Raw genomic sequence first — 115,343 nt, forward strand, 5'->3', positions numbered from 1 at the left:
GGATAATGCGGCTCGATCAAGGCAATCAAGCCCTTCCAGGGCACGACCTGATCCATCTCGATCAGGAAGCGCTCACGGCGGGTCTGCTTACGTTTGCCGGCGTACTCAGCATCGGCGAAGGACATCTGTTTCATCGGGACTCAACCGTTCGATTCCTGTGAGGCGGGTATTTCACCAAATCTGGAAGCCTTTTTCAGAGTTTCCCTAAGGTACTAACCACTGAGGAAAGTACGCCAGCCAAAGCACTCAACGAGGTAAATAGGGCTTCCTTCGACAAGTACGATTTTGCTGATACCTCAACGACGGGATCTGGCTTCCTATCTGCAATACTAGCTAGAAACTGAGCCCCTGTTTCGCAAGCTATACCTTTTTCCGAAAGAACACGCTCGAGCATTCTGTCTAAGGTGACAACTACAACCGTAGAATCAACCTCGCGCTGCGATATTTTGACAGCAGTATGAGCCAGCTCTAAATCAGCACCACGGAGCCCTTTCGCCTCATGCTCGACTCTTAGAAGACCCCAGTCTTCCTCTTTGGAAAAATCAACAACTTCCAGACCGTTGACCATGGCTTGATAAATCAAAGACACAATTGCGTTCCTGGAGCTTTCACGACCGCGCCGAGAGAGTTCCGTTACGACAGCGGCAGGTACAACTAACGCTCGCTGATGAGCATGAGCTAAGATCTCCGGACTAGTTACTAACGCACTAGAATCGAGAACATATATCTTTTTTTCCATGAGATTAAAAACTTCCATATAAACAAAAAATACAACCTAATCAGCATCTCCAGACAAAAACCGGCGCCTAACAGAGATACTGAAACCAGACTATCCAAACGCAAGACTAGCAAAGTGCCATCCGCACTTCAATATTCAGCCCGTATTTTGCCCCAACAAGTAAAGAACTTTTTCTTACCTCACAGAACATTAATTAAAAAAGCCCACTGACCGTCGCCGGTTCAGTGGGCTTTGTGTGTCAGGGGTCTAGTTACAGAGCCATGTCACGTGCAGCGTTTTCCTTTGGTGCTTCAGCTTTTTCAGCTGCAGGCGCCGCGGGAGCAGCAACCTGACCGATCACTGGAGGCGTCGGCAGCTCGAGGATTTTAGCGGTGTAAGCCCACTCTGCAGCCACTTTGGCTGGATCGCTGTTCAGCTGAGTGCCGTAGCTTGGAACGATCTGGTGCAGCTTGGATTGCCACTCTGGGGTCGCGACTTTGTCTTTGAAGACTTTCTGCAACACGCTCAGCATGATCGGTGCAGCGGTCGACGCGCCTGGCGATGCGCCCAGCAGGCCGGCGATGGAGCCGTCTTGCGAAGCAACGATTTCGGTGCCCAGTTTCAGCACGCCGCCAGCCGCTTCATCACGCTTGATGATTTGCACGCGTTGGCCGGCCTGCCACAGGCGCCAGTCTTCGGCTTTGGCGTTCGGGAAGTATTCCTTCAGCGCGTCCAGACGGTCTTCATCCGACAGCATCAGTTGACCGGCAAGGTACTCGACCAGCGGGTATTCCTTGATGCCGACCTTGGTCATAGGCCAGATGTTGTGGGTGGTGGTGCTGGTCAGCAGGTCCAGGTACGAGCCTTCCTTCAGGAACTTGGTGCTGAAGGTCGCGAATGGGCCAAACAGAATGACGCGCTTGCCGTCCAGGACACGGGTGTCCAGGTGCGGAACGGACATCGGCGGTGCGCCAACCGAGGCTTTACCGTAGGCCTTGGCCAGGTGCTGCTCGGCGATGGTCGCGTTGTCGGTCACCAGGAACGAGCCGCCAACCGGGAAGCCAGCATATTCCTTGGCTTCTGGAATGCCCGACTTCTGCAGCAGGTGCAGTGCACCGCCGCCCGCGCCGATGAACACGAACTTGGCGTCGGTTTCGGTTTTGGTGCCGTCTTTCAGGTTTTTGTAGCTGACGCGCCAGGTGCCGTCTTCGTTCTTGGTGATGTCCTGCACTTCGCTGGACAGTTTCAAGTCGAAATTAGGCTTGGTCTGCAGGTAACCGGCGAACTGGCGGGTGATTTCGCCGAAGTTCATGTCGGTACCCAGCGGGCTCCAGGTGGCCGCGATTTTCTGGTTCGGGTCACGCCCTTCCATCATCAGCGGGACCCACTTCTTGATCACAGCCGGGTCTTCGGAGTACTGCATGCCGGCGAACAGCGGGCTCGCTTGCAGGGCTTCGTAACGCTTTTTCAGGAACTTGATGTTGTCATCGCCCCACACAAAGCTCATGTGCGGAGTGGTGTTGATGAATGAGCGAGGGTTCTTCAGAACGCCTTGCTGAACCTGCCAGGCCCAGAACTGACGGGAAACCTGGAACGCTTCGTTGATCTCGACGGCTTTCGGGATCGTGACGTTGCCTTTGTCGTCTTCCGGGGTGTAGTTCAGCTCGGCCAGGGCCGAGTGACCGGTACCGGCGTTGTTCCAGCCGTTGGAGCTTTCCAGGGCGACGCCATCAAGGCGCTCGACCATTTCCATCGACCAGGTCGGTTCCAGCTCATTGATCCACACACCCAGGGTGGTGCTCATGATGCCGCCGCCGATCAGCAGTACGTCGACTTTCTTTGCCTCTGCCGCATGAACGGAGGTCAGCCCCATCGACAAAGCCAGCCCTAGCAAGGCCGTGTTCACTTTCTTAAACATCTGTTGCACCTATGATAAAACGCCTTCCGCCCGCCTCTGTTATCTGCATGCGATCCGCTTTGATGACGCTCAGGCTGGCGTCTGGGATTGCGGCACACTTCAATTTTGACGGGTGGGCACACAAGGCCGACATGCCGCATCGACCTCAGTTAATGTCCCTTCTGAACTGACTTCTTATCATTATTGGCTCAGCTACTTGAGCGACAGGGATTCCGTCAGCCCGCCCGTAAGGCAAGCAAACTGAATGAGGTCAAACCAAGTTGGCGCGCAGAATATCACGTCATGGCAAACCCGCGCGTCTGTTCCCGACCTGAGAGTCTTTTTCCGCTCAGGGACTTATCGGCAGCCGGGCGCCGAACATGACCCTGCCAGCACAATCAGCATCGATGTCGACTGATCCACCGCTATCGCTGGCAAGCCAGCGCCCCCAGGGATTGGTGCTGGATGCGGACAGGGTGTCTGGCGCAGATCAGAACTGTGGGAGTGAGCCTGACCGCGATGACGGCCGACCAGACTCCACAAATCCACGCCAACCCTCACAACCGAAACCGATCCACCGACTGCGCCAACTGCCCCGCGAGGCTCGACAACTCATCCGTGGTATTCGCCGTTTGACCAATCACTCGACTATTGCCCTCGGACATCCCCGCAATCATTTCCACCTGATGGGCGATTTCGTTACTGGCCTGGCTCTGCTCTGCGATCGTGCGGGTGATGTCGTTGACCAGTTGCGTGGTGCTCAACGTCGCCTCAAGGATTTCGCGAATCGCCCGCTCGACGTCAGCTGTCACCGCCATGCCCTTGTCGACCTGCGCCACGCCCGCCTCCATGCTGCTGACGGCCTCGCGCGTGCTGTGCTGGATGCGCGCAACCATGGCGGCGATTTCCTGGGTTGATGCACTGGTTCGCGCGGCCAGACTGCGCACTTCGTCAGCCACCACCGCAAAGCCCCTGCCCTGCTCGCCCGCCCGGGCCGCTTCGATGGCGGCATTGAGCGCCAGCAGGTTGGTCTGGTCGGCAATGCCCTTGATCACCTGGATGATGTTGAAAATACCTTCGGACTCCTGATCCAGCGTACGAATCACCTGCGCCGACTGTTGCGCCGAACGAGCGATATCGTCCATGTCGCTCACCACTTGATGGATCACCTGGCCACCATTCTTCGCCAGGGACTGCGCCTGATTGGCCATGCCCAGAGCGCGTTCGGCGTGGCGGGTAATATCCTCGATACTCGCAGTCATCTGGCTGGCGGCTGCGGCCATGGTCCCGGCGGCGGCGCTTTGCTGCTGGCTGCTGTCGGCAACCTGATGGCAGCCGTGGCTCAGTTGTTGGCTCATGCCGCTGACGCCTTGGGCATTGCGCCGCACCACATCGATCATGTTGCGCAGGTCGCGCTGCATGGTTGCCAACGTGCGAATCAAGACGCTAGCCTCGTCCTTGCCTGAAGGCTCGACGATCGGCTCGCTGAGGTTGCCGTGAGCAATGCTTTCGGCGATACGGCTGGCGGACTTCAACGGCCCCATGATGCTCAGGATCACCGAGCGGCCCTGGGCCAGCAGCAATAACAAACTGGCAACCAACACAACGCCGAGTGCGATATTGGCATTGCGAATCGCCGCTTCAGTGCCTTGGCTGGTTTGCGCCGTATTGCTTTCAATCAATTCACTCAAAGCGCCCATTTGCTCTTCGAGCTGACTGAACGCGGCGTTGAACTGGGCAAGCTCCTGTTGCGCCGCCTCTGGATTATCCAGCGCCAGCCCGACAATGCGCTCACCGGCGTCGATATACGTGTCGAGGCTGGGCTTGATCTGCTCCAGCGCCGTGCGCAATGCCGGGTTGATAGGCAGCTTGATGTTCTCGTCAAGCACTGCGCGAAAATGCCCCGTGTGTTCACCAATCGACGCACGTACTTCGGCCGCCGTGCTGGTGCTTTTACCCAGGCCTACCAGCATCGCCGAGTAGACATCGGCACGCAGGGCGTCGTGCATCATGTCGGCTTCCATGTGGTTGCGCAGCGCGCTCATGCTGACCGCGTTGTCGCTGACGGCCGTAGCCATCCGCAGGTTGCCGACGTAGCTGACCAGACTGACGATCAATGCCGTCAGTAGACTGGTAACAATCAGCAACACTAAACGCAGTTTGATCGACACGGTGAAATCCTCTCTGGGTACGCTGTAAAAGCCCGTTAGCCCTTCAGTTAAGCCTGTTTGCGCCGTTCTGCTACGCCAGAACGTGTCAGCAGTTGTCTGCGTGAAGACGCAACCCCGGCAAAACTTTCGCAATGTGCGACGAGTCTCATTTTGCAACGTAGCCGAATCCAGCGTTCATCGCCCGTTAATGCGCAAAGGTATTGATTCGGTCTTCTGAAAATCGTGAAGCAAAAGGAAACGCTTATGAAACGCGCAATCTGGTTGGGTTTGCTCGGCACCTTGGCCATCGGTTCCGCTCAGGCGGCAACTGAAAAAGTCACCATCAATCTGGTTAGCGCTGACGGTGCCCCCCAGGCAATAGGTGCGGTGACGATCAGCGAGACGCCTTATGGCCTGCTGTTCACACCGGATCTGAAATCCTTGCCGGCCGGCGTTCATGGCTTTCATGTGCATGAAAACGGCAGCTGCGAGGCCGGCATGAAGGACGGCGTCAAAGGTGCTGCACTGGCTGCTGGCGGCCACTTCGATCCACAGAAAACCGGCAAACACCTCGGGCCCTATGCAGACGGTCATCTGGGCGACCTGCCGGCGGTTTACGTGACCGCTGACGGTATCGCCAATTATCCGGTGCTGGCGCCGCGCCTGAAGAAAATCTCCGAGATCAAAGGCCACGCGCTGATGGTTCATGCCGGCGGCGATAACCATGCCGACATGCCCAAACCTCTGGGTGGCGGCGGCGATCGCATGGCGTGCGGCGTCATCTGATCATCCTCTATCAGGCCGGGTGACTCGCGACCGCGTCACCCGCGCCCCCTTAGGGAACTCCCGCCCCTCGCGCCCCTCTCACCTATGTAGTACTTCCCTTTTGCTTCGCGCTTGTGGAGGAATACCGTCATGCGCAAGTTAGTGCTCGTTTCTTCTTTACTCTTATGCCTGCCCGTGGGTACTGCTCTGGCCAGAGTTGATGCCAAAGATGTCGCGACCTCTGCAGGTGTCTCCGCGTCGCTGTATTCGACCTTCAAGGATCACAAAATGGTGATTCCGGCTCGTGACGACTTGTCTGCATTTGTCGCCAGTGGCGGGGCCATTCGTGGGGTTTATCTTGAATCGGTGCTGCAACAGGTTCGTCAGGACAATCCCGGCATCAATGCCAGCGATGAAGACCTGGCCAACGCGATTCTGGTGCATTACGAAGGGTTGAATCAGTAGCTGTCACGGACGAAGCTGCCGATGGACGGCAGCTGAAGGCACATAGGCAAAATTGTCCGACGGCCTCTATGATGGAGGCCATGACGACTCCTGCGCCAATGCGCTCACCCTGCCCACCCGGCGCCTGCGATTGCGGGCGCGACCTGTTGGTGGAAATGTCAGATGCGGATTTGCGCATCCTGCTGTTGACCCGCGAGCAAGAGAAAGTCTTGCTCGCACGACTGGAAACGCTCAAAGACCTCGCCGATCTCCGGCATCTGCAAAACCGCATGTATGAGCAGTTGGGGATTCGTGTCGACATATCGCCAGGCTTTCACGAAGTCCGCACCATGCTGGGCATCGACATTCAGATCGAGAAAATTCCGGGGCTGTGCCGCAAGACGCGCAAGTCGATACCGGCAGCCATTCGCCGGGGGCTCAGCAATAACCCGCAGATCGCCTTCGAACTGCTCAACGCCCACGATTTGCTGCGCGGTACCTGATCACTTCTTCATGCCCACCCGTTTGCGCATCTCGGCAGTGATGCTCTGGCGGGTTTTCTTCATGTCCGCCCAGGGCTCGTCGCCGACCTCGGCCAGCCGCTCATGGACGTTGTGGATGTTCCACTGATTACCGCCCTTGATCTCGGCCACTTCGTCCCGAAACAGCGGCACCGAAACCGGCAGGCCTTCGCGAGTACGCGCCGCATAAGTGCAAATGGTCGTGGCCCCGAGACCATTACGCAGGTAATCAATGAAGATCTTCCCGACGCGATTTTTCGGCCCAGACACCGCCGAAAAGCGATCCGGCAACAGCTTGGCCATGTGACTGACGATCGCGTGACTGAAATCCTTGACCTCATCCCACCCCAGTTTGCGCGTCAGCGGCACCACCAGGTGAATGCCCTTGCCGCCGCTGGTCTTGAGGAACGCCTTGAGGCCCAATTCATCCAGCACCGTGAGGGTCAGCGCAGTGGCTTCGACCATGCTTTTCCACGGCAGCGCCGGGTCCGGGTCAAGGTCGAGAACGAAGCGGTCGGGCTTTTCCAGGTCAACCGTGGTGGCGTTCCAGGTGTGCAATTCGACGGTGCTCATCTGCACCGCGCCAATCAGCGCTTCGGCGTTATTGATCAGCATCACCGGTTGGCCGGTGACGTCCTTGTCCAGCGTGGTGATGCCGGGTATCGCCAATCGCTCGGCGTTTTTCTGGAAGAACAGTTCGCCGGCGATGCCGTCCGGTGCGCGCACCAAGGCGACCGGGCGATCCTTGAGTTGCGGCAGAATCCATTCGGCGACGCTGGCGTAATACTCGGCCAACTGCATTTTGGTGGTGCCACTGACGGCGTCGATCACTCGATCAGGGTGGGTAATGCGTACTTTGCCATTGGCCAGGCCGAGCTGTGAGGGCGCGGTTTCGGCCGGTGCAGGTTTACTCGCAACGGCTTTTTTCGCCGGTTTCTTCGCGGTGGTTTTGCTCTCTGATTTCTTCACGGGCTTGGCGCGCTCCTCAGTGATGTCCTTCGCCGGTTTGTCATCGCGCAAACCATGAAACACTGCGTGGCGCACCGAGCCATCCTTGGTCATTTGCGCAAAAGCGACTTCTGCCAGCAACTTCGGCTTGAGCCAGTGCACGCCTTTTGCCTCGAAACCGCTGGGTGGATTGACCACTGCAGCGGTCTTGACCTGCAACGGTTTGAGTTGGGCGAGGATGCTTTTCAGCGTCGTTTCATTGAAACCGGTGCCGACCTTGCCGGCATAGCGCAGCTCACCGCTATCGCGGTCATGCAGCCCCAGCAACAATGCGCCAAACGCACTGCGCGCACCTTTGGGATCGGTGTAGCCGACGATGACGAACTCCTGGCGATGTTTGCACTTGAGCTTGATCCAGTCGCCGCTGCGCCGCGACACGTAGGGCGAGCCGAGGCGTTTGCCGATCAGGCCTTCCATTTGCATCTGACAGGCGCTGTTGAGCAGCGCATCCGGGGTCTCGTCAAAGGCTTCAGAGAACCGCAACAAGGGCTGCTCATGAGCGCCGAGAACCGTGGACAGTGCCGCGCGGCGCTCTTCGACCGCGACTTCACGCAGGTCGACGCCGTTGAGATAGGGCAAGTCGAACAGGTAATACACAATGTCGGTGCTGCTGCCGGAATCGAAGGCATTTTGCAGCGCCTGAAAATCCGGCACGCCCTGCTCGTTGGCAACCACCATTTCACCGTCGAGCCAGGCCGATTCCAGTCCCAGCGCGGCAAGGGCCTCGGCCTGTTTCGGTAACTTGTGTGTCCAGTCGTGACCATTGCGCGTGAACAACTGCACCTGGTCATGATCGATGCGCGCCATGATCCGGTAGCCATCAAACTTGATTTCGTAACTCCACTCGCCTGCCGGGGCGCTGTCGACCAAGGTCGCCAACTCCGGTTTGAGCTGCGCGGGGATCTTCGCTTTGTGTGCGCCGGTCAACGTCCCCGTAGCCTTTTTGCGGGTTTTGGGGGCAGCCTTCTCCAGCGGTTTGACCTGCTTGGCCGCAAGCTTCGGTTTGTCGACCAACGTACGCTCGCTGAGCACGCTGTCCGGCTCGGCCACCAGCACGTCGTAGTCGTCCTGCGGCCGGGCGGCGCCGTCCTGATGTTTGATCAGAAACCAGTTTTCCTTTTTGCCCGGCATGTGCGTGCGCACCAGATTCCAGACGCCGGCCAATTTCTCGCCTTGCAGTTCGAATTTGAGCTTGCCCTTGGCGTATGCCTTTTGCGGATCTTCCAGCGGAATCCATACGCCTCGATCCCAGACAATCACATCCCCGGCGCCGTAATGCCCTTCAGGAATACTGCCCTCGAACGTCGCATAATCCAGCGGATGGTCTTCGACATGCACCGCCAGGCGCTTGACCTTGGGGTCGAGCGACGGCCCCTTCGGCACCGCCCAGCTCTTCAGCGCGCCATCAAGTTCGAGGCGAAAATCGTAATGCAGGTGCGAGGCGTCGTGCTTCTGGATGCAGAACTGCAAGGCGTGATCGCCGGCGGTTTTCTTGCCCGAACGCTTTACTGCCGCCGGTTCAGAGGTTGCCGAGAAATCGCGCATGCTGTTGTAGTCATCGAGGTTCCTGCTCATGGCGCACCTGCCTTGTTTCAGCCAATACGGGTCACGGTCAGGGCGACCACGGCAATCCGGTCGACTCGCTGATAACCGGGGTTTATCAGTTCTTCACCGAACACATCCGGGTCAAGCTCGCGGTACGTCCAGCCAAAGCGCGACTCATCGAGTCGTGGCAGCACGGTATCGAGAAACGGGTCGCGACCATCGACCATCGCCACGCCGGTGTACAGCACCAGGGAACCACCCGGTGTCAGCCGGTTGAGCGCCTGCTCGACGATGCGCAACGACAGCCCGGCGCCCAGTGTGCCGCCGCCATGTCGATAGGCGCGTGCGGCCGGATCAGCCATGTACGGCGGATTGGCGACGATCAAATCGAAATCGCCGTCGACGCCTTGCAGAATGTCGCTGTTACACGCTTCGACGTTGGCCACTTCCGCCAGCGCCGCGTTGACTGTGGTCAGGCGCAGCGCGGCAGGGTTGATATCCAGCGCCAGCACTTGCGCTTCGCGGCGAGCACGGGCGATCAGGATCGCGCCGACGCCGGCGCCACAGCCGATGTCGACTGCGCGGTGGATCGGTGCGAAGTTCTGCTGCAAATGCGCGTGAATCAACTGCGCGAAACGGTAGGTGTCCGGGCCGAAAAACACCGAGTCGGCGGCATCCGTGGGAAACGCCGAATGCACAAACAACATGTCGTCCAGACTCGACCAGCGTACCCGACTCTTCAGGTGCCCTTCGTACTTGTCGATGACTTGAGCTTCCAGCAGTTGCTGCTGTTCATCAGCGGACAACAAGCCCGGTTCAAAGGGCCGTGACCAGCCAAAGACATCGCGCAAAGAGTCGGCGAATTGACCTTCATCGCGCTGGTTGACCCGCTGATGGGTCAGCGGCGTCGGGGTGGTGAACCGGTAGCCGTCAGCTTGCAGGCGCCGGCCCAATTGCAGCAGCGCGAGGTCATGAGTGGACAGTTGATCTTCCTGAGTCATTGACGATTTCCTTAAGGCAAACGAGATTTGAGATCGATGAAGCGGCGAGTGGCGAGCAGACCGGCCGGGTGCGCATGCCGGGCCGGCGCGAGCCATGGGATGAGCGTCGCCATTTGGGCGTGGCCATCCTGCCCTTGCAGCGTGTCGTTGAGCTGCTGCACATCGGGGTCCTGTTCAGGCACCTCGATCGGTGGGTTGGCGGGGGCGTGCCGACGTAACGGGGTGGGTTTGTTCGCGGGTTTCCAGTCGCCGGCAATCCAGTCACGCACCAGTTGTTTTTCGTAGGCGCTGAACACACCGAACATGGCCGCGCCATCGCCGTCGATCAACTGCCAGAAGCGGCTGGCCTGCGGGTCTTCGTGGCGTTTGATCCAGCCCTTGTTCTGCAAGGCTTGCAGGAAGCCTTGCAGATGCTCGGGCTCGGCCAGCCACTGATTGACGGTTTTCCCTTCAAAGCGGCAATAGTCCGAGTGCATGTGCTGAGCGAATGGGCACTTGCGCTCCAGCATCGCCAGCAATTCGCGCTCAAGGTCGAACTCTTCGATGATTGCGCGGCTGCCCTGCCCAAGATCATTGAGCCGATAACCCAGCGATACCCGACGCATAAAGTCGGCGCGATCAGCCTCAAGCGGCAACAGATCCAGAACCGCCTGCACGGCTTTTTGCGCATGGCCGGTGCTGGCGTTGTCGATGGTCACGTGGAGGGTGAAGTAGTACGGATCAATGCCCAACTCGCTGAGTTCGTAACTGCTGATCAGCAAATGCAGCGGCAGTTGTTCATAGCCGAGGTTGTAGCCGATCACCTCGGGCAGGAAATCATCGCCGCAGGCACCGAGCGCGAGCTGCAGCGCGCCTTGCAGATAGCGGCCGTCTTCCAGGGGGCTGGCATGATCGAGGTCGTGCTCGGCCAGCAGTTTGCGGTAGATCACCACATGGTTTTGCGCCGGATTACCCTCCCCCAGTTCTTCCAGATAGGTGCACAGCAAGCCGCTAAAGCGCGGATCGCGCCAATGCTGCAACAAGCCATACAGCCACGCACCATCCACCAGTTTGGTAGGTGCAACCGCTTGCAGGAAGTACAGCGCATGAGCCTTGCTGGTAAAGAATTGCCGCGGCCCACCCGCCTTGCGTTGTTGCAGGTAATCGGCGTATTGGCGGGCAACATCGGCGCAGTGCTCGGCGACCCAGTCATGCCAGGTCGATGGATCGTGCGGGAGTTCCTCTGGCAACGCGGCGGCGCGTCGCAGTTGTTCGTTCAAGAACGTTTGCGCGAGGCCTTGCGAGTTCTCCTCGCGCAATAGCGTTTCGTAAATGCCACGCAGGTTGCCGGCGGGAGTGATCGCTTGTGCTTGGGCCGGCACAGATTGCAAACGTGTCAGGACAGTCATGGCAATATTCTCGGTCGATTGGTACGGCGCTGTTTCGCGCCTCTACAGCAGCAGAGGGGCTGCGCGTGCCAAAAATTCAATCGACCTCAAAAAAGCCCTGACGGACGGTGTTTAGCCTCTGATTTCAAGCTGTGCCGTTGGCCTGTTGCTCCAGATGCACTTGCAACTCAGGATCAATCCCCAGCGCCGCCGCCAACTCGTCCAGATAAGTGCGTTCGGCATCTTGCTGGTCGTCCACCAGCATGATGCTGGCCAGGTACATTTCGGCGGCCACAGCCGGGTCGTTGTTTGCGGCTTGTGCGACTTCGGCGGCATTGAGTGGCTTGGCGACTTCGGCGTCCAGCCATTGCTGTAGTCGCGGATCATCGGTGTGTTTGCCGATTTCGCTGCTTATAAGATGTTTTTCCGTTTCGTCGATGCGCCCGTCCGCCTTGGCCGCTGCGATCAAGGCGCGCAACACCGCGTGGCTGTGCTCTTCGATTTCCGGGCCGGCGAGCAGATTGGCCGTCTGCGGCGTTTGCTGCGCCGCCGTGCTGGCCTGGTTGCGTTGCCAGGCTTGATACGCCTGATAGGCCATCATCCCCAACGATGCCAGCGCCGCATAATTAGTGCCGCCGGAACGGCTTTGCGTGCTGCCACCCAGTGCGCCGCCCAACCCACCGCCACTGCCGCCGAGCAGCCCGCCGAGCAAGCCTCCCAACCCGCCAAGCCCGCCAGCCGCAGCGCCACCACGTGTGCCTGTAGATTCCGCACCACCGAGCAAGCCCCCCAGCAGTCCACCCAGGCCGCCCAAACCGCCACCGGCCGCCGCACCACTCTGCTGACCCGCCGAGCCCTGGCCCCGCAGCAGTTGTTCAAGCAAATCGCTGGTGTTCATGACGTCATCCTCAAGCACTGAAATTTATTGCGTCTGGCAACGATAGACCGCTGCGGGCGTTGCGCCAGCACCGTTTGGCCGATGCCGAAACTGCTAATGTATTTCGCTCGCCTGTTTTTTCGATGGCCAGCTAAGATTCAGGGTGGGTGAACCTTATCCCGGCCCGACCGGTCGATAGCTGCAACCCGAACCGGTTTGCTGGCGCCCTTGCTGTCCAAGGGTAATACCCGGCTGGCATTAATTTCTGGAGAACGCCCCCGTGATATCCACCGTCCACATAGCCAGGCTCAAAGCCTGGGGCGCCCATGGTTTTACCGCGACCGGCGTGGTCACTGCATTTCTGGCCACCCTCGCCCTGCTGGAAAATCAGCCCACCCACTGCCTGATGTGGCTGGGGGTGGCGCTGATCGTCGATGGCCTTGACGGCGCACTGGCGCGCAAGGTCAATGTGCAGTCGGTGCTGCCGAGTTTTGACGGCTCGGTCCTTGATCTGGTGATCGATTACCTGACTTACGTGTTTATCCCGGCACTGTTCATCTATCGCTACATTCCGTTGCCGGATTACACGCTGTTGCTGACGGTGTCGCTGATTCTGGTGTCGTCACTGTTCTGTTTCTGCAACGTCAACATGAAGAGCAAGGACAACTACTTCGTCGGTTTCCCTGCCGCGTGGAACGTGGTCGCATTGTGCCTCTACATTATCGGCCCTGGGCCATGGATCACCTTTCTGACCGTCATCGGCCTGGCGCTGCTGACCGTGACACGGATGAAATTCCTGCATCCGTTCCGTGTGCGTCGGTTCATGCCGATCAACATTGCCGTGACGGCGATCTGGCTGTTGTGCAGCCTGTCGCTGGTGCTCAACCATCCGGTGATCAACCCATTGGTGATGGGATTGTGGTTGTTGATGTCGGCTTACTTTCTGGGGATCTGCATCTGGCGTACGGCGCTGGAATGGTTTGATCGGTCGCAGGTGAAATAGACCTCTCCAGACATACTGCAGTCCCTTGTGGGAGCGAGCCTGCTCGCGAAAGTGGTGGTTCAGTCGACTCATTAATTGACTGTCACACCGCTTTCGCGAGCAAGCTCGCTCCCACAGGGAGGATGTTCACTGATCTGCACTAGCGCTTATTGATCACCACCTCCAGATACTCACTCGGCACCACCAGCGAGCCCTCCCCCGCGCGGTTCGACCGGTTGAGCAAATCCGCCAGATCACTTTCCAGTGCCTGACCGCTTTCCGGTGGCAGCGCGGCGAAAGCCTTGTGCACCGGCCCGTACCAGTGCCGGAAGATGTCGATGAAATGCGCTGCCGAACGATAGCGGAAATTGAATTCGCGCCGCGTGACCTGCACGACAAAATCGTGATCATCGAAATGTTTGTGCAGCCACGCCTCCGTGCCCCAGTTCGACGGCGGCTGCGCGCCGGCCGGCGGTGGCAGATGCCGGCCGAGGGTCTTGAACATCTGCCCGACAAATCCTTCTGGCGTCCAGTTGGCCAGACCGATCCGCCCACCACGCCGGCAGACCCGCGCCAATTCGGCAGCGGCCTTGTCCTGATCGGGGGCAAACATCACCCCGAACGTCGACAGTACCGCCGCAAAACTGCCATCGGCGAACGGCAAGGCTTCCGCGTCGGCGACTTGAAAAGTCACTTCCAGATGTTCGGCGCGGGCGCGATCCTGGCCGCGCTCCAGCAGCATCGCAACGTAATCGGTCGAGGTCACCAGACAACCGCGCCGCGCCGCTGCCAGGGTCGCATTGCCGTTGCCGGCAGCCACATCCAGCACCTCTTCATCGCAGCGCAGATCGCAGGCTTCGGCGAGGTTTTCGCCGACAATTTGTAGCGTGGTGCCGATCACGGCGTAGTCGCCACTGGCCCAGGCGACTTTCTGGCGTTCCTTCAAGGCAGTGAGATCAATCGGGGTACTCATGATTCGAGCTCCGTTTGCTGTTAGGCGGCTTGCCCACTATCGCGCCGAGCCGGTTTGGCGTCTCCGCCGATCGTCCGGCAACCCCATAAAACCGCCGCTTTGCCGATAAGTGGTGGAGATCTGTCAAGCGGGCGCAACACTCACGGCATTGCCAGAATCCGGCGATTGGTTTCTGATGCCCGATCGCCCTCTGAACGGACTTCAGTCATGCCCGTGCAATTCGAATGGCTCGCCAGCCACATGCAGCACAGCGACACCTATGCCGCATGGATCCACCAGCAATTTCAATACGAATACGCCCATCAACCTTTGGCTCAATGGCAGCGTGAATTTGCCGAGGGCCAAAGCAATGGCGACTGGTCCTGCCTGATCGCACTGGACGGCGACCGCTTGGTCGGTGGTGCGGCGCTGGCCCGCGATGATCTCGAACAACGGCAGGATCTCGGCCCGTGGCTGGCCTGCGTGTTCGTCGACCCAGAGGTTCGCGGGCAAGGTCTGGCACAGCAGTTGATCGACGGGGTTTGTCGGGAAGCAAAAAACCGCGGCCTCCCCCGCCTGTATCTGCACACGCAGAACAAACAGGACTACTACGCCAAACGCGGCTGGGCAGTACTGGAACGCTTTCGCGCCTGGGACAACGAGCAATGGCTCATGGTGCGTGACCTCTGAGCCATTGAGTTGTTTGATCAGGCAGCCGGGGCCTTGGCCTCTTCCAGCAACTGCTTGATCATCTGCTCCTGCGCTTCGTAGCGACCTTCACCGAAGTGGCTGTAACGCATCTGCCCCTTGGCGTCGATCAAGTAGTGCGCCGGCCAGTACTGATTGTCGAAGGCGCGCCAGATCGCATAGTTGTTGTCGATGGCCACCGGGTAGGTGATGCCGAGTCTCTGCACTTGATCCCGAACATTGTCGATGATCCGCTCGTAGCCGTATTCCGGGGTGTGTACGCCAATCACCACCAGGCCATCCTTCTCGTACTTCTTCGCCCAGTCCTTGACGTACGGCAGGGTGCGCTGGCAGTTGATGCAGTCGTAGGTCCAGAAATCCACCAGCACGACTTTACCACGCAGGGATTCGGCGCTCAGCTCTGGTGAATTGAGCCATTGCACGGCACCGGACAGCGACGGCATCGCGCCTTTACTCTCGTCCATCCTCGAATCTGCGCTGACTTTGCTGACGAGGAAGTCGACCACTTTCGGCACGTTCTCCAGCACGTTTTTCTCGACGCTGGTGACGCCTTCGGACGACGTACCGGCCAGCAAGGTTTTATCGGCGCCGGTGGAAATCACTGCCACGCCGGCAAGCACTGCAACACCGGCGCCGCGACGAAACCACCCGGTGAACGGAATCGAAGGTTTCAAGCGACTGACCACGCCACGACCGGCGAAAATCAACGTCCCCAGCGACAGCGCACTCCCCGCGCCGTAGGCCAGCAGCAACAGGCTGGTCTGGGCGTTGGCGCCTTGCAGCATGGCGCCAGTGAGGATCACGCCGAGGATCGGCCCGGCGCAAGGTGCCCAGAGCAAACCGGTGGCCACGCCGATCATCACCGACCCCATGGGCCCGGTCTTCTTGCTGGCGTCCGGGTCGAGGCGATTGCCGAGCAACACAAACGGTCGCGCCAGCCAGTCCCCCACGCGCGCCGAGATCAGCGACAGCGCAAACAGCGCCATGACGATCAAGGCGATGTGGCGGCCGGTGTTGCTGGCCTGAATCACCCACTCACTGCTGACCACGGCCAGGCTTGAGATCAGGGCGAAGGTCAGGGTCATACCGCCGAGGGTCAGCAGGATCGAGGAGCGTTTACGGTCGGCGTTGGCAAACAGGAACGGCACCACCGGCAAGATGCAGGGACTGAGGACGGTCAACAGGCCGCCGAGAAACGCTATCAAGTACATAAAATCACCTTGGATTGGCGGGAGGGAACCGAGAGACGTTGTTCATAAGGTTCTGCCTGTAAAACAAGTGATATTCAGTTGCCGTCGTTGCAACCGTCAGCGAATTTGCTGTAATCGAGTACGCGGGTGTTGCCGGCCGAATCCAGATAAGTCATGCGCGCATCGACAATCCCGCAGCTAACCGAGTCGTCCTGGGTCAGCGAAATGACTTTCTTGATATCCAGGTGGGTGCCGTAGCTGTAAGTTTGCGCGGTGACTTCGGCTTCGGCACGGGCCGACAGGGTGCAGATGTTCAGGGCGGCAAACAGGCAGGCGGCGATAACGGACGAGTTTTTCATGGCGTGTTCCTCATGGCTGCAAAGGGTTTGGGCCGAGGCGTCATGGAGTGCCTCGATGGAGCCTATTTGAGGCTCACGAGGTATCGCGCATGTGTCGGGAAATGGCGGCTAACCCTCGCTGTGTATCTGCGCCGCCCGGGGATACACAGCGATACAAAACCCTGAACCAATCGCTTTTTTACGTCTGCGTGTATCGCTTGTAACGCCAGATACACTGCAATACAAAGGCAGGCAGGCGAGCACCCGAAGGCTCGATAGACTGCGTGACATTCCCCTTTGCCAGAGGCCAGGCCCCATGGAACATGTCGATCACATTCTCATCGTCGACGACGATCGCGAGATCCGCGAGCTGGTCGGCAATTACCTGAAAAAGAACGGTCTGCGCACCACCGTCGTCGCCGATGGCCGGCAGATGCGCAGCTTTCTCGAAACCAACACGGTCGACCTGATCGTGCTCGACATCATGATGCCCGGCGACGATGGCCTGCAGCTGTGCCGCGAATTGCGCGTGGGCAAGCACAGGGCGACGCCGGTGTTGATGCTCACCGCACGCAATGACGAAACCGACCGTATCATCGGTCTGGAAATGGGCGCGGACGACTACCTGACCAAACCCTTCGCCGCCCGCGAACTGCTGGCGCGGATCAACGCCGTACTGCGCCGCACGCGAATGCTGCCGCCGAATCTGGTGGTCACCGAAGCCGGTCGACTGCTGGCGTTCGGTCGCTGGCAACTGGACACCTCGGCCCGGCACCTGCTGGACAAGGACGGCACCATGGTGGCGCTCAGTGGTGCCGAATATCGTTTGCTGCGGGTGTTTCTCGATCATCCGCAACGGGTACTCAGCCGCGATCAATTGCTCAACCTGACCCAAGGCCGCGACGCGGATCTGTTCGACCGCTCCATCGATTTGCTGGTCAGCCGTTTGCGCCAGCGCCTGCTCGATGACGCCCGTGAGCCGGCCTACATCAAGACCGTGCGCAGCGAAGGTTACGTGTTCTCGCTGCCGGTCGAGTTACTCGGTGCCCCGGCATGACACTTAAGCTGCACTGGCCGCGCACACTGGCCTCGCGCTTGTCGCTGATTTTTCTGGTCGGGCTGATTCTCGCCCAGGCGCTGTCGTTCGGTGCACAGTATTACGAGCGTTATCAGAGTGCGAAAAGCACCATGCTCGGTAATCTGCAAACCGACGTCTCGACCTCGATTGCGATTCTTGATCGCCTGCCGGCCGAGGAGCGTCCGGCCTGGCTCGAGCGCCTGGCGCGCAACAATTACGGCTATCTGCTGAGCGAAGGCGACGGCGGTACGCCGATCAGGTCCGCCGACGTGCCCATTGCGGTCACCTCAATCACTGAGGTCCTGGGCGATAAATATCCCCTGACCTTCACCGATATCCCCGGCCCGAAAAAGCATTTTCAGGGCCACCTGCGCCTGAGCGACGGCAGCCCGGTGACCATCGACGTGCGGCCCGCGATGACGCCACTGTCGCCGTGGCTGCCAGTGGTGCTGCTCGGGCAACTGGCGCTGATGATCGCCTGCACCTGGCTGGCCGTGCGCATCGCCATCCGGCCCTTGACGAGGCTGGCCAACGCCGTGGAAACCCTTGATCCCAACGCGCACCCGATTCAACTGGACGAGAAAGGTCCGAACGAAGTGGTCTACGCCGCCCGTGCCTTCAACACGATGCAGGCGCGGATTGCCACCTATCTCAAGGAGCGCATGCAACTGCTGGCCGCGATCTCCCATGACCTGCAAACCCCGATCACGCGGATGAAACTGCGGGCCGAGTTCATGGACGATTCAGCAGAGAAGGAAAAACTGTGCAACGACCTCGGCGAAATGGAACACCTGGTGCGCGAAGGTGTGGCCTACGCCCGCAGCATCCATGGCTCGACCGAAGAAAGTCGGCGCACCAACATGGATTCGTTCCTCGAAAGCCTGGTGTTCGACTATCAGGACATGGGCAAAAAAGTACAACTGATCGGAAAAAGTGATGTAGTCGTCGAGACCCGTCCGCACGCGTTGCGCCGGGTGCTGGTGAACCTGACCGACAACGCCTTGAAATTCGCTGGTGGTGCCGAGGTGTGGGTCGCAGCGAACAAGGGAAAGCTGTCGATCACCGTCATGGATCGCGGCCCGGGCATCGCCGAAGCCGAACTGGCGCAAGTGATGGAGCCGTTCTACCGCGTGGAAAACTCGCGCAATCGCAGCACTGGCGGCACGGGTCTGGGTCTTGCCATCGCCCAGCAATTGGCAATAGCCCTCGGCGGCTCGCTGACATTGAGTAACCGCGAGGGCGGCGGGTTGTGTGCTGAACTGAAGCTGCCACTCTAAACCTGCCCACCACAAATCCCCTGTAGGAGCTGCGGCACGCTGCGATCTTTTGATGTTGTTTTTAAAGATCAAAATCAAAAGATCGCAGCCTCGTTTCACTCGACAGCTCCTACAGGGGGTTTGATGTGTTCAAGTAATACCGATTACCCGGTCTTCGTGCATTTGCTGCAACAACGCCAATCCACTGGCCATGAACGACTCGTCTGCGAATTGCCCAGCCTCCTGCGCCAAGCCCTGCAACTGTTCACGCCCGGTCCATGACGGCAACTCGCCGATCCGCTGCAGCAACCGCCAGGCCAACGGGCTCAACTGCGAAAACTTCACGCTGAAATCCGCCTCCCGCCGTACCAGTAACAGCGTCGGATGCGCCGGGGCGGTTGAAGGCTGATAATCCGGGCCAAGCCACTGCACCGGCCACGTGTAAGCCAAAGGCCAGGCCAGCGCCGAGATTCGCAATGGCCGTTCCAGCAACAAGCCTTTATCCGTCGCGGGCAAGGGATCTGCATCGGATTGCTGCAAGACCATCTCCACCCATTCGTAATGCGCCAGCTCCTGCAAAAACGCGGGCCACGGCCCATCGCTCAACACCGCAGGCTGCGTGGCGAGATAGTCGAGGAACGCCTCGGCCACCTCAGAAAACTTCGGCGTTTGCGCACGGTAATCACGCAAAAAACCACGAATCAGCGTTTGCCAGCGTTGATCGCCGATGATCCGGATCAGTACAGGAAAAGTGCCACTCAACAATTGCGAAAGATTGTTGAACAGCAGATCGCGGTACACATTGACCCGCGCAGTATCCATCTCAGCAGGAGGTACGTGGCTGTCAGGATCACGCAGATAACGCGTCAGGGCCCGTTGTTGCCGTTCAAGGTTATCCACGCTGAACTCCTTCGCCTTGCAGACGGCGAATGGTCTGTAGCTCGGCGACCAGTTCGGCAAATGCCGGGAAATTGAAATCACGCTCCAGCAGCGTCGGCTGTGCGCCGAACCGTGCGTAGGCTTCGGCCAGCAACGACCACACCTGCGGTTTCACCGAGGCGCCATGGGTGTCGATCTTGAGGCTGTCGGACTCATCGAAATGCCCGGCCACGTGCATCCCGACCACCCTGCCCGGCTCGATCCGGGCCAGAAAATCCCGCGGATCAAAACCGTGGTTGATGGCATTGACGTAGACATTGTTGACGTCCAGCAGCAGGTCGCAATCAGCCTCGCGCAACACCGCGTTGGTGAAGGTCACTTCGTCCATGTCTTGACGCGGGGCGGCATAGTAGGAGACGTTTTCCACGGCAAGGCGGCGACCGAGAATGTCCTGGGATTGGCGGATACGCGCGGCGACGTGGTGCACCGCTTCCTCAGTGAACGGCAAGGGCAACAGATCGTAGAGATGGCCGTCGTCGCTGCAGTAACTCAGGTGTTCGCTGTAATGCTCAACGCGGTGATGATCGAGAAAAACCCGCACTTCCTGCAGAAAACCGCAGTCGAGCGGCGCCGGGCCGCCGAGCGACAACGACAAACCGTGACAGGACAACGGATAACGCTCGGCCAGTTCGCGTAATGCCGCGCCGTGGGCACCGCCGACGCCGATCCAGTTTTCCGGGGCGACTTCCAGAAAGTCGAAATCGCCGGTGGCGGCGGCTCGCAGATCTTTCAACAGCCCACGGCGCAGGCCCAGCCCTACGCTGGGTTGCCTTGATACATGAGGGGTTTGCATGATGGCTGACCTCGGTGGTTGATCCACGCAGTTCAACCGTTGGCTGTATCGACGCTGTGTTCAACCCACCCGATACTTGCCACCCCATGTATCCACCAGCCCCTGAGATACAAAGCAATACCCACCCTTTGAATGCACTGAAAAAACCTGTGGGAGCTGGCTTGCCAGCGATGGCGTCAGCACAGCCAACATCACTATCGACAGTGCCGACCTCATCGCTGGCAAGCCAGCTCCCACAAGGATTAGCGGTGATCACAGTTCTTCAATCCATACAGCTTTGTTGTAAGAGTGAGCCTGCTCGCGATAGCGGTGTGTCCGTTAATGAATGCAGCGGCTGACACAATGCCTTCGCGAGCAGGCTCGCTCCCACATTTGCTCCGCGTCGATAAAAAAATCCGGGCTAGACTCATTCATGACCCAGTCGAGGGGGCCGCAGGACTTTTGCCGTGCCCTGCCTGTTTCCATGACCACCGCCCGGTGGCGCATACCTCGACGCTCAACGGCGCCGGACGGTGATCCTGTTTCAGGAGCACACATGATGGACGAGGCTCGACTCAACGAATTCATGGGCAAACTGGTCAACGACATGGGCGGCGCGGCAATGCTGGCCAATGTCATCGTCGGCGAAGAACTCGGGCTGTACCGGGCGATGGCCGACAGTCAGCCGATCAGCCCCGAAGCCCTCGCAACAAAAACCACCTGCAACCCGCGCCTGGTACGCGAATGGCTCAGCGCTCACGCCGCCTCCGGCTACATGGAGCACCGCGACGGGCAGTTTCGCCTGCCAGAAGAACAGGCCATGGCGCTGGCCGTCGAGGACTCGCCGGTTTACGTCGCCGGCGGTCTGGGGGTGGTAGCGTCGTTTTTCCACGACAAGGACAAACTGGTCAAAGCCATGCGCGGCAACGGCGCCCTGCCCTGGGGCGATCACCATCCGTGCATGTTCAGCGGTACCGAACGGTTTTTCCGCCCTGGCTACAAAGGCCACCTGATCGCCGAATGGTTGCCGGCGTTGACCGATGTCGTGGCCAAACTCGAGAAAGGTGCGAAAGTCGCCGACATCGGCTGCGGCCACGGCGCCTCGACCGTGTTGATGGCCCAGGCGTATCCCAACTCGCGTTTCGTCGGCTACGACTTCCACGCACCGTCGATCACCGTCGCCAACCAGCGCGCCGAAGAAGGCGGGGTCAGCAGTCGGGCGACGTTCCTCCAGGGCTCAGCGAAAAACTACCCCGGCAATGACTATGACCTGATCTGCTATTTCGATTGCCTGCACGACATGGGCGATCCGGTGGGCGCCGCGCGTCATGCCTACGACTCGCTCAAGGACGACGGCACGGTGTTGCTGGTCGAGCCCTTCGCCAACGATGCGCTGGACGACAACATCAACCCGGTGGGACGGCTTTTCTACGCAGCATCGACGTTCATTTGCACGCCGAACTCGCTGTCCCAGGAAGTCGGCCTGGGCCTCGGTGCGCAGGCCGGTGAAAAGCGCTTGCGCAAAGTGTTTGCCGAGGCCGGATTCAAGCAGTTCCGGCGAGCGACGCAGACGCCGTTCAACCTGATTCTGGAGGCTCGCAAATAACCGCGAATCTGTGGCGAGGGAGCTCTCTCCCTCATCACGGAGGTCAGTGCTAACCTGCATGGCAATCATCGCTAATGGAATGCCAGCCATGCTCGACAGCCCGATCCGCGAACACCTCGACACGCTGCAACAGGCGATGATTGATGGCGACTTCCTGGTGCTCACCGGCGCCGGCATCAGCACCCCCTCGGGCATCCCCGACTACCGCGACAGCGACGGCGTGCGACGTGGCCGGCAACCGATGATGTATCAGGAGTTCCTCGCCGCCCCCGAGTCACGCCGCCGCTATTGGGCGCGGGCGATGCTCGGCTGGCCTCGGGTGCGTCAAGCGAAACCGAATGCAGCGCACGAGGCGCTGGCCAGTTTGCAGCGTCATGGCAAGATCAGCGGCTTGATCACGCAGAACGTCGACACTTTGCACGATCAGGCCGGCAGTCATGATGTGATCGAACTGCACGGCAGCCTGCACCGCGTGCTGTGTCTGGATTGTGGCCAGCGCAGCAATCGCGATTCGATTCAGCAACTGATGGAACGGCAGAACCCGTATCTGGCCGGCGTCGATGCAGTGCAGGCGCCAGACGGTGACACCCTGCTTGACCCGGCATTCGAAGCACGCTTTCAGGTGCCACACTGCCCGTTTTGTGCGGGCGAGCGGATGAAACCGGACGTGGTATTTTTCGGCGAAAACGTCGCGCAACCTACCGCCGCCCGGGCCATGGATGCAGCGCAGACGGCGGCGGGAATGCTGGTGGTGGGGTCTTCGTTAATGGCCTATTCGGCGTTTCGCCTGTGCCGGGTGATCGCTGATCGCGGCAAGCCGTTGATTGCGATCAATATGGGCAAGACACGGGCGGATGATTTGCTGGATTTGAAGATTGAGGGCGCTTGCGAACAACTGCTGCCCTTGCTGACACAACACCTGACGACTGAATCGATGTAGGCGTTGATGCACATTGCGACAAGCCTTCAGCAGCCCAGGCAACCCTTGAAAGTCCGGCGCTGGCTACTGTTTCAGATCATCGACCAGTTTGTTCATGACCAAGTCAGACACATGGGTAAATGCCTTGCGCAATGTCTCGGGATCGGTGGCGTATTGCTCAGGCGAACAATTGATCATGCAATGATTCGCCTGGCAGGCCACTGCCTCGATACCACTTTAGAAGCTGGCGTTATTGCGGAAATGTTTGCAGGTACGCCAGCAAATTCTCAAGCTTCTCCTCATCACTCAGCCCCCAGAAAATCATCCGCGTACCCGGCACCACGCCTTTCGGATCTTTCAGGTAAGCCTTCAGCGTTTCATGGTCCCAGGTCACGCCTGAGTTTTTCATCGCATCGGAATACACATAGTTCGCCGACGTCCCGGCCGGGCGGCCGATGATGCCGTTGAGTTCCGGACCGAAACCCGAGCGGGCGGATTCGCCGACTTGATGGCAGCCGCCGCACAGGCGCGGGAAGATTTTTGCGCCGGCCTCGGGATCGCCCGCTGCTTGGGCGGTTGTGCCGAGCAGGCCAGCGGTGAGTATCAGGGCGAGGGACAGTGAAGCGGTGTTTTTCATCGGGCGATCCAAAGCGATTTGATGCGAATGCGCCAAGGCTAACATTTTGTGGCCAGGGAGCTTGTTCCCTTGCCAACGGTTCTACAGATAAGCGCCGACGACGTTTCTGACGGTGATCAACGCTTGGCGCAACACGCTCATATCCACCGAACCCAATGCCAACCGAATCGCATGCGGTGTATGAGTCGCCACCGAAAACGGCTCGGCGCTGGTGACCGAAATCTGTTCGTGCATCAACTCCATGACAATCCGATCGGCGCGCACATCTTCCGGCAGCGGCAACCACAAGAAATACGAGGATGGATGTGCGAAATAGGGCAACCCGTTGAGCAACTCGGCGGCCAGTGCCTGACGAGCCTTGGCGTCATTGCGCTTTTGTTCTTCAAGCAAGGTGACGGTGCCGTCGTCGAGCCAGGCGCTAGCAATGGCGGTCATCACGCCGGGAGTGTTCCAGGTGGTGGCGCGGATGATTCGCTCCAGCGCCGGCACCTTGGCCTCCGGCGCAGCGATGAAGCCGACGCGCAAACCGGTGGCGATATTCTTGGAAAGTCCCGATACATAAACCGTGCGCTCCGGCGCCATGTCGACCAGCGCTGGCGGCGGGTTTTCCACCAGAAAGGCGTAGGCCGCGTCTTCAATGATCGTCAGATCATGCTGACGGGCAATCGATATCAACTGCTCGCGTTGCTCGGTCGGCATCACCCAGCCCAGCGGATTGTGCAGGGTCGGCATGCTGTACACGGCGCGCACCGAGCGGCTGCGACAGAGTTTATCCAGCGCCGCCAGATCCGGCCCGTGGTCACCGATCGGAATCGCCACCACCTCTAGATGCAGCGCTTCGGCCAGCACCTTGAACCCGGAATAAGTCAGCGCATCTGCCGCAATCACATCGCCCGGTTTGAGCAGTGCCATCAGCGTCACCGCCAACCCTTGCTGGGCGCCGTTGACGATCAGCACTTGCCCGGCCTCAACGCTCACCCCGCGACTCAGCAGATGCCGCGCAACCGAAGCGCGCTCATGCTGGCGGCCGGCGTGTGGTTGATAACGCAGCAGCGCTTCGAGGTCACCGGACAGCGCCAATTGGCGCAACGCCGTGCGTAACAGCTCAGCCTGACCAGGCAATGACGGGTAGTTGAAATTGAGGTCGATCATGCCGACCGCGACATCTTTCTGATCAATGCCCTGCCCCGGCGACAACGAGGTTTCCCGCACAAAGGTGCCGCGGCCGGCTTCGCCACTGACCAGGCCCATTGCCTCCAGCTCGGCGTACACCCGCGAGGCCGTGACCAGCGCCAGCCCTTCGCTCACAGCCAGTTGCCGGTGGGTCGGCAGTCGCGTGCCCGGCGCGAGACGCCCCGAGCGGATGTCTGCCGCATAGGTATCAACGAGGGTCTTGTAGCGGGAACGTGGCATGTGGAGATGTATCCATGACAATTTTTTGATTGTCCTGATTCTCGCCCCTAGGATTAAACCCACGCAACCCCACCTTTGAGCGCGACCTCGTATGGAACGGACTTCGAACCTGGGTAACCCGGCACTGGAAAAAACCAGCGGCTGGATCAACGGTTTTATCGGCGTGGTGATCTTCAGCGGCTCGCTGCCGGCCACGCGCCTGGCGGTGCTGGAGTTCGACCCGGTGTTTCTTACCGTGGTGCGTGCGGCCATCGCCGGGGTATTGGCGGTGGGATTGTTGTGGTTGTTTCGCGAGCGGCGTCCGGCGCGCAGTCAGTGGCTCTCGCTGTTCATTGTCGCGATGGGCGTGGTTTTGGGTTTTCCGCTCCTGACCGCGTTGGCGTTGCAGCACGTGACGTCAGCGCATTCGATTGTTTTCGTAGGATTGCTGCCACTGGCCACGGCGATTTTCGGCGTGCTGCGCGGCGGTGAGCGCCCGCAACCGGTGTTCTGGTTCTTCTCGATTCTGGGCAGCGCTCTGGTGGTTGGATTCGCGCTGTCCCAGGGACTGACTGCTTCGCCCACCGGTGACTTGTTGATGCTCGCAGCGATTCTGGTCTGCGGCCTCGGTTACGCTGAAGGCGCCAAGCTGTCGCGAACCCTTGGGGGCTGGCAGGTTATCTGCTGGGCGCTGGTTTTGTCCCTGCCGCTGATGGCGTTGCTGAGTCTGTGGCTGGCGCCCGCCTCGTTCAGCAACATCAGCCTGTCGGCGTGGCTGTGTCTGGCCTATGTGTCGCTGTTCAGCATGTTGATCGGATTCGTATTCTGGTATCGCGGACTGACGCAGGGCGGCATCGCGGCGGTCGGGCAATTGCAGCTGCTGCAACCGTTTTTCGGGCTGGCGCTGGCGGCGACGTTGCTGCATGAACAGGTCAGCATCGGCATGCTTGCGGTGACATCGGGAGTGATTTTGTGTGTCGCCGGGGCGAAGAAATTCGCCAAATAACGCTCAGATCCCGGCCTTCCACTCCCGAGGACTGAGGCCGGTCTTGCGGCGAAAAGCGCGGGCCAGCGCCGAAGGACTTTCGTAGCCGACCTCTTGGGCGATCAACGCAATCGGCCGGCCTTCGCGCAGACGTTTCTGCGCCAGACTGACCCGCCAGCTCAGCAGGTAATCGCCCGGTGTCTGCCCGACAACGCGGTGAAACTGCTCGGCAAATCCTGCGCGAGACAGGTTGGCAGCCGTCGCCAGATCGGCCACGCTCCAGGGCTTTTCGGGCTGTTCATGCATCAGGTTCAAGGCGCGGGACAGGCGCGGATCGGCCAGTCCGGCCATCATCCCGGGGGCTTGATCACGATTACTGATGAGGTGGCGCAACAACAGGATCACCAACAATTCGAACAACCGGTCCATCACCGCCACACGTCCGCAATGACCTTCGAAGGCTTCCTTGAACAGCCATTCCAGAGTGCTGCTCAACTCTGGAATGTCTGTGAGTTCGAGCACCAGATAATCCGGCAGCGCCGCCGCCAATGCATTACCCGAACCGCCGTCAAACGTCAGCGTTGCGCAGACCAGTCTGGTCTCCATGGACGCGTCGGCAATCATGCGATGGGCAAAGGGTCGGGGGAAGAAAATCAGCGACGGCTGATCGATGCGGATCTCGCGTTCATTGCCAGGCTTGAGCAGCAACTCACCCGCCTGCAACAGATGCACGTGCCCACTCGGCTCACCCTCATGAACACTGACGCCGCAAAAGTCGCCGCTGTGAAACGTACCGGCATGCACAGCGAAATGGCTGAGCAACGTGGAAAGGCGATCCATGGGCAACTCCCGAGCGAATATCTGGACGATCTGCCGCATATCCTCGACGATTTGACGCCAAAAAACCACTAGCGCTGATTAACATCACCTCCATCGCCGGTGCACTTCGCACCGGATCTTCGGAGAATCACCATGAGCCGCATCAACGCCATCAGCCTCGAATCCGCCACCGACAACACCCGCCCGGTACTGGAAGGCGTGAAAAAGAAAATCGGCTTCCTGCCCAATCTTTTCACTACTTTGGCCAAGGCGCCCGTAGCGCTTGAGACCTACGTACAAGCCTCGGCCATCCTCGGTAAGACCTCGTTGAGCGCCAAGGAGAAAGAAGCGGTTTACCTCGCCACGTCGCAGGTTAACGGTTGCGATTATTGCCTGGCGGCGCACACCCTGTTTGCCGGCAAGGCCGGGCTGTCGGCGCAGGACATCGTCGCGGCACGTGAAGGCGAACTCAACGCCTACGCCGCCCTCGCCCGCCAACTCACGCAAAGGCGCGGCCACTTGAGCGATGAACAAATCGCCGCCGCCCGCGCTGCCGGTATCGACGACGTGAAAATCATTGAAGTGATCGCACTGGTCGCCGTGCAGACGCTGACCAACTACCTGAACAACGTGGCGCTGACCGATATCGATTTCCCGGCGATCTAAACCTGGCCACACACAAAACCCTGGGGGAGCTGGCTTGCCAGCGATGGCGGTGGGTCGGTCAACATCAACATTGACTGTGCCGGCGTCATCGCTGGCAAGCCAGCTCCCACAAGGTATCGTGGCTGGGCCGCGAGTTTGAGTCGATCATTCCCAAAGAAAAGCAAATCAAAGCAACACACCGACCCGAGTCGCTCTTCACCACTCAACACAATGAGCGTTAGCTCGAGTGCAGCTCTTGATCTCGAAGGCCCGTCGGGAGGCTGAGTGCAGGGATTCATCCGGGGGGAACATCGAAAGGAGGTGCAGCGAAGCAAACCGAAATCGATGCCCCGGATGGATCCCGGAGCGAAGGAACCCCGAGCCCCAGCGAGTGGGCCGAACGTCAGGGCAAAGCCTTTTGGGTTACCTTTTCGGCGTCTGGAAAAGGTGACCCGCCGTAAGGGCGGAACCGCAAGAAGCCATCACCGCAGCAACGGATATGCCCCCTCAATCGTGATCAACACCAGCGCGCTTAAGCAACTTCTTACAGCGTTCCGACAAATGAAACACCTGCAAATGCTTACCCGCCTTGGCGTAACGCTCGCGCAGGGTTTTCAGCGCGGCGATGGCCGAGTAATCGACAAAACTCAAATGCTGACAATCGAGCGTAACCCGCGCCGGGTCATTGGCCGGATCAAAGCGGTTGAGGAACGGCGTGGTCGAGGCGAAGAACAGCGTGCCGTGCAGTCGATAAAGTTTGCTGCCGTCGGCTTCCAGATGCTCATCGGCATACAACTCACGAGCCTGCTGCCAGGCAAAACTCAGCGCAGCGATGATGATGCCGCACAGCACGGCCGTGGCCAGATCGGTGAACACGGTGATAGTGGTTACGGCGATGATCACCAACACATCGTTGAGCGGTACTTTGTTCACTACCCGTAACGACGCCCAGGCGAAGGTCTGCTGCGACACCACAAACATCACGCCGACCAGCGCCGCCAGCGGAATACGCTCGATCAGGGGCGACAGAAACAGGATAAACAGCAGAATCAACACGCCCGCGACGATGCCCGACAAACGCCCGCGACCACCGGAGCTGAGGTTGATCACGGTCTGGCCAATCATCGCGCAACCGCCCATGCCGCCAAACGCGCCGGAGACCATGTTCGCCGCGCCGAGCGCCACGCACTCGCGATCCGGGTAACCACGGGTTTCGGTGATTTCGTCGGTAAGGTTCAGCGTCAGCAGGGTTTCCAGCAAACCGACCAGCGCCATCAGGATCGCGTACGGCGCGATGATGGCAAGGGTTTGCATATTCCATGGGATGTCCGGCAAGGCGAAGGTCGGCAGACCACCGGCGATGTGCGCCATGTCGCCGAGAGTGCGGGTCGGCAGGCCGAACAGATAAACCAGCAGGCCCACGCCGAGAATCGCCACCAGCGCCGGCGGCACTGCGCGGGTCAGGCGCGGCAGGATGTAGACGATGGCCATGGTCAGCGCCACCAGCCCGGTCATCAGGTACAGCGGCGTACCGCTGAGCCAGTCTTCACCGTTTTTGAAATGCTCCAGTTGCGCCAGCGCAATGATGATCGCAAGGCCGTTGACAAAGCCGAGCATCACCGGGTGCGGCACCATGCGCACCAATTTGCCCAGGCGTAGCAGTCCGAACACCATCATGATCAAACCGCCCAGCAACACGGTCGCCAGTAGATATTGCACGCCGTGCTGCACCACCAGCGCCACAATCACCACCGCCATCGACCCCGCCGCACCGGAGACCATCCCCGGGCGACCACCGAACAATGCCGTCAGCGTACAAATGATGAAAGCGCCATAAAGGCCCATCAGCGGATTGAGGTGGGCCACCAGCGCGAACGCAATGCATTCGGGCAACAGGGCAAACGAGGTGGTGAGTCCGGCCAGGACATCGGCGCGCAGACGTATCGGTTTCATGGCATACCTGACTGAGCGGCCGCCGGGCACGGCCGCGGATTTGCTGAAAAGAGTGCAGCGAATAAAGAGGGTTGCGGATATTACGGAATTGTCCGACATCGATCCAGCAATACCCTGACACATTGCAACTCACGCCTTATGCTGGCGCGTTCCTGTACGCATCGAGTCCAAACATGTCTGCATTTCTGACCGCCCGTGAGGTTTGCCAGCGACTGCGCGAGGCTGCGCTGGGCGTGCTGGCATTCAGCTGCGAGGCACGCACCGAGGCCGGACTGGTCACGGTGGATATCGACGGCTGGCGCCTTGTGCTGGATTTTGAAGGCGAACGGTTGCATCACTGTGAATACGCCCGCAACTGCGATGGCGATGAAGGTGCGCTCGATAGCTGGCAGCGCTTCGGCACCGATCCGGTGAGTCTGCTCAGTACCTGGGAATTGGCGCAGATCGAACGGATGCTGGTTGAGTCCGGTCAGCCCTGCGCTTCGAACAAATGATCCATCTTGCAAAGCGCTGGCCGCTGAAAGCGCTGAACGCCGGCCTCAGGGCATAAAATCCACGGGGCGATCCTGGTGGTTTTTCATGCGCTCATTCCAGGCCTGCAGGGCGTCAGGCAAGCGCGATTTCCATTGTGGCGCGTTGGTGTAGTAACGCAGGCGCGCGTTACCTTGAGCATCGTAAGTTTGCAGCAGCACCCAGAACCGAGCAGCGCTTGAACGCATGACGATGCCGTTGCCGCCCAAGCCGCGCATCCACATTTCCACGACCTGACTGTCCGGCACATCGGTTGAAGGCTCAGCGGTCATCAATGAGCCGGATAATTCCACCAGTTTTTCGTAATCGTCCTTGAGCAGCGTGCGCAAGGCCTGATTTTCCTCCGGCGTTCGCGCCAGGCCAAGGCTCAGCATGTCGTACTCCAGCGTCAACGGCTGCTGCGAGGCGACAAAACGACCGGTGTAATACACGCCCATTCCGGCACTGCAATAGCCTCCGGCTCCGACTTGCGAGATATCCAGCACGCCGTTGATGGGCGTGAAGCTGAGGGTGCATTCGTCTTCAGCGTATAAGGCTGTACCGTTCTTGAGTGTTGCAACGCCGTCCAGATCACCGGAGTTGGCCCCCTCACCCGCCGTGATGGCGACGCTGATGTGCGTGGCATCAAGCTGTTTGGTCACCACCGTCGCAGATGTCGACGGGCCGGGCGGAATGAGTTGCCAGGTCGCATCCCAACTAAAGGGCTGAACGGCGTGGTCGAGTTCGACCAGACGCCTAACGTACTGTCGACGCAAACAGGCAGCCGAGTCGCCACAGGCGTTGCGACTTTTCAGCCATTGCCGTTGATCCGCCTTCAAGGCTTTGGGGTCAGCAACTTTGGCCAGGCTTGAGCGCCACTGCTGGGCGAGTTTTTCGTCGAGCTCGGAAAGGTAAGCGTCGGCACAAATCGCTTTTTCAGTTTTGCTACTGGCGCTGGCGCAATCGAAACTGCTGGCGTTGACGAAGGGCGCAAAAGCGAGAGATGTCAGCAACAAAACGTGACGGGGGTTGAAAGGCAACATCGAGAGATTCCATTCTTCAGACGGCGGGCAGTATGCCTGTGCTGTCGTCGGAAATCCTCGGTGTACACGGCGGTTTTGGCCAAACAGAAATCCTGTGGGAGCGGGCTTGCCCGCGATAGCGCGGCGTCAGCACACTGATTTATTTGCTGACACTCTGTCATCGCTGGCAAGCCAGCTGCCACATTGGTTACGGCTGGAAATGGATTTGTGCGGCGGGTTTTACATCGATCCGCGCCACCGAGCCGGTCAGGTGCGCCAGATCCTTGTTGTGCTCGCCAATAATGTCTTCGGCGCTCATGTTGCCGTTGTCGACGGTGGAATGGGCGTCGGCCGCCAGCACCACGTCGTAACCCAATTGATGGGCCTGGCGCACGGTGGCATTGACGCAGTAATCGGTTTGCAGACCGCAGATCACCAAACGCTCGAAATCCTCGCTCGGCAGCAGTTTGCGCAGATCGGTCTGGTAAAACGAATCCCTGGTGGTTTTGCGAACGCGCAGATCTTTCGGGGCCGTCTCAAGCCCTTCCGCCAATTGCCAGCCTTCGGCACCGTGGGCCAGTGGACTGTCCTTTTCTTCATGCTGAATCAACACAACCGGCACCCCAGCCTTGCGCGCGCGGTTGCTGAGGTTGTTGATGGTGTCGATCACGCGGTGGATGTCGTGGCATTGGTATTCGCCCGAGCACAGAGCGCGCTGGACGTCGATGATCAGTAATGCGGTGGTCATGATGAGCCTTCCTTGATCAGTCCTTGAGACAGGGGCGGACGTGCGTCCGCCCCCTTTTTACGCCTCTCAGTAACCCAATGACAACCCTGTATTGCGCCGTGGATCATTGGCGCCGTAGAAGCGGTTTTTGCCGACCGGTTTACCGCCCAGCGACGGTGCGCCAACCAGAATCGCGGCGATATGGTTGGCGTCCTGCGGCCCGGCGAACTTGTGGCCCCAGCTCTCGAGAATCTTCTTCGTGTCGGGGCTGGCGGCGAAGTCTTCGAGGTTGGTTTCTTCCGGCATCCATTGCTGATGGAAACGCGGCGCATCGACCGCCTCCTGCAAGCCCATGCCGTAGTCGATGACGTTGAGCATGGTCAGCAAAGTCGCGGTGATGATGCGGCTGCCGCCCGGCGTGCCGACCACCATGACCACTTTGCCATCCTTGGTGACGATGGTCGGGCTCATCGACGACAGCGGCGCCTTGCCTGGAGCGATGGCATTGGCTTCGCCCTGCACCAGGCCGTACATGTTCGGCACGCCGACTTTCGAGGTGAAATCGTCCATCTCGTCATTGAGGATCACCCCGGTCTTGCTCGCCATCACACCGGCACCGAACCAGTCGTTGAGCGTGTAGGTGACCGAGACCGCGTTGCCCCACTTGTCGACGATCGAATAGTGAGTGGTGTTGCTGCCCTCATGGGGCGCTGTGCCGGGTTTCAGTTCGGCGGAGACACCGGCCTTTTGCGGCTGGATGGCGTCACGCAGTTTGGTCGCGTAGTTCTTGTCCAGCAGGTGCTCGATCGGATTCTTGACGAAATCCGGATCGCCCAGATAGCTGTTGCGATCGACATATGCGTGACGCATCGCTTCGATCTGATAGTGCATCCCTTGGGCCGAATGGAAGCCCAGGTCCTTCATCGGATAACCTTCGAGAATATTCATGATCTGGCAGATCACCACGCCACCAGAGCTTGGCGGCGGCGCCGAGACCACGTGATAGCCGCGGTAATCGCACTCCACCGGGGCCAGTTCGCGGGTCTTGTATTTGTCGAGGTCGGCCTGGGTGATGATGCCCTTGTTCGCCTGGCTGGAGGTCACGATGGCGTCGGCCACCCAGCCTTTATAGAAGCCGTCAGCGCCCTTTTCGGAAATGGTTCGCAGGGTTTTGCCGAGGTCTTTCTGCACCAGTTTCTGGCCGACCTGCATCGGCTCGCCGTTGCTGAGGAAGATCGAGCCGGAATCGCGCATGTCCTTCTTGAACACGTCGGTGGCGTACTCCAGCAACTCGACGTCGCCTTGTTCCAGCTCAAAACCGTCTTCAGCCAGTTTGATGGCGGGGGCAATCATTTCCTTGCGCTGCTTGGTGCCGTACTTGCTCAGCGCCAACTCCATACCAGACACAGTGCCCGGCACGCCGACGGCCAAATGGCCGCGTGTACTCAGCTCAGGGATGACGTTGCCTTCCTTGTCGAGGTACATATCGGCGGTCGCCGCCAGCGGCGCTTTTTCGCGGAAGTCGAGGAAGGTCTTGCGCCCGTCTGCCAATTGAATGGTCATGAAACCGCCGCCACCGAGGTTGCCCGCAGCGGGATAGACAACCGCCAGCGCATAACCGACCGCGACCGCCGCATCCACGGCGTTACCACCGCTTTTCAACACGTCGACACCGACATGCGTGGCCAGATGTTGCGCTGTGACCACCATGCCGTTTTCCGCGGCAACCGGTGCCACCGAGGCGGCGTGAGCCATGAGACAGCTGAGTGCCAGCGTGGTCGCTATCAGCGATTTGGCCAAAGGTTCGTACTTCATGAGTCGATCTCTTTTTTGTTTTCAGGGTCTGTGCAAAACAGAGGGGAACGCGTCAAGAGCAAGAAGCAGTATGGTCGGGTTTGCGTTTTGCGCCTCCCTGATCAGCCAGTATGCTGGGCGCTGTTGCCGCACCGAATCGGAGTTTGCTCGCATGTCGTTTACCTTCATCACCCTGCCCTCGCCGGTTGGCGAGCTCAAGCTGGTCGCGAACGGCTCGCGACTGGCGGCCATCCTCTGGGAAAACGACCGACCGAACCGCGTGCGTCTTGGACCGATGACTGAAGCACCGGACAATCCGGTCCTGCTGCAAACCGCTCGGCAACTGGAAGAGTATTTTGCCGGGACGCGCGATTGCTTCGAGCTGGAGCTGGACTTTGTCGGCACGGATTTTCAGAAACAGGTCTGGGCGGCGTTGCTGACCATTCCGTTCGGAGAGACCCGCACCTATAGCCAGATTGCCCAACAGATCGGCAAACCCACCGCCGTACGGGCAGTGGGCGCAGCGAATGGGCGCAACCCGATTTCGATTGTTGCGCCGTGTCACCGGGTGATTGGCGCGTCGGGAAAGTTGACTGGTTTTGCCGGGGGGCTTGAGGCTAAAGAGCGGTTGTTGACGCTGGAGGGTTTCCGCCAGACGGGTCACACGGGAAATTTGTTTTGACCTGCTTGGGGTGGGAGCGAGCTTGCTCCCACAGGAATTAGTGTGATGCTTGAGCGTTGAACAGGTTATTCATCGCCGCGTATTGCAGCAGCATGATGGTCTTGGCATCGCAGATCTCACCTTGATGGAAGGCTGCCAGCGCTTCATCGAATGACCACTCCAGCACTTCCAGCTCTTCGGTTTCTTCTTCCAGACCACCACCGTCACTGACCTTCGATGCCGAGTCGTACTCGGCAATAAAGAAGTGCAGTTTCTCGGTCACCGAACCGGGGCTCATGTAGGCCTCGAAAACCTTCTTCACGTCATGTACGCGATAGCCGGTTTCTTCCTCGGCCTCATCGCGAATCCGCTGTTCCGGGGCGACCCCCTCCAGCAAGCCTGCCGCCACTTCGATCAGCAGACCGTCATGGCCGTTGACGAACACCGGCAAGCGGAACTGCCGGGTCAGCACCACAGAGCGCTTCTCTCGATTGAACAGCAAAATGGCAGCGCCATTACCGCGGTCGTACACCTCGCGCGTCTGACGCTGCCACTCACCATTATTGCGTTGGTAGTCGAAGGTGATTTTCTTCAGCAGATACCAATCGTGGGACAACACCTGAGTGTCGACAATGTTGACCCGCTCGGCTGTGTCGGTCATGACGTCTGATCCTTTTTCCATCGATAGGCCGCCATGGTCGAATAATCGCGCCAATTAAAAAAGCCCGGCAGCGCTACCGGGCTTGTTTATTTGCAGCTAAAGAGCGGAATGCGCAACCGTCTCTTCGATCTCCTGCCCGGTCAATCGAGCGCCGTGAATCAACGGCCCGTAACGCTGACTGAACTCCCAGTCATACGGCACGCTATCCTTATTGGTGCCGTTGTCCCAGTTCACCGACCAGGTCATCAAACCCTTGACAGGATGCCCCTTGATTGCCAGCCGCTTGAGCACATTGCCCACCACAGTCTTGTCGATGACATAACCGGTGGCGGCGGCATCGACGTTCGCCGGTAGACCGATGACGAATTTATCCGCGGCAATCCTGGTAAAACCTCGAGTGCCCGTCACCAGACTTTCAGTCAGGTAATAGAGGAAGTCCTCTTTCAGCACATCGTTGTTCTGCGCGATCCACGCGCCGGCACCGTTATTGGCCTCAGGCACCCAGACCCCGTCGCCGCCCTGGTTGTAAAACTGCGGTGCGATGAAGTCGTAGTAGCCTTCCAGTGCCTGCAAATAGCCGACGTACTTGCCGTTGGTGGTCAGGTACGGAAACTCCGGGGCCATGCTGATGATGAAATGCTTGCCCTGGCCTGCGTAGTGATCCTTGACCAGTTTCAGCGCGGCCGGCAGGACGGTCTTGTTGGCGGCGAAATCAATCGCGCTCTGTTCAAGATCGATGTCCAGCCCGTCAAAGCCATAAGTTTCCACCAAGCGGATGATTTCATTGGCCAGCGGTTGCTCCTGACCGCTATGCAGCTCGATGTGCGCATCGGCGCCACCGAGAGAAATCAGCACCGCCCGCCCCTCACTGTTAAGCACGCCGACCTGACGACGGAACTCGGCATCGGAGACGTTGAACGGCTTGAAGGTCGGAATACCGCTGCCCTTCATGAAGGCCACAGCGACCACGTTGTATTCTTTGGGCACATCCTCCAGAGCGATGCTGGCAAACCGGCCTTGCCGATAACCGTCGCTCAGGCCCGCTGGCCAGTTGTGCCAAAAGCCCATGAGGATTTTTTTGCCGGCAATGCCCGGCATCAGCGAAGCGGCATCACTCGCTGCGTTTTGCATCAATGAGAAGTCGATATCTGACATGTTCTAATCCTTCAGAACCTGTGAATTTGACGACACTGCGCCGTTATTTGAAGTCGACGTCGAACGCCTGATAGAAGGCGTTACCGGTGTTGGCAACGATCCACATCAGTACGATGACGTGATGGCCTTTCTTGTTCGCCGGCAGTTCCACCGAGTGGTTCACCTTGGCTTTAAGCTCAGCCGGATGACTGTAGTAAGGCACCTGAGTGTAGAAGTCCTCAAAGAACGGTTGTGCTTCGAGTTGCGCGCGGGTGATGCGTTGCTTAGGGTCCCAGCCGTCCTTGGTGATCAGCCAGCGATAGCCACGAGTGGTGTGCGGCGCGGTGTATGCCCATTTGATTTCGAGGATCTGACCCGGGGTGACATTGAGCAGCGGCCACGTGAATGGACGATTGAGTTTCTTGCTCATTTCCTCCTGGGTGAAGTTCACGCAATCACGCGCATCAGTCTTGCCGCCGCTGAGAATGTAGCCGTCTGCGGGCGGGGCGACACTGGCGGTGTCGGTTTCATAGGGTGGCGGAAACGGTCCGGCAACCAGCGCCGGAAAGTTCTTGCCGCCTTCCATTTCATTGACCTGCCAGTCGCCCAGCAGCCCTAGATCAATGACGACCGAGCCACGGCTTGCTGGAGAGGTAACGCGACCATGTCGCAGTGGGGTTTCAGGGTTTGCTTGATTCATGTTTTTCACTCCGTTGATTAAAGAACTCTCCTTCCCGAGGAGAGGCCTTCAAGCTAACGGAGGTGATTTTTTTGTCCATCGGCGGTTTTGTCGCACTCATCGTCAGCCGCGCTCAAAACACCAATAAATACTGTATGCATATACAGCACCATAAGAAAAAGCCCACCTCGCTTATGGCAAAAGGACTACACGCCGACGCTGCAAAAGTCGTCATGCTCAATTCAGCCTAACTGAGCGTTGAACTCCTTTTCGTATTCCCCAGCCAACTGTTCTTTCTGCTTTTCGCTGAGCAACTTGCCGGCCATCTGGAAGAACTTCTGCTCCTCTTCCTTGAGGTGGTGATGGACCTTGTCCGAGAGCTTTTTAGCGGTCGCCAGCCATGCCGGGCTGGACATCTCGGTCTCGTCCAGCTCTTCCATCATTTCGTCCATCTCATGGTGCTCGGCGATGGCGTGCCGGCTAAGGTCAACACCGTTATCGAACGCCATCAGCGGGATATAGAAGTGGCGTTCCTCGGCAGTTTCGTGGGCTTGCAACTCGGCCTTGAGCTGCTTGTAGGCCTCTGCCCTTTCAGGGGTATCGCCACTGGTTTTGATCAGGTTTTCGGCGTAGCTGCGCTGGCGATCATGGCTTTCACGAAGGGCTTCGAAAATATTCATGGGGGGTCCTCATCAACCGCGTTCTGAAATGACGCTGTCAAAGCTAGACCGCAACGCGCAAGCGACGGTTCCACGGGGTTGAACAGGGACTTGGAGGCCACCCCTCGCGCAGGATAGGCTGGAGGCTCACACCACAAGGAAGTCCTGCATGAACTTGCACATCGAGTTGTCGCAAAACCCTACGGAAGAACAACGTCAGGCCATTCTCCAGCCCTTGATCGCCTACAACGACGCCCAGACAGGTGGCTCGAAATCGGAGCCCTTCGCCTTGCTGGTGCGCGATGAGCACGACGCGATTCTCGGCGGATTGTATGGTCGGGTGATTTTTCAGTGGATGTACATTGAATTGCTGTCAGTCCCGGAGCAGGGTCGGGGGCAGGGAGTCGGCTCGGAGCTGATGACCATGGCCGAATCGATGGCGAAGGAAAAGAACTGCCTGGGCATCTGGCTGGACACTTTCAGTTTTCAGGCGCCAGAGTTCTACAAGAAGCTTGGGTTCAGCCAGTTCGGGGAGATCGTTGACTACCCGCCGGGGCATAGACGGCATTATTTCCAGAAGCGCTTGATGGGTTGAGTCGACTGGCCCATCGCGGGCAGGCTCGCTGCCACAGTGAATGTGTCGCTCACAAAGCCTGTGGCAGCGGGCCTGCCCGCGATGGAGCCATTGATGTCACCGCATAGGGCAACTGACTGACCTTAAAGACAAGTCGCCAACGCCGCCAAGCGTCGCTTGGCGACAAAATCATCCTTCTGCGCGAAGTAATTCAACACCGTACCGGAGGCATCCGTACTCACATCGACAAACGACTCTGCCGAACGCGTGTACACCGTCGAACCGCCCTTCTTGCCCGGCTGCAGATAAGCCCCGGCATCGACGCCGAACACGGCTTCGTCCTGCCAGGCGAATTGCACGCACTGGGCCACGATTTTTTCGGGTTTGTTCGAGGTCAGAACCTTGTTTGGGGTTTGGGTGCGGGCATTGTCCATCACCGAACCCGCGCAACCGGCCAGCACCGTCGCGGCCAGCGCCACCATCAGAATTCGCATTGCATTCGCTCATTCACAAAAAAGCGGACTGTATCACCGCAGCAGCAGGAATCGTTCTGCTTTACTGCATTTATAGCGCGACACGCGCGGGCAGCTGCGGCAACCTAAGGCATCAGCCTCACAAGGAAAACACATGGCGCCTACCGACCAGCGACATGAACACGCTCTGAAACTGTTTCTCGACGCGCACCCCGACTTGCGCGAAACCCTCGACCATCTCAATCCATTGCTGGCCCAGGCCAAAGGTGAAACCCAGGCGCAGTATCGCGAGGAACGCCTGCATGAGGCGTTTGAGGCCGAGGCGGAAAGTCGAGGTTTGTTTGCCTGGGAACTGACCTTGCAACTGACGGCCGAAACGCCTGAGGAGTATCAGGCGCAACGTCTGGAAGTGCATCGCGAAGTCGCGGAAATGGCCGGGATGGAGTGGCTGGAATACTGTGATCTGTATGGCATAGAACCGTAATCATTGCTCAAGGATATCCGCACCGATGCTGCCCTCAACCTCGACCCACCGTGCCAGTCCCGGCCATCTGCACAAGCAGAAATGGCGCGGTCGTGTGGGTCTGGCGCTGGTGGCCAGCCTGTCGGTGCTGGCCGGGATGACGGATGCAATCGGCTTTATGGCCAGCGGCGATTTCGTCTCGTTCATGAGCGGCAATACCACACGCCTGGCCGTGGCGATCAGTGATGGCGACATGGGGCTGACGTTGCGTCTGGTCATCCTGGTGGCCACGTTTGTCATCGGTAATGCCCTGGGCGTAGTGGTCGCACGGCTGGGCGGGCGGCGCACGCTACCCTTGCTGCTGTGCATCGCCACCCTGCTCTGCATGGCGGCAGCGTTACCAATTGATGCACAACTGCCGGCGCTGCTGGCGGCAATCGTCGCGATGGGCATGCTTAACGCCGCGGTCGAGGAAGTGAACGGCCTTCCGGTCGGGCTGACCTACGTGACCGGAGCGCTGTCGCGATTCGGACGAGGACTGGGCCGCTGGATGCTCGGCGAACGCCGCGGTGGCTGGCGGGTGCAGCTGGTGCCGTGGAGCGGGATGTTTATCGGCGCGATTCTTGGGGCGGTACTGGAACACCATTTGGGACTCAGGGCGATGTTCGTCAGCGGTTTGCTGGCGGCAGTGGTGGGGTTGCTATCCCTGACAATTCCCCGACGCTGGCAATTAGGCTACATGCCCCGTTGACTGATGCCTGACACCTATCTCTGTGGGAGCGAGCCTGCTCGCGAAGGGTCCTTCACATTCAACATCTCGGCGCCTGACAAGACGCTTTCGCGAGCAAGCTCGCTCCCACAGGGTTATATGCATAACCTGGATTTCGCGGATACCCCGATAAAGCTTTATCATGCCCGCAGTTTTGCTGATCGAGTCCGTCATGAAGTTCGCCATTGCGCTGTTTTCCGCCGCCCATGCGCCCTCCTCGCGCCGAGCCCTGCTGTTTGCGCAGGCTGCATTGGCCGGCGGGCATGAGATTGTCCGACTGTTTTTCTACCAGGACGGCGTCTACAACGCCTCCGACGCGGTGGTCACGCCGCAGGACGAACTGGACCTGCCCAAACAATGGCGTGCATTCATCAGCGAGCGACAACTCGATGGCGTGGTGTGTATCGCCGCAGCCCTGCGCCGCGGGGTGCTGAATGCCGAAGAGGCCCAGCGCTATCAGCGAGATGCCGTGTCCGTCAGCACACCGTGGGAATTGTCCGGCCTCGGTCAGTTGCATGATGCGGTGCAAGACGCCGACCGCTTGATCTGCTTCGGAGGTGCGTGAGATGGCCAAATCCTTGTTGATCATCAGCCGCCAGTCGCCCTGGTCCGGCCCTGCTGCCCGCGAAGCGCTGGACATCGTGCTGGCCGGCGGCGCTTTCGATCTGCCGATCGGCCTGCTGTTTCTCGATGACGGCGTGCTGCAACTGGCCGCGGGGCAAAACGCCAGGGCTGTGCAACAGAAAGACCTGAGTGCCAACCTGCAAGCGTTGCCGATGTTTGGCGTCGAAGAACTGTTCTATTGCGCCGACAGTGCCAGCGCTCGCGGCTTAGGCGAATTCTCGCTCGCCGAAGCAGCACCGCTCGCCGCCGAGCAAATCACCGCCCTTATTGACCGTTACGACCAAGTGATCACCCTCTGATGTCGACTTTGCATGTGTTGTCTCATTCTCCGTTCGGCGATGATCGTCTGACGAGTTGCCTGCGTGTCATCGGCAGTGCCGACGCTTTGCTGTTGTCCGGTGATGCGGTCTATGCGTTGCAACCGGGTACCGCGCCGTTTACCGAACTGCAGAGCCGCCACATCAAATTATTCGTTCTGGCCGAAGATATGGAGGCTCGCGCCATCGAAGCCCCGGACTGGGCCGAAGCTATCGATTATCCGGCCTTCGTCGAGCTGTCGATCCACCACGACAAGGTCAACAGTTGGCTATGAATTCCATGATCGTCGGCGTCCACACCATCGAACTGGACAAGGACGGCTTCCTCGTTGACCTCAGCGACTGGTCTTACGATGTCGCCAGTGCCCTCGCCGCCGCCGAAGGCATAGAGTTGACCCCCGAACACTGGGAAGTCCTCGAACTGCTGCGCAGCTTCTATGAAGAATTCCAGCTGTCCCCGGCCACGCGGCCGCTGATCAAGTACACCGCGCTGAAGCTCGGCGTGGACAAAGGCAACAGCCTGCACCTGAACCGACTGTTCAAAGGCACCCCTGCCAAACTCGCCGCGAAACTGGCGGGCCTGCCCAAACCGACGAATTGCCTATGACCGACTATCCAGCGCTGACCCTCGAAACGCCCGCCGAGCATCCATTCGCCCAGTTCGTGCGAATCCTTGGCAAGGGCAAGCGCGGCGCTCGCGACCTGACTCGCGTCGAGGCCCGGGAAGCAATGGGCATGGTGCTCGACGACAAAGTCGAAGACACCCAACTCGGCGCCTTTCTGATGTTGCTGCGGCACAAGGAAGAAAGCGCCGAGGAAATGGCCGGTTTTACCGAAGCGCTGCGTGAGCGTCTGCAGGCACCAGCCTTGAATGTCGATCTGGACTGGCCAACCTACGCGGGCAAGAAGCGGCATCTGCCGTGGTATCTGCTGGCGGCCAAGTGCCTGGCGCAGAACGGCGTGCGCATCTTCATGCATGGTGGCGGCGCGCACACTGCCGGGCGTCTTTACAGCGAGCAACTGCTGGGCGAACTGGGTATTGCGTTGTGTCGCAACTGGCAGCAAGTCGGTACGGCGCTGGACAACGGCGGTCTGGCGTTCATGCCGCTGGTGGACTGGGCGCCGCAATTGCAGAAGATGATCGATTTGCGCAACACCCTGGGCCTGCGCTCGCCGATCCACTCGCTGGCGCGGATTCTCAATCCGCTGGGCGCGCGCTGCGGTCTGCAAAGTATCTTCCACCCCGGTTATCAAGCCGTGCACCGCGACGCCAGCGGCCTGCTCGGCGACACGGCGATTGTGGTCAAGGGTGATGGCGGTGAGATAGAAATCAACCCGGATGCCGACAGCCATCTCTACGGCACCACGGGGGGCGAGAGCTGGGACGAGGAATGGCCGCAATTGTCGGCGCAACGCCACGTCAAACCAGCCTCGCTGGACGTTGAGCATCTGAAAGCTGTATGGCGCGGCGATGTGGTGGACAGCTATCCGCAAATGGCCCTGATTTCGACCATGGCGTTGGCGTTACGCGGTCTCGGCCAACCTCGTGAGCAGGCATTCGAAACGGCCGAGCAATTCTGGGCGGCGCGGGACAAATCGATTTAACCGATCATTCGCGCCCGATCTTTGCGCTTTTTGTTCGAACTCATCGGAATAGACTCGACTCCAACGGTTATTGGTTTACGGAGTCTTGATCATGGGTTTACTCGTTGATGGCCGCTGGCAGGACAAGTGGTACGAAAGCAGCAAGGACGGCGCGTTCCAGCGCGAACAAGCGCAACGGCGCAACTGGGTCACTGCTGACGGCCAGCCAGGCCCGAGCGGCGAAGGCGGCTTTGCTGCCGAGGCCGGGCGCTATCATCTCTACGTTTCGCTCGCCTGTCCGTGGGCACATCGCACGCTGATCCTGCGCAAACTCAAAGGCCTGGAAAACCTGATCGACGTGTCCGTGGTCAGCTGGCTGATGCTGGAAAACGGCTGGACCTTCGACACCGCGCTCGGCTCGAGCGGCGACCAGCTCGATCACTTCGACTTCATGCACCAACGCTACACCGCCGATACGCCGGACTACACCGGGCGCGTCACCGTGCCGGTGCTGTGGGACAAAAAACTCAAACGCATCGTCAGCAATGAATCGGCAGAGATCATCCGCATGTTCAACAGTGCGTTCGACGACCTGACCGGCAATGATCTGGACTTCTACCCGGCCCCGCTGCGGAGCGAGATCGATGCCTTGAACGAGCGGATTTATCCGGCAGTCAACAACGGCGTGTATCGCGCCGGGTTCGCCACCTCGCAACAGGCTTATGAAGAGGCGTTCGATGAGGTGTTTGCCGAACTGGATCACCTGGAACAGGTACTGGATGCCAATCGTTATCTGTCGGGTGAATACCTGACTGAAGCGGACGTTCGTCTGTTTACCACGATGATCCGCTTCGATGCGGTGTATCACGGGCACTTCAAGTGCAACCTGCGACGCATCGCCGATTACCCGAATCTGTCGAACTGGCTGCGTGAGCTGTATCAGTGGCCGGGGATCGCCGAGACGGTGGATTTTCAACACATCAAGAATCACTACTACGGCAGCCACAAGACGATTAACCCGACAGGGGTTGTGCCGAAGGGGCCGGAGCAGGATTTCACTGTCGCCCATGACCGGGCGCGGTTGAGTGGGAAAGAGGTTTGGCGCAGGGGCTGACATTTGTAGAGGCTTGGAGGCCCCCATCGCTGGCAAGCCAGCTCCCACAGGGATTTTTGTGATGCTTAAGACTGAGTACCACTCCAAAACCTCAGGGTCAGGGGTGGTGCTGGAGACTGCAGCTTCAACACAAAACCTGTGGGAGCTGGCTTGCCAGCGATGGGGGCGCCTCGGTGTTCAGACTTGCGCCTGAGCTCCTTCAAACCACGCCAGTTTCTCGCGCAGCTGCACCACTTCGCCGACGATCACCAATGTCGGCGCATGCACTTCATGCTCCGCCACCAAACGCGGCAAATCGGCCAGCGTGCCGGTAAAGACCCGCTGATTGACCGTGGTGCCCTGCTGAATCAACGCCGCCGGGGTATCCGCCGAGCGACCATGCTTGATCAACTGCTCACAGATCACCGGCAACCCCACCAGGCCCATGTAAAACACGAGCGTCTGCGCGGGCGCGACAAGGTCGACCCACGGCAGATCGGTGGACCCGTCCTTCAAATGGCCGGTGACAAATCGCACCGACTGCGCGTGATCGCGGTGAGTCAGCGGAATCCCGGCATACGCCGCGCAACCGCTGGCCGCGGTAATCCCCGGCACCACCTGAAATGGAATGCCATGGGCCGCCAGCTCTTCGATCTCTTCGCCGCCTCGGCCGAAGATAAACGGATCGCCGCCCTTCAACCGCACCACACGCTTGCCGGCCTTGGCCAGATCGACCAGTTGCTGATTGATCTGATCCTGCGGCACGGCGTGATCGGCGCGGCGCTTGCCGACATATACCCGCTCGGCATCGCGACGGCACAGATCAAGAATCGCGGGTGCGACCAGACGGTCGTACAGCACCACATCGGCTTGCTGCATCAGACGCAAAGCCTTGAAGGTCAGCAAATCCGGATCGCCCGGACCTGCGCCCACCAGATACACCTCACCGGTAGTGATGGTCGCTTCGCCGTCAATCTTGGCTTGCAGCAGACGTTCGGCTTCAGTGCCTTGGCCGGCCAATTGCCGATCGGCAATCGGGCCTTGAAAGACGTCTTCCCAGAACCCGCGACGCTGCTGCACATCCGGAAACAGGTTTTTTACCTGATTGCGGAAACGTGCCGCCAGACCGGCCAATTGGCCGTAGGTGGACGGAATCCAGGTTTCGATCTTGGCGCGGATCAAACGGGCCAGCACCGGCGCATCGCCGCCGCTGGAGATCGCGACAATCAGCGGCGAACGATCAACGATGGCCGGGAAGATCACGCTGCACAAGGCAGGCGCATCGACCACGTTGACCGGCACGCAACGCCGATGAGCATCGGTGGAGACCTGTGCGTTCAGCGTTTCGTCGTCGGTGGCGGCGATGATCAGCACGCAGCCGTCCAGATCCGCCTCGGCGTAACCGCGCAACAGGCACTCGCCACCGCTGGCAACGACCAGTTCACGCAGTTGCGTTTCGATTTCAGGTGCGACCACCCGCAGCAGCGCACCGGCGTCGGCCAGCAGGCGGGATTTGCGCAAGGCAATTTCCCCCCCACCGACGACCAACACACGACTGCCGCGCAGGTTGTGAAACAGCGGCAGATATTTCATTTAACCGATGACCTCAAGGCCACCCATGTACGGCTTCAGTACGTCCGGCACGCGGATCGAACCGTCGGCCTGCTGGTAGTTTTCCAGCACGGCAACGAGAGTACGACCAACCGCCAGGCCGGAGCCGTTCAGGGTGTGTACCAGCTCAGGCTTGCCGGTTTCCGGGTTACGGAAACGCGCCTGCATGCGGCGGGCCTGGAAGTCACCGCAGTTGGAGCACGACGAAATTTCGCGGTACTTGTCCTGGCTCGGAATCCACACTTCGAGGTCGTAAGTCTTGACCGCGCTGAAGCCCATGTCGCCAGTGCACAGCGCCAGGGTGCGGTAAGGCAGACCCAGCAACTGAAGGACTTTCTCGGCGTTGGCGGTCAGACCTTCCAGCGCTTCCATCGAAGTCGATGGCTCAACGATCTGGACCATTTCAACCTTGTCGAACTGGTGCTGACGGATCATGCCGCGGGTATCACGACCCGACGCGCCCGCTTCGCTACGGAAGCACGGCGTGTGCGCAACGAACTTGATCGGCAGCAGTTTCGAATCGACGATTTCGCCAGCAACGATGTTGGTCAGCGACACTTCCGCGGTCGGGATCAGGTACAGATCGGCTTCGCCTTCGCGGGCGATCTTGAACAGGTCCTCTTCGAACTTCGGCAGTTGACCGGTGCCTTGCAGCGCCGGGGCCTGGACCAGATAAGGCGTGTAGGCCTCTTCATAGCCGTGCTCGTTGACGTGCAGGTTGATCATGAACTGCGCCAGTGCGCGGTGCAGACGGGCGATCGGGCCACGCAACAGGGCGAAACGTGCGCCGGACAGCTTGGCGGCGGTTTCGAAATCCAGCCAGCCGAACTTCTCGCCCAGGGCTACGTGGTCTTTGACTTCAAAATCAAACGCCGTCGGGGTGCCCCAGCGACGCACTTCAACGTTGTCGTCTTCGTCTTTGCCGACTGGAACGGATTCGTGCGGCAGGTTCGGGATGCCGAGCAGGATCGAGTCCAGTTCGGTCTGGATCGCGTCCAGTTCGACTTTACCGGCGCTCAATTCGCCTGCCATGCGCTCGACGTCCGCCATCAACGGCGCGATGTCTTCGCCGCGCTGCTTGGCTTGACCGATGGACTTGGAACGCGCGTTACGCTCAGCCTGCAGTGCTTCGGTGCGGGTCTGGACGGTCTTGCGCTGTTCTTCCAGCGCTTCGATGCGCGCGGTATCCAGGGCATAGCCACGGGAAGCCAGGCGGTCCGCTACGTCCTGAAGGTTGCTACGTAACAGTTTGGAATCGAGCATGTCGGTTTCTCGTTATCAAAGTTTGGTCAAAGACAGGCCAGCCCACGTTGCGAGCAGCCCGCCGAATACGCTGAGTGCCGCATAGCCCAGGGCCAGCGGTACTTGCCCGCTTTCCAGCAGGCGCACCGTATCCAGTGAAAAGGATGAAAAAGTCGTCAGCCCCCCGAGGAAGCCAACCATCAACCCGGCGCGTACCTCGATCGGCACTTCCGGGCGTATCAAAAAAAGGCCGTACAACACGCCAATCAGCAGACAGCCCACGATATTAACGGCCAGCGTCGCGGTATAGAAGTGCCGCGGCCAATTGGCGGTGACCCAATTGCCGGTAGCGAAGCGCAACAACGTGCCGGCGACCCCGCCAGCGGACACCGCAATAATCAATGGAATCACTATTTTCTCCGCTGTCTTGGGCTTAAACGATCGAGTTGCGCGAGGTGATTGAGCTTTTCGCCGATCTTCAACTCAAGGCCTCGGGGCACCGGCTGATAAAACGGGATCGGCTCAAGCTCTTCCGGAAAATAGTCTTCGCCCGCGGCGTAAGCATCCGGCTCGTCGTGGGCATAACGGTATTCGTCACCGTAGCCCAATTGTTTCATCAGTTTGGTCGGCGCGTTGCGCAGGTGCAGCGGCACCTCAAGCGAGCCGTTTTCGGCGGCAGCACGCAACGCGGTCTTGAAGCCCATGTACACCGCGTTGCTTTTTGGCGCACAGGCCAGATAAGTGATGGCCTGGGCCACCGCCAACTCGCCTTCCGGGCTGCCGAGGCGCTCCTGCACTTCCCATGCAGCCAGACACAGGCTGAGGGCGCGTGGGTCGGCGTTACCGATGTCTTCGCTGGCCATACGCACCACGCGCCGGGCCAGGTACAGCGGATCGCAACCGCCGTCGATCATCCGCGCGAACCAGTACAGCGCACCGTCGGGATTGGAGCCGCGCACCGATTTGTGCAGCGCGGAAATCTGGTCGTAGAACGCCTCGCCACCCTTGTCGAAACGCCGACGGGTGTCGCCGAGCAGGCTTTGCAAAAGTTCGGTACCGATTTCGCTGTCGTCTTCAGCAAGGTCGGAGGCGTTTTCCAGCAAATTGAGCAGACGCCGGCCATCGCCATCGGCGGCGGACAACAACATCTGGAAGCCTTCGTCGTTCAACGTCAGGTTACGTTTGCCCAAGCCGCGCTCTTCAGTGAGCGCGCGATGCACGAGCTTGCGCAGCGCCGCTTCGTCGAGGCTTTTCAGGACATAGACGCGGGCCCGCGACAACAGCGCGTTGTTCAGTTCAAACGAAGGGTTTTCAGTGGTGGCGCCGATGAAGATCAGCGTGCCGTCTTCAACGTACGGCAGGAACGCGTCCTGCTGGGACTTGTTGAAACGGTGCACTTCATCGACGAACAGAATCGTGCGCTTGCCGTACTGACCGGCCTGCTGCTTGGCGATTTCAACGGCTTGACGGATCTCCTTGACCCCGGCGAGCACAGCCGACACTGTTTCGAAATGTGCATCCGAGACTTCCGCGAGCAAACGCGCCAGCGTGGTTTTACCCACGCCCGGCGGGCCCCAGAAAATCATCGAATGCAGAGCTCCCTGCTCCAGCGCCTCACGCAGAGGCTTGCCGCGAGCCAGCAAGTGCTCCTGACCGACGTACTCATCCAGATTGGTCGCACGCAAACGCGCGGCCAGTGGCTGGGCAATCGGTGCACTGCGAAACAGATCCATCACTACCTATGAAACCTCAGTGAGAACAGCAACTCCTGTGGGAGCGTTTATTCCTGGATAACGTCAGCGCCCTTCGGGATATCGAACTTGAACTTCGACGCTGGCACCGGCTCGTTGGCCTTCACCCCGGTGAACAGGATGTTGGTGCGCTGACCAACGCTGTCGATCAGTTGCATGTCGTTGAGCAGACCGTTGCGGAACGACAGGCGCAGGTTGTCGAACAGCGTGTCCTTGGTTTTCGGCTTGAGGGTGAAGTCGATCACGCCGCCCGCCTCTTTCGCGCTGATGTCGAAGCTCTGGCTGATCTTCGACACGTCACCGGACAGCAGCAGCGCCGGGGTCTGGGTCAGACGCTCATCGAGTTTCTTGATGGTCGCCTGCTCAAGATCCGGGTCCCACAGGGTGACTTTCTTGCCGTCAGAAACCATGGTCTGCTCGGCCGGCGCATTGGTGTGCCAGTAGAACAGGCCCGGACGCTGCAAGGTCATGTTGCCAGTGGTTTCCTGCAACTGCGTGCCGCCGCCGTCGAGGGTCAGCTGCGAGAAGTTTGCGCTCAGGGTCTTGGATGTTTCCAGCAATTGGGTCAGACGCGCCACGTCCTTGTCATCGGCGTGGGCCGTGAGTGTGGTCAGAGCCAGTACTGGCAACAGCATGCGGATAAGGCGCATGGGAGTCCTCTTGAATACTCGTTGGGAGAGCGGCGGCACATCATTGTCCCGCCTCTTGCTTTGCAATCAGTCGCGTACCGGGCCAGGCGCCAGGACTTCACGCGAACCGTTGGTGTTCATTGAGGTGACGACGCCGGCCATTTCCATGGCTTCGATCATCCGTGCAGCACGGTTGTAGCCGATTTTCAGCTTGCGCTGTACAGCGGAGATCGATGCGCGACGGCTTTCCAGCACGAACTGTACGGCTTCGTCATACAGTGCGTCTGCCTCAGGATCGTCGCCGTCGCCACCACCGCTGCTGCCTTCAAAGCCGCTGCCGGCCTCTTCGACACCGTTGAGGATGTCGTCGTTGTATTCCGGGGCGCCGCGCAGTTTCCACGCCTCGACCACACGGTGGACTTCTTCGTCGGACACAAACGCACCGTGAACCCGGATCGGCAGACTGGTGCCCGGTGGCATGTAGAGCATGTCACCGTGGCCGAGCAGTTGTTCGGCGCCGCCCTGATCGATGATGGTCCGGGAGTCGATCTTGCTCGACACCTGGAACGCCATACGGGTCGGAATGTTGGCCTTGATCAGACCGGTGATCACGTCCACCGACGGCCGCTGTGTCGCGAGAATCAAGTGAATACCCGCCGCACGCGCCTTCTGGGCGATACGGGCGATCAGCTCTTCAACCTTCTTGCCGACGATCATCATCATGTCGGCGAATTCGTCGACGACCACGACGATGGTCGGCAGCTTCTGCAGCAACGGTGCTTCGTCGTGAATACTTTCGCGCTTGTACAACGGATCGCTCAGTGGCTCGCCAGCGTCCTGGGCTTCCTTGACCTTGGCGTTGAAGCCGGACAGGTTTCGCACCCCCATCTTCGCCATCAGCTTGTAGCGACGCTCCATCTCGGCGACGCTCCAGCGCAGGGCATTGGCGGCGTCCTTCATGTCGGTCACTACCGGGCACAGCAGGTGCGGAATGCCTTCGTAGATCGACAGCTCGAGCATCTTCGGGTCGATCATGATCAGCTTGGCGTCTTCCGGGCCGGACTTGAACAGGATCGACAGGATCATCGCGTTCACACCCACCGACTTACCGGAACCGGTCGTACCGGCCACCAGCAAGTGCGGCATCTTCGCCAGGTCAGTGATGACCGGTTTGCCACCAATGTCGTGCCCCAGCGCCAGCGTGACCGGCGATTTGAAGTTGTCGTACTCGGGCGTCGACAGCACTTCGGAGAAGCGCACGATCTGCCGGTCTTCGTTCGGAATCTCGATACCGACGGTAGTCTTGCCCGGAATGACCTCGACCACCCGCACACTGGTCACTGCCAGGGAGCGCGCCAGGTCTTTTGCCAGGTTGGAGATACGGCTGACCTTGACGCCCGCAGCCGGCTGGATTTCGTAACGGGTGATCACCGGACCCGGATGGATCGAGTCTACGGTGACTTCGACGCCGAACTCCTTGAGCTTGATCTCCAGCAAATGGCCGACCGCTGCCAGCGACTCCGGGGAGTAATTGAGTTGTTTCTTTTCCGCAGGATCGAGGATCGAGATTGGCGGCAAGGTGCCTTCCACCGCGCTGTCGACAAACAACGGTGCCTGTTTCTCTTTCTGCACGCGCTTGCTCGGCTCGGGCGCTTTGGTCGGCGCCGGGGCGATGACCGGTGGCACCTGTTTTTCGCGATCGGACATATGCTTGCTCAGCGCCTGCTCACGCTCGATCAGGCGTTCCTTGACCTTGGCCTGTTCACGCTTGTCGGTGACGGTCGGTGCGACCACATCATGTACGCGATCATCGACTTCACGCAGTTGCGCAACCAGTTGCTTGCGCTCGGTGCGGGCCGACCACCAGCGGTTTAGCGCACCCTGGAACAGTTCGAACAGGTCCAGGGTGATCTTGCCGGTGATGTCCATCACCTTGAACCACGACAGGTCGGTGAACACCGTCAAGCCGAACAGAAACAGCGCGATGAACAGCAACGTGCTGCCCTGAATATTGAATGCGTTTTTCGCCAGGTCGCCGAGGCTCTCGCCCAGCGCACCACCGGCACCGGCCGGCAGACCGGTTGCAGCGTGAAAATGGATATGCGCCAGCGCCGCACCGGAAAGAATAAGAAATACCAGACCGATCAGGCGCCAGGAGAACAGCCAGCCGCTCCACTGCCATGGCTCGTGGCGCTGACGGAAAATCTGATAGGCCTTGACCGCCAGCAGCAACGGGAAGATGTAGGCGAAGTAACCGAGCACCATGAACAGGATGTCGGCGCTGTAGGAGCCCGCCGGGCCGCCGAAGTTCTGCACGTCGTCGATCTTGCTGTTGTGGCTCCAGCCCGGATCGTCCTTGCCGTAGGTCAGCAAAGCCATCATCAGGAACAGGCAAAGCGCGCCGATGGCGATCAATGCACCTTCCTTGAGCCGGTAGTGCAACTGTTGACGCCAGAGCGGAACGACTGTTTTTGGTGCTTCGGTGGATTTCTTCAAAACGCTACTTTTCCTGCGCCCGAGGCGCGTCCATCTATTGAATGACGATAAAAAACTGCCCAATCCAGGCAGGTAAAAAAGTTGACGGGCACAACTGGGACTACTTTTAACACTGAGCGGCAGCTTTTACATACACAGCTATAAACACGTTAACCGGCAATATTGTGTAACAGCCCGGCATTGTACGGGTTTGTGCGTCCGATGCCATGGTTCAGACCCGCAGCATTGAGCATAGCCAAGCGCGCAAAACCTGCGATCCAATTTGAGCATGCATTGTCTTTTGTGACAAAGGCTTATGAGGTGTATTTGATGAACGTAGCGAAGCATTGACACCTCACCCCTGCGAACGGTCGCAGACTGCCTGCCAGGCGCAATGCAGACATGTCGCGTGCCGGCGGGCAGTGCTCGCTTACGACCGCATCCAGCGCGCCAAGTTGCAACACCGCGAACGTCGAGCAGGATCGGCACGACATTCGCCGCATTTCGCGGCACACTTTACCGCGGGCCGAACAGCCCGCACCGCCCTCCCCTTCTGCAAGCCTGGATGCCATGCTGACTTGGTTACAACGTAATTCCCTGACTTTTCCGCCGCTGGAAAAGGCCATGCGCGAACCCAACGGATTGCTCGCCGCCGGCGGCGACCTCTCCGCCGACCGCCTGATTCAGGCGTATCGCCATGGCTGCTTTCCGTGGTTTTCCGAAGGTCAGCCGATTCTCTGGTGGTCGCCTGACCCTCGCACCGTAATGTTTCCCGACGAACTGCATGTTTCACGCAGTCTGGGCAAATTGCTGCGCAAGGAGCGCTATGAAGTGACTTTCGATCAGGACTTCGAAGCCGTGATCCGCGCCTGCGCCGCGCCAAGGGATTACGCCGACGGCACCTGGATCACTGAGGCCATGCAAGACGCCTACGTTGAACTGCACCGGCGCGGCTTCGCTCATTCGGTGGAGGTGTGGGATCAGGGCGAACTGGTCGGCGGCCTTTACGGGCTGGCGATGGGGCAGTTGTTTTTTGGCGAATCGATGTTCAGCCGCGCCGACAATGCTTCCAAGTACGGCTTTGCCACGCTGGTCCGACACCTGCAAGCATCAGGATTCGTGCTGATCGACTGCCAGATGCCCACCGACCACCTGCACAGCCTCGGCGCCCGGGCGATTCCCCGCCACGAATTCGCGGGCTATCTGGCAAGGCATCTGGATCAACCCAATCATGCCACCTGGGTTTGCTGAGCGACTTTTGCGCGCGTGGCTTACACTTAATTCACCAGCTTATCCCGAGGGTTGATCATGACCGAGTTGGCGCGTTTGAAGTTCTATGCCACTCAGCCTCACTCTTGCAGCTATCTGCCCGAGGAACAGGCCACGACCCTGTTTCTCGACCCTAGTCAGCCCATGGATGTGCATGTCTACGCAGACCTGTCGGAAATGGGCTTTCGTCGCAGCGGCGATCATCTGTACCGCCCCCATTGCCAGAATTGCAATGCATGTGTGCCTGCACGCATTCCGGTGGCGCAGTTCACCCCCAATCGTCAGCAGAAGCGGATTTTCAAGCGCAACGCCGACTTGCAGGTACAGCCGGCGAAACCGGGGTTCAGTGAAGAATACTTCGAGCTGTACCAGCGCTACATCGAACAGCGTCACGCCGACGGCGACATGTACCCGCCAAGCCGTGATCAATTCTCGACTTTTCTGGTGCGCGATCTGCCCTTCTCACGCTTTTACGAGTTCCGACTCGACGGACGGTTGCTGGCGGTAGCCGTGACCGATTTGCTGCCGAACGGCTTGTCGGCGGTCTACACCTTTTACGAGCCGGCCGAAGAACGGCGCAGCCTTGGACGTTTCGCGATCCTGTGGCAAATCGCCGAGAGTCAGCGCCGCGGACTTGAAGCGGTCTACCTTGGTTACTGGATCAAGAATTGCAAAAAGATGAACTACAAGACCCAATATCGCCCCATCGAACTGCTGATTAATCAGCGCTGGGTGATCCTGAACTAACGACAAGCCGTAAACCCCTTGGCGTAAACACCATTTTTCGGGCACAATGCACGCCGCTTTTGCCTGGCGCAGTTGCACCGGGCCATTCATTGGATACCGAGGGCTTTACTGCATGTCGAAAGAAGACAGCTTCGAAATGGAAGGCACTGTCGTCGACACCCTGCCCAACACCATGTTTCGTGTGGAGTTGGAAAATGGGCACGTCGTAACCGCGCATATTTCCGGCAAGATGCGCAAGAACTACATTCGTATTCTTACCGGTGACAAAGTGCGCGTCGAGCTGACGCCCTATGACTTGAGCAAAGGGCGCATCACTTACCGCGCTCGCTAATCAAGTCAATACAAGACGCCCGGCTTTATGCCGGGCGTTTTTGTGTCTGGGTTTTGGGTTTTGGGTTTTGGGTTTTGGGTGTATATCCGTTGCTGCGGGTGTTGCTGATTAGGGTTTCGCCCTTACGGCGAGTCACCTTTTCCAAACGCCGGAGTGCCGGCCCAGCGAAAAGGTAACCCAAAAGGCTTTGCCCCGGCGTACGGCACTTCGCTTAGGCTCAGTGTTCCCTCGCTACGGTGTCCATCCGAGGGCATCGCCTACGGTTTGCTTCGCTGCACCTCCTCTCGATGTATGCGGCTACGCCGCACGGCGCTGCGCGCCTACCCCCGGATGAACACCTACGCTCGGCCTGCCGATGGGGCAAAAGATCAAAAGCCGAAGCAAGATCAAAAGCCAGATCAAGAGCCCCTCACCCTAGCCCTCTCCCGGAGGGAGAGGGGACTGACCGGGGTGCTTGGGCGAACTACGCCGACGTGCGGTACCGAGCTGAACTCAGGCTTTGAAAAGCACACAAATCGGCTCCCTGTCCCCTTGGAGAGGGCTGGGGCGAGGGGGAAATCAACCACAAAACCAAAGCCGACCGCATCGCCCTTCCACCACTCAAAAGGATGAGCGTTAGCTCGGCTGCAGCTCTTGATCTTGATCCACGGGCGACGTCGGCAGGCTGAGGGGAGGGATTGATCCGGGGGTGGGAGCGCAGCGACCGTTTGGCGAAGCCAAACACAGCGAGAGGAGGTGCAGCGCAGCAAACCGGAGACGCTGCGCCCGGATCGATCCCGGAGCGAAGGGACCCCGAGCCCCAGCGAGCGGGCCGCACGTAGGAGCAAGCGTTTTTTGCTTACTTTTTTTGGCGCTTGAAAAAAAGTGAGTCGCCGTAAGGGCGAAACCGTAATAAGCCATCACCGCAGCAACGGATATACACCCAAAAACGCCTGACAACAAAAAGGCGCCCGAAGGCGCCTTTCGCTTACAACAGGCCGTCAGGCCATCTCAGCCGTAGTTTCGAAGTCAAAGGTCATCTCACCATCCTTGATGTCGATGTGAACCACGCCACCATGCTCGGCCAACTCACCAAACAGAATCTCCTCCGCAAGCGGACGCTTGATCTTGTCCTGGATCAGACGCGCCATCGGACGTGCGCCCATTGCCGAGTCGTAACCACCGGCCGCCAGCCAACTGCGCGCCGCGTCGGTAACCTCCAACAGCACCCGCTTGTCTTCCAGCTGCGCCTGAAGCTCGGTAAGGAACTTGTCCACCACGCTTTTGATGACCTCATGACTGAGGCGACCAAACTGGATAATGGTGTCCAGACGGTTACGGAATTCCGGCGTGAAGCTCTTCTTGATCACTTCCATCGCATCAGACGAGTGATCCTGATGAGTGAAACCAATCGAAGCACGCGCGGCCGTTTCGGCACCGGCGTTGGTGGTCATGATCACGATCACGTTGCGGAAATCCGCCTTGCGCCCGTTGTTATCGGTCAGCGTACCGTGATCCATCACCTGCAGCAGCAGGTTGAAGACTTCCGGGTGCGCCTTCTCGATTTCATCGAGCAGCAATACGCAATGCGGCTGCTTGGTAATCGCTTCGGTCAACAGACCGCCCTGATCAAAGCCGACATAGCCTGGAGGCGCACCGATCAGACGCGATACGGTGTGACGCTCCATGTACTCGGACATGTCGAAGCGAACCAGCTCGATACCCAGCGCCTTGGCCAATTGCCGTGCGGCCTCGGTTTTACCAACCCCGGTTGGCCCTGCGAACAGGAACGAACCGACTGGCTTGTCTGGGGACTTGAGGCCTGCCCGGGACAACTTGATCGCAGTCGACAGCGAATCGATCGCCGCATCCTGACCAAATACCGTCAGCTTCAAATCGCGCTCGAGGTTACGCAGCAGTTCCTTGTCGGAACTGGTGACGTGCTTCGGCGGAATCCGTGCAATCTTCGCCACGATGTCTTCGACGTGCGGCACTTCGATACGCTTGGCGCGTTTCTCGACCGGCTGCAGGCGCTGGTAAGCGCCGGCTTCGTCAATGACGTCGATGGCCTTGTCCGGCATGTGCCGGTCGTTGATGTAGCGCGAAGCCAGTTCGGCAGCGGCGCGCAACGCCTCATCGCTGTACTCGATGTTGTGATGCGCTTCGAAACGCCCTTTCAGGCCGCGCAGGATACCGATGGTGTCTTCCACCGACGGCTCGACGACATCGACCTTCTGGAAGCGTCGTGCGAGCGCACGATCCTTCTCGAAGATGCCGCGAAATTCCTGGAACGTAGTCGAACCGATGCAACGAATATCGCCGGACGATAACAAAGGCTTGAGCAGGTTGGACGCATCCATCACGCCACCCGACGCCGCACCGGCACCAATAATGGTGTGGATTTCGTCGATGAACAGAATGGCTTGCGGACGTTTCTTCAGTTCATTGAGCAGCGCCTTGAAGCGCTTCTCGAAATCACCGCGATACTTGGTGCCCGCGAGCAGAGCACCGAGATCAAGGGAATAAACAACGCTGCCCGCCAGCAGGTCTGGCACCTGGTTATCGACAATACGCTTGGCCAGGCCTTCGGCAATCGCGGTTTTACCCACGCCAGCCTCGCCTACCAGCAGCGGATTGTTCTTGCGACGACGCGCGAGAATCTGTGCGACGCGCTCGACTTCCAGTTCGCGTCCGACCAACGGGTCGATACGACCCTGACGCGCCAGTTCGTTGAGGTTGCTGGCATAAGCATCCAGAGGATTGCCTGAAGAAGAAGACTCACCGCCCTCATCGTCCTGCATATCTTGTTCACCTTCAGAGTGATCGCCATGCCCCGGCACTTTGGAAATGCCGTGCGCGATGTAATTGACGACATCGATGCGCGCAACGCTCTGCTGTTTCAGCAGAAACACTGCCTGACTCTCTTGCTCACTGAAGATTGCAACCAGCACGTTGGCGCCAGTCACTTCGCGTTTGCCCGAGCTCTGCACGTGGAAAACAGCACGCTGCAGGACACGCTGAAAGCCCAGGGTTGGCTGGGTTTCGCGATCCTCGTCATGGACGGGGATCAATGGCGTGGTGGAGTCGATGAACTCCTGCAGGTCGTGCTTGAGTTTGTCGAGGTTCGCGCCGCAGGCACGCAAAACGGTGGCGGCAGCCTCATTGTCCAATAGGGCCAGCAGCAGGTGTTCGACGGTCATGAATTCATGACGTTTCGAACGAGCCTCCTTGAAGGCAAGATTGAGGGTGACTTCGAGCTCGCGGTTTAACATAGCTTCACCTCATACCCAAGTGGTCGGCGATTAACCGTCCTTCTCGATTTCACAGAGTAGCGGATGCTGGCTTTCCCTGGCGTACTGGTTGACCTGCATGGCCTTTGTCTCGGCGATGTCGCGGGTAAACACTCCACATACTGCCCGCCCTTCTGTATGGACGGCCAGCATGACCTTGGTCGCCAGCTCGCGATTCAGGTTAAAAAACACCTCGAGCACTTCGACGACGAAATCCATCGGTGTGTAGTCATCGTTGAACAAAACCACCTTGTACATCGGCGGCGCCTGTAACGCAGGCTTTGCCTCCTGAACAGCAACGCCCGCCGAATCGTCGTCGCGCTCCTCCGGGTGATCCTTTTGGAGAGTCGGGCGATCCTGATTGAATGTTAGTCGAATCTGGCTGATTGCATGCATGGAAAGAAAGGTTCGTCAGTTGTGCAAATACAGTGGTGGGGGCGGTTGTCCACGTTTTCAACTCCGACTGCCCGGTCACCTTGACTATCGGGAAAACGGTGTTACAACCAATAGAGCCCACAGTGGGTAAAAAAGATCCGCGGAGTCAATTCTTTTAACGGATTAGATTGCGGATGACTTGGATGATACTCCAGCGATGGAGTCTGTTGCAGAGGGATTTGAGCATGGCTGTCGGCAAGGTGAAATGGTTCAACAATGCCAAGGGGTTCGGCTTCATAAATACTGACTCCCGCGAAGGTCGCGATGAGGATGGCAAAGAGATTGATTTCTTTGCGCATTATTCCGCTATCGAAATGGAGGGTTACAAGACCCTCAAGGCAGGGCAGCTGGTGAAATTCGACATCGTGCAGGGCCCGAAAGGCTTGCATGCCGTGAAGATTGAAGCCGACGACGCCAAAAAAGAAACGCCCCCCGTCGTCGCCAGAGAACAAAAGGTTACAAGCTGACGCACTAATACCTTCAGCCATAAAAAAACCGCCCGGCTCGATCATCTCGAGCGGGGCGGTTTTTGTTGCAGGGTGTTGCTGTTACATGTGCGAGATCAGCGCATCACCGAAGCCCGAAGACGAAACAAGCTTGGCGCCGTCCATCAGACGCTCGAAGTCATAGGTCACGGTCTTGGCGCTGATGGCGCCGTTGGTGCCCTTGATGATCAGATCCGCCGCCTCGGTCCAGCCCATGTGCCGCAGCATCATTTCTGCCGAAAGAATCAACGAACCTGGGTTGACCTGATCCTTGCCGGCATACTTCGGTGCAGTGCCGTGGGTGGCTTCGAACATCGCCACGGTGTCGGACAGGTTGGCGCCCGGCGCAATACCGATACCGCCCACTTCCGCCGCCAGGGCGTCGGAGAGGTAATCACCGTTGAGGTTCAGGGTCGCGATCACATCGTATTCGGCCGGGCGCAGCAGAATCTGCTGGAGCATGGCGTCGGCGATGGCGTCTTTGACCACAACGTTTTTGCCGGTTTTCGGGTTTTTGAACTGCATCCACGGGCCGCCGTCGAGCAGCGTCGCACCGAACTCTTCAGCCGCGACCTCATAGGCCCACTCTTTGAAGGCACCTTCGGTGAACTTCATGATGTTGCCTTTGTGCACGATGGTCAGCGAATCGCGATCGTTGTCGACTACGTATTGCAGAGCCTTGCGCGCCAGACGCTTGGTACCCTCCAGGGAAACCGGCTTGACGCCGATGCCGCAGTTTTCGTCGAAACGGATCTTGGTGACGCCCATTTCTTCTTTAAGGAATTTGATGACCTTGGTCGCTTCCGGCGAACCGGCCTTCCACTCGATACCGGCGTAGATGTCTTCGGAGTTCTCGCGGAAAATCGTCATGTCGACGTCGCCAGGCTTTTTCACCGGGCTAGGCACGCCTTCGAACCAGCGTACCGGGCGCAGGCAGACGTAGAGGTCGAGTTGCTGACGCAGGGCCACGTTCAGCGAGCGGATACCGCCACCGACCGGGGTGGTCAGCGGGCCCTTGATGGAAACCACGTAATCCTTGACTGCGTCCAGGGTTTCCTGAGGCAGCCAGGTGTCCTGATCGTAAACCTGAGTGGCTTTTTCCCCGGCGTAGACTTCCATCCAGGAAATCTTGCGCTTGCCGCCGTATGCCTTTTGAACTGCAGCATCGACAACCTTGATCATCACCGGACTGATGTCGACACCAATGCCGTCACCTTCGATGAAGGGGATGATCGGGTTATCAGGAACATTGAGAGAATGGTCTGCATTGACGGAGATTTTGTCGCCGACGGCTGGAACCTGAATCTTCTTGTAACCCATGCTGAACTCCATTGTTTGGATTGAACATCTGGCTTGGTTCGAGCGTAACCCAGTTAAATCAACACGCAAACCCTCTGTTCGCGGCGCAGGCACATCTGGTTTCGTACAAGCCTGAAAGCAAAGGGAAAAGCGCCAAACTCAAGCATTCGCGACGACTCTACGCCCCACCCTGCCCTGCGACCTTTAGACCAATGGACGAGAATCGTTGCATATGAACCATCGGCAGATTGCCAGCTACCTATGTATAATGCCGCCCGCTGACCAAAGGGTCACGACGGCTGGCCTCTCTAGAACGAGACTTTCCGCCTGATTGGTCGGGTTGTTACCGCGGCCCGACTGCTTGACGCTCTACTGATGCACCCAACATCACCGCGAAGAATCTCGACATTCGGTTCATGGATGACTTTGAACGAACGCGCTTACCCGGCGCCCTCGAGTTTCTGCGCACGCTTTAGCAAAGAAGAGAGAGTTAATCCGAATATGCCCACCCGCTCGAAGATCATCTATACCTTCACCGACGAAGCCCCAGCCCTCGCCACCTATTCCCTGCTGCCGATCATCGAGGCTTACACTGCCTCGGCCGATATCGCCGTGGAAACCCGCGATATCTCTCTTGCAGCGCGCATCCTGGCCAGCTTCCCCGAGCAACTGGGTGACAAAGCCGTAGCCGACCACCTCGCCGAACTGGGCGACCTGGCCGTTACGCCTGAAGCCAACATCATCAAGCTGCCGAACATCAGTGCTTCGGTTCCACAGCTGCAAGCCGCGATCAAAGAGCTGCAAGCTCAGGGTTACAACCTGCCGGACTACCCGGAAACCGTGACCAGCGACGCCGACAAAGACGCCAAGGCGCGTTACGACAAGATCAAGGGCAGCGCCGTGAACCCGGTTCTGCGCGAAGGCAACTCCGATCGTCGTGCACCGCTGTCGGTCAAGAACTATGCGCGCAAGCACCCGCACAAAATGGGCGCCTGGGCCAAAGACTCCAAATCCCACGTCGCTCACATGAGCACCGGCGATTTCTACGGCAGCGAAAAAGCTGCCCTGATCGACGCCGCTGACGCTGTGAAAATCGAGCTGATCGCCAAAGACGGTACCGCTACCGTCCTGAAAGAAAAAACCACCGTTCAGGCTGGCGAGATTCTCGACTGCGCCGTGATGAGCAAAAACGCCCTGCGTGCGTTCATCGCTGCTGAAATCGAAAGCGCCAAGGCTCAAGGCGTGCTGCTGTCGGTTCACCTGAAAGCGACCATGATGAAGGTCTCTGACCCGATCATGTTCGGCCAGATCGTTGCCGAATTCTATAAAGACGCACTGACCAAGCACGCCGACGTGCTGGCCCAGATCGGCTTCAACCTGAACAACGGCATCGGCGATCTGTACGCTCGCATCAAAGCCCTGCCGGCCGAACAACAAGCGCAGATCGAAGCTGACATGGCGGCGGTCTACGCGGCTCGTCCGTCGCTGGCGATGGTCAACTCCGACAAAGGCATCACCAACCTGCACGTGCCGAGCGACGTTATCGTCGACGCCTCGATGCCAGCGATGATCCGTGACTCCGGCAAGATGTGGGGCACTGACGGTCAGTTGCACGACACCAAGGCTGTGATCCCGGATCGCTGCTACGCGACCATCTACCAGGCCGTGATCGAAGATTGCAAAGCCAATGGTGCTTTCGATCCGACCACCATGGGCAGCGTGCCAAACGTTGGCCTGATGGCTAAAAAAGCCGAAGAATACGGCTCCCACGACAAGACCTTCCAGATCAAGGCTGACGGCGTGGTTCGCGTGACCGACAGCAAAGGCACCCTGCTGATGGAACAGGCTGTTGAAGCCGGCGACATCTTCCGCATGTGCCAGACCAAAGACGCGCCGATCCAGGACTGGGTCAAACTGGCCGTCAACCGTGCTCGCGCCAGCAGCACTCCGGCTATTTTCTGGCTGGACCCAATGCGCGCTCACGATGGCGTAGTGATCGAGAAAGTTCAGGCTTACCTGAAGGATCACGACACCGCAGGTCTGGACATCCAGATCATGGCGCCAGTCGATGCCATGAAGTACACCCTGCAGCGCACCCGCGAAGGCAAGGACACCATTTCGGTGACCGGCAACGTACTGCGCGACTACCTGACCGACCTGTTCCCGATCATGGAACTGGGCACCAGCGCCAAGATGCTGTCGATCGTGCCGCTGATGAACGGCGGCGGCCTGTTCGAAACCGGCGCCGGCGGTTCGGCTCCTAAGCACGTGCAGCAACTGGTTGAAGAAAACTTCCTGCGCTGGGATTCGCTGGGTGAGTTCCTTGCCCTGGCAGCCTCGCTTGAGCATCTGGGTGTGAACTACAACAACCCGAAAGCGCTGGTGCTGTCCAAGACCCTGGATCAGGCCACTGGCCAGTTCCTCGACAACAACAAGTCGCCATCGCGCAAAGTCGGCAACATCGACAACCGCGGCAGCCACTTCTATCTGGCGATGTACTGGGCTCAGGCTCTGGCTGCCCAGACCGAAGACGCTGCACTGCAAGCGCAGTTCGCGACTCTGGCCAAGACTCTGACCGAGAACGAAGCAACCATCGTTGCCGAGCTCAACGCCGTTCAGGGCAAGCCAGTCGACATCGGCGGTTACTACCACGCCAATGCCGAGCTGATCAGCAAGGCCATGCGCCCAAGCGCAACCCTCAACGCGGCGATTGCTGCGCTGGTTTAAGGTTGTAGTGCTGCAAACAAACCCCGGCCTTGTGCCGGGGTTTGTGTTTCCGGGTTTTATGATCATCACAAAACCCTGTGAGAGCTGGCTTGCCAGCGATGACGGCTTATCATCCAGCATGAATGGTGACTGCCCCACCGCTATCGCTGGCAAGCCAGCTCCCACAGGGATTGGGTTTCAACCAATAGATTGAGGAAGATTTATGGAATGGCTCCCCCACATCACCGTCGCCACCATCGTCGAGGACAACGGTCGCTTTCTGATGGTTGAAGAGCACAAGGCCGGCCGCAACGTGCTCAACCAGCCCGCCGGTCATCTCGACCCGGACGAAACCCTGATCGATGCCGCCATTCGTGAAACCCTCGAAGAAACCGGCTGGGACGTCGAACCCACCGGCGTGGTCGGCATTTATCTGTACACCGCACCCAGCAACGGCGTGACCTACCAACGCATCTGCTTCGTCGCCAAAGCACTGAAACATCACCCGGATTATCAGCTCGACGACGGCATTGTCGGCGCCAAGTGGCTGACCCGCGACGAATTAATCGAGCAGCGCGAGCATTGGCGCAGCGAGCTGATCATCCGCTGCATCGATGATTATCTGGCCGGCCATCACTTCAGCCTCGAATTGATCCGCCCTTCTCTTTAGCCTTGAGGCCGCGAGCCTGATAGAATCGCGTCCTTTTTAAAGACACTCATTGAATCCCTATGCGTGATCCAGCCCCTTCTGACACATCCAACAAGCGCGTCATTGTCGGCATGTCCGGCGGCGTGGACTCTTCCGTTTCCGCTCTCCTGCTGATCGAGCAGGGTTACGCGGTGGAAGGCCTGTTCATGAAGAACTGGGAAGAAGACGACGGAACGGAATACTGCACCGCCATGGACGATCTGGCGGATGCCCAGGCTGTCTGCGACAAGATCGGCATCAAGCTGCACACCGCCAACTTCGCTGCCGAGTACTGGGACAACGTGTTCGAGCACTTCCTGGCCGAATACAAGGCCGGGCGCACGCCGAACCCGGACATCCTGTGCAACCGCGAGATCAAGTTCAAGGCGTTCCTCGACTACGCCATGATGCTCGGTGCCGACCTGATCGCCACCGGCCACTACGTGCGCCGCCGCGACGTCGATGGCCGCACCGAGCTGCTCAAAGGCCTCGATGCCAACAAGGATCAAAGCTACTTCCTGCACGCCGTCGGCGGCGAACAGATCGCCAAGACCCTGTTCCCGGTCGGCGAACTGGAAAAACCTGAAGTCCGCGCAATTGCCGAGAAGTACGAACTGGCGACCGCCAAGAAGAAGGATTCCACTGGAATCTGCTTCATCGGCGAACGGCGCTTCAGCGACTTCCTCAAGCAGTACCTGCCGGCACAGCCGGGCGAGATCAAGACTACCGAAGGCGAAGTCATCGGCCGTCACCACGGTTTGATGTACCACACCATCGGTCAGCGTCAGGGCTTGGGCATCGGCGGTCTGAAAGATGCCGGCGATGAGCCGTGGTACGTGCTGCGCAAGGATCTGGACACCAACGAACTGATCGTCGGCCAGGGCAACAACCATCCGTGGCTGTTCTCCAGCGCCCTGCTCGCCTCGGAAATCTACTGGGTCAACCCTGTCGATCTGAGCCAGCCACGTCGCCTGACCGCCAAAGTGCGTTATCGCCAGAGCGATCAGGCCTGCACGCTGGAGCAGACTGCAACCGGCTACCGCGCCGTGTTCGATGAGCCGCAACGCGCGGTAACACCGGGCCAATCCGTGGTGTTCTACGACGGTGAAATCTGCCTCGGCGGCGGCGTGATCGAAGTCGCCGAGCCATGGAGCGGTCAGGCATGAGCCCGACTCAGGAGCAACTGACGGCGCTGGGCGGTGTATTTCTCGCCGCCGTGCTGGTCGACCGGATCGCCAAAAGCGGCCAGACCAGCGAAGCCGGCCTGACCTGCATGCTCGGCAGCCTGTTGGTACGCGACCCGAAAGACACGCTGGACGTGTACGGCGGCGACGACCTCAATCTGCGCGAAGGCTATCGCGCACTGATCGGCGCCCTTGAACGCGATCCGAGCACGTTGCAGCGCGAACCGTTGCGCTACGCCCTGTCGATGCTCGGTCTTGAGCGGCAACTGGCCAAGCGCGACGACATGCTTGATGCGATCGGCAAGCGTCTGCCGCAGATCCAGTCACAGGTCGAACATTTCGGCCCCGCGCACGAAAACGTCATTGCCGCCTGCGGCGCGCTGTATCAGGACACCCTGAGCACGCTGCGCCAACGCATTCAGGTGCACGGCGACATGCGCAACCTGCAACAGCCAAGCAATGCCTCGAAGATTCGTGCCCTGCTGCTCGCCGGGATTCGCTCGGCGCGCCTGTGGCGTCAGCTCGGCGGCCATCGCTGGCAGTTGGTGATCAGCCGACGCAAGCTGCTCAAAGAGTTGTATCCGCTGATGCGCAGCGAGTAAATCGCCTGCAACAAACGCTTTGAAGTCTGTAACGCGTAATACGCCGGTCAGTTGGCAACGGACCGGCGGATTTTTTCATGTATGATACGCGCCCCATTTCGTTGCCCGACTGTCCGAGAACACCCCATGCAGCTTTCTTCGCTCACTGCGGTTTCCCCTGTTGACGGCCGCTACGCCGGCAAAACCCAGGCCCTGCGCCCGATTTTCAGCGAGTACGGTCTGATCCGTGCCCGTGTTCTGGTTGAAGTGCGCTGGCTCCAGCGCCTGGCCGCCCACGCCGGTATTCCTGAAGTGCCAGCCTTCTCCGCCGAGGCCAACGCCGTTCTCAATGAACTGGCTGAAAACTTCTCGCTGGAGCACGCCGAGCGCGTCAAAGAGATCGAGCGCACCACCAACCACGACGTCAAGGCGATCGAATACCTGCTCAAAGAGCAAGCCGCCAAGCTGCCCGAACTGGCCGCCGTCAGCGAATTCATCCACTTTGCCTGCACCAGCGAGGACATCAACAACCTGTCCCACGCCCTGATGCTGCGCGAAGGCCGTGACGATGTAATGCTGCCGCTGATGCGTCAGACCTGCGACGCCATCCGCGAGCTGGCGATCCGTTTCGCCGACGTGCCGATGCTGTCGCGTACCCACGGCCAACCAGCCTCCCCGACCACTCTGGGCAAAGAGCTGGCGAACGTGGTTTACCGCCTCGAGCGTCAAATCGCTCAAGTCGCTGCCGTTCCGCTGCTGGGCAAGATCAACGGCGCGGTCGGCAACTACAACGCTCACCTGTCGGCCTACCCGCAGATCGACTGGGAAGCCAACGCCCGCGCCTTCATCGAAGACGAGCTGGGTCTGGGTTTCAACCCGTACACCACGCAGATCGAACCGCACGACTACATCGCCGAGCTGTTCGACGCCATTGCACGCTTCAACACTATTCTGATCGACTTCGACCGTGACATCTGGGGCTACATCTCCCTGGGTTATTTCAAGCAGCGCACCATCGCTGGCGAAATCGGTTCGTCGACCATGCCGCACAAGGTCAACCCGATCGACTTCGAAAACTCCGAAGGTAACCTGGGCATCGCCAACGCGCTGTTCCAGCACCTGGCGAGCAAACTGCCGATCTCCCGCTGGCAGCGCGACCTGACCGACTCCACCGTACTGCGTAACCTCGGTGTCGGCTTCGCCCACAGCGTGATCGCGTACGAAGCCAGCCTCAAAGGCATCAGCAAGCTTGAGCTGAATGCACAGAAAATCGCCGCTGATCTGGACGCTTGCTGGGAAGTTCTGGCTGAGCCAATCCAGACCGTGATGCGTCGCTACAACATCGAAAACCCGTACGAGAAGCTGAAAGAACTGACCCGCGGCAAGGGCATCAGCCCTGAAGCGTTGCAGACTTTCATCGACGGCCTGGACATGCCAGCCGAAGCGAAAGCCGAGCTGAAACAGCTGACCCCGGCCAACTACATCGGTAACGCTGTAGCGCAAGCCAAACGCATCTGATTGACCGCTTGACCCGTTTGAGACGCCCGGCCGCGCCGGGCGTTTTTATTCCCGTCTGAAAAGTGCTTTTTTTCAATAGGTTACATATGAATTCCGATATTCCTCTTCAACTTCTGGGCGGCCTCACGGCGCGCGAATTCCTGCGCGACTACTGGCAGAAAAAGCCACTGCTGATCCGTCAGGCGATTCCTGACTTCGAAAGCCCGATCGACGCCGACGAACTGGCCGGCCTGGCCCTGGAAGAAGAAGTTGAATCGCGCCTGGTGATCGAGCACGGCGAGCGCCCATGGGAGCTGCGCCGCGGCCCGTTCGCCGAAGACGAATTCAGCAAATTGCCGGAAAAAGAGTGGACCCTGCTCGTTCAGGCAGTCGACCAGTTCGTGCCGGAAGTCAGCGAGCTGCTGGAAAGCTTCCGCTTTCTGCCGAGCTGGCGCGTCGACGACGTGATGATCAGTTACGCCGCGCCAGGTGGCAGCGTTGGTCCGCACTTCGACAACTACGACGTGTTCCTGCTGCAAGGTCACGGCAAGCGCAACTGGAAAATCGGCCAGATGTGCGATTCCGAGAGCCCGCTGCTGCAACACGCAGACCTGCGCATCCTCGCTGAATTCGAACAGACTGAAGAGTGGGTTCTGGAACCGGGCGACATGCTTTACCTGCCGCCGCGCCTGGCCCATTGCGGCATCGCCGTGGATAACTGCATGACCTACTCGGTCGGCTTCCGCGCACCAAGCGCATCCGAAGTGCTGACCCACTTCACCGATTTCCTCAGCCAGTTCCTGACTGACGAAGAGCGCTACACCGATGCCGACGCGCAGCCAGCGGTCGATCCGCATCAGATTCAACACGACGCACTGGATCGCTTGAAGAGCCTGCTCGCCGAGCACATGAGCGACGAGCGTCTGCTGCTGACCTGGTTCGGCCAGTACATGACCGAGCCGCGCTACCCGGAACTGGTCGTCGGCCCGGAAGAAGTCGAAGAAGAAGACTTCCTCAGCGCCCTGCAGGATGGCGCCGTGCTGATCCGCAACCCAAGCGCACGCCTGGCGTGGTCGGAAGTCGATGACGATCTGCTGCTGTTCGCCAGCGGCCAGAGCCGTTACCTGCCGGGCAAACTGCGCGAGCTGCTGAAACTGATCTGCGCCGCCGATGCACTGCATGTCGACAACCTCGGCGAGTGGCTGAACGACGAAGACGGTCGTGGCCTGTTGTGCGAGCTGGTCAAGCAAGGGAGCCTGGGGTTCGCCGATGAATAAGATTCGCGTACGTGTCGCAGATTGGCAAAAGGACATCGCCGAGATCCGCCGCATTCGTGAGACGGTATTTATCGCTGAGCAATCGGTGCCACCTGAGCTGGAGTGGGACGCGGATGACGCAAGCGCGGTGCATTTTCTGGCCTTTGAAGGCGACTTTCCGATCGGCACTGCGCGCCTGCTGCCCGACGGGCACATCGGCCGGGTGTCGGTGCTCAAAGACTGGCGCGGCATGAAGGTCGGTGATGCGCTGATGCAAGCGGTCATCGCTGAAGCTGAAGCGCGCGGTCTGAAGCAGCAGATGCTCAGCGCTCAGGTGCAGGCTACGGCGTTTTATGAGCGCCTGGGCTTCAGCCTGGTTAGTGAGGAGTTCCTGGAAGCAGGGATTCCGCACGTCGATATGGTTCGCCATTCGGCTTAAAACAGAGGCGCAGCCTTCGCGAGCAGGCTCGTTTTCCCACAGGGAACTTCAGTGGACACAGATTTTGTGTCAGACAGAAAATCACTGTGGGAGCGAGCATTAGCTCGCGAAGAGGCCCTGAAGCACACCGTAAAACGCCCCGACATCCAACGATGCCGGGGCGTTTTGCTGTCTACGATTCAACTTGCCCCACCCCAGGCCGACAAACTGGCAATATCAAGCCTTTCGAAAGCGGAGATAACGGACATGTCCCTACGCACCCTGCTCACCACCCTGCTGCTCGGCTGCAGTTTTTCGGTGATGGCAGCCACAGAAGTCGTCCCCCTAAAGTTCCGCACCAGCGCCGACATGCTGCCGATGGCGCAAGACTTCATCGGCAAGGACGGCCAGGTCAGCGCCTATGGCAACCAGTTGATCGTCAAAGCCGAGCCGGACAAGATCGAGGAACTCAAGGCACTGATCACTCAGCTCGACACGGCGCCAAAACGCCTGCTGATCACCGTCGACACCAATGAAAACAACGGCCGTGGCGATGAAGGTTATTCGGTCAATGGTGCGCAGACCCGCATCATCAGCCGCAGCACCTCCAGCCGTGACGGCGGCGTCCAGCAAGTCCAGGCCACCGACGGCATGCCGGCGCTGATTCAGGTCGGCCAGAGCGTGCCGATCACCAGCAGCCAGAGCAACTCTTACGGCGATTACAGCAGCCAGACCGAGTACCGCAACGTCACCCAGGGTTTCTATGTCACCGCCAGCGTCACCGGCGACATCGTTCACCTGGCAATCACGACCAATCGTGACCGTATGAGCCAGGAACGTCCCGATGTAGTGAACGTGCAAAGTACCGACACAACCGTCAGCGGGCGTCTCGGCGAGTGGATCACTCTGGCCGGCGTGAATCGCCAGACTCAGGCCGACAAACAGGGCCTGGCCCGCAGCTACTCGACTCAAGGCCGGGATGACATGACCTTGAAGGTGAAAGTCGAAGCCTTGGACTAAACCACCGAAAATTGACTGATTAGTCGTATTAGACGAAAGATGTAGTGCGTGAAAAAAAGCACTACAAAACGTTTGACGAGGCAAACAAGCGAAGGCATGATGGCCTCGCTCCCGCTAATCAGAGGCCCTGGCAAGGGTCTTCGAAGCGATGTTCGCATCTACCCCGCGAACCGCTTCGTGTCTGTACCGCCCACAAGGCGTGTTTGACGAGGTTGCCGACTGGAACGAAGTTGTCCCGAGGGACGGAAGCGTAATTAGGTAACCCGGCTTCACGCTGTAGTTCGTACAAAGGCCCACGACGCCCGAATGCGCCCGCAGTCCGCCCTTACCTGCTCACTTCCCCTCGAGCCCATCGTTCATCCCGTCGCCTACCCCGCCGAATCCGACTTGACCGCCTAAGCTTCTGGTCAGCGAGCGCAGGAATTTTCCACCGCAGAACAACTTTTCATAAAAGACGCGACGAGGTTTATCTCCATGGCACTGACACGCGAACAGCAAATTGCAGCCCTCGAAAAAGACTGGGCTGAAAACCCGCGCTGGAAAGGCGTGACCCGCGCTTACTCCGCTGCTGACGTCGTCCGCCTGCGTGGCTCGGTTCAACCTGAGCACACTTTTGCAAAACTCGGCGCCGAGAAACTGTGGAACCTGGTCACCCAGGGTGCCAAGCCGTCCTTCCGTCCAGACAAAGATTTCGTCAACTGCATGGGCGCCCTGACCGGCGGCCAGGCTGTTCAGCAGGTCAAGGCCGGTATCCAGGCCATTTACCTGTCCGGCTGGCAAGTCGCTGCGGACAACAACTCCGCAGAATCGATGTACCCGGACCAGTCGCTGTACCCGGTGGACTCGGTTCCAACCGTGGTCAAGCGCATCAACAATTCGTTCCGTCGTGCTGACCAGATCCAGTGGAAAGCCGGCAAAGGCCCGGGCGACGAAGGCTACATCGACTACTTCGCACCGATCGTGGCTGACGCCGAAGCCGGTTTCGGCGGCGTGCTGAACGCTTACGAGCTAATGAAGAGCATGATCGAAGCAGGCGCCGCCGGCGTTCACTTCGAAGACCAACTGGCTTCCGTGAAAAAATGCGGCCACATGGGCGGCAAAGTACTGGTTCCTACCCAGGAAGCCGTACAGAAGCTGACCGCTGCACGTCTGGCTGCTGACGTTGCCGGTACACCGACCATCATTCTGGCGCGTACCGATGCGAACGCTGCTGACCTGCTGACTTCCGATTGCGACCCGTACGACCAGCCTTTCGTGACTGGCGAGCGCACTCAGGAAGGTTTCTACAAGGTTCGTGCCGGTCTGGACCAGGCAATCGCCCGTGGCCTGGCTTACGCACCGTACGCCGACCTGATCTGGTGCGAAACCGCCAAGCCGGATCTGGACGAAGCCCGTCGTTTTGCTGAAGCGATCAAAAAGGAATACCCGGACCAACTGCTGTCGTACAACTGCTCGCCTTCCTTCAACTGGAAGAAAAACCTGGACGACGCGACCATCGCCAAGTTCCAGCGCGAACTGTCCGCCATGGGCTACAAGCACCAGTTCATTACCCTGGCCGGCATTCACAACATGTGGCACAGCATGTTCAACCTGGCGCACGACTACGCCCGCAACGACATGACCGCCTACGTGAAGCTGCAAGAGCAGGAATTCGCTGACGCCTCCAAGGGTTACACCTTCGTGGCGCACCAGCAGGAAGTGGGCACCGGCTACTTCGACGACATGACCACCGTGATTCAAGGTGGCACGTCTTCGGTAACCGCGCTGACCGGTTCGACCGAAGAAGAACAGTTCCACTGATCGACTTCACTGAGTAAACGGCCGTTGCGCAACGATTAAAAGCTAACCGCAGCGCTGCACATCTGACGCCCCGACTGGTTCGGGGCGTTTTTTTTCGCCTGCGATTCCGCAAACGCCACAAACCTCTTGTGGGAGCGAGCCTGCTCGCTCCCACAGGTGTCGTTTTCAGCCTGCAAGACAAAACATTGATCCAGATCGGCATCCACGCCAGGAAAATCAGCTAAAACGGACGCCGCCGCTACTTGCAGTAATGGGTATATAAGACAACTTCCCAACGACTGCGCCGCTAAATAGTTACAAAACCATCCCAAACGATATTAATTATCATTCAGCCACAACTATGTTCGTTACATCCACGACAAAACATTATTCATTGAAACCCGGCTAATGCCCGCAACGCATAGGCCTCAGGGCATTCGAGGTGCGCTATGTCCTTATTCCAATAAATAATTTCGCTATAGGAATTTTACTTGCTGGGTGTTTAGCCATAAAATCAGCGCGATTGATTGCTGCGACATATCGTCACTGCCTATTTCTTTATCAAGCTCAGAGACCTTTGCTCTCTGTTAAGGATTACCAGCATGCCCGAAGCGACAGGACTCATGGCCCACAACTGGGGCTTTGCCATTTTCCTTTTGGGTGTCGTCGGCCTGTGTGCCTTCATGCTTGGTGTCTCCAGCCTCCTCGGGTCAAAAGCCTGGGGCCGCAGCAAAAACGAACCGTTCGAGTCGGGCATGCTACCTACCGGTGGCGCCCGCTTGCGGCTCTCAGCCAAATTCTATCTGGTCGCGATGCTCTTCGTGATCTTCGATATCGAAGCCCTCTTTCTCTTTGCCTGGTCTGTGTCCGTCCGCGAAAGCGGCTGGACCGGATTCGTCGAAGCTCTCGTTTTCATAGCAATTCTGTTGGCAGGTCTTGTCTACCTGTTCCGAGTGGGCGCCCTTGACTGGGCTCCGGAAGCTCGTCGCAAGCGGCAGGCGAAGCTGAAACAATGAGGCTTTGGCAATGCAATACAATCTCACCAGGATCGACCCCGATGCTCCTAACGATCAGTACCCGATCGGCGAACGGGAAACCGTTTCCGATCCGTTAGAGGATCAAGTTCACAAAAACATTTTCATGGGCAAGCTCGAAGACGTGCTGAGTGGCGCGGTCAACTGGGGACGTAAAAACTCCCTGTGGCCGTACAACTTCGGCCTGTCGTGCTGCTACGTGGAAATGACCACCGCCTTCACGGCGCCCCACGACATCGCGCGCTTTGGCGCCGAAGTTATCCGGGCATCGCCGCGTCAGGCCGACTTCATGGTTATCGCCGGTACCTGCTTCATCAAGATGGCGCCGATCATTCAGCGTCTCTATGAGCAAATGCTCGAACCGAAATGGGTTATCTCCATGGGTTCGTGCGCCAACTCCGGCGGCATGTACGACATCTACTCTGTGGTTCAAGGGGTGGACAAGTTCCTGCCGGTGGACGTCTACGTACCTGGCTGCCCGCCCCGTCCAGAAGCATTTCTGCAAGGCTTGATGCTGTTGCAGGAATCGATTGGCAAGGAGCGTCGCCCGCTTTCCTGGGTCGTTGGTGATCAAGGCGTTTATCGCGCCGACATGCCTTCGCAGAAGGAACAGCGCCGCGAACAGCGAATCGCAGTGACCAACCTGCGCAGCCCTGACGAAGTCTGATCCAGATCTGTTCTTACCAAGAAACGAGAAGCTGGCTTCATTCTTTACGTTGACCGAAAGCGAAAAAATAACCATGACTACAGGCAGCGCTCTGTACATCCCGCCTTATAAGGCAGACGACCAGGATGTGGTCGTTGAATTGAACAACCGTTTTGGCCCAGAGGCGTTCACCGCCCAGCCAACCCGCACCGGCATGCCGGTGCTGTGGGTGGCGCGTGCCAGACTCGTCGAAGTCCTGACTTTCCTGCGCAACCTGCCCAAGCCGTACGTCATGCTCTATGACCTGCACGGCGTGGACGAGCGTCTGCGCACCAAGCGTCAAGGGCTGCCATCGGACGCCGAGTTCACCGTGTTCTATCACCTCATGTCGCTTGAGCGTAATAGTGACGTGATGATCAAGGTCGCCTTGTCCGAAAGCGACCTGAGCTTGCCGACCGTCACCAGCATCTGGCCGAACGCCAACTGGTACGAGCGTGAAGTCTGGGACATGTACGGCATCGACTTCAAAGGCCACCCGCACCTGTCGCGCATCATGATGCCGCCGACCTGGGAAGGTCACCCGCTACGCAAGGACTTCCCGGCGCGCGCCACCGAATTCGATCCGTACAGCCTCAACCTCGCCAAGCAACAGCTTGAGGAAGAAGCCGCGCGCTTCCGTCCTGAAGACTGGGGCATGAAGCGTTCCGGTGTGAACGAGGACTACATGTTCCTCAACCTGGGCCCGAACCACCCTTCGGCTCACGGTGCCTTCCGGATCATTCTGCAACTGGACGGTGAAGAAATCGTCGACTGCGTTCCGGACATCGGTTATCACCACCGTGGCGCCGAGAAGATGGCCGAGCGTCAGTCCTGGCACAGCTTCATCCCGTACACCGACCGTATCGACTACCTCGGCGGCGTGATGAACAACCTGCCGTACGTGCTCTCGGTCGAGAAGCTGGCCGGCATCAAGGTGCCCGAGAAGGTCGACGTCATCCGCATCATGATGGCCGAGTTCTTCCGGATCACCAGCCACCTGCTGTTCCTGGGTACTTACATCCAGGACGTTGGCGCGATGACGCCGGTGTTCTTCACTTTCACCGACCGCCAGAAGGCGTACACGGTGATCGAAGCCATTACCGGTTTCCGTCTGCACCCGGCCTGGTATCGCATCGGTGGCGTTGCCCACGACCTGCCGCGCGGTTGGGAAAAACTGGTGAAAGACTTCGTTGAATGGCTGCCAAAACGCCTCGACGAATACACCAAGGCTGCCCTGCAGAACAGCATCCTCAAGGGTCGTACCATCGGCGTTGCCGCCTACAACACCAAAGAGGCCCTGGAATGGGGCGTCACTGGTGCCGGCCTGCGTTCGACCGGTTGCGATTTCGACCTGCGTAAAGCGCGTCCGTACTCGGGCTACGAGAACTTCGAGTTCGAAGTGCCACTGGCCGCCAACGGCGATGCCTACGACCGCTGCATGGTGCGCGTTGAAGAAATGCGCCAGAGCATCAAGATCATCGACCAGTGCATGCGCAACATGCCGGAAGGCCCGTACAAGGCGGATCACCCGCTGACCACGCCGCCACCGAAAGAGCGCACGCTGCAGCACATCGAAACCTTGATCACGCACTTCCTGCAAGTTTCGTGGGGCCCGGTCATGCCGGCCAACGAATCCTTCCAGATGATCGAAGCGACCAAGGGCATCAACAGTTATTACCTGACGAGCGACGGCGGCACCATGAGCTACCGTACCCGGATCCGCACTCCAAGCTTCCCGCATCTGCAACAGATCCCTTCGGTGATCAAAGGCAGCATGGTCGCGGACTTGATTGCGTACCTGGGTAGTATCGACTTCGTTATGGCCGACGTGGACCGCTAAGCATGAACAGCACGCTTATCCAGACAGACCGTTTCACCTTGAGTGAAACCGAGCGCTCGGCCATCGAGCACGAGCTGCATCACTACGAAGACCCGCGCGCGGCGTCGATCGAAGCCCTGAAGATCGTTCAGAAAGAACGTGGCTGGGTGCCGGATGGCGCCCTGTACGCCATCGGCGAGATGCTCGGCATCCCGGCCAGCGACGTTGAAGGTGTTGCGACGTTCTACAGCCAGATCTTCCGTCAGCCCGTCGGCCGTCACATCATTCGCGTCTGCGACAGCATGGTCTGCTACATCGGCGGCCACGAGTCGGTGGTCAGCGAAATCCAGAACAATCTGGGCATCGGCCTGGGTCAGACCACCACCGACGGTCGTTTCACCCTGCTGCCTGTCTGCTGCCTCGGCAACTGCGACAAGGCACCGGCGCTGATGATCGACGACGACACCTTTGGTGATGTGCAGCCAGCCGGCGTCGCCAAACTGCTCGAGGGCTACGTATGACCCTGACATCTTTCGGTCCTGCCAACCGCATTCAGCGGTCGGCCGAGACTCACCCCCTGACCTGGCGTCTGCGTGACGACGGCGAGGCCGTGTGGCTCGACGAGTACCAGGCCAAGAACGGTTACGCCGCAGCGCGCAAAGCCTTCGCCGACATGAGCCAGGACGACATCGTCCAGACCGTGAAAGACGCAGGCCTCAAAGGTCGCGGCGGTGCAGGCTTCCCCACGGGCGTCAAGTGGGGCCTGATGCCCAAGGACGAATCCATCAACATCCGCTACCTGCTGTGCAACGCGGATGAAATGGAGCCGAACACCTGGAAAGACCGCATGCTGATGGAGCAACTGCCCCATCTGCTGATCGAAGGCATGCTGATCAGCGCGCGTGCGCTGAAAACCTACCGTGGCTACATCTTCCTGCGTGGCGAGTACACCACCGCCGCCAAGCACCTCAACCGTGCCGTGGAAGAAGCCAAGGCGGCTGGCCTGCTGGGCAAGAACATTCTGGGCAGCGGGTTTGATTTCGAGCTGTTCGTCCACACTGGCGCCGGGCGTTACATCTGCGGTGAAGAAACCGCACTGATCAACTCCCTCGAAGGCCGCCGCGCCAACCCGCGCTCCAAGCCGCCCTTCCCTGCCGCCGTCGGCGTCTGGGGCAAGCCGACTTGCGTGAACAACGTCGAAACCCTGTGCAACGTGCCGGCAATCATTGCCGACGGCGTTGACTGGTACAAATCGTTGGCCCGCGAAGGCTCTGAAGACATGGGTACCAAGCTCATGGGCTTCTCCGGCAAGGTCAAGAATCCGGGTCTGTGGGAATTGCCATTCGGCGTCACCGGTCGCGAGTTGTTCGAAGACTACGCCGGCGGCATGCGCGACGGTTTCAAACTCAAGGCCTGGCAGCCAGGCGGGGCCGGTACCGGTTTCCTCCTGCCAGAACACCTCGACGCACAAATGTACGCCGGCGGCATTGCCAAAGTAGGCACCCGTATGGGTACCGGTCTGGCCATGGCGGTGGATGACAGCGTCAACATGGTCTCGCTGCTGCGCAACATGGAGCAGTTCTTCGCCCGCGAATCCTGCGGTTTCTGCACCCCGTGCCGCGATGGTTTGCCATGGAGCGTCAAGCTCTTGATGGCCATCGAACAGGGCAAGGGTCAGCCAGGCGACATCGAGACCCTGCTGGGTCTGGTCGGTTTCCTCGGCCCGGGCAAAACCTTCTGTGCTCACGCACCGGGTGCCGTGGAGCCGTTGGGCAGTGCCATCAAATACTTCCGTCCAGAGTTCGAAGCCGGTATCGCGCCTGCAAGCGCCGCCGTCCCGCCTCTGGCAAGGCCGATCGTAATCGGCGCGTAAACGCTTAAAAGGCGAAGGGTCCGTGCCCTTCGCCTTTCGTCCGATGACGCCTTTCGGGGCTGACTGGATTCGGACGGATAACAAGATTCCATTAGCCACGCCCGCTGACACCGGGCCAACGAAGACCTTTGAACCATGGCCACTATCCACGTAGACGGCAAAGCGCTCGAAGTCGACGGGGCAGACAACCTGTTACAGGCATGTCTGTCGCTGGGCCTCGACATTCCATATTTCTGCTGGCACCCCGCGCTAGGTAGCGTCGGGGCCTGCCGCCAGTGCGCGGTCAAGCAGTACACCGACGAGAACGACACCCGTGGTCGCATCGTCATGTCCTGCATGACGCCCGCCACCGACAACACCTGGATCTCCATCGACGATGATGAGTCCAAGGCATTCCGCGCCAGTGTTGTCGAATGGCTGATGACCAACCACCCGCACGACTGCCCAGTCTGTGAGGAAGGCGGTCACTGCCACCTGCAAGACATGACAGTGATGACCGGCCACAACGAGCGCCGTTATCGCTTCACCAAACGTACTCACCAGAATCAGCAACTGGGCCCGTTCATTTCCCACGAAATGAACCGCTGCATCGCTTGCTACCGCTGCGTGCGTTTCTATAAAGACTACGCTGGCGGCACCGACCTCGGTGTGTTCGGTGCCCACGACAACGTGTACTTCGGTCGCGTCGAAGATGGCACCCTCGAAAGCGAGTTCTCCGGCAACCTCACCGAGGTCTGCCCGACCGGTGTGTTTACCGACAAGACTCACTCCGAGCGCTACAACCGCAAGTGGGACATGCAGTTCTCGCCGAGCATCTGCCATGGCTGCTCGAGCGGTTGCAACATCTCCCCGGGCGAGCGTTACGGCGAACTGCGTCGCATCGAAAACCGTTTCAACGGTTCGGTGAACCAATACTTCCTGTGCGACCGTGGCCGTTTCGGTTATGGCTACGTCAACCGCACCGACCGTCCACGTCAGCCGCTGCTGGCCGACGGCACCAAGCTGAGCCTCGACGCTGCGCTGGATAAAGCCGCCGATCTGCTGCGCGGTCGCAACATTGTCGGTATCGGTTCGCCGCGTGCCAGCCTCGAAAGCAACTACGCGTTGCGTGAACTGGTAGGCGCCGAACACTTCTACTCGGGTATCGAAGCGTCCGAACTGGAACGCATCCGTCTGGTTCTGCAAGTGCTCAATGACAGCCCGCTGCCAGTGCCGAACATGCGCGACATCGAAGACCACGACGCCATCTTCGTGCTCGGTGAAGACCTGACCCAGACCGCCGCCCGTATGGCGTTGTCGCTGCGTCAGTCGGTCAAGGGCAAAGCCGAAGAAATGGCCGACGCCATGCGCGTCCAGCCATGGCTCGATGCCGCGGTGAAGAACATCGGTCAGCACGCGCTGAACCCGCTGTTCATTGCCAGCCTGGCTGAAACCAAGCTCGACGACATCGCCGAAGAATGCGTTCACGCAGCTCCGGACGATCTGGCGCGCATCGGTTTTGCTGTGGCTCACGCGCTGGACGCCAGCGCACCGGCTGTTGAAGGCCTGGACGCTGAAGCACTGGAACTGGCCAAGCGCATCGCTGATGCCCTGCTCGCCGCCAAGCGTCCACTGATCATCGCCGGTACTTCGCTGGGTTCCAAAGCGCTGATTGAGGCTGCTGCCAATATCGCGAAGGCTCTGAAGCTGCGTGAGAAGAACGGTTCCATCAGCCTGATCGTGCCGGAAGCCAACAGCCTCGGCTTGGCGATGCTCGGTGGCGAATCGGTTGATGCTGCGCTGCAAGCAGTGATTGATGGCAAGGCCGACGCTATCGTCGTGCTGGAAAACGATCTCTACACCCGCACCGCCAAAGACAAGGTCGATGCAGGCCTGAACGCCGCGAAAGTGGTGATCGTCGCTGACCATCAGAAAACCGCTACCAGTGATCGCGCGCATCTGGTTCTGCCAGCCGCGAGCTTTGCTGAAGGCGACGGTACGCTGGTCAGCCAGGAAGGTCGCGCCCAGCGTTTCTTCCAGGTTTTCGATCCGCAATACCTGGACGCGAGCATTCTGGTGCACGAAGGCTGGCGCTGGCTGCACGCCCTGCGCGCCACCCTGCTGAATCAGCCAATCGACTGGACGCAACTCGACCACGTCACCGCTGCCGTTGCTTCGAGCACCGCGCAACTGGCGCGAATCGTCGACGCTGCGCCGTCCGCTGCGTTCCGCATCAAGGGTCTGAAACTGGCGCGTGAGCCGCTGCGTTATTCCGGTCGCACCGCGATGCGCGCCGACATCAGCGTTCACGAACCACGCACCCCGCAAGACAAAGACACCGCGTTCGCCTTCTCCATGGAAGGTTACTCGGGCTCTGCCGAACCGCGTCAGCAAGTGCCGTTTGCCTGGTCGCCGGGCTGGAACTCGCCGCAAGCCTGGAACAAGTTCCAGGACGAAGTCGGTGGTCACCTGCGCGCTGGCGATCCGGGCACCCGCCTGATCGAAAGCACTGGCGATTCGCTGAACTGGTTCGCTGCCGCGCCGCGTGCGTTCAACCCGATGCCGGGTACCTGGCAAGCCGTGCCGTTCTTCCACCTGTTCGGCAGCGAAGAAACCTCTTCGAAAGCCGCTCCGGTTCAGGAACGCATTCCGGCGGCTTACGTTGCACTGGCCAAGTCCGAAGCGGATCGCCTGGGCGTCAACGAAGGTGCGCTGCTGAGCCTGAACGTGGCCGGTCAGACCCTGCGTCTGCCGCTGCGCATCAATGAAGAACTGGGCGCAGGTCTGGTGGCATTGCCTGCGGGCATCGCCGGCATTCCACCGGCATTCGCCGGCGTATCCGTCGACGGTCTGCAGGAGGCAGCGCAATGACCTGGTTCACCCCTGAAGTGATCGATGTGATCCTGACGGTCGTCAAAGCCATCGTGATTCTGCTGGCCGTTGTGGTCGCGGGCGCGTTGCTCAGCTTTGTCGAGCGTCGCCTGCTGGGCTGGTGGCAGGACCGTTACGGTCCGAACCGCGTTGGTCCGTTTGGTATGTTCCAGATCGCCGCCGACATGCTGAAGATGTTCTTCAAGGAAGACTGGACGCCACCGTTTGCCGACAAGGTGATTTTCACCCTGGCACCGGTTGTGGCCATGTCGGCCTTGCTGATTGCGTTCGCGATCATCCCGATCACCCCGACCTGGGGTGTCGCGGACCTGAATATCGGCCTGCTGTTCTTCTTCGCCATGGCCGGTCTGTCGGTCTACGCGGTGCTGTTCGCCGGCTGGTCGAGTAACAACAAGTTCGCCCTGCTGGGTGCCTTGCGTGCCTCGGCGCAGACCGTGTCCTACGAAGTGTTCATGGGCCTGGCCCTGATGGGCATCGTGGTGCAGGTCGGCTCGTTCAACATGCGCGACATCGTCGAGTACCAGGCGCAGAACCTGTGGTTCATCATTCCGCAGTTCTTCGGCTTCTGTACCTTCTTCATCGCTGGCGTCGCCGTGACTCACCGTCACCCGTTCGACCAGCCGGAAGCGGAACAGGAACTGGCTGACGGTTACCACATTGAATACGCCGGCATGAAATGGGGCATGTTCTTCGTTGGCGAATACATCGGCATCATCTTGATCTCGGCGCTGCTGGTCACCCTGTTCTTCGGTGGCTGGCACGGTCCGTTCGGCATCCTGCCGCAACTGTCGTTCCTGTGGTTCGCACTGAAGACCGCGTTCTTCATCATGCTGTTCATCCTGCTGCGCGCCTCTATCCCGCGTCCGCGTTATGACCAGGTGATGGACTTCAGCTGGAAGTTCTGCCTGCCACTGACCCTGATCAATTTGCTGGTGACCGCTGCGGTTGTGTTGTTGAACACGCCCGCGGTTGCGGTTCAGTGAGGATTTGACCCATGTTCAAATATATTGGCGACATCGTTAAGGGTACCGGTACCCAGTTGCGCAGCCTGGTCATGGTCTTCGGCCATGGCTTTCGCAAGCGCGACACACTGCAATACCCGGAAGAAGCGGTCTACCTGCCACCACGCTACCGTGGTCGCATCGTCCTGACCCGCGACCCCGATGGCGAAGAACGCTGCGTAGCCTGCAACCTGTGCGCCGTGGCGTGCCCGGTGGGTTGCATCTCGCTGCAGAAAGCTGAAACCGAAGACGGTCGCTGGTACCCGGACTTCTTCCGTATCAACTTCTCGCGCTGCATTTTCTGCGGCCTCTGCGAGGAAGCCTGTCCGACCACCGCAATCCAGTTGACTCCGGATTTCGAGATGGCCGAGTTCAAACGTCAGGACCTGGTGTACGAGAAAGAAGATCTGCTGATCTCCGGCCCCGGCAAAAACCCTGATTACAACTTCTATCGTGTTGCAGGTATGGCAATCGCTGGCAAGCCGAAAGGCTCTGCACAGAACGAAGCCGAACCGATCAACGTGAAGAGCTTGCTGCCTTAAGGAAGAACGATGGAATTCGCTTTCTATTTCGCATCGGGTATCGCTGTCGTGGCCACGCTACGTGTGGTCACCAACACCAACCCTGTGCACGCCCTGCTCTACCTGATCATCTCGTTGATCGCCGTGGCCATGACCTTCTTCGCCCTCGGCGCACCATTCGCCGGTGTGCTGGAAGTGATCGCCTACGCTGGCGCCATCATGGTGCTGTTCGTGTTCGTGGTGATGATGCTCAACCTCGGCCCCGCCGCGGTTCAGCAGGAACGCGTCTGGCTCAAGCCCGGCATCTGGGCCGGGCCGGTGATTCTCGCCGGCCTGCTGCTGGCCGAATTGCTGTATGTGCTGTTCGCTCACCAGAGCGGCCAGGCCATCGGCCACACCACCGTCGATGCAAAAGCCGTGGGCATCAGCCTGTTCGGCCCGTATCTGCTGGTGGTCGAACTCGCCTCGATGCTGCTGCTTGCCGCAGCCGTCACGGCGTTCCATTTGGGCCGCAACGAGGCGACGGAGTAACTTATGCCTGCTATCCCTCTTGAGCATGGTCTGGCGGTTGCCGGCATCCTGTTCTGCCTCGGCCTCGTCGGCCTGATGGTTCGTCGCAACATTTTGTTCGTGTTGATGAGTCTGGAAGTGATGATGAACGCCTCTGCACTGGCCTTCATCGTTGCAGGCGCCCGTTGGGGCCAGCCGGATGGACAGATCATGTTCATCCTGGTGATCAGCCTTGCAGCTGCCGAGGCCAGTATTGGTCTGGCGATCCTGCTGCAACTGTATCGCCGCTTCCACACGCTCGATATCGACGCTGCCAGTGAGATGCGCGGATGAACCTAATCTTTCTGACTTTCGTATTCCCCCTGATCGGGTTCCTGCTGCTGTCGTTCTCTCGTGGACGCTGGTCGGAAAACCTCTCGGCGCTGATCGGCGTGGGTTCCATTGGCTTGTCGGCGATTGTCACCGCCTACGTCATCTGGCAATTCAACGTCGCGCCTCCCGAAGGCGGTCACTACACCCTGGTACTCTGGCAGTGGATGGCAGTGGAAGGCTTCAAGCCTGACTTCGCCCTCTACATCGACGGCCTGTCGATCACCATGCTCGGCGTGGTGGTGGGCGTAGGTTTCCTGATCCACCTGTTCGCCTCCTGGTACATGCGCGGTGAAGCGGGTTACTCGCGCTTCTTCTCGTACACCAACCTGTTTATCGCCAGCATGCTGTTCCTGGTCCTGGGCGATAACCTGTTGTTCCTGTACTTCGGCTGGGAAGGCGTGGGCCTGTGCTCGTACCTGTTGATCGGTTTCTACTACAGCAACCGCAACAACGGTAACGCCGCACTCAAGGCGTTCATCGTGACCCGGATCGGCGACGTGTTCATGGCCATCGGCCTGTTCATCCTGTTCCAGCAAGTGGGCACGCTGAACATCCAGGAACTGCTGGTGCTGGCACCGCAGAAATTCCAGGTCGGCGACTTCTGGATCACCCTGGCGACCCTGATGCTGCTCGGCGGCGCTGTCGGTAAATCGGCACAACTGCCATTGCAAACCTGGCTCGCGGACGCGATGGCCGGCCCGACCCCGGTTTCGGCACTGATCCACGCCGCAACCATGGTCACCGCTGGTGTTTACCTGATTGCGCGTACCCACGGTCTGTTCACCCTGGCGCCGGACATCCTGCACCTGGTCGGCATCGTTGGTGGTGTGACACTGGTACTCGCCGGTTTCGCCGCTCTGGTTCAAACCGACATCAAACGTATCCTCGCCTACTCGACCATGAGCCAGATCGGCTACATGTTCCTGGCGCTGGGCGTGGGTGCCTGGGATGGCGCGATCTTCCACCTGATGACTCACGCCTTCTTCAAGGCGCTGCTGTTCCTTGCCTCCGGTGCGGTGATCGTTGCCTGCCACCACGAGCAGAACATCTTCAAGATGGGCGGCCTGTGGAAGAAACTGCCACTGGCCTACGCCAGCTTCATCGTCGGCGGCGCGGCTCTGTCTGCCCTGCCACTGGTGACCGCGGGCTTCTACTCCAAGGACGAAATCCTCTGGGAAGCGTTCGCCAGCGGCAACCAGGGTCTGCTTTACGCAGGTCTGGCCGGCGCGTTCATGACTTCGCTGTACACCTTCCGCCTGATCTTCATCGCGTTCCACGGTGAAGCCAAGACTGAAGCCCACGCCGGTCACGGCATCGCTCACTGGCTGCCATTGTCGGTGCTGATCGTGCTGTCGACATTCGTCGGCGCCATGATCGTGCCGCCGCTGCACGGCGTGCTGCCGCAAAGCGTTGGCCATGCCGGTGGCGAAGCCAAGCACAGTCTGGAAATCGCCTCGGGCGCCATCGCTCTGGCCGGTATCCTGCTGGCGGCCCTGCTGTTCCTCGGCAAGCGTCGCTTCGTGACGGCGATTGCCAACAGCGGCGTCGGGCGTTTCCTGTCGGCCTGGTGGTTCGCTGCCTGGGGCTTCGACTGGATCTACGACAAACTGTTCGTCAAGCCGTACCTTGCGATCAGCCACATCCTGCGCAAAGACCCGCTCGACCAGACCATCGGTCTGATCCCGCGTATGGCCAAGGGTGGTCACACTGCCCTGAGCCGCACCGAGACCGGTCAACTGCGTTGGTACGCTGCTTCGATGGCTGCTGGTGCCGTGCTGGTAATCGGCGCCATCGTGCTGGTAGCGGTCTGATATGAACCTTGCGAATTTGCGAAAGGAAACGAGCCCGTCATGATTCTGCCTTGGCTAATCCTGATCCCCTTCATCGGCGGCCTGCTGTGCTGGATGGGTGAGCGCTTCGGCGCTACCCTGCCCCGCTGGATTGCGCTGATCACCATGTCCCTGTTGCTCGCGATCGGCCTCTGGCTGTGGGCAACCGGCAACTATTCATTTGCCCCGGCGCCTGGCGCCGATCCGACCTGGGCGCTTGAGTTCAAGCACATCTGGATCGCGCGTTTCGGCATCAGCGTGCACCTGGCCCTCGACGGCCTGTCGCTGTTGATGATCCTGCTGACCGGTCTGCTGGGTATCCTCTCGGTACTCTGCTCGTGGAAAGAGATTCAACGTCACGTTGGCTTCTTCCACCTGAACCTGATGTGGATCCTGGGCGGTGTTGTCGGCGTGTTCCTCGCCCTCGACCTGTTCATGTTCTTCTTCTTCTGGGAAATGATGCTGGTGCCGATGTACTTCCTCATCGCGCTCTGGGGTCACAGTTCTTCGGACGGCAAGAAAACCCGGATCTACGCAGCAACCAAGTTCTTCATCTTCACGCAGGCTTCCGGCCTGATCATGCTGGTGGCGATCCTCGGTCTGGTACTGGTCAACTTCAACAACACTGGCGTGATTACCTTTAACTACGCCGACCTGTTGAAAACCAAGATGTCGATGACCACCGAGTACATCCTGATGCTCGGCTTCTTCATCGCCTTCGCGGTCAAGCTGCCGGTTGTACCGTTCCACTCGTGGTTGCCTGATGCGCACGCCCAGGCGCCGACCGCAGGTTCCGTCGACCTCGCCGGTATCCTGCTGAAAACCGCTGCCTACGGCCTGCTGCGTTTCGCCCTGCCGCTGTTCCCGAATGCTTCGGCCGAGTTCGCGCCGATCGCCATGACCCTCGGTCTGATCGGGATCTTCTACGGTGCGTTCCTGGCGTTCGCGCAAACCGACATCAAGCGTCTGATCGCCTTCTCTTCCGTTTCCCACATGGGCTTCGTGTTGATCGGCATCTACTCCGGCAGCCAACTGGCCCTGCAAGGTGCAGTGATCCAGATGCTGGCGCACGGTGTTTCGGCAGCCGCACTGTTTATCCTCAGCGGTCAGCTGTACGAGCGTCTGCACACGCGTGACATGCGTGAGATGGGCGGTCTGTGGTCGCGTATTGCTTACCTGCCGGCGATCAGCCTGTTCTTTGCAGCCGCGTCGCTGGGCTTGCCGGGCACGGGTAACTTTGTCGGCGAGTTCCTGATCCTGATCGGTTCTTTTGCAAGCTGGCCCTGGATCACTGCGATTGCCACGTCCGGTCTGGTGTTCGGTTCGGTCTACTCGCTGATCATGATCCACCGTGCGTACTTCGGCCCGTCCAAATCGGATGCGGTCCTGCACGGGATGGACGCTCGCGAACTGATCATGGTGCTAGGCCTTGCGGTGCTGCTGATTTACCTCGGCGTCTACCCGCAACCGTTCCTCGACACTTCTGCCGCCACGATGCATGGCGTACAGCAGTGGCTCGGCACCGCCTTCACTCAACTCGCTTCGGCCCGGTAAGAGCGCTATGGAATTCACGATTCAACACTTTATTGCGCTTGCGCCACTGTTGATCACCAGCCTCACCATTATCGTGGTGATGCTGGCAATCGCCTGGCGCCGCAACCACTCGCAGACCTTCCTGATTTCGGTGGCGGGTCTGAACCTGGCCTTGCTGTCGATCCTGCCTGCCTTGAAAGTCGCGCCTCTGGCCGTGACCCCATTGCTGCAGATCGATGCGTTCGCATGCCTGTACATGGCGCTGATCCTGGTCGCCACCCTCGCCTGCGTCACCCTCGCCCACGCCTATCTGGGCGACGGCGGTTCGGGTTACCCGGGCAACCGTGAAGAACTGTACCTGCTGATCCTGATGGCCGCCGCCGGTGGTCTGGTTCTGGTCAGCGCGCAGCACCTGGCCGGGTTGTTCATCGGTCTGGAACTGCTGTCGGTGCCGGTCTACGGTCTGGTGGCTTACGCCTTCTTCAACAAGCGTTCACTGGAAGCCGGCATCAAATACATGGTGCTGTCGGCCGCCGGTTCCGCGTTCCTGCTGTTCGGTATGGCGCTGCTGTACGCAGACGCCGGTTCGCTGAGCTTCACCGGTATCGGTCAGGCACTGGCTGCCACTGGCCTGCCTAGCCCGCTGGCACAACTGGGCCTGGGCATGATGCTGATCGGTCTGGCGTTCAAGTTGTCGCTGGTACCGTTCCACCTGTGGACGCCGGACGTGTACGAAGGTGCTCCGGCACCGGTCGCCGCGTTCCTCGCGACCGCTTCCAAAGTCGCCGTGTTCGCGGTGATGGTGCGTCTGTTCCAGATCTCCCCTGCTGCAAGCAGTGGCGTACTGAGCGACGTGCTGAGCGTGATCGCTGTCGCCTCGATCCTGTTCGGCAACCTGCTGGCCCTGACCCAGAGCAACCTCAAGCGTCTGCTCGGTTACTCGTCCATCGCGCACTTCGGCTATCTGCTGATCGCACTGGTGGCGAGCAAGGGTCTGGCGGTGGAAGCCATCGGCGTCTACCTGGTCACCTACGTGATCACCAGCCTCGGCGCTTTCGGCGTGATCACCCTGATGTCCTCGCCGTACAACGGCCGTGACGCGGATGCCCTGTACGAATACCGCGGGCTGTTCTGGCGCCGTCCGTACCTGACCGCCGTACTCACCGTGATGATGCTGTCCCTGGCCGGTATCCCGCTGACCGCAGGCTTCATCGGCAAGTTCTACATCATCGCCACCGGTGTCGAATCGCACCAATGGTGGCTGGTAGGTTCGCTGGTACTGGGCAGCGCCATTGGCGTCTTCTACTACCTGCGCGTGATGGTCACCCTGTACCTGATCGAGCCAAACCTGCGTCGCCACGATGCCGAGTTGCACTGGGAACAAAAAGCGGGCGGCGTCATGCTGCTGGCCATCGCCCTGGTTGCGTTCTTCCTCGGCGTTTACCCGCAGCCGTTGCTGACACTGGTTCAGCAGGCGGGTCTGGCGGGCTGATTGCCTGGCTGGAACTGGCTAAAAACGGAAACGGCACCTTCGGGTGCCGTTTTTTTTGTGCGGCCTCTTGATCTTTATCGCAACGCTTTCACCATTGGCACACACGCCAGTTGCAGACCCGAAGGCGATTGATAAATCGCACTCCCCTCCCCGATGTAACCGCAACGCCGGTAAAAATCGACAGCGTTCAACGTCGCGTCCAGACAGACCTCTGGATGCCTGATCGCCAAGCGTCGTATGTCGAATGCGATTTGGGCGTCATTCGCGCCAGCTCTTCTGATTTCGAACATTTATCTCTCCATGAGCCATGTGCAGACAGGAAATGAACATGAGTTGCGCACGCCGATCAATAACCTGATGGGCAAGGCGCAGGTCAGCCACCCTTCGGCGCTGGCGCTGTTTGAGCCGGTTGCGCTGGAGGTTGAGGTGGCGAAAGTGGCTGAGATGTGTTCGTTGCACGAACGGCCCCGTCGCTTGCAGACAAGCTCCCACAGTGATCCGGGGTGTACTCGGAATTTGCAGGGCTACATCCACCGCCCTGACAAAATGGAAACGCCCTTTCTCTGGCGAGAAAAGGCGTTGAGCACCTCCTTCACTTATATTTTCAGTAGGCAATACTTCCGTCATAGCGATTACGGATTAACAGATTTGCTGTTTCACCGGTCTGGTAGAAAACGGCTATCCACCCACCTCCTTCCGTGGGCAACACTTGAGTCTTCCCTTCAACGGTGACTTCCACCAGCGCACCGACGGCAGGCTGCCCAGTGAACACGGACGTCACTTGAATGGCGTATCGCCAGATATCCCCCGTACTTCCCCACTGCTGGGGCCCGGACTTTTCAGTTATCTCGACTTTGTTATGCCCCAGCGACATCGGCATCTCAAGGGACGCGACGTCCCAACCGCTCACCGTCAACCACACTGTAAAGTTGCCGCTTTTAATGCTGTTGACGCAACTCAACGACCAGCTCATTCCTTCCTCACCCATTTTTTGTGGGGTCGTCGGACTCACAGTGACCCCGAGTCCTGAGGCTTCCTGACTCAATTCCAGTGTCACGTTTTGCCCAAGCAAGGGGCTGTGGAGTTTGGGTCGCACGGTAAACGTGTGCGTCGCACCGAGGCAGGGACAGGCAGGCTCACCGTTGAAAACCTGCGCAAAATTGTCAAGGTAAACATCCACGATTTCAGCTGGGTCTTCACCCTCAACACAGCCAGGCAGTTGCCAGTCGTGCAATACAGAGCTGGTCAGGTTCAAGCCGAAAATACCGCTACGTCCTTTCTCGACAAAAATATTCCAGAACGCTGCCTGCCCTTCCTTTATCACCTGGGGCGTTCCAAGATCCGGGAAAAAGGTCAGCCCCCGATCCGTAGCGCACCACAAGTCTTGCAAGGTGACATGGGTGCCTATCAAAGTGCTGCCACTGTTGACTTTAAGTTCCAGCTTATAGGCTTCGGCCCTTTCACCTGGAAGCACGAGGTTGCTCTCGGCCAGGTCAACCCGCTTGCCGTCCAGCCAAAGCTCGGCCTCTTTCGCCCAGTCATCCGTCGCCAAGGCGTTGACCTCGTAGAGCTGTGTCATCACGACACCCGAGTTTTCGTTGGTGATATCCGCCAGCATTTCAGTTTTTCCGACAGTGTCAGGCTTGTAGGGGCAGATCGCCCATCCATGTCGATCGGTCACGGTTGTCGCCATCACCTCCTGCTTACCATTGGCCCGCCACTGCACATTCACGCCTTCGACCGCCTCCCCGGTTACACCGTCGATCACCTGCACTCGCAACATCACGCTCTGCTCGGTGCCCACAACCGGATTGCCCAGTGCCGGGGTGGCGTCACCGATACCGTACAAGGCATCGACCACCTCAAAAGTGACGGGGACGAGTGTCCACTCAGAACTATCCCCCTCGTCTTCCTGCATGACTTGAATCGAGTGGTTACCGAGCTTCCACGATTCCTTTGCAGGTATGCGCCAGGCCGCTACGCCCTTGATGGTGTCAATCAGGTTATCGGGCTCATCCTGGCGACGCAGACTGATCTGCCCTCGGGTTTCCCCTTTGCCCCTGATCACAGGCTTGCGGGGCTGCACACTACCCTGTGTTGGCGCATCAATGGTGGGCGTTCGCGGCACCTCCTTGACGAAGAAATGATGAGCCTCACTCCACTCGGAATCTACGCCATCAGCCGTTTGCTTCACCTGCAGCACGTTCATCCCGGGAATCAAGGGAGCCTTGACGACGAACTCCAGAACGCCCTCATCGTTCGCCTTGTCCGAATGCAACGTCTCGGCGCCTGCATGGCGCACGGTCAGCGTTGCGCCGGGCTGGCCGACAACCGTGATGGCGGGACGGGTCGAGGTTTTTGCGCCCGCCATCGGAAGTTCGAATTGTGGTACTGGCGGCTTGACCACCTCGCCAGCGGTGAACGTGCACTCGTCACTTGGATCGGAGTCCACACCATTGACACTCTGTTGCACATAAACCGTGTTGGTACTTTGCCAAGGCGAGTCAGGCGTGAAGCTACGATCCGTGCCCGTACCAGAAAATTCGCCGGGGACGTCGACAAATTCGGTTCCACTCGACCTGCGCATCCTAAATGACGGTTTGGATGAGCCAGAGTAAACACCCGTAATTTTCAATGCGCCTCGCGGTGGTAACGGAAAGACTGGCGGGGTGATGTCCGGCTGAGGTGCCTTGATTTTAAAGCTGCGTGCAATGCTCAGGTCGGAAGAAACGCCATTCACGGTCTGCACGGCGCGAACAAGTTTCGGACCGGGCTGCCAATCGTATTTGAACATCCAAGTGGTTCCCACCACGCTTACGGGACCACTTACATCCCTGATAGCAACGGTCGCCCCCTGGGCACACGTACCGGTGATCATGACAGTTCCGAGGTGCGTGGTTCCTTCTCTTGGTTGGTCTATCGTTGGCAAGAGCGGTTTCATACTGAAGTCGACAGGAACGCTTGGATCTGACTCCACTCCATTGACAGTGTGGAACGCCCTGACCGTGTTCGTGCGCGCCCAAGGCTGGTCAGGCGTGAAGATGCGGCTCGAGCCTGTAGTGGAAAATTTGCCGGCAACGTCGACATACGCGGTTCCGTTCCACCTGCGTATTATGAGCGTAGGCGCGGGTGATCCAGAATAAATGCCTGTAATTTGCAATGCCTGTAGCGGTTCTACTGGAGAGGTTAGCGAGGTGATCGCGGGTGAGGAGGCCTTGATTTTAAAGCTGCGTGCAATGCTCAGGTCGGAAGAAACGCCATTCACGGTCTGCACGGCGCGAACAAGTTTCGGACCGGGCTGCCAATCGTATTTGAACGTCCAGGTGGTTCCCACCACGTTTACGGCACCCTCTACATCCTTGATAGCGACAGTCGCGCCCTCGATACAAGTACCCGAGACTATTAACGTTGCGAGGTGCGTGGTTCCTTCGTTTGGCTGGTCTATCGTCGGGGCGGGCAGGCTCATATCGAAGTTGATAACGTCGCTTGGATCAGAATCCACTTCGTTGACGGTCTGTATCAACTTGACCATGTTCTTACTTACCCAAGGCTGGTCAGGCGTGAAGGTTCGGGTCGCACCTGCACTTGAAAACTTGCCGGGCTTTTCGCTAAACGCGCGTCCGTCCCAATAAAACATTTTAAGCGTTGGCGCGGGTGAACCAGGGTAAACGCCGGTAATGCCCAACGCCTGTCGCGGGGATACCTGAGAGGTTGGCGGGGTGATAGCCGGTTTGGGCACCCTGATTTTAAAGCTGCGCGCAATGCTCAGGTCGGAAGAAACGCCATTCACGGTCTGCACGGCGCGAACAAGTTTCGGACCGGGCTGCCAATCGTATTTGAACGTCCAGGTGGTTCCCACCACGTTTACGGGACCACTTACATCCCTGATAGCAACGATCGCCCCTTGGGCACACGTACCGGTGATCATGACAGTTCCGAGGTGCGTGGTTCCTTCTTTTGGTTGGTCTATCTTTGGCAAGAGCGGTTTCATACTGAAGTCGACAGGACCGCTTGCATCTGACTCCACGCCATTGACAGTCTGAATCGCCCTGACCGTGTTCATGTGCGCCCAGGGCTGGTCAGGCGTGAAGATGCTGCTCGCGCCTGTAGTGGAAAATTTGCCGGCAACGTCGACATACGCGGTTCCGTTCCACCTGCGTACTATGAGCGTAGGTGCGGGTGATCCAGAATAAATGCCTGTAATTTGCAATGCCTGTCGCGGTTCTACTGGAGAGGTTAGCGAGGTGATCGCGGGTCGGGGCGGTTTGGCGGGGGCCATTTTCAGATCGCCTGAATAAGCCCAGTCACTCCACGTTATACCCTTGGCGTAGTCGATCCTGAAGTAGAAGTTCGCTCCAGGCCGAACCAGGTTTTGGGGGACATTAAAGTCAATCTTGGCTCCAAACTCTGGTATCCCTCTCAATTCTGCGAACTTGTCAGGGCCATAGAAAAACTGACACCGCCATTCCAAAGATGGCGGTATTGTTACTAATGCGTGAACGCGGAAACCGGGGGAAAGAGTCCAGCCGTGGCTCGGTTCATATATTTGGGGTTCCCACCAGAAGATTTCCGGATCCTCCCCCTCCCCCTCCCCATTACGTTCATCTATACCATTATCGTCCGCCATGATTTGAATTCTCCGATACCCATCCAATTGGTGTCTCTGACAATCCAACCCTCGCCGACGCCCCCGCAAAAAACACCTGTAAAAACTGACAGTCCCGACGAGCGGCAATCTTCGATTACAAGCCTGATAGATGACTAATTGGCCGCTGCATGCATCAAGAGTCATTCCAGTATTATTTGGCATAGATAAAAACTGTTGAGAACGAATTAATCTAACCCGCCCACTCGTACCTGTCAGGTCTGACAGGTTACGCCGCCCCCATTTGCCGTTAGTTTGATCCTGCCGGGCATGCCCTCGATGCCGCCCTTATCCCGTCAGGAGATTCACAGTCATGGCCGACGACAACCACACGATCATGAACACGCTCGTCAAGTCGGATCACTCGTTGAAAAAAGGACGGGCCGACTTTGCGACGGCCATGCAAAAGATGGGCTTTACCTCGGTCTTCGATATCGTGCGTCTGCCCAAGCGGCCTTTGCTCGCCAGCTCGGCAAGTACAGTGATGCCAACGCCAGTCTGGCCTACGACAACGCCATGGGCTACGCCGCGCTGATTGCACGGCTTTACCGTGAACACAAAACCTCTTCTGGAACGTTCCAGCAACTCGGCCAACGTAGCGGCGTTCGTGCGCTTGCTCCGCAGGGGCCGACCTTTCCCAATCTGTTCAAGGAAAACTGGGATGAGTTTTGCAAGGTCGGGGCCATCGCTGCGGTCGATTCGCCAGTGGCCTATCTGAGTGCACTTCGGGTTTTCATCGAGCAACTGGAAGCCACCAGCATCGATCCAAAACGCATCTTGCTGGACAAGCGCCGCCCCGACCTCAAGAACCTGTTGATCACCGATGAAAGCACCTTCACGCCCAGGCCCATGCTGGAAATCGTCACCGAGGTGCTGGGCAGCAACTTGCGCGGGTATCTGGATGGCAACCCGATCGACAAACCCAAGTCAACCCAGCAAATACTTGCCGAGCGCCGTTACCCCTTCGAACTGCCCTATAACTTCTATCACCATCAATGCCAGTTGGGCCTGATCGATAAAAAGCCGAAGCTTGGGGAACTGAACTATCAGGCCAGCTTGTTGCTGCCCATTGAACAGGCAAGTACCAACCGCTATGGCGAGATGCAGCAACCAGTGCTGCAAGCGCAGCGGCTGTTGTCGGGTTTGAGCCCTCAGCAACAGGCCTTGCTGATCGAGCCATCGGTGTTCAGCAATTTTTATCTGACGCGTAACGATCTGCTCAAAGGCTGGAGAAGCGCCGGGGGCACTCACCTCGGCCCGCATACGCCAATGAGTGAGTGTTATCTATTGCCTACGTCGCAGACGGGAATCGGGGCTGCAACGCCACAGGCGGAAAGGCCAGTCAAAGGTGCGCTGGGGACCAACAAGGTACCTGTGACTTTTGGCAAACAAGGCGCTGCGTCAATTCCTGCTGTGAACCTGACACTGGGTTCCGCCACACCTGCAGACGCTGCCAGCATTTATTTCCTCAACTCCCTGCACCTCCCCGGTGCGCGCACCATCACTTCATACATCAAGGCCGAAGAGGCGCTTCCCGAACCAGAGGAAAGTGGCTACACCGCGCACTTCAATCTGGTTGCCACCACCGGCACCGTGGAGGCCCCTGTAAGCCTGGCCAGCCACCGCTTCACCCTCACTCTCGATGAGCAGTACAACCTGTCAGCGCCCGAACAGGCTTTCTTCAAACAGTCCTACGGTATCGACGTCTCGCAAGACGCGCCCCTGTGGTACATGACCCAGTTGAGCGACTTCATGGCGCGTACCGGCCTGGACGCCGAACAGGTCGAAATGCTTCTGGCCCGACGCCAATACGCAGTGCGCCTGTCACCCAACTGCCCTAGCCTGAATCCGCAACATGCGGGGGTAGTTGTCCCGGGCGCGACCGACAAGGTTTTGCCGTTTCCCCACTCGAACCACTATGGCGCCTGCTACGTCAACGGTACCGGCACCGGTGCGGACATCGACGACAGCCAGTTGGCACCTACCCCCGAGTCGATCATTCGGGATCAGTTCGACAACGCCATGGGGCTGGAGCAAGACAAGCTGGGCGACATCAAGCAATGGCGCCTGACCAAGACCTCACTCAATCGACTCGATCGCCTGCAACGCATGGTTCGCCTGCATCGCTGGACGGGCATTGCGTTCGCAAAACTGGACACGCTGATCATCAGCGCCATCCGCTCCGAGGGGGCCGCCAATCTAGGGCTTGAGCTCACCGAAAACACCCTGCGCGCACTGGGAGTCTATCGCTACCTGAATGAGCGCTACGGCATTGGCCCCGAGGAATTTGCAGCGCTGATGCACGACCTCACTCCCTATACCAGTGGCAAAGCTGAACTGCCGTTGTTCGATCAGGTGTTCAACCGCGTGCAACTGTTCGACACGCCGCTGATCCTTGATCAAACGCCCATCAACCTCAGCGCCACCGACGTCGCCACATATAAAACCCTGCTGCAATTATGTGCGGGCCTCGGCGTGCAACCGACGGAAGACTCTCTGCTGTTGATTGCCCGGCAGACCGAAAAACACGTAGGCCCACTCAAGCGTGACTTGCCCACGATCTCTTCGCTCTACCGCCAGGCACGGATCGCCCGGCTCTTCGGTTATACCGTCGCCGACTTGCTGACGCTGGCGGGATTGCTCGGTGGTCGAGACTACAAAATCGCACTGGCGAACGGTCGCTTGAGTCCCCAGGCTGCGGCGGCGAAACCTGACATTCTCGACGTATTGATGCAACTGGACTGGGCCATCAACTGGCTCAAGGAAAGTCAGCAGACCGTCGCCCAATTGCAGCAGCGCCTGGGGCCGAACGTCCCGTTGGTTGCCGAAGAGCAAGAGAGCAATCCGCAAGCAAAAATGGCAGAGCCCGCGCCTCTGCCCGATGACTTGCTCAAGCGTTTGGCCAGGTTGCAGGACGATACGAGACAAGGCGTGGTAACACAGGATCAGGTGGCTGCATTGGGTTTGCCTGCTCAAGACGATGCCACCCCAAGCCCCAAAGACATCGACTGGATGGCATTGCTGATCAGCCACGATCTGCTCGATACCGACGGCCTGCTGCCCGGGCTGGATCATTCGCTGACGCTGGTGGACGAGCCGGCCATCTGGCTCAGGACGGATGTGGATAGCCTGCTCAAAGCGCTGAAACTGAGCCAACCGGTGAAAGACACGTGCGCCGAAAAACTCGTGGCGCTGCTGCTCGGCGCATACGACCGGCAAACACAGTTGCTCGAAGGACTGTTTGAGGAAACCGCCAAACTGCCGCCGGAGCGTTGCACCGCTGTCATTCACTGGGCGCATTCCTCAGCCTACAGCGTTTTGCTGGCAGCCCTTGAAGAACCACTGAACCCAGAGCTGATCGAGCATTTCGAGCGCATATCGCGCCATGCCGAGATCGCTGTGCAACTGCGCTTGAGCAACAGTGCATTGCGCCTGTTCGTGGTAAATCCGACGTGGCTGGGCGGCAACCTCTACGGGGGCAGCAGCAGCGAACCGTCGCTCAGCGATCTCTATCTGTTCGAACGCTTCAGCCATTGGTTTCACAGCCAGAGCCAATCGGAAGACAGTGTGTTGAGTTACTTCAGCGCTGCCAATCCGGCCATCGCCAAGCTGAAAAACAAGGCGCTGCGCCAACTCGCCAGCGAAACAGCCAACGCGGCTCTGGCGCGGTTGCTGGAGTGGCCGGAAGCGGAAGTCGCCACGCTGACCGATACCCTCCCCGACAAACGCGCCACCTCGATGGCTCACGTGGATTGGGTGCGTCGGTGCCAGGCGAGCTGCTCAGCGAGTGGGCTGTCTGCCAAAGCGCTGCTGCAGGCCACCGCGCTGAATGCTCTAAGCCCTCTGGATGCCTGGAAAACTGTCGGCGACGCGGTTATGGCCGCCAGCCCCGCCTCTGCCGCTACATTGGCCAATGGTTAAGGAACGATCATGACAACTGCCTTCGACGCACCACTGAATGAGTCACTGCGCGATGCGATGCTTGCCCTGTATCTGCACGAAGCCATACCCAACGACCCGTACCTGGTCGATCAGGGGTTGGCCCAGCAAATCAAGACCGCCAACGATCTCTATGAATTCTGGTTGCTGGATGTACTGGTCAGCCAGAACGTGCCGACCAGCCCGGTGGCCTGTGCCATTGCCAGCCTGCAGCAACTGGTCAACGGCATCATGTTGAACATGGAGCCCGGTTACAGCGATGACAGCCTCAATCCCCTACAGACCAAGACCTGGCGTGACGGCCTGAACCGGTATCCGATCTGGGCCGCGACCCAGCAACTGCATTACTTCCCGGACATCTATCTGGACCCGACACTGCGGGCGACCAAGACGGCCAGTTTCGAGCAACTGGAAAACGACCTCAATCAGGCGCAGATTCAGCCGGACACGGTGCAGGCGGCGGTGCTGGCATATCTGGGGCGCTTTGAGGAAATCGCCAACCTGAAAATCTGCAATGGCTACATTGATGGCGAAGACTTTGCCAACAGCACCTACTACTTCATCGCAAAATCCCCGGCCGAAAACGCTTATTACTGGCGCTCACTGGACATGCGCCAACGCCCGGTGAAGGAGCCCGCGTCGACGCTTGGCGAGATGCCAGCCAAGTACGACAAACCGTTGCCCAATGCGTGGTCCGACTGGCAAAAAGCCAATGTACCAATTTCGGAGAAGGCGCTGGAACACACCATTCGTCCGTGCTGGTTCAACAATCGTTTGTTCGTGATCTGGGCCGAGCTGGAAATCCAGGATGCGGATGCATTGGCATCTCCGCCAGCAGGGCAAGCGGATAATGCGATCAAGGCGTTTCCGAAGTTCAAGTTATATGCCAGTTACAAGAAATACGATGATAACTGGAGTGCGCCACGGGTTTACATCGAGAGTTATTGCCAGACGGCCGCACTGATCGCGAAGACGCCAGAGCAAATTGCTGCGGAAACCCAAACCATTGCGGTGTATGACCATTCGACGTCGCCCGAGTCGATCGTGCTCATGTTGTATTCCAACTATGAGTCCGGTTCCGATACTAGCGGTGACACAGATAAATACGATTTCTTAAGAACGATACGAATCGACAAGAATTTTATTGTGACGCCGCTGTTCCCAGCGGAAGGCCAGGTTGGCCAAGGTAAATTCGCTTCGGCGCAAGCACTCGAGGCCGATGACAAGAGCAGAAAGCATGTGCTTCTAATCGGCCACCTTTTCGCCAACACACACCAAAATGCCGGTCGATTTCAATACTGGCTCCCATCTGGCACTCCGGTATTTGGTGCAGTTACTCAGTCGACGCCGCATAAAGACAAAGCAAGCTGGAACTTTAATGATTGGCAGTCACGAATCAAAACCATTGAGAGAAATATTGATATCGTCTACGACCGAAACAACTCGAACATCGGACTTACACTAAGACTGGAGAATAGTTTCTCAAGCTACCGTGTTCTCAGTATCTCCATCAAGGACCGCACAGATACAACCAAGGAACTCATCAAGATAACGCTGATCTTCAATCCGGCGGATAACCCTAACGACTGGGTTCAGTTACTCCCAGGGTCAACCATAGAACCGGTTGGCACCGACTTCATGGACCAGCCGAATGCAGCGTTCACCTTCAAGGGCACGCCCGACCTTCTTCGTACCCTGATTGTAGATAAGGGTTCTATTTATCAATTTACGGTGCCTGCCACCAAAAAGGGAGAATCGGCGTCTCTGGCCGGTAAAGTCGCGAATGGGTGGATTCTCTACCATCTGATGAAAGACGTTGACGCCTTTTTTGAGACGCTCTGGCGTTTTACAACCTCTGTGTCAGAACTCCCGCTTCATCCCCCAGCGACCCGTAAAGCCACCGGTGATTTGGGATACGGTTATCAACTATTTGTTGGACACCCACTGGACGTGCAATCCGCTGAGTTTCCACAAGATCTCAACCAACTGCGTCCGATCTACACGTCCGGCATTGTTGACAACTTGTACACACTATTCGCAACTCCAGTCAGGTTCTCAATTGACCAGACTACTCACCAGCCCGACGGGTGGGGAGTAGAGTGGCCCGAAGACGAGACAAACCTGAAAATTCCTCTTGTTTATGGTGTGTTGATTTATGACCGGAACACCAATTACAGCACACTCCAGGGCGGTGCTCTCAAGGCTTTGACCATAGGCTGGGGGGAGGAAATTGGAGCAGAAGTTCAAATTGCGCCAAGCATCAACAGCCTGATCAACCCGTCCATAGGGGACAGTCCCTCCTTGGGCAAGGCGCAGTTCATTGACTTCACAGGTTCAAGCATAGAGTTGAGTGAATCGCAAAACCCTGGATTCGCAAATCGCGCGCCCATCCGCATGAACACCACCTTCGCCCGGCAGTTGATCGAACTCGCCGAGAACGGCATGGAACCGCTGCTGCGTTGGGAAACCCAGACGCAACAAACAGAACCGCCCATCCCCAACGGCCTCGGCGCGCAATCCATGGATTTCGGGGGCGCGTATTACCAGATTTTCCTTGAACTGTTCCTGTACTTGCCTTGGCTGGTCGCGTATCGCCTGAACGAAGAACAACAGTACGAAGAAGCGAAACAGTGGCTGTCTTATATTTTCGACCCCGCCCGGCAAAGCGCCGATTCGGGGCATCCCGGTTACTGGCAGGCCGTGCCGCTGCTAGAGCCGGTCTGGCCCGGTGCGCCAGACCCCAGTCAGGCGATTCTGTTTCCGGATGACCCGCACCAGATTGCCCTGAGTTTTCCGGTGCACTTTCGCAAGGCACTGTATGGGCTCTACATCGATATCGAGAGTAATCAGGCTGACCGGGCCTATCAAGAACTCACACCCGACGGCCTGGCCGAAGCCAAATTACGTTATGCGCACATCTTGGACTTGCTGGGCCCACGCCCGGATGTCCGGCAGGTCGACGATTGGCTGCCAATCGATCTGAATGAGCTGAGTTCAGCAAAGAACGAGGAGCTGCGTGACTTCGAAAAACACCTGATCAGCGCTCAACAACAGAGGCTGGATCACCCGCCGATGCACATCGGCAAAGACCTGGCTTCGCAGGCCGCCCCGTTACTGTGCCTGCGGCCTTACGGCGATGACTCGTCGCTGCCCGGCGTCGACAATCCCTATCTGCGCCGCCCCATCAACCCCGAGTTGGCCCAGCGCTGGGAGCGCGCCGAGAGCCGGAAGTATAACCTGCAACACAACCTCGACATGGCTGGCAATCCGTTGCACCTGCCGTTGTTCGCCGCGCCGCTGGATCCGCGCGCTCTGCTCGCGGCCTGGGGCCAGGGCTTGTCGGGCGCTGCGCTCAGCCGTCTGCTCAACCCGCAGATTCCACATTATCGCTTCACGTTCATGTTCGCCCTGGCACAGAACGCGGTGGACAGCGTGATCCAGTTCGGCTCGACGCTGTTGTCGTTGATCGAGCGCAAGGAGCAGGCGCAATACCTGGAGTTGCAACAGCAACAGGCGTGGAATCTGGCGAAAGTGGCTGTTGAGATACAGGTTCAGGCGGGAAAGATTGATGAAAAAAACAAGGCGGCTTTGCAGGCCAGTCAGGCGGTCATTGGTGGGAGGGTCAGCTATTACGAAACGTTGGTCAGCGATGGCGTCAGCGACCTGGAAGTCGCGGCAGGAGCTGCTCACTATTTGGGAGCAAGCGCCCAAGTCAGCGCGAGCGGCGTTCAGGTCACCGCCGAAAACTTAAAAGCCGCACCTAATATCATTGGCTTTTCCATCGGTGGTCAACGGATCGAAGCGCCGGCCTACGCCGTAATGGCCGGGATGCAAGCAACTTCCACGGCGTTGTTTGCCGATGGCCAGATGATGGACCGCATCGAACAATACCGTCGACGCTCCCAGGAATGGGCCCAAGCCCTCGACCAGTCAAAACTCGAACTCAAACAAATCGAAGCCCAACTCGCCGTCTACGAAGAACAACACAAAGCCACCCAACTGCAACTGCGCCAGGCGCAAACCGCGCTCAATCAGGCGAAGGCTACCCACGACTTCCTGCTGAGCAGCAACCGCTTCAGTCGATCCCAGACCTACGACTGGCTCAACAGCCAGTTCGCCGGTTTCTACAACGGAGCCTATACCACTGCATTGTCCATGTGTCAGGCGGCCGAGGCCTGCTGGCAGTACGAGATGGGTGACTTCACGCAGACCTTCATCCGCCCCGGTGCCTGGAATGCCACCTATCGCGGCCTCGGTGCCGGCGAAGCGCTGAAAATGAGCCTGCAGCGGATGCACGCCGATTACCTGAAACACAACAAACGCGAGCTGGAAATCCGCAAAACCGTTTCGCTCAAAGAACTGTTAGCCAAAGACCCCTCTTCAATCGTCAACAAGAGCTGGGAAGACATCAAAAAAGCGCTGACGACCAACGGCACCTGTGAGTTCGAACTGACGCAAAAGATGTTCGACGATGACTATGCCGGGCAAAACCATTTTATGCGCCGGATCAAGACCATCAGCCTGACGCTGCCGGTCAGCCTTGGCCCCTATAAAGACATCTGCGCGGTGCTGACGCAGACCTACAGCAAGGTGGAAATGACCTCCACCGTTGGCAACGCCAAGGAAAACCTGCGCGCCAGCCAACAGGTTGCCCTCTCCCACGGTATCGATGACAACGGCCTGTTCCAGCTCAACTTTCAAGACGAACGCTACCTGCCCTTTGAGTACACCGGAGCGATTTCCTGCTGGGCTCTGACCTTTACCTGCCCTGAAGCATGGGAGGCGCTGTTCAAATCCCTGACCGACATCATTGTGCATATCAGCTATACGGCCAGAAGCGAGGGCCGCTCGCTATGAACGAACAACAACCACAGCAACAGTCGACGATGCAGATCAACACGCCGACGCTGCCGAAGATGGGCGGCGCCATTCAAAGCATCGGCAAGGGCTGGGGCGGCGTTGGCACAAATGGCGCGGCATCGCTGGAGTTGCCCCTGCCAATTTCTGCCGGTCGCGGCTTTGCCCCGGCGCTGGGTTTGGGGTACAGCAGCGATGTGGGCAACAGCCCGTTCGGGATCGGCTGGCGGATGACGGTCAACGCCATCACCGTGCGCACCACAAAAGGCGCGCCGGCTTACGACGGGGCTGATCAGATAGTCGGGCCCGGCGGCGATGTATGGATGCCGGAACGTAATGAAAGCGACGGCGAACTGATTTCGCGTGTCACCAGCACCTACAACGGCGTGCCGCTGGGCGCGGAGCACAAAGTAGTGCGCCATTGGCCACGAGTGGAAGGTGAGTTTGCGCTGATCGAGCATTGGTCGACGGTGGCTGACAGCGTGGGTTTCTGGCTCATCCACGGCGCCGATGGCAGCCTGCACATGTACGGCAAAAATGCCATTTCGCGCCGGGCCGACCCGAGCGACCCGCTGCACGTCGGCGTGTGGATGATCGACGAAAGCCTCAACACCCGCGGCGAACACATTGTCTACGAATACAAGGCCGAAACCGATCTGCCTGCCGCCCCACAGTGGCGCGACTACCGGGCCCAGCGCTATCTCAAATGCGTGTACTACGGCAATGCCAAGGCCCATCCAAACCTGTACGCGTGGGTGGCAGACAGCTGGAAAAGAGAGCCATGGCACTTTCAACTGGTGTTCGATTATGGCGAGCGCAGCACTGAGCTCGATCAGGTGCCGACATTCGCTGAAAAACATCCATGGCCTGAACGCAGCGACCCGTTCTGGAACTACAGCTACGGTTTCGAACTGGGCACGCGGCGCCTGTGCCGCCAGGTGTTGATGTTTCATCATTTCCCCACGCAGCTGGGAGACGCGCCCGTGCTAGTGCAGCGCCTGATGCTGGAACACCGGGCAGGTCCATTGGGCTACAACCACCTGACGGCGGCGCACGTCCAGGCTTACGACAGCCTGGGTAAGATCGAAAACCGGCCGCCGATGGAATTCCACTACAACGCCTTCGACCTCGACCCGCAACCTGCGCGCTGGACACCATTCCCCGGCATGCCCGGTCTCAACGACGGCCAGCGTTATCAGCTGGTGGACCTGTACGGCGAAGGCATGCCCGGGGTGCTTTGTCGCTACGATCAAGCCTGGTATTACCGCGAGCCGCTGCGCGACGAAAGCGCGGGCGACAACGTGTGCTACAGCGACTGGAAACGCCTGGAGCACGTCCCCGTGGCCGACAGCAGCAAGCCGATTCACCAGTCGCTTACCGACCTGACCGGCGACGGTAAGCTTGACTGGGTATTGGCCATGCCGGGCATGTGCGGTTTTTTCACGCTTGATCCGGATCGCACGTGGTCGACTTTCGTTCCCTTCGACTCCTTCCCCAGCGAGTTTTTCCACCCGCAGTCGCAGCTGACCGATCTGGTCGGTGACGGTCTCAGTGACCTGGCACTGATCGGCACCCGCAGTGTGCGGCTGTACTCCAACCGCCGTGCGGCGGGCTTTGCCGACGGCCTCGACATACCTCACGCAGATAAAACGGCCGAAGGCGATGACGATGATCTGCCGGTACCGAGCCATTCGCAGACCGAACTGGTGGCCTTCGCTGACCTGCTTGGCAGCGGTCAGCAACATCTGGTACGCATCCGCCACAACGAAGTCAAATGCTGGCCCAACCTGGGCCGTGGGCGTTTCGGCAAGGGCTTCGTATTGTGTGATTTGCCGTTTGCCTACGGCGAGTTCAATGCTGCCCGGGTATTGCTCGCCGACCTTGATGGCTCGGGAGCGGCAGACCTGATCTACCTGGACACCGAGCGCCTGCGGGTGTTCATGAACCATGGCGGCACGGGTTACACGCAAACGTCTACCGACCTGCCTTGGCCCGAAGGCGTGCAATACGACCGGCTCTGCCAGGTCAGCACCGCCGACCTGCAAGGTCTGGGTTGCTCCAGCATCGTCCTGACGGTGCCGCACATGGCGGTGCAGCACTGGCGCTACGACTTCGTAAAGGCCAAGCCGTATTTGGTCAACGGTACTTGCAACAACATGGGTACCAGCACCGGTGTGACCTATCGCAGTTCCGCGCAGGAATGGCTGGATGAAAAACAGGAGCAGCACGCTCGCGGGGTGGAAAATCCCGTTTCACGACTGCCGTTTGCCATGCACCTGGTCAGCCAGCAAACGCAGCTCGATGAGATTACCGGGAATCGGCTGACGCAATGCTTCAACTACCGTGGCGGCTACTACGACCGCTACGAACGCGAGTTCCGCGGCTTTCATCTGCTGCTGCAACGCGATGCCGAAGCGTCAGCTGCCGAGCGTGCAGCGGTCGGCTTCACCGCACCCATCCTGAGCAAAACCTGGTACCACACAGGCGAGGCCGTCGACCCTCCTCGGGACGGGTATTACGCTCGTGATCCATTGGCGGTTGCCCTGCAATCCACGCTGTTGCACAAGTACCATTTCAACGATCGCGCAACGCAAGCCTTCACCGATTTTGACGAGGACACCGCCCGCGAAGTAGCCCGCGCCCTGAGCGGCCGAGTGCTGCGCTCGGAGATCTACGCGGCAGATGACGACCCGACCACCGCCGTGCCATACGTTGTCACGGAAAACCGCACGCTGGTGCGAGTGCTGCGGCTCAAAGGTAAACACCAGCCATATGCCGTGCTGCAACCGCTGGGCCTTGAGTCGATCAGTTACCAGTATGAGCCAGCCCTCGCGGACGATCCGTTATGCCAACACCAGATCAACCTTGAGTGGGACGAGTATGGCGCCTGCGTCCACGCCTTCACCGTGCATTACGCACGCCGCAAAACCGTCAACGATACGCCGCCGTTCAGTGATGAATATCAGAAGAACTGGTGGAAGGATGCCCACGACGACGCGCAGCAAAACTGGTATCTGACGCAATCCAGATCGTTACCCATTCACTTGCCGGACCCGCAGGCTTGGCGCCTGGGTCTTCCTTGCCAACAACGCAGCAATGCTCTGGTGCTAGCGAAAAACGCGTTGACGCCGGCCACGATCAACCATGAGCACTTCCTCGAACAGAGCAAGGACGATGGCGAATGGGCGCAACAAGCGGTGCTGGCCGGCTTGTCCCGGCAGTACTACATGAACCCCGCAAACGGCCAGCCCCTTGCGCCGCTGGAAGCGACGTTCGAAGGCTTGCCCGCTCATGTCGAAACGGCAGAACTGGATGCTATTGCCCTCAGCGCTTACGACAAGCTTAAGGACGAACAGGGCAACATGCCCTTCAACCTGAAAGAGAAACTCGAGTCGCCTGAAGTGGGTTACCACATCATGGAACTGTTTCTGCCCACAGTGCCCAAGCCTGCAATGGCAGACCCGCAGGATGCAAAAAACTACCTGTGGTCGGTGCATCGCGGTTTCCCTACCTACTACAACCTGGACGGCTTTTATAACGTCTGGAAATACCGCGAAACCCGCAGCCACGGCGAAACCACGATCAACTACGACGATTTCTGGTGCCTCACCACCGCTGTGATCTTGCCGGACGGTTGCACCACGCGCACCCTCAACGTTGATTACCGAAGCTTTATGCCGGCCGCCATCGAAGATGCCAACCGCAATATTCAGGAGGCCCGGTATAACGCCTTCGGTGAGCCGCTGGTGACCAGTTTCCGCGGCACTGAGCTTGGCAAACCGGTGGGTTTCGATTGCCTGGACACCTACGTCCCTCCCGCAGACCGCAACCCGGCCATCGCCATTGCTGATCCGAAAAAAGCCATCGGCAACTTCGCCAGCGCCGGTTTCGCCGATCCGTTCAGCTGGATGGGCCGCGTCTCGAGCACCGCGCCGCCCTCCCCGACCTGGCTGGCGTGGGCCAGGGCTAAAGGCTTCGTACTGCCCAGCGGGCACCTCTGCGACAGGGCCAGGCAACATGTTGCACGCCTGGAAAATCCTGACCCGAACGAAACGATCCTCAAGCAGCAGCTCGACACGGCGCAGCGTGAACCGGTGTACGCCGTCACCCTGCTGGCCGACCGCTACCCCGGCGACGCAGAACTGCAAGTACGGGTCAGCATCGTGTGCCTGGACGGCTTCGGCCGTACGCTGCAAACCAAGCAGGAAGTCGAACCCGGCAAGTCATGGCTGGTCGATGAAAACGCCGAACTGATCCTCAATCCCGACGGCACGCCACAGGAAGCCGAAGTACCGCGGCGCTGGCGGGTGAGTGAGCCGGTGGAATACAACAACAAAGGGCTGCCAGTACGAATCTACCGACCCTACTTTTCCAATAAATCGCGTTATATCAATGATCATGCGATGCGCCAGCACGCCTTCCACGACCAGCAATACTACGATGCCGCAGGCCGGCCCACCGAAACAGTGCTGGCAAAAAAAATGCTGCAAGGCGATCCGCCGGTATTGAAACCGCTACGCCGCCAGACGTGGTACTGGATCTGGTGCAATGTGGCTTTCGACGAGAATGACCTGTTCGAGGCACCGCCGGAACAACGACGAGGTAACTGGTGGACAGGTAAATGAGTGTGCATTTACACACGCCGCAGCTATCCGTCGTCGACGGTCGAGGCCTGCCCGTGCGCCAGATCGTGTATTGGCGACAGGATTGCAGTGAGCCCGAGGCACGTCACACTCTCCAGCGACATGACGCCGCCGGACGCTTGGTGGCGCAACGCGATCCACGACTGGCGCCTGCCAACCTCACCACGATCTATTCCCTGTCCGGCCAGGTGCTCAGCACCCTCAGTGTCGATGCAGGCTGGCGCGCCCAACTACCGGGCGAAGCGAATCAGCCGGTGCAGGGCTGGGATGGTCGCGGCAGCCAACGGCGTGTCGAGTATGACCAGCTGCTGCGGCCAACGGCCGTGTTCGAGCAAGCGCTTGCGGGTGAATCGTTGTGCACGGAGCGTTGTGTGTATGGCGGCAGCGACCCGGCATGCGCCAAGCGTAATCAGTGCGGGCAACTGATTCGCCACGATGATCCGGCAGGTACTCGGCTGTTGACCGCGTTCGGATTGACGGGTGCAGTGCTGGAGCAGACTCGCCACTTTCTGAAGGCGCTGGATTCCCCCGACTGGCCGGAGCTTGTGGCCGAACGCGACGCGTTGGTCGAGCCTGGTGCGGGGGCGATCAGCCAAACGGTGGTCAATCCGTTGGGCGAAGCCATCCAGCAAATCGACGCAAAGGGCAATCAGCAGTTCTTCAGCCAGGCCCTCGGTGGCACGTTGCGAGAGGTGCGCCTGCAACTGAAAAACGACACCGCGCCAAAGACTCTGGTCAGTGCCCTCCAGTACAACGCCCAAGGCCAGACTGAACAGGAAACCGCCGGCAACGGTGTCCTCACTACGCTGCAATACGATTGCGAAGATGGCCGTCTGACCCGCCTGCAAGCCCGACGCGGCAATGACGTCCTGCAAGATTTGCGCTATGCCTACGACCCGGTCGGCAATGTGCTGAACATCGAAGACGCCGCCCTGCCCATTCGCTACTTCGCCAACCAGCGCATCGAACCGGTCAATCGCTATGGGTATGACAGTCTCTACCAGTTGATCAAGGCGACGGGATGGGAGGCTGGCGGCGCCAGTCAAGGCCCGCAGTTCTCGGCATTTGACGATCCTCAAGCGTGCGCCGGTTTCACCCAGACCTACCGCTACGATCGCGGCGGCAATCTGCTGGAACTGACTCATGAAGGGCCGCAACACCATAGCCATCGATTGGTCGCCGCCGCAGGGAGCAACCGCTGTTTGCCCGTGCTCGATGGCGTGGAGCCGGACGACGACGATTTTCGCGGCGGCTTCGATGCCAACGGCAATCTGCTCGTCCTGCAGCCGGGGCAGTCCTTGCAATGGGATCTGCGTAATCAATTGCGCGAAGTCCGACCGGTTGAGCGTGATGGCGCGGCGGACGATGACGAGCGCTACATCTACGGCGCCGATGGCATGCGCCTGCGCAAAATCCGCCAGATGCAGACCAATGCGCGGACGCTGTTCGACGAAGTCCGGTATTTATCCAATCTGCAAATACGCACCCACAGCGGGACGGGTAAAACGTTGCAGATCATCACGGTTCAGGCCGGGCGCAGCAGCGTGCAGGTTTTGCATTGGGAATCCGAACCGCCCCAAGGCATCGACAACGACCAGCAGCGCTACAGCCTTGCCGATCATCTGGGCTCCTGCACGCTCGAACTCGACGACGCGGGCCAGGTGATCAGCCACGAGCGTTATCACCCCTTCGGCACCACCGCGTGGTTCGCCGGGCGTGGGGAAGTAGAGGCGAGTTACAAGACGCTGCACTATTCAGGGAAAGAGCGGGATGCGACGGGACTTTATTGTTATGGGTTCAGGTATTACGTGGCGTGGTTACAGCGGTGGTTAAATCCGGATCCAGCCGGAGCCATTGATGGCTTGAATCTCTACAAAATGGTTCAAAACAATCCCATTGCACTAGTGGATCCCATGGGCCTTGCGCCGATAAACCCCGAACCAGGTCGCGAACGTGCCATCCACAATTGGCAGAAGTTAATTGGCAATATCCGGCCGGTAAGAGTGAAAACAATCGCTCCCGGCATGATCTTGGTACGTATTGCAGCGTCGGAATCAGGCTTGGCCCGATTAGGAATAAATTTTGACAGGCAAGCCATATCGAGACGTGAGATTAGTTATCTATCAATTGATAGCAGCTATCAAAGCAAGCTTGCAGGATCTGATTCGTTAACTCCCTTGAAGTCAATGAGTGCAAATGCCATCCATGCTGCATCCAATACTGGCGAGTCCGAAAATATCGCTTATGTAAATGGAGCTTTTTTCAACATGGCGAACAAGCTTTCCTCGTCAGCCCCGCAATATGCCACCGTTGGCGAAAGTAGCGTTGAGGGGAAGCAAATGCCTGCGTTGCCAATTCCACCAGCCTATGAAGACAAATACACCAAAGTAACAATGGGCGATGGCTCATACTTTCACTCGGCACCAATACTTTCAAAAAACGGTAGCCAACTGTTTACCTCGCAAGAACTGAACGAACCAAGATTCAATTTTGATCCAGACGCAAATCTACCTGGAAACCTGGGGCATGCGGGCGACCCCAACGCTCGCTCAGCGATCAGTCTTCCGGGAGCCGGCTCAGTTAACCCGCGTACCCGATTAATACTAGGCAGCGATTCCGGAGGTGCAAAAGCCAACTCAGCGGGCTACACCATGTCTGAATGGGCTCAAGTCACTAACAGGCTGGACAGGTTGAACAGCTCACCGGGCAAATCGGTAAATCTGGACGGGGGCGCTTCAACCGTATTAGGCGCAATTAATAGTGACGGTTTTATGGTGGATATAAAGACAACTCGCGACCTCAAAAGAGGTATTTCCAATTTTCTGGTGTTTTACAAATAGTCAAGTGTCCGAGAGTTTGCCTAGTGGGTGAGCACTTCCCCACAGGCGGTGTAATGCACTCAAAACCGATAGCCACTTCTTGGAAGCGAGCCCGCACCCGCAGATTTCCCTCACATAACGAAATTGTAATAACCGCATCACCTTGGCGTTTCCGCGCCGGGCCGGTCAATTCGCCGTGGATCGCTTTCGGCGGTGGCGTTGGGTCAGCCAGCGTCAGTGCTGTAAGTCAGTCCGCCATCGCTCGCAGGCAAGCTCCCATAGGGATTTCGGGTGACTTCGGATTTTGTTAACACCACTGAAACCTGTGGGAGCCAGCCTGCTGGCGATGGCGTTGGGTCAGTCAACATCATTGTTGAATGTAAGTCCGCCATCGCTGGCAAGCCAGCTCCCACAGAGATTTCGGTTGACTTCAGATTTTGTTAACACCACTGAAACCTGTGGGAGCCAGCCTGCTGGCGATGGCGTTGGGTCAGTCAACATCATTGTTGAATGTAAGTCCGCCATCGCTGGCAAGCCAGCTCCCACAGTGTTCAGTGGTGTCCACAAAATCCAGGAACACCCGAGTTCCCTGTGGGAGCTGGCTTGCCAGCGATGGCGGTGGATCAGCCACAAAAGAAAACGGCACCTTCCGGTGCCGTTTGCCTTTCACAGTTACCCTATCACTTACGCGCATCCGCCCACGATTTGAGCAGTTCGTTGTAGCTCACGGTCTCGCCCTTCGGCTTCTCGTTAGCCAGTTTCGGCTTCGGTGCGCCCGGCTGGTCGAACCAGTATTGCGCGTCGCGTTCCGGGTTCATTTTCGGTGCGCAGGTGGCCTGGGCCTTGGAGCGTTCCAGACGCGTCATGATCGCGTCCTGATCCTTGGCCAGGCCATCAAGCGCCTGCTGCGGAGTCTTCTCGCCGCTCGCCGCTTCGGCGATGTGGCTCCACCACAGTTGTGCCAGACGTGGATAGTCGGGCACGTTGGTGCCGGTAGGCGACCATTGCACGCGGGCCGGGCTGCGATAGAACTCGACCAGACCACCGAGTTTCGGCGCCAGATCGGTCATGGCCTGCGAGTTGATGTCCGACTCGCGAATCGGTGTCAGACCGACAATGGTTTTCTTCAGCGAAACAGTTTTCGAGGTCACGAACTGCGCGTACAGCCACGCCGCGAGTTTCTGTTTCTCAGGCGTGGATTTCATGAACGTCCACGACCCCACATCCTGATAGCCGAGCTTCATGCCCTCTTCCCAATACGGGCCTTTAGGCGACGGCGCCATGCGCCACTTCGGCGTGCCGTCGGCGTTGACCACCGGCAGGCCGGGTTTGGTCATGTCGGCGGTGAACGCGGTGTACCAGAAGATCTGCTGGGCGATGTTGCCCTGCGATGGCACCGGGCCGGATTCGGAGAAGGTCATGCCCGCGGCTTCCGGTGGCGCGTAGGCCTTGAGCCAGTCGACGTATTTGGTGGTGGCAAACACCGCCGCCGGGCCGTTGGTGTCGCCACCACGGGTCACGCTGGAGCCGACCGGATGGCAGTCCTCGACGCGAATACCCCACTCATCCACCGGCAAACCGTTGGGCAAGCCCTTGTCGCCGCCACCGGCCATGGAGAACCAGGCATCAGTGAAGCGCCAGCCCAGCGACGGGTCTTTCTTGCCGTAGTCCATGTGCCCGTAAACACGCTTGCCGTCGATTTCCTTGACGTCTTCGCTGAAGAATTTGGCGATGTCCTCATAGGCGGACCAGTTCACTGGCACACCCAGCTCGTAGCCGTACTTTTCCTTGAACTTGGCTTTCAGGTCGGCACGCTCGAACCAGTCGGCGCGGAACCAGTACAGGTTGGCGAATTGCTGGTCGGGCAGTTGATAGATCTTGCCGTCCGGCGCGGTGGTGAACGAGATGCCGATGAAGTCCTTGAGGTCGAGGGTCGGCGAGGTGAAATTCTTGCCTTCGTTGGCCATCAGGTCGGTGATCGATTCGGTCTTGCCGTAGCGAAAGTGCGTACCGATCAGGTCCGAGTCGTTGACCCAGCCGTCATAAATATTCTTGTCGGACTGCATCACCGTCTGCATCTTTTCCACCACGTCGCCTTCTTGCAGCAGGTCGTGGGTGAGCTTGATCCCGGTGATTTCAGTGAAGGCCTTGGCCAGCACTTTCGACTCATATTCGTGGGTGGTCAGGGTCTCGGAAACGACCTTGATGTTCATGCCACGAAACGGCTCGGCCGCCTTGATGAACCACTTCAATTCTTCAAGCTGCTGTTCGGCCGTCAGGGTCGACGGTTTGAATTCGCTGCCGATCCACTTTTTCGCAGCATCTTCGTAGGCATCGGCCCAGGCAGATGCGCTCAAACCGCTGAGTGCCAGCATGGCTGCCAATGAAATGCTATGTCGCAGCTTATTGTTTTTGTCGAACATAGAGACCTCCTGTTTAGGATTTCGGAGCACGATTGCCGATCAATTCGACTAGCCCCAACGCATCACAGCCAACAGCCACACCAGGGACAACGCGGACGCGACCCAGATGCTCCAGTCGGTGGCGCCGATTACCAGCAAATGCAGGTAGGCGCTGCCGAGAAGACCGATAAACAAGCGATCGCCACGGGTGGTGGCAATCGGCAGAAACCCTCGTCGCAGAATGCTCGGCGAACACAATTCCCAAGTGGTCATGCCCACCAGAATCAGGCCGATGACGATGAAGAATGTCGCTGTGGGGGTGGTCCAACTCATCCATTCCATCATCAGCTCCTCAAACTCGACCGAGGGCAAAGCCCTTGGCCACGTGGTTGCGAACAAACCAGATCACCAGCATGCCGGGCAGAATGGTCAACACCCCCGCCGCCGCCAGCACGCCCCAGTCGATACCTGAAGCAGACACCGTTCGGGTCATTACCGCCGCAATCGGCTTGGCGTTTACCGAGGTCAACGTGCGCGCGAGCAGCAGTTCGACCCAGGAAAACATGAAGCAGAAAAACGCCGTGACGCCGATGCCGGAGCCAATCAGCGGGATGAAAATCTTCACGAAGAACTTGGGGAAACTGTAGCCATCAATGTAGGCGGTTTCGTCGATTTCTTTCGGCACGCCGGACATGAACCCCTCAAGAATCCACACCGCCAACGGTACGTTGAACAAGCAATGCGCCAGCGCCACAGCGATGTGCGTATCGAACAGACCAATCGACGAATAGAGCTGGAAGAACGGCAACAGGAACACCGCCGGCGGCGCCATGCGGTTGGTCAGCAGCCAGAAAAACAGATGCTTGTCGCCGAGAAACCGATAGCGTGAAAACGCGTACGCGGCGGGCAACGCCACGCTCAGGGAAATCACCGTATTCAGGCTGACGTAGTACAACGAATTGAGATAACCGGTGTACCAACTCGGATCGGTGAAGATCACCTTGTAGTTCGCCAGCGTGAAGTCCTGTGGGAAAAGCGTTAGGCCACCGAGGATTTCGGTGTTGCTCTTGAAGGACATGTTCAGCAGCCAGTAGATCGGCACCAGCAGGAACAGGATGTAGATCAGCAGCGTAATCAGCTTTCTCTTGCTCATGGCCGGGCCTCAACGGTTGGCGTCGGAGTGCGTCATGGCGGTATAGAACAGCCAGGACACCAACAGGATGATCAGGAAGTACACCAACGAGAAAGCCGCTGCCGGACCCAGGTCGAATTGGCCTACAGCCATCTGCGTCAACGTCTGACTCAGGAAGGTCGTAGCGTTACCCGGCCCGCCGCCGGTGAGCACGAAAGGCTCGGTGTAGATCATGAAGCTGTCCATGAAACGCAGCATCACCGCGATCAACAGCACGCTCTTCAGCTTGGGCAACTGAATGTGCCGGAACACCGCCCATCCCGAAGCGCGGTCGATGCGCGCGGCCTGGTAGTAAACGTCAGGAATCGCCCGTAATCCGGAGAAACACAGCAGCGCCACCAATGAGGTCCAGTGCCAGACGTCCATCACCAGCACGGTCACCCAGGCGTCCATGGTGTTGGCCGCGTAGTTGTAGCTGATGCCCATGGCGTTGAGGCTGGAACCGAGCAAACCGATGTCGGCACGGCCGAAAATCTGCCAGATGGTGCCGACCACGTTCCACGGGATCAGCAGCGGAATCGCCAGAATGATCAGCACCACCGACGACCAGCGGCCCTTGGTCGGCATGGTCAGGGCGACAGCGATGCCCAGCGGAATTTCGATCAACAGCACGCAGGCCGAGTAGATGAACTGGCGCAGCAGCGAGTCATGCAGACGCGGGTCGAGCAGCACCTGCTTGTACCAGTCTGCGCCGACAAAGTAGCGGCTGGACTGGTCGAAGATGTCCTGCACCGAATAGTTGACCACGGTCATCATCGGGATCACCGCACTGAACGCCACCAGCAGAAACACCGGCAACACCAGCCACCAGGCCTTGTTGTTCTGCACCTTGTTCATGGCTGCACCTCGCTGTTTTCGCTGGCTTCGAGGAGGAATTCGTCGGCATAGACCATCAGCCACTGCGCCGGAAAACTGATGTAGGCCGTGCCCTGCGGCACCGGTTTGTCTTCGGCGAGGCGAACTTTCAACGGTGCGCCGTCGAGGTCGAGGGTCATGATCTTGTAGGTGCCGAGGTCTTCGACGTGTACGACCCTGGCCTGCATCGCGTCATCAAACGGCTCGTCCCACACATGAATAAACTCGGGACGGATGCCGACCTTCAGATTTTTCCACTGACCATGTTCGATATGGCGCTGCAAGCCGTCGGACAACGGCAGGTGTGTCGAGGCAAAACCGACGCCGCCGGGCTGCGGTTGCACTTCGATCAGGTTCATCCCCGGGCTGCCGATGAAGTAGCCGACGAAGGTGTGGCTGGGCCGCTCGAACAATTCCCGTGGCGTGCCGAACTGGACGATCTGGCCGCCGTACATCACCGCGATCTTGTCGGCGAAGGTCGAGGCCTCCAGTTGATCGTGGGTGACGTAGACCATGGTGATGTTGAACTGCTCGTGGATCTGCTTGAGCTTGCGCCGCAGCTTCCATTTCAGGTGCGGGTCGATCACCGTCAGCGGCTCATCGAAGAGGATCGCCGAGACGTCATCGCGCACCAGACCACGGCCCATGGAGACTTTCTGTTTTTCGTCAGCGGTAAGGTTGCGCGCCTTCTTGTTCAGCAGGTTTTGCAGGTCGAGCACTTCGGCGATTTCCTGCACCTTGCTGTGCACTTTCGCCTCGGCCATGCCCTGATTGCGCAGGGGAAACGCGAGGTTGTCGAACACGGTCATGGTGTCGTAGACCACCGGAAACTGGAAAACCTGAGCAATGTTGCGCTTCTCCGGCGTGAGGTCGTTGACCGCTTTGCCGTCGAACAGCACATGCCCTTGCGAGGGGCTGAGCAGACCGGAAATGATGTTGAGCAACGTCGATTTACCGCAACCCGACGGCCCGAGCAGCGCATAAGCCCCGCCCTGTTCCCAGACGTGGTCCATCTCGCGGATCGCATAATCCTCCGCGCCGCTCGGGGTTTTGCTGTAGCTGTGGGCGAGGTGTTGCAAGCGGATTTCGGCCATCAGGCAACCCTCGCGACACGCCGGCCCGGTGCTTGCACCAGACGGCCCTGCGCATCGAAAACAAACAGTTTATGGGTCGGGATATAGATGCGGATCGGCGCATCGACGTCGTATTCGTGGACACCCGGCAGGTGCAGCACCAGCAGGAAATGTTCGTTGCGCACGTGCAGAAAAGTTTCCGAACCACTGATCTCGGCGACTTCGACGGTGACCGCCAATTCCAGATCATCATCGTTGCTCGGCACCAGCGAGATATGGCTGGGGCGCACGCCAAAGCGGAACTCGCCCTCGCCCACCGGACGCAGATCGACGTTCAACGGGAAGTGCACGAAATTGGCGAAGCTGACTTCGTTGCCGGCAATCCGCCCGGGCATCAGGTTGATCGGTGGCTCGGAGAACAATTCGGCGGCGAGTACCGTTTGCGGCTGGTGATACACCTCGGTCGACGGCCCGCTCTGAATCACCCGGCCTTCGTGAAGAATCGTCGTGGTGCCGCCCAGCGCCAGGGCTTCGTTGGGTTCGGTGGTGGCATAGATGGCGATGGTGTGGCGCAACTTGAACAGCTCGCGCATTTCCTGACGCAGTTCCTCGCGCAGTTTGTAGTCGAGGTTGACCAGCGGCTCATCGAACAGAATCAGTTCGGCATCCTTGACCAGCGCCCGCGCCATGGCAGTGCGCTGTTGCTGACCACCCGAGAGCTCCAGCGGATAACGCTGCAAGAACTTCTCGATGCGCAACATTCGCGCGGTTTCCTGCACCCGGCTGTGGATGATCTCTTTCGAGACACCGGCCTGGCGCAGTGGCGAGGCGATGTTCTCGAACACAGTCATGGTCGGGTAATTGATGAACTGCTGATAAACCATCGACACGTTGCGCAAGCGCACCGGGCGTTGCGTGACGTCGACACCGTTCATCAGCACGCGGCCGCTGTCTGGCTTGTCGAGGCCGGCCATCAGGCGCATCAGGCTGGTTTTGCCGGACAGCGTGCGGCCGAGCAAAACGTTGAACGAACCGGGTTCGAATTTCAGGCAGGCATCATCGATCCAGATCTGGCCCTCGACGGTGCGGCTGACGTGCTCCAGGGTGAGTGACATGGCTCGGCCTTTTTTATTTTTGGAGTCAAGCGACCTGTGCACTGGAGCGACTTTCGTGCCAAAAATGGCAAGTTGTTGATTTGTCGTGAAAATCGTTGAAAACGTCGAGAAGCGGCCTTCAATGGTGAACACATTTGAACAGTTGGACGATTGACAATGAACAATAGTGAACAACACTCTATGGATGCTTTTTGCCCGATCCTGAATACGATATAGATCCCTGTGGGAGCGAGCCTGCTCGCGAAGGCGGTGTGTCATTCAACGAATTTATTGACTGACCCGGCGCTTTCGCGAGCAGGCTCGCTCCCACAGGGGATGCCTGTATTCCTCAGGGTTTGGGTTCATAACAATAATAAAATCGCTGCATCAGAGGCTGACCGCCATGGCCGCACCTGCCCCGCCGTTGTCCCACGACGCGATCGTCCAAAGTTCCTGGCAACGCTGTCGTGCGTTCGGTCTTGACCACCAGAGCACCCCGGCTTTCGATCAACTGCCCGCCGCCAGTATTGCGCGGCTACTCGACAGTCAACATTCGTTGGTGCAGACCACCCATCAGGAAGTGCTGCCCTATTACGAGAACATCCTCAGCAACTCCAATTGCCTGATCATGCTCGCCGATAACCAGGGCCAGGTGCTGACCTCGTGGGGCACGCAACGCTTTATCGAGCCGAATCTGGCGCGGGGTTTTCAGGCCGGGGCGAGCTGGATGGAGCGCTGCAGCGGCACCAATGCCATCGGCACGGCGCTGGCCTGTGAGCAGGCCGTGCATATCGAACACGACGAACATTTTCTTAAAGCCAACCGCTTCATGACCGGTTCCGCTGCGCCGATTTTCGACGCCGAGCGCAAGGTGATTGCGGTGCTCGACGTCTCCAGCGACAGCTATCTGCCGCCGTCGCACACACTGGGCATGGTCAAGATGATGAGCCAGACCGTGGAGAACCGGCTGATCCTCAACCTGTTCCACGGTCAACACTTTCAACTGACCTTCAACACCGGGTTGAACAACCTCGACAGCCAGTGGGCCGGGTTGTTGATCTTTGATGAGAGCGGTCAGGTCCTGTCGGCCAATCGCCGGGCAGACAATCTGCTCGGCGTGCGTTTGTCGAGGGTGAGCGTCGAAAGCCTGTTCAAGGTGTCGTTGCTGGAGTTGATCAATCAGCCAGACGGTTTGCCGTTTGCGTTGCAGACCTCGGAGCGCAACCGTTTTCAGTGCTTGTTGAAGCGGCCGAAACAGGCACCGATTCAGCCACGGATTTTCACTGCAGAAGCTAAACCCCTCGTTTCAACGACGATCAGCCTCAACACCCTGCACTTCGGCGACAGCCGCGTGGAAAAAGCCGTGCGGCAAGCAGAACGGCTGTTGGAAAAAGACATCCCCTTGCTGATCCACGGCGAAACCGGCGTCGGCAAAGAGGTGTTCGTCAAAGCCCTGCATCAGGCCAGCACCCGCAACAAACAAGCGTTTATCGCCGTCAACTGCGCAGCGATCCCCGCCGAACTGGTCGAATCAGAGCTGTTTGGCTACGAGAAAGGCGCGTTCACGGGCGCCAACCAGAAAGGCAGCATCGGCCTGATCCGCAAGGCTGACAAAGGCACGTTGTTCCTCGATGAAATCGGCGACATGCCGCTGCCCACTCAGGCGCGGTTGTTGCGGGTGTTGCAGGAGCGCTGCGTGCAACCGGTGGGCAGCAGTGAGTTGTTCCCGGTGGATCTGCGGATTATCTCGGCGACTAACCGTTCGTTGCGCGAGCAGGTGCAATTGGGACGGTTCCGCGAGGATTTGTATTACCGCATTGGTGGCCTGACGCTGGAACTGCCGCCGCTGCGCGAGCGCAGTGATAAACAAGCGCTATTTAAACGGCTTTGGGAGCAGCATCGAGAGCCGACGCAGTGGGCGGGTTTGAGCCCGGAGGTGCTGGAATTGTTCGACAAGCATCCGTGGCCGGGGAATCTGCGCCAGGTCAGCAGCGTGATGCAGGTGGCGCTGGCCATGGCTGAAGAGCAGCCGGTGCGGGCGGAACATTTGCCGGATGATTTTTTTGTCGATCTGGAGATCGAGCCGGTTGAGAGCGCGCAGCCGTTGGGTTTGGATTTGAATGATGTTGAAGCGTTGAATCGGGAGCTGAAGGCAGCCGGGGGGAATATTTCGCATCTGGCGCGGCGGTTGGGGGTTAGTCGCAATACGCTCTATAAGCGGTTGCGGCAGTTGGGTGGTTAACAGCGAAGATCAAAAGATCGCAGCCTGCGGCAGCTCCTACACGGTGTACGCAATGCCACTGCAGGAGCTGCCGAAGGCTGCGATCTTTTGACTTTGAAAGCTATATAAAAGCAGTGCGCATTACGAATACGCCGACTCGATATTTGTCGTTGAAGCAGCAGC

The 115,343-nt window shown here is 58.9% G+C and carries 94 protein-coding genes and 4 pseudogenes (1 of these 98 running past the window's edge); 54 read left to right on the forward strand and 44 right to left on the reverse strand.

Going from position 1 to position 115,343, the window contains the following annotated elements; genetic code table 11:
• The 5 genes and pseudogenes from IEQ42_RS07650 to IEQ42_RS27670 form a co-directional block, all read right to left on the reverse strand.
• A pseudogene (locus IEQ42_RS07650) lies at positions 1–134 on the reverse strand (IS5/IS1182 family transposase); the annotation flags it as partial.
• 59 nt (positions 135–193) lie between these two features.
• Positions 194–757: a PIN domain-containing protein gene (locus IEQ42_RS07655; protein WP_338109772.1), complete on the reverse strand. Its 564-nt coding sequence runs from the start codon at positions 755–757 to the stop codon at positions 194–196.
• Between the two features lie 232 nt (positions 758–989).
• Positions 990–2,636 (reverse strand): malate dehydrogenase (quinone), encoded by a 1,647-nt coding sequence (gene mqo / locus IEQ42_RS07660; protein WP_210623690.1) that lies wholly within the window; start codon positions 2,634–2,636, stop codon positions 990–992.
• Between the two features lie 536 nt (positions 2,637–3,172).
• On the reverse strand, positions 3,173–4,036 hold the full coding sequence (locus tag IEQ42_RS27665; RefSeq protein ID WP_395593804.1) for a methyl-accepting chemotaxis protein: 864 nt from the start codon (positions 4,034–4,036) through the stop codon (positions 3,173–3,175).
• Positions 4,031–4,786, reverse strand: a pseudogene (locus tag IEQ42_RS27670) (MCP four helix bundle domain-containing protein); the annotation flags it as partial. The gene IEQ42_RS27665 and the pseudogene IEQ42_RS27670, both read right to left, overlap by 6 nt.
• 243 nt (positions 4,787–5,029) lie before the next feature.
• Between IEQ42_RS27670 and sodC the strand changes: the two are divergent.
• The 3 genes from sodC to IEQ42_RS07680 all read left to right on the forward strand — a co-directional run bounded on the left by sodC (position 5,030) and on the right by IEQ42_RS07680 (position 6,477).
• Positions 5,030–5,551: a superoxide dismutase family protein gene (gene sodC, locus IEQ42_RS07670; protein WP_210703104.1), complete on the forward strand. Its 522-nt coding sequence runs from the start codon at positions 5,030–5,032 to the stop codon at positions 5,549–5,551.
• Between the two features lie 129 nt (positions 5,552–5,680).
• On the forward strand, positions 5,681–5,995 hold the full coding sequence (locus IEQ42_RS07675) for a DUF2388 domain-containing protein (protein ID WP_042559656.1): 315 nt from the start codon (positions 5,681–5,683) through the stop codon (positions 5,993–5,995).
• Positions 5,996–6,075: 80 nt separating this feature from the next.
• Positions 6,076–6,477 carry a hypothetical protein gene (locus IEQ42_RS07680; protein WP_196304164.1) on the forward strand — a complete coding sequence of 134 codons (402 nt, stop codon included), beginning with the start codon at positions 6,076–6,078 and terminating at the stop codon, positions 6,475–6,477.
• Here the strand turns inward: IEQ42_RS07680 and ligD are convergent, their stop codons facing one another.
• The 4 genes from ligD to IEQ42_RS07700 all read right to left on the reverse strand — a co-directional run bounded on the left by ligD (position 6,478) and on the right by IEQ42_RS07700 (position 12,314).
• Entirely contained in the window at positions 6,478–9,078 is a 2,601-nt protein-coding gene (gene ligD / locus IEQ42_RS07685) for a DNA ligase D (RefSeq protein WP_210703105.1), read from the reverse strand.
• A gap of 17 nt (positions 9,079–9,095) precedes the next feature.
• A complete protein-coding gene (locus IEQ42_RS07690) occupies positions 9,096–10,049 on the reverse strand; it encodes a methyltransferase (RefSeq protein WP_210703106.1) in 954 nt (317 codons plus the stop codon).
• Between the two features lie 11 nt (positions 10,050–10,060).
• Positions 10,061–11,437 carry an iron-containing redox enzyme family protein gene (locus IEQ42_RS07695; RefSeq protein WP_210703107.1) on the reverse strand — a complete coding sequence of 459 codons (1,377 nt, stop codon included), beginning with the start codon at positions 11,435–11,437 and terminating at the stop codon, positions 10,061–10,063.
• A 124-nt stretch (positions 11,438–11,561) separates the two neighbouring features.
• Positions 11,562–12,314: a tellurite resistance TerB family protein gene (locus tag IEQ42_RS07700; protein WP_210703108.1), complete on the reverse strand. Its 753-nt coding sequence runs from the start codon at positions 12,312–12,314 to the stop codon at positions 11,562–11,564.
• A 259-nt stretch (positions 12,315–12,573) separates the two neighbouring features.
• Here IEQ42_RS07700 and pcsA point away from each other — a divergent pair, with 259 nt between their 5' ends.
• Positions 12,574–13,296, forward strand: a complete 723-nt coding sequence (gene pcsA / locus IEQ42_RS07705) for a phosphatidylcholine synthase (RefSeq protein WP_042559811.1) — start codon at positions 12,574–12,576, stop codon at positions 13,294–13,296.
• Between the two features lie 139 nt (positions 13,297–13,435).
• On the opposite strand, the gene IEQ42_RS07710 is transcribed toward pcsA, so the two are convergent.
• A complete protein-coding gene (locus tag IEQ42_RS07710; protein ID WP_210703109.1) occupies positions 13,436–14,248 on the reverse strand; it encodes a class I SAM-dependent methyltransferase in 813 nt (270 codons plus the stop codon).
• Between the two features lie 207 nt (positions 14,249–14,455).
• On the opposite strand from IEQ42_RS07710, the gene IEQ42_RS07715 reads away from it, so the two are divergent.
• On the forward strand, positions 14,456–14,917 hold the full coding sequence (locus IEQ42_RS07715; RefSeq protein WP_210703110.1) for a GNAT family N-acetyltransferase: 462 nt from the start codon (positions 14,456–14,458) through the stop codon (positions 14,915–14,917).
• Between the two features lie 17 nt (positions 14,918–14,934).
• On the opposite strand, the gene IEQ42_RS07720 is transcribed toward IEQ42_RS07715, so the two are convergent.
• Positions 14,935–16,146 (reverse strand): cytochrome c biogenesis protein DipZ, encoded by a 1,212-nt coding sequence (locus tag IEQ42_RS07720; RefSeq protein WP_210703111.1) that lies wholly within the window; start codon positions 16,144–16,146, stop codon positions 14,935–14,937.
• Between the two features lie 74 nt (positions 16,147–16,220).
• Positions 16,221–16,484: a DUF2790 domain-containing protein gene (locus tag IEQ42_RS07725; protein WP_210703112.1), complete on the reverse strand. Its 264-nt coding sequence runs from the start codon at positions 16,482–16,484 to the stop codon at positions 16,221–16,223.
• A 295-nt stretch (positions 16,485–16,779) separates the two neighbouring features.
• On the opposite strand from IEQ42_RS07725, the gene IEQ42_RS07730 reads away from it, so the two are divergent.
• Entirely contained in the window at positions 16,780–17,520 is a 741-nt protein-coding gene (locus tag IEQ42_RS07730; protein ID WP_210703113.1) for a response regulator, read from the forward strand.
• Positions 17,517–18,818, forward strand: coding sequence for an ATP-binding protein (locus IEQ42_RS07735; RefSeq protein WP_210703114.1), 1,302 nt, complete (start codon positions 17,517–17,519; stop codon positions 18,816–18,818). Before IEQ42_RS07730 ends, IEQ42_RS07735 begins: the two co-directional genes overlap by 4 nt.
• Positions 18,819–18,947: 129 nt before the next feature.
• Here IEQ42_RS07735 and IEQ42_RS07740 read toward each other — a convergent pair whose 3' ends face one another.
• Positions 18,948–19,697: an HvfC family RiPP maturation protein gene (locus tag IEQ42_RS07740; RefSeq protein ID WP_210703115.1), complete on the reverse strand. Its 750-nt coding sequence runs from the start codon at positions 19,695–19,697 to the stop codon at positions 18,948–18,950.
• A complete protein-coding gene (locus IEQ42_RS07745) occupies positions 19,690–20,529 on the reverse strand; it encodes an HvfB family MNIO-type RiPP peptide maturase (RefSeq protein WP_210703116.1) in 840 nt (279 codons plus the stop codon). The genes IEQ42_RS07740 and IEQ42_RS07745 overlap by 8 nt, the downstream gene beginning before the upstream one ends.
• A 538-nt stretch (positions 20,530–21,067) precedes the next feature.
• Between IEQ42_RS07745 and IEQ42_RS07750 the strand changes: the two genes are divergently transcribed.
• Together IEQ42_RS07750 and IEQ42_RS07755 are read left to right on the forward strand one after the other, a co-directional pair.
• The gene (locus tag IEQ42_RS07750; RefSeq protein WP_210703313.1) at positions 21,068–22,114 is read left to right on the forward strand and encodes a class I SAM-dependent methyltransferase; all 1,047 of its coding nucleotides are present in this window, start codon (positions 21,068–21,070) and stop codon (positions 22,112–22,114) included.
• Between the two features lie 88 nt (positions 22,115–22,202).
• Entirely contained in the window at positions 22,203–23,054 is an 852-nt protein-coding gene (locus IEQ42_RS07755) for an NAD-dependent protein deacetylase (RefSeq protein WP_210703117.1), read from the forward strand.
• Between the two features lie 229 nt (positions 23,055–23,283).
• Here the strand turns inward: IEQ42_RS07755 and IEQ42_RS07760 are convergent, their stop codons facing one another.
• A complete protein-coding gene (locus IEQ42_RS07760) occupies positions 23,284–23,670 on the reverse strand; it encodes a c-type cytochrome (RefSeq protein ID WP_210703118.1) in 387 nt (128 codons plus the stop codon).
• Between the two features lie 81 nt (positions 23,671–23,751).
• A complete protein-coding gene (locus IEQ42_RS07765) occupies positions 23,752–25,083 on the reverse strand; it encodes an aminotransferase-like domain-containing protein (RefSeq protein WP_210703119.1) in 1,332 nt (443 codons plus the stop codon).
• 91 nt (positions 25,084–25,174) lie between these two features.
• On the opposite strand from IEQ42_RS07765, the gene IEQ42_RS07770 reads away from it, so the two are divergent.
• Positions 25,175–26,068 carry a DMT family transporter gene (locus IEQ42_RS07770; protein WP_210703120.1) on the forward strand — a complete coding sequence of 298 codons (894 nt, stop codon included), beginning with the start codon at positions 25,175–25,177 and terminating at the stop codon, positions 26,066–26,068.
• 3 nt (positions 26,069–26,071) lie between these two features.
• Here the strand turns inward: IEQ42_RS07770 and IEQ42_RS07775 are convergent, their stop codons facing one another.
• A complete protein-coding gene (locus tag IEQ42_RS07775; protein ID WP_210703121.1) occupies positions 26,072–26,887 on the reverse strand; it encodes an AraC family transcriptional regulator in 816 nt (271 codons plus the stop codon).
• Positions 26,888–27,019: 132 nt separating this feature from the next.
• Between IEQ42_RS07775 and IEQ42_RS07780 the strand changes: the two genes are divergently transcribed.
• The gene (locus IEQ42_RS07780; RefSeq protein WP_210703122.1) at positions 27,020–27,532 is read left to right on the forward strand and encodes a carboxymuconolactone decarboxylase family protein; all 513 of its coding nucleotides are present in this window, start codon (positions 27,020–27,022) and stop codon (positions 27,530–27,532) included.
• Between the two features lie 486 nt (positions 27,533–28,018).
• Here IEQ42_RS07780 and IEQ42_RS07785 read toward each other — a convergent pair whose 3' ends face one another.
• Positions 28,019–29,464, reverse strand: a complete 1,446-nt coding sequence (locus IEQ42_RS07785) for a SulP family inorganic anion transporter (protein ID WP_210703123.1) — start codon at positions 29,462–29,464, stop codon at positions 28,019–28,021.
• 173 nt (positions 29,465–29,637) lie between these two features.
• Here IEQ42_RS07785 and IEQ42_RS07790 point away from each other — a divergent pair, with 173 nt between their 5' ends.
• Complete coding sequence (locus IEQ42_RS07790; RefSeq protein WP_210703124.1) at positions 29,638–29,958, forward strand: DUF7693 family protein; 321 nt, start codon at positions 29,638–29,640, stop codon at positions 29,956–29,958.
• A 45-nt stretch (positions 29,959–30,003) separates the two neighbouring features.
• Here IEQ42_RS07790 and IEQ42_RS07795 read toward each other — a convergent pair whose 3' ends face one another.
• From IEQ42_RS07795 to ggt, 3 genes are all read right to left on the reverse strand, one after another.
• Positions 30,004–31,017 (reverse strand): lysozyme inhibitor LprI family protein, encoded by a 1,014-nt coding sequence (locus IEQ42_RS07795; protein WP_210703125.1) that lies wholly within the window; start codon positions 31,015–31,017, stop codon positions 30,004–30,006.
• Between the two features lie 187 nt (positions 31,018–31,204).
• Positions 31,205–31,744: a cysteine hydrolase family protein gene (locus IEQ42_RS07800; RefSeq protein WP_042559830.1), complete on the reverse strand. Its 540-nt coding sequence runs from the start codon at positions 31,742–31,744 to the stop codon at positions 31,205–31,207.
• A gap of 66 nt (positions 31,745–31,810) precedes the next feature.
• Positions 31,811–33,538 (reverse strand): gamma-glutamyltransferase, encoded by a 1,728-nt coding sequence (ggt, locus tag IEQ42_RS07805; protein WP_042559831.1) that lies wholly within the window; start codon positions 33,536–33,538, stop codon positions 31,811–31,813.
• A gap of 151 nt (positions 33,539–33,689) precedes the next feature.
• On the opposite strand from ggt, the gene IEQ42_RS07810 reads away from it, so the two are divergent.
• Entirely contained in the window at positions 33,690–34,199 is a 510-nt protein-coding gene (locus IEQ42_RS07810) for a methylated-DNA--[protein]-cysteine S-methyltransferase (protein ID WP_210703126.1), read from the forward strand.
• A gap of 37 nt (positions 34,200–34,236) precedes the next feature.
• Here the strand turns inward: IEQ42_RS07810 and IEQ42_RS07815 are convergent, their stop codons facing one another.
• The 4 genes and pseudogenes from IEQ42_RS07815 to IEQ42_RS07830 all read right to left on the reverse strand — a co-directional run bounded on the left by IEQ42_RS07815 (position 34,237) and on the right by IEQ42_RS07830 (position 37,332).
• Entirely contained in the window at positions 34,237–34,839 is a 603-nt protein-coding gene (locus IEQ42_RS07815; RefSeq protein ID WP_210703127.1) for an NUDIX domain-containing protein, read from the reverse strand.
• A 153-nt stretch (positions 34,840–34,992) separates the two neighbouring features.
• A pseudogene (locus tag IEQ42_RS07820) lies at positions 34,993–35,994 on the reverse strand (chitinase); the annotation flags it as partial.
• 43 nt (positions 35,995–36,037) lie between these two features.
• The gene (locus IEQ42_RS07825) at positions 36,038–36,673 is read right to left on the reverse strand and encodes a lytic polysaccharide monooxygenase auxiliary activity family 9 protein (protein WP_210703129.1); all 636 of its coding nucleotides are present in this window, start codon (positions 36,671–36,673) and stop codon (positions 36,038–36,040) included.
• 221 nt (positions 36,674–36,894) lie between these two features.
• The gene (locus tag IEQ42_RS07830) at positions 36,895–37,332 is read right to left on the reverse strand and encodes a hemerythrin domain-containing protein (RefSeq protein WP_042559835.1); all 438 of its coding nucleotides are present in this window, start codon (positions 37,330–37,332) and stop codon (positions 36,895–36,897) included.
• Between the two features lie 148 nt (positions 37,333–37,480).
• Between IEQ42_RS07830 and IEQ42_RS07835 the strand changes: the two genes are divergently transcribed.
• Positions 37,481–37,906: a GNAT family N-acetyltransferase gene (locus IEQ42_RS07835; protein ID WP_210703130.1), complete on the forward strand. Its 426-nt coding sequence runs from the start codon at positions 37,481–37,483 to the stop codon at positions 37,904–37,906.
• Positions 37,907–38,028: 122 nt separating this feature from the next.
• On the opposite strand, the gene IEQ42_RS07840 is transcribed toward IEQ42_RS07835, so the two are convergent.
• The gene (locus tag IEQ42_RS07840) at positions 38,029–38,379 is read right to left on the reverse strand and encodes a hypothetical protein (protein ID WP_115147404.1); all 351 of its coding nucleotides are present in this window, start codon (positions 38,377–38,379) and stop codon (positions 38,029–38,031) included.
• Positions 38,380–38,512: 133 nt separating this feature from the next.
• Between IEQ42_RS07840 and IEQ42_RS07845 the strand changes: the two genes are divergently transcribed.
• The 8 genes from IEQ42_RS07845 to IEQ42_RS07880 all read left to right on the forward strand — a co-directional run bounded on the left by IEQ42_RS07845 (position 38,513) and on the right by IEQ42_RS07880 (position 43,229).
• Positions 38,513–38,842, forward strand: coding sequence for a DUF6388 family protein (locus IEQ42_RS07845; protein WP_042559838.1), 330 nt, complete (start codon positions 38,513–38,515; stop codon positions 38,840–38,842).
• Positions 38,843–38,867: 25 nt separating this feature from the next.
• Positions 38,868–39,572 (forward strand): YoaK family protein, encoded by a 705-nt coding sequence (locus IEQ42_RS07850; protein ID WP_210703131.1) that lies wholly within the window; start codon positions 38,868–38,870, stop codon positions 39,570–39,572.
• Positions 39,573–39,762: 190 nt separating this feature from the next.
• The gene (gene tusD, locus IEQ42_RS07855) at positions 39,763–40,155 is read left to right on the forward strand and encodes a sulfurtransferase complex subunit TusD (RefSeq protein WP_047302092.1); all 393 of its coding nucleotides are present in this window, start codon (positions 39,763–39,765) and stop codon (positions 40,153–40,155) included.
• Position 40,156: 1 nt separating this feature from the next.
• Complete coding sequence (gene tusC, locus IEQ42_RS07860; RefSeq protein WP_210703132.1) at positions 40,157–40,513, forward strand: sulfurtransferase complex subunit TusC; 357 nt, start codon at positions 40,157–40,159, stop codon at positions 40,511–40,513.
• Positions 40,513–40,806, forward strand: a complete 294-nt coding sequence (gene tusB, locus IEQ42_RS07865) for a sulfurtransferase complex subunit TusB (protein ID WP_210703133.1) — start codon at positions 40,513–40,515, stop codon at positions 40,804–40,806. The genes tusC and tusB overlap by 1 nt, the downstream gene beginning before the upstream one ends.
• Positions 40,803–41,138, forward strand: coding sequence for a TusE/DsrC/DsvC family sulfur relay protein (locus IEQ42_RS07870; RefSeq protein ID WP_210703134.1), 336 nt, complete (start codon positions 40,803–40,805; stop codon positions 41,136–41,138). Before tusB ends, IEQ42_RS07870 begins: the two co-directional genes overlap by 4 nt.
• On the forward strand, positions 41,135–42,136 hold the full coding sequence (locus IEQ42_RS07875; RefSeq protein ID WP_042559843.1) for a glycosyl transferase family protein: 1,002 nt from the start codon (positions 41,135–41,137) through the stop codon (positions 42,134–42,136). Before IEQ42_RS07870 ends, IEQ42_RS07875 begins: the two co-directional genes overlap by 4 nt.
• 91 nt (positions 42,137–42,227) lie before the next feature.
• Positions 42,228–43,229, forward strand: coding sequence for a glutathione S-transferase family protein (locus tag IEQ42_RS07880; protein WP_210703135.1), 1,002 nt, complete (start codon positions 42,228–42,230; stop codon positions 43,227–43,229).
• Positions 43,230–43,406: 177 nt separating this feature from the next.
• Here the strand turns inward: IEQ42_RS07880 and cysG are convergent, their stop codons facing one another.
• From cysG to IEQ42_RS07910, 6 genes are all read right to left on the reverse strand, one after another.
• Positions 43,407–44,801, reverse strand: a complete 1,395-nt coding sequence (gene cysG, locus IEQ42_RS07885; protein WP_042559845.1) for a siroheme synthase CysG — start codon at positions 44,799–44,801, stop codon at positions 43,407–43,409.
• Positions 44,802–46,082 carry a serine--tRNA ligase gene (gene serS / locus IEQ42_RS07890; protein WP_150592299.1) on the reverse strand — a complete coding sequence of 427 codons (1,281 nt, stop codon included), beginning with the start codon at positions 46,080–46,082 and terminating at the stop codon, positions 44,802–44,804.
• 15 nt (positions 46,083–46,097) lie between these two features.
• Positions 46,098–46,472, reverse strand: a complete 375-nt coding sequence (crcB, locus tag IEQ42_RS07895) for a fluoride efflux transporter CrcB (RefSeq protein WP_042559847.1) — start codon at positions 46,470–46,472, stop codon at positions 46,098–46,100.
• Entirely contained in the window at positions 46,472–47,794 is a 1,323-nt protein-coding gene (locus IEQ42_RS07900) for a replication-associated recombination protein A (RefSeq protein ID WP_042559848.1), read from the reverse strand. The genes crcB and IEQ42_RS07900 overlap by 1 nt, the downstream gene beginning before the upstream one ends.
• A gap of 47 nt (positions 47,795–47,841) precedes the next feature.
• Positions 47,842–48,462, reverse strand: coding sequence for an outer membrane lipoprotein periplasmic chaperone LolA (gene lolA / locus IEQ42_RS07905; RefSeq protein ID WP_042559849.1), 621 nt, complete (start codon positions 48,460–48,462; stop codon positions 47,842–47,844).
• Between the two features lie 66 nt (positions 48,463–48,528).
• Positions 48,529–50,937: a DNA translocase FtsK gene (locus tag IEQ42_RS07910; protein ID WP_042559850.1), complete on the reverse strand. Its 2,409-nt coding sequence runs from the start codon at positions 50,935–50,937 to the stop codon at positions 48,529–48,531.
• A gap of 549 nt (positions 50,938–51,486) precedes the next feature.
• Here IEQ42_RS07910 and aat point away from each other — a divergent pair.
• The 3 genes from aat to infA all read left to right on the forward strand — a co-directional run bounded on the left by aat (position 51,487) and on the right by infA (position 53,263).
• Entirely contained in the window at positions 51,487–52,167 is a 681-nt protein-coding gene (aat, locus tag IEQ42_RS07915) for a leucyl/phenylalanyl-tRNA--protein transferase (RefSeq protein WP_210703136.1), read from the forward strand.
• A 57-nt stretch (positions 52,168–52,224) separates the two neighbouring features.
• Positions 52,225–52,932: an arginyltransferase gene (locus IEQ42_RS07920; protein WP_042559852.1), complete on the forward strand. Its 708-nt coding sequence runs from the start codon at positions 52,225–52,227 to the stop codon at positions 52,930–52,932.
• A 112-nt stretch (positions 52,933–53,044) separates the two neighbouring features.
• A complete protein-coding gene (infA, locus tag IEQ42_RS07925; RefSeq protein WP_002553999.1) occupies positions 53,045–53,263 on the forward strand; it encodes a translation initiation factor IF-1 in 219 nt (72 codons plus the stop codon).
• Positions 53,264–54,243: 980 nt separating this feature from the next.
• Here infA and clpA read toward each other — a convergent pair.
• Positions 54,244–56,514, reverse strand: a complete 2,271-nt coding sequence (gene clpA, locus IEQ42_RS07930) for an ATP-dependent Clp protease ATP-binding subunit ClpA (protein ID WP_047301913.1) — start codon at positions 56,512–56,514, stop codon at positions 54,244–54,246.
• Positions 56,515–56,544: 30 nt separating this feature from the next.
• Entirely contained in the window at positions 56,545–56,928 is a 384-nt protein-coding gene (gene clpS, locus IEQ42_RS07935; RefSeq protein WP_042559854.1) for an ATP-dependent Clp protease adapter ClpS, read from the reverse strand.
• Positions 56,929–57,152: 224 nt separating this feature from the next.
• Here clpS and IEQ42_RS07940 point away from each other — a divergent pair, with 224 nt between their 5' ends.
• Entirely contained in the window at positions 57,153–57,434 is a 282-nt protein-coding gene (locus IEQ42_RS07940; RefSeq protein WP_210703137.1) for a cold shock domain-containing protein, read from the forward strand.
• A gap of 81 nt (positions 57,435–57,515) precedes the next feature.
• On the opposite strand, the gene icd is transcribed toward IEQ42_RS07940, so the two are convergent.
• Positions 57,516–58,772 (reverse strand): NADP-dependent isocitrate dehydrogenase, encoded by a 1,257-nt coding sequence (icd, locus tag IEQ42_RS07945; RefSeq protein WP_042559856.1) that lies wholly within the window; start codon positions 58,770–58,772, stop codon positions 57,516–57,518.
• A gap of 480 nt (positions 58,773–59,252) precedes the next feature.
• Between icd and IEQ42_RS07950 the strand changes: the two genes are divergently transcribed.
• From IEQ42_RS07950 to nuoN, 22 genes are all read left to right on the forward strand, one after another.
• Complete coding sequence (locus IEQ42_RS07950) at positions 59,253–61,478, forward strand: NADP-dependent isocitrate dehydrogenase (protein WP_042559857.1); 2,226 nt, start codon at positions 59,253–59,255, stop codon at positions 61,476–61,478.
• 202 nt (positions 61,479–61,680) lie between these two features.
• Positions 61,681–62,127, forward strand: coding sequence for an NUDIX hydrolase (locus IEQ42_RS07955; RefSeq protein WP_210703138.1), 447 nt, complete (start codon positions 61,681–61,683; stop codon positions 62,125–62,127).
• A gap of 59 nt (positions 62,128–62,186) precedes the next feature.
• Entirely contained in the window at positions 62,187–63,311 is a 1,125-nt protein-coding gene (gene mnmA / locus IEQ42_RS07960) for a tRNA 2-thiouridine(34) synthase MnmA (protein WP_210703139.1), read from the forward strand.
• Positions 63,308–63,931, forward strand: a complete 624-nt coding sequence (gene hflD, locus IEQ42_RS07965; RefSeq protein WP_042559860.1) for a high frequency lysogenization protein HflD — start codon at positions 63,308–63,310, stop codon at positions 63,929–63,931. Before mnmA ends, hflD begins: the two co-directional genes overlap by 4 nt.
• Before the next feature lie 126 nt (positions 63,932–64,057).
• Entirely contained in the window at positions 64,058–65,428 is a 1,371-nt protein-coding gene (gene purB, locus IEQ42_RS07970; RefSeq protein ID WP_210703140.1) for an adenylosuccinate lyase, read from the forward strand.
• 86 nt (positions 65,429–65,514) lie between these two features.
• Positions 65,515–66,684 carry a ribosomal protein uL16 3-hydroxylase gene (locus IEQ42_RS07975; RefSeq protein WP_210703141.1) on the forward strand — a complete coding sequence of 390 codons (1,170 nt, stop codon included), beginning with the start codon at positions 65,515–65,517 and terminating at the stop codon, positions 66,682–66,684.
• A complete protein-coding gene (locus IEQ42_RS07980) occupies positions 66,677–67,102 on the forward strand; it encodes a GNAT family N-acetyltransferase (RefSeq protein ID WP_042559863.1) in 426 nt (141 codons plus the stop codon). The genes IEQ42_RS07975 and IEQ42_RS07980 overlap by 8 nt, the downstream gene beginning before the upstream one ends.
• Positions 67,103–67,348: 246 nt before the next feature.
• Positions 67,349–68,101: a secretin N-terminal domain-containing protein gene (locus IEQ42_RS07985; protein ID WP_210703142.1), complete on the forward strand. Its 753-nt coding sequence runs from the start codon at positions 67,349–67,351 to the stop codon at positions 68,099–68,101.
• Between the two features lie 474 nt (positions 68,102–68,575).
• Entirely contained in the window at positions 68,576–69,901 is a 1,326-nt protein-coding gene (gene aceA / locus IEQ42_RS07990) for an isocitrate lyase (RefSeq protein ID WP_010458877.1), read from the forward strand.
• Between the two features lie 581 nt (positions 69,902–70,482).
• Complete coding sequence (locus IEQ42_RS07995) at positions 70,483–70,896, forward strand: NADH-quinone oxidoreductase subunit A (RefSeq protein ID WP_003223812.1); 414 nt, start codon at positions 70,483–70,485, stop codon at positions 70,894–70,896.
• A 10-nt stretch (positions 70,897–70,906) separates the two neighbouring features.
• Positions 70,907–71,581, forward strand: coding sequence for a NuoB/complex I 20 kDa subunit family protein (locus IEQ42_RS08000; protein ID WP_042559865.1), 675 nt, complete (start codon positions 70,907–70,909; stop codon positions 71,579–71,581).
• A gap of 73 nt (positions 71,582–71,654) precedes the next feature.
• Positions 71,655–73,439, forward strand: coding sequence for an NADH-quinone oxidoreductase subunit C/D (gene nuoC, locus IEQ42_RS08005; RefSeq protein ID WP_047302093.1), 1,785 nt, complete (start codon positions 71,655–71,657; stop codon positions 73,437–73,439).
• 2 nt (positions 73,440–73,441) lie between these two features.
• The gene (nuoE, locus tag IEQ42_RS08010) at positions 73,442–73,939 is read left to right on the forward strand and encodes an NADH-quinone oxidoreductase subunit NuoE (RefSeq protein ID WP_042559867.1); all 498 of its coding nucleotides are present in this window, start codon (positions 73,442–73,444) and stop codon (positions 73,937–73,939) included.
• Positions 73,936–75,291: an NADH-quinone oxidoreductase subunit NuoF gene (gene nuoF / locus IEQ42_RS08015; protein WP_042559868.1), complete on the forward strand. Its 1,356-nt coding sequence runs from the start codon at positions 73,936–73,938 to the stop codon at positions 75,289–75,291. Before nuoE ends, nuoF begins: the two co-directional genes overlap by 4 nt.
• A gap of 135 nt (positions 75,292–75,426) precedes the next feature.
• On the forward strand, positions 75,427–78,141 hold the full coding sequence (gene nuoG / locus IEQ42_RS08020) for an NADH-quinone oxidoreductase subunit NuoG (RefSeq protein WP_210703143.1): 2,715 nt from the start codon (positions 75,427–75,429) through the stop codon (positions 78,139–78,141).
• Positions 78,138–79,145, forward strand: a complete 1,008-nt coding sequence (gene nuoH, locus IEQ42_RS08025) for an NADH-quinone oxidoreductase subunit NuoH (protein WP_042559870.1) — start codon at positions 78,138–78,140, stop codon at positions 79,143–79,145. The genes nuoG and nuoH overlap by 4 nt, the downstream gene beginning before the upstream one ends.
• An 11-nt stretch (positions 79,146–79,156) precedes the next feature.
• On the forward strand, positions 79,157–79,705 hold the full coding sequence (gene nuoI, locus IEQ42_RS08030; RefSeq protein WP_007920177.1) for an NADH-quinone oxidoreductase subunit NuoI: 549 nt from the start codon (positions 79,157–79,159) through the stop codon (positions 79,703–79,705).
• Positions 79,706–79,714: 9 nt separating this feature from the next.
• Positions 79,715–80,215, forward strand: coding sequence for an NADH-quinone oxidoreductase subunit J (nuoJ, locus tag IEQ42_RS08035; protein WP_042559872.1), 501 nt, complete (start codon positions 79,715–79,717; stop codon positions 80,213–80,215).
• A gap of 3 nt (positions 80,216–80,218) precedes the next feature.
• The gene (gene nuoK / locus IEQ42_RS08040) at positions 80,219–80,527 is read left to right on the forward strand and encodes an NADH-quinone oxidoreductase subunit NuoK (protein WP_003223790.1); all 309 of its coding nucleotides are present in this window, start codon (positions 80,219–80,221) and stop codon (positions 80,525–80,527) included.
• Positions 80,524–82,377, forward strand: a complete 1,854-nt coding sequence (nuoL, locus tag IEQ42_RS08045; protein ID WP_210703144.1) for an NADH-quinone oxidoreductase subunit L — start codon at positions 80,524–80,526, stop codon at positions 82,375–82,377. Before nuoK ends, nuoL begins: the two co-directional genes overlap by 4 nt.
• Positions 82,378–82,416: 39 nt before the next feature.
• Complete coding sequence (gene nuoM, locus IEQ42_RS08050) at positions 82,417–83,949, forward strand: NADH-quinone oxidoreductase subunit M (RefSeq protein WP_042559874.1); 1,533 nt, start codon at positions 82,417–82,419, stop codon at positions 83,947–83,949.
• 7 nt (positions 83,950–83,956) lie between these two features.
• Complete coding sequence (nuoN, locus tag IEQ42_RS08055) at positions 83,957–85,420, forward strand: NADH-quinone oxidoreductase subunit NuoN (RefSeq protein ID WP_042559875.1); 1,464 nt, start codon at positions 83,957–83,959, stop codon at positions 85,418–85,420.
• Between the two features lie 74 nt (positions 85,421–85,494).
• On the opposite strand, the pseudogene IEQ42_RS27675 reads toward nuoN, so the two are convergent.
• Together IEQ42_RS27675 and IEQ42_RS08060 are read right to left on the reverse strand one after the other, a co-directional pair.
• Positions 85,495–85,632: pseudogene (locus tag IEQ42_RS27675) on the reverse strand (GNAT family N-acetyltransferase); the annotation flags it as partial.
• A 392-nt stretch (positions 85,633–86,024) separates the two neighbouring features.
• Positions 86,025–90,047, reverse strand: coding sequence for a hypothetical protein (locus IEQ42_RS08060; RefSeq protein ID WP_210703145.1), 4,023 nt, complete (start codon positions 90,045–90,047; stop codon positions 86,025–86,027).
• Positions 90,048–90,378: 331 nt separating this feature from the next.
• On the opposite strand from IEQ42_RS08060, the gene IEQ42_RS27280 reads away from it, so the two are divergent.
• From IEQ42_RS27280 to IEQ42_RS08080, 5 genes are read left to right on the forward strand one after another with little or no spacing between them, the layout of a single operon-like run.
• On the forward strand, positions 90,379–90,600 hold the full coding sequence (locus IEQ42_RS27280; RefSeq protein ID WP_228731968.1) for a hypothetical protein: 222 nt from the start codon (positions 90,379–90,381) through the stop codon (positions 90,598–90,600).
• Positions 90,582–93,986 carry a Tc toxin subunit A gene (locus tag IEQ42_RS08065; RefSeq protein WP_241865825.1) on the forward strand — a complete coding sequence of 1,135 codons (3,405 nt, stop codon included), beginning with the start codon at positions 90,582–90,584 and terminating at the stop codon, positions 93,984–93,986. The genes IEQ42_RS27280 and IEQ42_RS08065 overlap by 19 nt, the downstream gene beginning before the upstream one ends.
• A gap of 9 nt (positions 93,987–93,995) precedes the next feature.
• Positions 93,996–98,861: a Tc toxin subunit A-related protein gene (locus tag IEQ42_RS08070; RefSeq protein WP_210703146.1), complete on the forward strand. Its 4,866-nt coding sequence runs from the start codon at positions 93,996–93,998 to the stop codon at positions 98,859–98,861.
• Entirely contained in the window at positions 98,858–103,486 is a 4,629-nt protein-coding gene (locus IEQ42_RS08075; RefSeq protein WP_210703147.1) for a SpvB/TcaC N-terminal domain-containing protein, read from the forward strand. The genes IEQ42_RS08070 and IEQ42_RS08075 overlap by 4 nt, the downstream gene beginning before the upstream one ends.
• On the forward strand, positions 103,483–106,344 hold the full coding sequence (locus IEQ42_RS08080) for an RHS repeat-associated core domain-containing protein (protein ID WP_210703148.1): 2,862 nt from the start codon (positions 103,483–103,485) through the stop codon (positions 106,342–106,344). Before IEQ42_RS08075 ends, IEQ42_RS08080 begins: the two co-directional genes overlap by 4 nt.
• Before the next feature lie 659 nt (positions 106,345–107,003).
• Here IEQ42_RS08080 and IEQ42_RS08085 read toward each other — a convergent pair.
• From IEQ42_RS08085 to IEQ42_RS08110, 6 genes are read right to left on the reverse strand one after another with little or no spacing between them, the layout of a single operon-like run.
• Complete coding sequence (locus tag IEQ42_RS08085; RefSeq protein WP_042559890.1) at positions 107,004–108,746, reverse strand: ABC transporter substrate-binding protein; 1,743 nt, start codon at positions 108,744–108,746, stop codon at positions 107,004–107,006.
• A gap of 48 nt (positions 108,747–108,794) precedes the next feature.
• Positions 108,795–109,067, reverse strand: coding sequence for a DUF2160 domain-containing protein (locus IEQ42_RS08090; RefSeq protein WP_210703149.1), 273 nt, complete (start codon positions 109,065–109,067; stop codon positions 108,795–108,797).
• 10 nt (positions 109,068–109,077) lie between these two features.
• Complete coding sequence (locus IEQ42_RS08095) at positions 109,078–109,878, reverse strand: carbohydrate ABC transporter permease (protein ID WP_210703150.1); 801 nt, start codon at positions 109,876–109,878, stop codon at positions 109,078–109,080.
• Between the two features lie 9 nt (positions 109,879–109,887).
• Positions 109,888–110,754, reverse strand: coding sequence for a carbohydrate ABC transporter permease (locus IEQ42_RS08100; protein ID WP_042559892.1), 867 nt, complete (start codon positions 110,752–110,754; stop codon positions 109,888–109,890).
• Entirely contained in the window at positions 110,751–111,866 is a 1,116-nt protein-coding gene (locus IEQ42_RS08105) for an ABC transporter ATP-binding protein (RefSeq protein WP_042559893.1), read from the reverse strand. Before IEQ42_RS08105 ends, IEQ42_RS08100 begins: the two co-directional genes overlap by 4 nt.
• A complete protein-coding gene (locus IEQ42_RS08110) occupies positions 111,866–112,960 on the reverse strand; it encodes an ABC transporter ATP-binding protein (protein ID WP_042559894.1) in 1,095 nt (364 codons plus the stop codon). Before IEQ42_RS08110 ends, IEQ42_RS08105 begins: the two co-directional genes overlap by 1 nt.
• A 382-nt stretch (positions 112,961–113,342) precedes the next feature.
• Here IEQ42_RS08110 and IEQ42_RS08115 point away from each other — a divergent pair, with 382 nt between their 5' ends.
• Positions 113,343–115,181, forward strand: coding sequence for a sigma-54-dependent Fis family transcriptional regulator (locus IEQ42_RS08115; protein WP_210703151.1), 1,839 nt, complete (start codon positions 113,343–113,345; stop codon positions 115,179–115,181).
• 120 nt (positions 115,182–115,301) lie between these two features.
• Here the strand turns inward: IEQ42_RS08115 and IEQ42_RS08120 are convergent, their stop codons facing one another.
• On the reverse strand, positions 115,302–115,343 hold the 3' end of the coding sequence (locus IEQ42_RS08120; protein WP_210703152.1) for an MFS transporter. 1,173 nt of this gene lie beyond the right edge of the window; only the last 42 of its 1,215 coding nucleotides appear in the window; its start codon lies off the right edge, out of view — the gene reads right to left on this strand; its stop codon occupies positions 115,302–115,304.

Source organism: Pseudomonas iridis, from assembly GCF_017980685.1.
In the GTDB taxonomy this organism is placed as follows: Bacteria; Pseudomonadota; Gammaproteobacteria; order Pseudomonadales; family Pseudomonadaceae; genus Aquipseudomonas; species Aquipseudomonas iridis.

Bases quoted from the DNA above. Each gene is read 5' to 3' on its own strand.
- IEQ42_RS07655 (WP_338109772.1), bottom strand. From the start codon at position 757: ATGGAAGTTTTTAATCTCATGGAAAAAAAGATATATGTTCTCGATTCT.
- mqo (WP_210623690.1), bottom strand. From the start codon at position 2,636: ATGTTTAAGAAAGTGAACACGGCCTTGCTAGGGCTGGCTTTGTCGATG.
- IEQ42_RS27665 (WP_395593804.1), bottom strand. From the start codon at position 4,036: ATGCAGCGCGACCTGCGCAACATGATCGATGTGGTGCGGCGCAATGCC.
- sodC (WP_210703104.1), top strand. From the start codon at position 5,030: ATGAAACGCGCAATCTGGTTGGGTTTGCTCGGCACCTTGGCCATCGGT.
- IEQ42_RS07675 (WP_042559656.1), top strand. From the start codon at position 5,681: ATGCGCAAGTTAGTGCTCGTTTCTTCTTTACTCTTATGCCTGCCCGTG.
- IEQ42_RS07680 (WP_196304164.1), top strand. From the start codon at position 6,076: ATGACGACTCCTGCGCCAATGCGCTCACCCTGCCCACCCGGCGCCTGC.
- ligD (WP_210703105.1), bottom strand. From the start codon at position 9,078: ATGAGCAGGAACCTCGATGACTACAACAGCATGCGCGATTTCTCGGCA.
- IEQ42_RS07690 (WP_210703106.1), bottom strand. From the start codon at position 10,049: ATGACTCAGGAAGATCAACTGTCCACTCATGACCTCGCGCTGCTGCAA.
- IEQ42_RS07695 (WP_210703107.1), bottom strand. From the start codon at position 11,437: ATGACTGTCCTGACACGTTTGCAATCTGTGCCGGCCCAAGCACAAGCG.
- IEQ42_RS07700 (WP_210703108.1), bottom strand. From the start codon at position 12,314: ATGAACACCAGCGATTTGCTTGAACAACTGCTGCGGGGCCAGGGCTCG.
- IEQ42_RS07710 (WP_210703109.1), bottom strand. From the start codon at position 14,248: ATGAGTACCCCGATTGATCTCACTGCCTTGAAGGAACGCCAGAAAGTC.
- IEQ42_RS07715 (WP_210703110.1), top strand. From the start codon at position 14,456: ATGCCCGTGCAATTCGAATGGCTCGCCAGCCACATGCAGCACAGCGAC.
- IEQ42_RS07720 (WP_210703111.1), bottom strand. From the start codon at position 16,146: ATGTACTTGATAGCGTTTCTCGGCGGCCTGTTGACCGTCCTCAGTCCC.
- IEQ42_RS07725 (WP_210703112.1), bottom strand. From the start codon at position 16,484: ATGAAAAACTCGTCCGTTATCGCCGCCTGCCTGTTTGCCGCCCTGAAC.
- IEQ42_RS07730 (WP_210703113.1), top strand. From the start codon at position 16,780: ATGGAACATGTCGATCACATTCTCATCGTCGACGACGATCGCGAGATC.
- IEQ42_RS07735 (WP_210703114.1), top strand. From the start codon at position 17,517: ATGACACTTAAGCTGCACTGGCCGCGCACACTGGCCTCGCGCTTGTCG.
- IEQ42_RS07745 (WP_210703116.1), bottom strand. From the start codon at position 20,529: ATGCAAACCCCTCATGTATCAAGGCAACCCAGCGTAGGGCTGGGCCTG.
- IEQ42_RS07750 (WP_210703313.1), top strand. From the start codon at position 21,068: ATGGACGAGGCTCGACTCAACGAATTCATGGGCAAACTGGTCAACGAC.
- IEQ42_RS07755 (WP_210703117.1), top strand. From the start codon at position 22,203: ATGCTCGACAGCCCGATCCGCGAACACCTCGACACGCTGCAACAGGCG.
- IEQ42_RS07760 (WP_210703118.1), bottom strand. From the start codon at position 23,670: ATGAAAAACACCGCTTCACTGTCCCTCGCCCTGATACTCACCGCTGGC.
- IEQ42_RS07765 (WP_210703119.1), bottom strand. From the start codon at position 25,083: ATGCCACGTTCCCGCTACAAGACCCTCGTTGATACCTATGCGGCAGAC.
- IEQ42_RS07770 (WP_210703120.1), top strand. From the start codon at position 25,175: ATGGAACGGACTTCGAACCTGGGTAACCCGGCACTGGAAAAAACCAGC.
- IEQ42_RS07775 (WP_210703121.1), bottom strand. From the start codon at position 26,887: ATGGATCGCCTTTCCACGTTGCTCAGCCATTTCGCTGTGCATGCCGGT.
- IEQ42_RS07780 (WP_210703122.1), top strand. From the start codon at position 27,020: ATGAGCCGCATCAACGCCATCAGCCTCGAATCCGCCACCGACAACACC.
- IEQ42_RS07785 (WP_210703123.1), bottom strand. From the start codon at position 29,464: ATGAAACCGATACGTCTGCGCGCCGATGTCCTGGCCGGACTCACCACC.
- IEQ42_RS07790 (WP_210703124.1), top strand. From the start codon at position 29,638: ATGTCTGCATTTCTGACCGCCCGTGAGGTTTGCCAGCGACTGCGCGAG.
- IEQ42_RS07795 (WP_210703125.1), bottom strand. From the start codon at position 31,017: ATGTTGCCTTTCAACCCCCGTCACGTTTTGTTGCTGACATCTCTCGCT.
- IEQ42_RS07800 (WP_042559830.1), bottom strand. From the start codon at position 31,744: ATGACCACCGCATTACTGATCATCGACGTCCAGCGCGCTCTGTGCTCG.
- ggt (WP_042559831.1), bottom strand. From the start codon at position 33,538: ATGAAGTACGAACCTTTGGCCAAATCGCTGATAGCGACCACGCTGGCA.
- IEQ42_RS07810 (WP_210703126.1), top strand. From the start codon at position 33,690: ATGTCGTTTACCTTCATCACCCTGCCCTCGCCGGTTGGCGAGCTCAAG.
- IEQ42_RS07815 (WP_210703127.1), bottom strand. From the start codon at position 34,839: ATGACCGACACAGCCGAGCGGGTCAACATTGTCGACACTCAGGTGTTG.
- IEQ42_RS07825 (WP_210703129.1), bottom strand. From the start codon at position 36,673: ATGAATCAAGCAAACCCTGAAACCCCACTGCGACATGGTCGCGTTACC.
- IEQ42_RS07830 (WP_042559835.1), bottom strand. From the start codon at position 37,332: ATGAATATTTTCGAAGCCCTTCGTGAAAGCCATGATCGCCAGCGCAGC.
- IEQ42_RS07835 (WP_210703130.1), top strand. From the start codon at position 37,481: ATGAACTTGCACATCGAGTTGTCGCAAAACCCTACGGAAGAACAACGT.
- IEQ42_RS07840 (WP_115147404.1), bottom strand. From the start codon at position 38,379: ATGCGAATTCTGATGGTGGCGCTGGCCGCGACGGTGCTGGCCGGTTGC.
- IEQ42_RS07845 (WP_042559838.1), top strand. From the start codon at position 38,513: ATGGCGCCTACCGACCAGCGACATGAACACGCTCTGAAACTGTTTCTC.
- IEQ42_RS07850 (WP_210703131.1), top strand. From the start codon at position 38,868: ATGCTGCCCTCAACCTCGACCCACCGTGCCAGTCCCGGCCATCTGCAC.
- tusD (WP_047302092.1), top strand. From the start codon at position 39,763: ATGAAGTTCGCCATTGCGCTGTTTTCCGCCGCCCATGCGCCCTCCTCG.
- tusC (WP_210703132.1), top strand. From the start codon at position 40,157: ATGGCCAAATCCTTGTTGATCATCAGCCGCCAGTCGCCCTGGTCCGGC.
- tusB (WP_210703133.1), top strand. From the start codon at position 40,513: ATGTCGACTTTGCATGTGTTGTCTCATTCTCCGTTCGGCGATGATCGT.
- IEQ42_RS07870 (WP_210703134.1), top strand. From the start codon at position 40,803: ATGAATTCCATGATCGTCGGCGTCCACACCATCGAACTGGACAAGGAC.
- IEQ42_RS07875 (WP_042559843.1), top strand. From the start codon at position 41,135: ATGACCGACTATCCAGCGCTGACCCTCGAAACGCCCGCCGAGCATCCA.
- IEQ42_RS07880 (WP_210703135.1), top strand. From the start codon at position 42,228: ATGGGTTTACTCGTTGATGGCCGCTGGCAGGACAAGTGGTACGAAAGC.
- cysG (WP_042559845.1), bottom strand. From the start codon at position 44,801: ATGAAATATCTGCCGCTGTTTCACAACCTGCGCGGCAGTCGTGTGTTG.
- serS (WP_150592299.1), bottom strand. From the start codon at position 46,082: ATGCTCGATTCCAAACTGTTACGTAGCAACCTTCAGGACGTAGCGGAC.
- IEQ42_RS07900 (WP_042559848.1), bottom strand. From the start codon at position 47,794: ATGGATCTGTTTCGCAGTGCACCGATTGCCCAGCCACTGGCCGCGCGT.
- lolA (WP_042559849.1), bottom strand. From the start codon at position 48,462: ATGCGCCTTATCCGCATGCTGTTGCCAGTACTGGCTCTGACCACACTC.
- aat (WP_210703136.1), top strand. From the start codon at position 51,487: ATGCTGACTTGGTTACAACGTAATTCCCTGACTTTTCCGCCGCTGGAA.
- IEQ42_RS07920 (WP_042559852.1), top strand. From the start codon at position 52,225: ATGACCGAGTTGGCGCGTTTGAAGTTCTATGCCACTCAGCCTCACTCT.
- infA (WP_002553999.1), top strand. From the start codon at position 53,045: ATGTCGAAAGAAGACAGCTTCGAAATGGAAGGCACTGTCGTCGACACC.
- clpA (WP_047301913.1), bottom strand. From the start codon at position 56,514: ATGTTAAACCGCGAGCTCGAAGTCACCCTCAATCTTGCCTTCAAGGAG.
- clpS (WP_042559854.1), bottom strand. From the start codon at position 56,928: ATGCATGCAATCAGCCAGATTCGACTAACATTCAATCAGGATCGCCCG.
- IEQ42_RS07940 (WP_210703137.1), top strand. From the start codon at position 57,153: ATGGCTGTCGGCAAGGTGAAATGGTTCAACAATGCCAAGGGGTTCGGC.
- icd (WP_042559856.1), bottom strand. From the start codon at position 58,772: ATGGGTTACAAGAAGATTCAGGTTCCAGCCGTCGGCGACAAAATCTCC.
- IEQ42_RS07950 (WP_042559857.1), top strand. From the start codon at position 59,253: ATGCCCACCCGCTCGAAGATCATCTATACCTTCACCGACGAAGCCCCA.
- IEQ42_RS07955 (WP_210703138.1), top strand. From the start codon at position 61,681: ATGGAATGGCTCCCCCACATCACCGTCGCCACCATCGTCGAGGACAAC.
- mnmA (WP_210703139.1), top strand. From the start codon at position 62,187: ATGCGTGATCCAGCCCCTTCTGACACATCCAACAAGCGCGTCATTGTC.
- hflD (WP_042559860.1), top strand. From the start codon at position 63,308: ATGAGCCCGACTCAGGAGCAACTGACGGCGCTGGGCGGTGTATTTCTC.
- purB (WP_210703140.1), top strand. From the start codon at position 64,058: ATGCAGCTTTCTTCGCTCACTGCGGTTTCCCCTGTTGACGGCCGCTAC.
- IEQ42_RS07975 (WP_210703141.1), top strand. From the start codon at position 65,515: ATGAATTCCGATATTCCTCTTCAACTTCTGGGCGGCCTCACGGCGCGC.
- IEQ42_RS07980 (WP_042559863.1), top strand. From the start codon at position 66,677: ATGAATAAGATTCGCGTACGTGTCGCAGATTGGCAAAAGGACATCGCC.
- IEQ42_RS07985 (WP_210703142.1), top strand. From the start codon at position 67,349: ATGTCCCTACGCACCCTGCTCACCACCCTGCTGCTCGGCTGCAGTTTT.
- aceA (WP_010458877.1), top strand. From the start codon at position 68,576: ATGGCACTGACACGCGAACAGCAAATTGCAGCCCTCGAAAAAGACTGG.
- IEQ42_RS07995 (WP_003223812.1), top strand. From the start codon at position 70,483: ATGCCCGAAGCGACAGGACTCATGGCCCACAACTGGGGCTTTGCCATT.
- IEQ42_RS08000 (WP_042559865.1), top strand. From the start codon at position 70,907: ATGCAATACAATCTCACCAGGATCGACCCCGATGCTCCTAACGATCAG.
- nuoC (WP_047302093.1), top strand. From the start codon at position 71,655: ATGACTACAGGCAGCGCTCTGTACATCCCGCCTTATAAGGCAGACGAC.
- nuoE (WP_042559867.1), top strand. From the start codon at position 73,442: ATGAACAGCACGCTTATCCAGACAGACCGTTTCACCTTGAGTGAAACC.
- nuoF (WP_042559868.1), top strand. From the start codon at position 73,936: ATGACCCTGACATCTTTCGGTCCTGCCAACCGCATTCAGCGGTCGGCC.
- nuoG (WP_210703143.1), top strand. From the start codon at position 75,427: ATGGCCACTATCCACGTAGACGGCAAAGCGCTCGAAGTCGACGGGGCA.
- nuoH (WP_042559870.1), top strand. From the start codon at position 78,138: ATGACCTGGTTCACCCCTGAAGTGATCGATGTGATCCTGACGGTCGTC.
- nuoI (WP_007920177.1), top strand. From the start codon at position 79,157: ATGTTCAAATATATTGGCGACATCGTTAAGGGTACCGGTACCCAGTTG.
- nuoJ (WP_042559872.1), top strand. From the start codon at position 79,715: ATGGAATTCGCTTTCTATTTCGCATCGGGTATCGCTGTCGTGGCCACG.
- nuoK (WP_003223790.1), top strand. From the start codon at position 80,219: ATGCCTGCTATCCCTCTTGAGCATGGTCTGGCGGTTGCCGGCATCCTG.
- nuoL (WP_210703144.1), top strand. From the start codon at position 80,524: ATGAACCTAATCTTTCTGACTTTCGTATTCCCCCTGATCGGGTTCCTG.
- nuoM (WP_042559874.1), top strand. From the start codon at position 82,417: ATGATTCTGCCTTGGCTAATCCTGATCCCCTTCATCGGCGGCCTGCTG.
- nuoN (WP_042559875.1), top strand. From the start codon at position 83,957: ATGGAATTCACGATTCAACACTTTATTGCGCTTGCGCCACTGTTGATC.
- IEQ42_RS08060 (WP_210703145.1), bottom strand. From the start codon at position 90,047: ATGGCGGACGATAATGGTATAGATGAACGTAATGGGGAGGGGGAGGGG.
- IEQ42_RS27280 (WP_228731968.1), top strand. From the start codon at position 90,379: ATGGCCGACGACAACCACACGATCATGAACACGCTCGTCAAGTCGGAT.
- IEQ42_RS08065 (WP_241865825.1), top strand. From the start codon at position 90,582: ATGGGCTACGCCGCGCTGATTGCACGGCTTTACCGTGAACACAAAACC.
- IEQ42_RS08070 (WP_210703146.1), top strand. From the start codon at position 93,996: ATGACAACTGCCTTCGACGCACCACTGAATGAGTCACTGCGCGATGCG.
- IEQ42_RS08075 (WP_210703147.1), top strand. From the start codon at position 98,858: ATGAACGAACAACAACCACAGCAACAGTCGACGATGCAGATCAACACG.
- IEQ42_RS08080 (WP_210703148.1), top strand. From the start codon at position 103,483: ATGAGTGTGCATTTACACACGCCGCAGCTATCCGTCGTCGACGGTCGA.
- IEQ42_RS08085 (WP_042559890.1), bottom strand. From the start codon at position 108,746: ATGTTCGACAAAAACAATAAGCTGCGACATAGCATTTCATTGGCAGCC.
- IEQ42_RS08090 (WP_210703149.1), bottom strand. From the start codon at position 109,067: ATGGAATGGATGAGTTGGACCACCCCCACAGCGACATTCTTCATCGTC.
- IEQ42_RS08095 (WP_210703150.1), bottom strand. From the start codon at position 109,878: ATGAGCAAGAGAAAGCTGATTACGCTGCTGATCTACATCCTGTTCCTG.
- IEQ42_RS08100 (WP_042559892.1), bottom strand. From the start codon at position 110,754: ATGAACAAGGTGCAGAACAACAAGGCCTGGTGGCTGGTGTTGCCGGTG.
- IEQ42_RS08105 (WP_042559893.1), bottom strand. From the start codon at position 111,866: ATGGCCGAAATCCGCTTGCAACACCTCGCCCACAGCTACAGCAAAACC.
- IEQ42_RS08110 (WP_042559894.1), bottom strand. From the start codon at position 112,960: ATGTCACTCACCCTGGAGCACGTCAGCCGCACCGTCGAGGGCCAGATC.
- IEQ42_RS08115 (WP_210703151.1), top strand. From the start codon at position 113,343: ATGGCCGCACCTGCCCCGCCGTTGTCCCACGACGCGATCGTCCAAAGT.